79 protein-coding genes and 2 riboswitches (1 of these 81 cut by a window edge) are annotated in these 82,673 nt (G+C 72.6%); of the genes, 48 read left to right on the top strand and 31 right to left on the bottom strand.

The annotated features are described in order from the left end of the window. Positions 1–90: 90 nt before the first annotated feature. Positions 91–1,290, bottom strand: coding sequence for a bifunctional adenosylcobinamide kinase/adenosylcobinamide-phosphate guanylyltransferase (locus AB0898_RS21020; protein ID WP_366804456.1), 1,200 nt, complete (start codon positions 1,288–1,290; stop codon positions 91–93). Between the two features lie 164 nt (positions 1,291–1,454). Here AB0898_RS21020 and AB0898_RS21015 point away from each other — a divergent pair, with 164 nt between their 5' ends. The 3 genes from AB0898_RS21015 (at position 1,455) to AB0898_RS21005 (ending at position 3,245) form a co-directional block, all read left to right on the top strand. After that, the gene (locus AB0898_RS21015) at positions 1,455–1,670 is read left to right on the top strand and encodes a hypothetical protein (RefSeq protein ID WP_366804455.1); all 216 of its coding nucleotides are present in this window, start codon (positions 1,455–1,457) and stop codon (positions 1,668–1,670) included. Between the two features lie 127 nt (positions 1,671–1,797). Continuing rightward, positions 1,798–2,337 carry an isochorismatase family protein gene (locus AB0898_RS21010; RefSeq protein WP_366804454.1) on the top strand — a complete coding sequence of 180 codons (540 nt, stop codon included), beginning with the start codon at positions 1,798–1,800 and terminating at the stop codon, positions 2,335–2,337. Further along, positions 2,334–3,245, top strand: coding sequence for a DJ-1/PfpI family protein (locus AB0898_RS21005; RefSeq protein WP_366804453.1), 912 nt, complete (start codon positions 2,334–2,336; stop codon positions 3,243–3,245). The genes AB0898_RS21010 and AB0898_RS21005 overlap by 4 nt, the downstream gene beginning before the upstream one ends. A gap of 106 nt (positions 3,246–3,351) precedes the next feature. Here AB0898_RS21005 and AB0898_RS21000 read toward each other — a convergent pair whose 3' ends face one another. The 3 genes from AB0898_RS21000 to AB0898_RS20990 all read right to left on the bottom strand — a co-directional run bounded on the left by AB0898_RS21000 (position 3,352) and on the right by AB0898_RS20990 (position 5,993). Then, complete coding sequence (locus AB0898_RS21000) at positions 3,352–4,419, bottom strand: trypsin-like peptidase domain-containing protein (protein WP_366804452.1); 1,068 nt, start codon at positions 4,417–4,419, stop codon at positions 3,352–3,354. Positions 4,420–4,545: 126 nt separating this feature from the next. Continuing rightward, on the bottom strand, positions 4,546–5,313 hold the full coding sequence (locus AB0898_RS20995; RefSeq protein ID WP_366804451.1) for a class I SAM-dependent methyltransferase: 768 nt from the start codon (positions 5,311–5,313) through the stop codon (positions 4,546–4,548). 83 nt (positions 5,314–5,396) lie between these two features. After that, positions 5,397–5,993, bottom strand: a complete 597-nt coding sequence (locus tag AB0898_RS20990) for a DUF3043 domain-containing protein (RefSeq protein ID WP_366804450.1) — start codon at positions 5,991–5,993, stop codon at positions 5,397–5,399. A 298-nt stretch (positions 5,994–6,291) separates the two neighbouring features. Here AB0898_RS20990 and AB0898_RS20985 point away from each other — a divergent pair, with 298 nt between their 5' ends. Then, entirely contained in the window at positions 6,292–7,065 is a 774-nt protein-coding gene (locus AB0898_RS20985; RefSeq protein ID WP_366804449.1) for a PspA/IM30 family protein, read from the top strand. A 32-nt stretch (positions 7,066–7,097) separates the two neighbouring features. Further along, positions 7,098–7,376, top strand: a complete 279-nt coding sequence (gene pspAA, locus AB0898_RS20980; protein WP_366804448.1) for a PspA-associated protein PspAA — start codon at positions 7,098–7,100, stop codon at positions 7,374–7,376. Between the two features lie 61 nt (positions 7,377–7,437). Here pspAA and AB0898_RS20975 read toward each other — a convergent pair whose 3' ends face one another. Continuing rightward, positions 7,438–8,829: a hypothetical protein gene (locus AB0898_RS20975; protein ID WP_366804447.1), complete on the bottom strand. Its 1,392-nt coding sequence runs from the start codon at positions 8,827–8,829 to the stop codon at positions 7,438–7,440. Between the two features lie 243 nt (positions 8,830–9,072). Here AB0898_RS20975 and AB0898_RS20970 point away from each other — a divergent pair, with 243 nt between their 5' ends. From AB0898_RS20970 to AB0898_RS20960, 3 genes are all read left to right on the top strand, one after another. Further along, entirely contained in the window at positions 9,073–10,293 is a 1,221-nt protein-coding gene (locus AB0898_RS20970) for a sensor histidine kinase (protein WP_366804446.1), read from the top strand. Then, positions 10,290–10,967, top strand: a complete 678-nt coding sequence (locus AB0898_RS20965; protein WP_366804445.1) for a response regulator transcription factor — start codon at positions 10,290–10,292, stop codon at positions 10,965–10,967. The genes AB0898_RS20970 and AB0898_RS20965 overlap by 4 nt, the downstream gene beginning before the upstream one ends. Positions 10,968–11,144: 177 nt before the next feature. Continuing rightward, positions 11,145–14,246 (top strand): efflux RND transporter permease subunit, encoded by a 3,102-nt coding sequence (locus AB0898_RS20960; protein ID WP_366804444.1) that lies wholly within the window; start codon positions 11,145–11,147, stop codon positions 14,244–14,246. 93 nt (positions 14,247–14,339) lie between these two features. Here the strand turns inward: AB0898_RS20960 and AB0898_RS20955 are convergent, their stop codons facing one another. Next, positions 14,340–14,918, bottom strand: coding sequence for a Uma2 family endonuclease (locus AB0898_RS20955; RefSeq protein WP_366804443.1), 579 nt, complete (start codon positions 14,916–14,918; stop codon positions 14,340–14,342). 148 nt (positions 14,919–15,066) lie between these two features. Continuing rightward, on the bottom strand, positions 15,067–16,251 hold the full coding sequence (gene nadA / locus AB0898_RS20950; RefSeq protein WP_361782888.1) for a quinolinate synthase NadA: 1,185 nt from the start codon (positions 16,249–16,251) through the stop codon (positions 15,067–15,069). 272 nt (positions 16,252–16,523) lie between these two features. Here nadA and erpA point away from each other — a divergent pair, with 272 nt between their 5' ends. Beyond that, the gene (erpA, locus tag AB0898_RS20945; protein WP_366804442.1) at positions 16,524–16,880 is read left to right on the top strand and encodes an iron-sulfur cluster insertion protein ErpA; all 357 of its coding nucleotides are present in this window, start codon (positions 16,524–16,526) and stop codon (positions 16,878–16,880) included. A gap of 83 nt (positions 16,881–16,963) precedes the next feature. Here erpA and AB0898_RS20940 read toward each other — a convergent pair whose 3' ends face one another. Beyond that, positions 16,964–18,889: a hypothetical protein gene (locus AB0898_RS20940; RefSeq protein WP_366804441.1), complete on the bottom strand. Its 1,926-nt coding sequence runs from the start codon at positions 18,887–18,889 to the stop codon at positions 16,964–16,966. A gap of 92 nt (positions 18,890–18,981) precedes the next feature. Beyond that, entirely contained in the window at positions 18,982–19,191 is a 210-nt protein-coding gene (locus AB0898_RS20935; RefSeq protein ID WP_366804440.1) for a hypothetical protein, read from the bottom strand. A gap of 130 nt (positions 19,192–19,321) precedes the next feature. On the opposite strand from AB0898_RS20935, the gene AB0898_RS20930 reads away from it, so the two are divergent. Continuing rightward, the gene (locus AB0898_RS20930) at positions 19,322–20,296 is read left to right on the top strand and encodes a carbohydrate kinase family protein (RefSeq protein ID WP_366804439.1); all 975 of its coding nucleotides are present in this window, start codon (positions 19,322–19,324) and stop codon (positions 20,294–20,296) included. Positions 20,297–20,449: 153 nt separating this feature from the next. Here AB0898_RS20930 and AB0898_RS20925 read toward each other — a convergent pair whose 3' ends face one another. Next, entirely contained in the window at positions 20,450–21,826 is a 1,377-nt protein-coding gene (locus AB0898_RS20925) for an aminotransferase class V-fold PLP-dependent enzyme (protein WP_366804438.1), read from the bottom strand. Positions 21,827–22,123: 297 nt separating this feature from the next. Here AB0898_RS20925 and coxB point away from each other — a divergent pair, with 297 nt between their 5' ends. The 4 genes from coxB (at position 22,124) to AB0898_RS20905 (ending at position 26,616) form a co-directional block, all read left to right on the top strand. After that, positions 22,124–23,083: a cytochrome c oxidase subunit II gene (gene coxB / locus AB0898_RS20920; protein WP_366804437.1), complete on the top strand. Its 960-nt coding sequence runs from the start codon at positions 22,124–22,126 to the stop codon at positions 23,081–23,083. Beyond that, a complete protein-coding gene (gene ctaD, locus AB0898_RS20915; RefSeq protein WP_366804436.1) occupies positions 23,080–24,810 on the top strand; it encodes a cytochrome c oxidase subunit I in 1,731 nt (576 codons plus the stop codon). The genes coxB and ctaD overlap by 4 nt, the downstream gene beginning before the upstream one ends. Continuing rightward, positions 24,807–25,205 carry a cytochrome c oxidase subunit 4 gene (locus AB0898_RS20910; protein ID WP_366804435.1) on the top strand — a complete coding sequence of 133 codons (399 nt, stop codon included), beginning with the start codon at positions 24,807–24,809 and terminating at the stop codon, positions 25,203–25,205. The genes ctaD and AB0898_RS20910 overlap by 4 nt, the downstream gene beginning before the upstream one ends. Positions 25,206–25,350: 145 nt before the next feature. Next, on the top strand, positions 25,351–26,616 hold the full coding sequence (locus AB0898_RS20905; RefSeq protein WP_366804434.1) for an Ig-like domain-containing protein: 1,266 nt from the start codon (positions 25,351–25,353) through the stop codon (positions 26,614–26,616). Positions 26,617–26,672: 56 nt separating this feature from the next. Here AB0898_RS20905 and AB0898_RS20900 read toward each other — a convergent pair whose 3' ends face one another. Then, positions 26,673–27,074, bottom strand: a complete 402-nt coding sequence (locus AB0898_RS20900; protein WP_366804433.1) for a hypothetical protein — start codon at positions 27,072–27,074, stop codon at positions 26,673–26,675. Positions 27,075–27,219: 145 nt separating this feature from the next. Between AB0898_RS20900 and AB0898_RS20895 the strand changes: the two genes are divergently transcribed. The 6 genes from AB0898_RS20895 (at position 27,220) to AB0898_RS20870 (ending at position 34,317) form a co-directional block, all read left to right on the top strand. Beyond that, positions 27,220–27,840: a heme-copper oxidase subunit III gene (locus tag AB0898_RS20895; RefSeq protein WP_199583405.1), complete on the top strand. Its 621-nt coding sequence runs from the start codon at positions 27,220–27,222 to the stop codon at positions 27,838–27,840. 62 nt (positions 27,841–27,902) lie between these two features. Further along, positions 27,903–28,715: a c-type cytochrome gene (locus AB0898_RS20890; RefSeq protein WP_366804432.1), complete on the top strand. Its 813-nt coding sequence runs from the start codon at positions 27,903–27,905 to the stop codon at positions 28,713–28,715. Beyond that, positions 28,712–29,770 carry a Rieske 2Fe-2S domain-containing protein gene (locus AB0898_RS20885; RefSeq protein ID WP_366804431.1) on the top strand — a complete coding sequence of 353 codons (1,059 nt, stop codon included), beginning with the start codon at positions 28,712–28,714 and terminating at the stop codon, positions 29,768–29,770. Before AB0898_RS20890 ends, AB0898_RS20885 begins: the two co-directional genes overlap by 4 nt. After that, positions 29,767–31,404: a cytochrome bc complex cytochrome b subunit gene (locus tag AB0898_RS20880; protein WP_366804430.1), complete on the top strand. Its 1,638-nt coding sequence runs from the start codon at positions 29,767–29,769 to the stop codon at positions 31,402–31,404. The genes AB0898_RS20885 and AB0898_RS20880 overlap by 4 nt, the downstream gene beginning before the upstream one ends. A 135-nt stretch (positions 31,405–31,539) precedes the next feature. Next, entirely contained in the window at positions 31,540–32,604 is a 1,065-nt protein-coding gene (trpD, locus tag AB0898_RS20875; protein ID WP_366804429.1) for an anthranilate phosphoribosyltransferase, read from the top strand. Between the two features lie 108 nt (positions 32,605–32,712). Further along, positions 32,713–32,829, top strand: a riboswitch (SAM riboswitch). Between the two features lie 147 nt (positions 32,830–32,976). Then, positions 32,977–34,317, top strand: a complete 1,341-nt coding sequence (locus AB0898_RS20870; protein WP_366804428.1) for an aminotransferase class V-fold PLP-dependent enzyme — start codon at positions 32,977–32,979, stop codon at positions 34,315–34,317. A gap of 180 nt (positions 34,318–34,497) precedes the next feature. Here the strand turns inward: AB0898_RS20870 and AB0898_RS20865 are convergent, their stop codons facing one another. Beyond that, on the bottom strand, positions 34,498–34,779 hold the full coding sequence (locus AB0898_RS20865; protein WP_199583392.1) for an Lrp/AsnC family transcriptional regulator: 282 nt from the start codon (positions 34,777–34,779) through the stop codon (positions 34,498–34,500). Then, a complete protein-coding gene (locus AB0898_RS20860; RefSeq protein WP_366804427.1) occupies positions 34,776–35,519 on the bottom strand; it encodes a rhomboid family intramembrane serine protease in 744 nt (247 codons plus the stop codon). The genes AB0898_RS20865 and AB0898_RS20860 overlap by 4 nt, the downstream gene beginning before the upstream one ends. Before the next feature lie 153 nt (positions 35,520–35,672). On the opposite strand from AB0898_RS20860, the gene AB0898_RS20855 reads away from it, so the two are divergent. The 5 genes from AB0898_RS20855 (at position 35,673) to AB0898_RS20835 (ending at position 41,007) form a co-directional block, all read left to right on the top strand. Beyond that, complete coding sequence (locus AB0898_RS20855; RefSeq protein ID WP_366804426.1) at positions 35,673–35,912, top strand: hypothetical protein; 240 nt, start codon at positions 35,673–35,675, stop codon at positions 35,910–35,912. A gap of 44 nt (positions 35,913–35,956) precedes the next feature. Then, a complete protein-coding gene (locus tag AB0898_RS20850; protein WP_366804425.1) occupies positions 35,957–37,300 on the top strand; it encodes an NYN domain-containing protein in 1,344 nt (447 codons plus the stop codon). Between the two features lie 222 nt (positions 37,301–37,522). Further along, positions 37,523–38,563: an NlpC/P60 family protein gene (locus tag AB0898_RS20845; protein WP_366804424.1), complete on the top strand. Its 1,041-nt coding sequence runs from the start codon at positions 37,523–37,525 to the stop codon at positions 38,561–38,563. Positions 38,564–38,778: 215 nt separating this feature from the next. Further along, positions 38,779–39,789: an NlpC/P60 family protein gene (locus tag AB0898_RS20840; protein WP_366804460.1), complete on the top strand. Its 1,011-nt coding sequence runs from the start codon at positions 38,779–38,781 to the stop codon at positions 39,787–39,789. A 39-nt stretch (positions 39,790–39,828) separates the two neighbouring features. Further along, the gene (locus tag AB0898_RS20835) at positions 39,829–41,007 is read left to right on the top strand and encodes a hypothetical protein (protein ID WP_366804423.1); all 1,179 of its coding nucleotides are present in this window, start codon (positions 39,829–39,831) and stop codon (positions 41,005–41,007) included. A 6-nt stretch (positions 41,008–41,013) separates the two neighbouring features. Here AB0898_RS20835 and AB0898_RS20830 read toward each other — a convergent pair whose 3' ends face one another. Next, a complete protein-coding gene (locus AB0898_RS20830; protein ID WP_366804422.1) occupies positions 41,014–42,279 on the bottom strand; it encodes a glycosyltransferase family 87 protein in 1,266 nt (421 codons plus the stop codon). A gap of 161 nt (positions 42,280–42,440) precedes the next feature. On the opposite strand from AB0898_RS20830, the gene AB0898_RS20825 reads away from it, so the two are divergent. Then, positions 42,441–43,583, top strand: a complete 1,143-nt coding sequence (locus AB0898_RS20825) for a glycosyltransferase family 4 protein (RefSeq protein ID WP_366804421.1) — start codon at positions 42,441–42,443, stop codon at positions 43,581–43,583. Positions 43,584–43,644: 61 nt separating this feature from the next. Here the strand turns inward: AB0898_RS20825 and AB0898_RS20820 are convergent, their stop codons facing one another. After that, entirely contained in the window at positions 43,645–45,441 is a 1,797-nt protein-coding gene (locus AB0898_RS20820; RefSeq protein ID WP_366804420.1) for an AMP-dependent synthetase/ligase, read from the bottom strand. 297 nt (positions 45,442–45,738) lie between these two features. Between AB0898_RS20820 and AB0898_RS20815 the strand changes: the two genes are divergently transcribed. The 6 genes from AB0898_RS20815 (at position 45,739) to AB0898_RS20790 (ending at position 51,051) form a co-directional block, all read left to right on the top strand. After that, entirely contained in the window at positions 45,739–46,548 is an 810-nt protein-coding gene (locus AB0898_RS20815) for a metallophosphoesterase (RefSeq protein WP_366804419.1), read from the top strand. A gap of 189 nt (positions 46,549–46,737) precedes the next feature. After that, positions 46,738–47,175, top strand: coding sequence for an SRPBCC family protein (locus AB0898_RS20810; protein WP_161181046.1), 438 nt, complete (start codon positions 46,738–46,740; stop codon positions 47,173–47,175). A 171-nt stretch (positions 47,176–47,346) separates the two neighbouring features. After that, positions 47,347–48,519: an ArsA-related P-loop ATPase gene (locus AB0898_RS20805; protein WP_366804418.1), complete on the top strand. Its 1,173-nt coding sequence runs from the start codon at positions 47,347–47,349 to the stop codon at positions 48,517–48,519. 95 nt (positions 48,520–48,614) lie between these two features. Then, on the top strand, positions 48,615–49,121 hold the full coding sequence (locus AB0898_RS20800; protein ID WP_366804417.1) for a DUF5304 domain-containing protein: 507 nt from the start codon (positions 48,615–48,617) through the stop codon (positions 49,119–49,121). A 78-nt stretch (positions 49,122–49,199) separates the two neighbouring features. Further along, the gene (locus AB0898_RS20795) at positions 49,200–50,153 is read left to right on the top strand and encodes an ROK family glucokinase (RefSeq protein WP_161181044.1); all 954 of its coding nucleotides are present in this window, start codon (positions 49,200–49,202) and stop codon (positions 50,151–50,153) included. A gap of 148 nt (positions 50,154–50,301) precedes the next feature. Beyond that, positions 50,302–51,051 (top strand): endonuclease/exonuclease/phosphatase family protein, encoded by a 750-nt coding sequence (locus AB0898_RS20790; protein ID WP_366804416.1) that lies wholly within the window; start codon positions 50,302–50,304, stop codon positions 51,049–51,051. A 16-nt stretch (positions 51,052–51,067) separates the two neighbouring features. On the opposite strand, the gene AB0898_RS20785 is transcribed toward AB0898_RS20790, so the two are convergent. Both AB0898_RS20785 and AB0898_RS20780 read right to left on the bottom strand, forming a co-directional pair. Further along, positions 51,068–51,697 carry a hypothetical protein gene (locus AB0898_RS20785; RefSeq protein ID WP_366804415.1) on the bottom strand — a complete coding sequence of 210 codons (630 nt, stop codon included), beginning with the start codon at positions 51,695–51,697 and terminating at the stop codon, positions 51,068–51,070. Then, entirely contained in the window at positions 51,690–52,469 is a 780-nt protein-coding gene (locus tag AB0898_RS20780) for an alpha/beta fold hydrolase (protein ID WP_366804414.1), read from the bottom strand. The genes AB0898_RS20785 and AB0898_RS20780 overlap by 8 nt, the downstream gene beginning before the upstream one ends. Before the next feature lie 197 nt (positions 52,470–52,666). Between AB0898_RS20780 and AB0898_RS20775 the strand changes: the two genes are divergently transcribed. The 4 genes from AB0898_RS20775 (at position 52,667) to AB0898_RS20760 (ending at position 56,506) form a co-directional block, all read left to right on the top strand. Next, positions 52,667–53,422, top strand: coding sequence for a lysophospholipid acyltransferase family protein (locus AB0898_RS20775; protein ID WP_407078375.1), 756 nt, complete (start codon positions 52,667–52,669; stop codon positions 53,420–53,422). A 51-nt stretch (positions 53,423–53,473) separates the two neighbouring features. Continuing rightward, positions 53,474–54,697 (top strand): MacS family sensor histidine kinase, encoded by a 1,224-nt coding sequence (gene macS, locus AB0898_RS20770; RefSeq protein ID WP_366804412.1) that lies wholly within the window; start codon positions 53,474–53,476, stop codon positions 54,695–54,697. Beyond that, complete coding sequence (locus tag AB0898_RS20765; protein ID WP_018545565.1) at positions 54,694–55,368, top strand: response regulator transcription factor; 675 nt, start codon at positions 54,694–54,696, stop codon at positions 55,366–55,368. The genes macS and AB0898_RS20765 overlap by 4 nt, the downstream gene beginning before the upstream one ends. A 109-nt stretch (positions 55,369–55,477) precedes the next feature. Next, positions 55,478–56,506, top strand: a complete 1,029-nt coding sequence (locus AB0898_RS20760) for a 6-phosphofructokinase (RefSeq protein WP_366804411.1) — start codon at positions 55,478–55,480, stop codon at positions 56,504–56,506. Between the two features lie 14 nt (positions 56,507–56,520). Here AB0898_RS20760 and AB0898_RS20755 read toward each other — a convergent pair whose 3' ends face one another. Together AB0898_RS20755 and AB0898_RS20750 are read right to left on the bottom strand one after the other, a co-directional pair. Further along, positions 56,521–58,395, bottom strand: a complete 1,875-nt coding sequence (locus AB0898_RS20755) for an anthranilate synthase family protein (RefSeq protein ID WP_366804410.1) — start codon at positions 58,393–58,395, stop codon at positions 56,521–56,523. Between the two features lie 118 nt (positions 58,396–58,513). Beyond that, positions 58,514–58,570 (bottom strand): trp operon leader peptide, encoded by a 57-nt coding sequence (locus AB0898_RS20750; RefSeq protein WP_356098408.1) that lies wholly within the window; start codon positions 58,568–58,570, stop codon positions 58,514–58,516. 105 nt (positions 58,571–58,675) lie between these two features. Between AB0898_RS20750 and AB0898_RS20745 the strand changes: the two genes are divergently transcribed. Together AB0898_RS20745 and AB0898_RS20740 are read left to right on the top strand one after the other, a co-directional pair. Further along, entirely contained in the window at positions 58,676–60,031 is a 1,356-nt protein-coding gene (locus AB0898_RS20745; RefSeq protein WP_407078373.1) for a class II 3-deoxy-7-phosphoheptulonate synthase, read from the top strand. A 143-nt stretch (positions 60,032–60,174) separates the two neighbouring features. Next, positions 60,175–60,432, top strand: coding sequence for a bacterioferritin-associated ferredoxin (locus tag AB0898_RS20740; protein ID WP_407078374.1), 258 nt, complete (start codon positions 60,175–60,177; stop codon positions 60,430–60,432). Positions 60,433–60,442: 10 nt separating this feature from the next. On the opposite strand, the gene bfr is transcribed toward AB0898_RS20740, so the two are convergent. Beyond that, positions 60,443–60,946: a bacterioferritin gene (bfr, locus tag AB0898_RS20735; RefSeq protein ID WP_366804407.1), complete on the bottom strand. Its 504-nt coding sequence runs from the start codon at positions 60,944–60,946 to the stop codon at positions 60,443–60,445. A 187-nt stretch (positions 60,947–61,133) separates the two neighbouring features. Here bfr and AB0898_RS20730 point away from each other — a divergent pair, with 187 nt between their 5' ends. Beyond that, positions 61,134–61,766 (top strand): sulfite oxidase-like oxidoreductase, encoded by a 633-nt coding sequence (locus tag AB0898_RS20730; RefSeq protein ID WP_366804406.1) that lies wholly within the window; start codon positions 61,134–61,136, stop codon positions 61,764–61,766. 22 nt (positions 61,767–61,788) lie between these two features. On the opposite strand, the gene AB0898_RS20725 is transcribed toward AB0898_RS20730, so the two are convergent. The 5 genes from AB0898_RS20725 to thiO all read right to left on the bottom strand — a co-directional run bounded on the left by AB0898_RS20725 (position 61,789) and on the right by thiO (position 67,042). Continuing rightward, positions 61,789–62,691 (bottom strand): deoxyribonuclease IV, encoded by a 903-nt coding sequence (locus AB0898_RS20725; RefSeq protein ID WP_366804405.1) that lies wholly within the window; start codon positions 62,689–62,691, stop codon positions 61,789–61,791. 105 nt (positions 62,692–62,796) lie between these two features. Further along, on the bottom strand, positions 62,797–64,713 hold the full coding sequence (gene pknB / locus AB0898_RS20720; RefSeq protein WP_366804404.1) for a Stk1 family PASTA domain-containing Ser/Thr kinase: 1,917 nt from the start codon (positions 64,711–64,713) through the stop codon (positions 62,797–62,799). Between the two features lie 86 nt (positions 64,714–64,799). After that, the gene (locus AB0898_RS20715) at positions 64,800–65,597 is read right to left on the bottom strand and encodes a thiazole synthase (RefSeq protein WP_366804403.1); all 798 of its coding nucleotides are present in this window, start codon (positions 65,595–65,597) and stop codon (positions 64,800–64,802) included. A gap of 3 nt (positions 65,598–65,600) precedes the next feature. Next, complete coding sequence (thiS, locus tag AB0898_RS20710) at positions 65,601–65,801, bottom strand: sulfur carrier protein ThiS (RefSeq protein ID WP_366804402.1); 201 nt, start codon at positions 65,799–65,801, stop codon at positions 65,601–65,603. Further along, positions 65,798–67,042, bottom strand: coding sequence for a glycine oxidase ThiO (thiO, locus tag AB0898_RS20705; RefSeq protein WP_366804401.1), 1,245 nt, complete (start codon positions 67,040–67,042; stop codon positions 65,798–65,800). Before thiO ends, thiS begins: the two co-directional genes overlap by 4 nt. After that, a riboswitch (TPP riboswitch) is annotated at positions 67,040–67,151 on the bottom strand. (Overlaps the previous gene by 3 nt.) Before the next feature lie 102 nt (positions 67,152–67,253). On the opposite strand from thiO, the gene AB0898_RS20700 reads away from it, so the two are divergent. From AB0898_RS20700 to AB0898_RS20680, 5 genes are all read left to right on the top strand, one after another. Further along, positions 67,254–68,486, top strand: coding sequence for an FAD-dependent oxidoreductase (locus AB0898_RS20700; protein WP_366804400.1), 1,233 nt, complete (start codon positions 67,254–67,256; stop codon positions 68,484–68,486). Between the two features lie 98 nt (positions 68,487–68,584). Next, positions 68,585–68,950, top strand: a complete 366-nt coding sequence (locus AB0898_RS20695) for an Rv2175c family DNA-binding protein (protein WP_366804399.1) — start codon at positions 68,585–68,587, stop codon at positions 68,948–68,950. A 92-nt stretch (positions 68,951–69,042) separates the two neighbouring features. Then, a complete protein-coding gene (gene thiE / locus AB0898_RS20690; RefSeq protein WP_366804398.1) occupies positions 69,043–69,690 on the top strand; it encodes a thiamine phosphate synthase in 648 nt (215 codons plus the stop codon). A 135-nt stretch (positions 69,691–69,825) separates the two neighbouring features. Then, entirely contained in the window at positions 69,826–70,749 is a 924-nt protein-coding gene (gene metF / locus AB0898_RS20685) for a methylenetetrahydrofolate reductase [NAD(P)H] (protein WP_366804397.1), read from the top strand. Between the two features lie 56 nt (positions 70,750–70,805). After that, a complete protein-coding gene (locus AB0898_RS20680) occupies positions 70,806–71,780 on the top strand; it encodes a hypothetical protein (RefSeq protein ID WP_366804396.1) in 975 nt (324 codons plus the stop codon). 13 nt (positions 71,781–71,793) lie between these two features. Here AB0898_RS20680 and AB0898_RS20675 read toward each other — a convergent pair whose 3' ends face one another. From AB0898_RS20675 to AB0898_RS20655, 5 genes are all read right to left on the bottom strand, one after another. Next, positions 71,794–73,281: an NAD(P)/FAD-dependent oxidoreductase gene (locus AB0898_RS20675; protein ID WP_366804395.1), complete on the bottom strand. Its 1,488-nt coding sequence runs from the start codon at positions 73,279–73,281 to the stop codon at positions 71,794–71,796. Positions 73,282–73,341: 60 nt separating this feature from the next. Next, a complete protein-coding gene (locus AB0898_RS20670; protein WP_366804394.1) occupies positions 73,342–73,953 on the bottom strand; it encodes a DUF4126 domain-containing protein in 612 nt (203 codons plus the stop codon). A 345-nt stretch (positions 73,954–74,298) separates the two neighbouring features. Next, positions 74,299–74,928 (bottom strand): TetR/AcrR family transcriptional regulator, encoded by a 630-nt coding sequence (locus tag AB0898_RS20665; protein WP_366804393.1) that lies wholly within the window; start codon positions 74,926–74,928, stop codon positions 74,299–74,301. Positions 74,929–74,984: 56 nt separating this feature from the next. Further along, positions 74,985–77,069 (bottom strand): YhgE/Pip domain-containing protein, encoded by a 2,085-nt coding sequence (locus AB0898_RS20660; RefSeq protein ID WP_366804392.1) that lies wholly within the window; start codon positions 77,067–77,069, stop codon positions 74,985–74,987. Then, positions 77,041–77,862: an ATP-binding cassette domain-containing protein gene (locus AB0898_RS20655; RefSeq protein WP_366804391.1), complete on the bottom strand. Its 822-nt coding sequence runs from the start codon at positions 77,860–77,862 to the stop codon at positions 77,041–77,043. The genes AB0898_RS20660 and AB0898_RS20655 overlap by 29 nt, the downstream gene beginning before the upstream one ends. A 169-nt stretch (positions 77,863–78,031) precedes the next feature. Here AB0898_RS20655 and AB0898_RS20650 point away from each other — a divergent pair, with 169 nt between their 5' ends. The 4 genes from AB0898_RS20650 to AB0898_RS20635 all read left to right on the top strand — a co-directional run bounded on the left by AB0898_RS20650 (position 78,032) and on the right by AB0898_RS20635 (position 81,275). Further along, a complete protein-coding gene (locus AB0898_RS20650; RefSeq protein ID WP_366804390.1) occupies positions 78,032–78,880 on the top strand; it encodes a class I SAM-dependent methyltransferase in 849 nt (282 codons plus the stop codon). A 227-nt stretch (positions 78,881–79,107) separates the two neighbouring features. Then, positions 79,108–79,635 carry an SAV_6107 family HEPN domain-containing protein gene (locus AB0898_RS20645; protein WP_366804389.1) on the top strand — a complete coding sequence of 176 codons (528 nt, stop codon included), beginning with the start codon at positions 79,108–79,110 and terminating at the stop codon, positions 79,633–79,635. Positions 79,636–79,843: 208 nt separating this feature from the next. After that, a complete protein-coding gene (locus AB0898_RS20640; RefSeq protein WP_366804388.1) occupies positions 79,844–80,611 on the top strand; it encodes a methyltransferase in 768 nt (255 codons plus the stop codon). Between the two features lie 274 nt (positions 80,612–80,885). Next, entirely contained in the window at positions 80,886–81,275 is a 390-nt protein-coding gene (locus AB0898_RS20635) for a DUF3040 domain-containing protein (protein WP_366804387.1), read from the top strand. A gap of 79 nt (positions 81,276–81,354) precedes the next feature. Here AB0898_RS20635 and AB0898_RS20630 read toward each other — a convergent pair whose 3' ends face one another. Beyond that, positions 81,355–82,673, bottom strand: partial view of a DUF3488 and transglutaminase-like domain-containing protein gene (locus tag AB0898_RS20630; protein WP_366804386.1) — the 3' portion only. Its footprint extends 1,075 nt past the window's final position; only the last 1,319 of its 2,394 coding nucleotides appear in the window; its start codon lies beyond the right edge, outside the window; the stop codon is at positions 81,355–81,357.

The raw sequence follows: 82,673 nt of genomic DNA, 5'->3' as shown, positions 1-82,673 counted from the left end.
GCCGATGCTCCGCATCGACTCCCTCCTCCGCCTTGCGACGCACGGCACCAGACGCCGCTCCCTGATCCGGCCTGATCGACGAGACACCCCCTAGCCCCGCAGCACCAGCGCCTGCCCCGCCACCACCAGCAGCACCTGCTCGCACTCGGCCGCGAACGCCGCGTTCAGTCGGCCGAGTTCGTCGCGGTAGCGGCGTCCGGAGGCGGTGGCCGGGACGATGCCCGAGCCCACCTCGTTCGACACCGCCACCACCGTGCGGCGGGCGGCGCGCACCGCCGCCACCAGCTCCCGTACCCGCTCGCGCAGCGCCTTCTCGCCGCCGTCCGCCCACTCCGCGTCGTCCCAGGCCCCGACCGCGTCCATGGCGTCCGTCAGCCACAGCGACAGACAGTCGATCAGCACCGGCGGCCCCTCCTCGGCCAGCACCGGCACCAGGTCCGTCGTCTCCGTCGTACGCCACGACCCCGGCCGCCGCTCGCGGTGCGCCGCGACCCGCTGGGCCCACTCGGAGTCGCCGCCGCGCGTGCCGCCGGTGGCGGCGTACAGCACGTCGGGGAAGGCCTCCAGGCGGCGTTCGGCCTCCACCGACTTGCCCGAGCGGGCGCCGCCGAGGACCAGCGTCCGGCGCGGCACGTCCGGCACGTCCTCGTACGCGCCCACCGCCAGCGTCGTACCGTCCGGCACCGCGCGCGCCCCGGCCGCCGCGAGCCGCCGCCGGACCTCCGCGCCCTGCGGCACGTCGTGGTCGAGGTGGACGGCCACCACGTCCGTCGTCGGGCCGGCCGCGCCGGCCGCGCGCAGCCGGGCCAGCGCGTCCGGGCGGCCCACCACGTCGGCGAGGATCAGGTGGTACGCCCGCGTCGGCGCCTCCAGGCCCGCCGGGAAGCCGCCCGGCGGCAGATACAGCAGCCGCTGTCCGTCCGGGCCGGTCACCGCGTACCCGGTGCCGCCCGCGTCCATCGCCAGGGCCCGTACCCGGTGTCCGGTCAGCAGGGTCAGCTCACGGCCGTCCGGCACCCGCACCGGCTGCGGCAGCCCGGCCGGCACCTCCACGGCGGGTCCGTCGTGCGGGTGGGAGAGCAGCACCTGACGCACCCCGCCCAGGGAGTGCCCGGCCCGTGCCGCCGCGAAGGCCGCTCCGGGGGTGAGGTCGAGGAGCAGCGCGTCGTCGACCAGCAGCGCGGTCGCCGCCCGCGCGTCGGGGCCGAGGGCGGTCGCGCACACGGCACAGGGGCAGTCGGGCCGGGGCAGCCCCGGCGGGGCACCGGTGCCGAGCAGAGTGACGTCCACGGACCGATTTTCACCCGGCCCGGCGGCTGCCGCGCCCCGGTGTCCCCGAAGCCGCGGTGGCGGGGGCGTGTCGCCACCCTGGCCGGGTGATGATCCACGATCTCCTGTGACCGGCGCCGCCGAGCGCATACGCTGCCCGCAGCGTCGGATCGAAGGAGGCCCGCATGACGGCATGGACGTGGCGGTTCGAGAAGGCCGACGGGACGGAGGTCCCGCCCGCGGTCGAGCCGGAGGAGTTCACCACGCAGGGGGACGCCGAGTCCTGGATCGGCGAGCACTGGAAGGCGCTCCTGGAGGGCGGCGCGGACCAGGTGCGGCTGTTCGAGGAGGGCACCGAGATCTACGGCCCGATGAGCCTGAACGCGGACCAGACCGCGTAACCCGGCCGCCCGTCAGGTCCCGGCGCGCCCGGGACCTGACGGCGCCCCCGGTGCTGACCGGATCGTTCCGCACCCGGCCCCGATCGTGTCTGCCGAAGCCGCATGTCCCCAGGTCAGACTGGGTGCCATGAAGCGAGCACTCATCGTCATCGATGTCCAGGAATCCTTCCGCGCCCGTCCGCTGTGGAAGGAGATCGGCAACCCCGACATCGCCGACCCCGTCAACCGGCTCGTCCGGCTCGCCCGCGACCACGGCGACCTCGTCGTCTGGGTGCTGCACACCGAGCCCGGCAGCGGCGACGTGTTCGACCCCGAACTCGGCCACGTACGGCTCCTGGAGGAGCTGGTGCCGCCGCTGCCCGGCGAACCGGTGCTGCGCAAGACCGCGCACAACGCGTTCACCACTACCCACCTCCAGCAACTGCTGACCGAGGTGGGCGTGGGCGAGCTGTGGGTGTGCGGCATCCGTACCGAACAGTGCGTCGAGACCACCGCCCGGCTCGGCAGCGACCTCGGCTACGAGGTCGTCTTCGTGGCCGACGCGACCACCACCAACCCCATCGGGGACCTGGGCGTGGACGCGATCATGGAACGCACCCAGGCCGTCCTGCGCGACCGCTTCGCCCGCATCGCCACCGTCGCGGAGCTGGCAGCATCGCCCGTATGACCCGCGTCGTCTTCGTCCTGCTGCCCGACGTCCACCTCCTCGACCTCGCCGGACCGGCCCAGGTCTTCGCCACGGCGGCGGACTTCGGGCAGCCGTACACCCTCGACTACGTCGCCGAGTCCCCGCAGATCACCAGCGCGCAGGGCCTGCCGCTCCTGGCGCGCACCGAGTGGCCGCCCCTGGACCCCGGGGACCTGGTCGTCGTACCGGGCTGGCGCGCCCCGTCCCTGCGCGGCGGCCCCGAGCCCGGCGCCGCCCTCGTCGAGCGGCTGCGCGCGCACCACGCGGCGGGCGGCACCGTCGCCAGCGTCTGCGCCGGGGCGGAGGCGCTCGGCCGCGCGGGGCTGCTCGACGGGCGCCGCTGTACGACCCACCACGCGCTCCAGGACGAACTCGCCGCCCGCCATCCCCGGGCCACCGTCGTGCGGGACGTGCTCTTCACCACCGACGACCGCGTGGTCACCTCGGCGGGCATCGCCAGCGGGATCGATCTCGCGCTGCATCTGCTGGCGGTACGGCACGGGCCCGCGCCGGCCGCGCGGGTCGCCCGGGAGATGGTGATCTACGCGCGGCGTAACGGGGACGAGCCGCAGGCCAGTGCGATGTTGCGGTACCGGGGGCATCTGGACGACACCGCGCACCGGGTGCAGGATCTGATCGACGCGCGGTTCGCCGAGCGGTTGCCGCTGGGTTTTCTCGCCGCGCATGTCGGCGTCAGCGCGCGGACGCTCACGCGGGTGTTCGGGCGGGCGACGGGGCTTACGCCGTTGCGGTATCAGCAGGCGCTGCGGGTCGAGCGGGCCGAGCATCTCATGGGGCATGGGGCGACTGCGGAGTCGGCTGCGCGGGAAGTCGGGTTCGACGACGCGAGGATGCTGCGCAGGCTTCGGCGGGTTTCAACCGCCTGATCGCCGTTGGTGGTTCTGTCCGTCTCGCGGGTGCCGGGCCGTCGTGGCTTGTCGCGCAGTTCCCCGCGCCCCTCGGGGCGTGCGCTTCGCGCCGCCCCGACCCCTCTCACTGCTCGCCCAGTGTCACCTCCGTCGTTCCCTCCCTGCCGTTTCGCTGGTACGTCACCTTCACCCGTTGGCCCGGTTTGTCTGCCGCCAAAGCCTCCGCCAGGGCCGTCACCGAGGTGATCGTGGTGTTGTCCAGGCGGGTGATGACGTCGCCGGTGCGGAGGGCGGCGCGGGCGGCGGGGCCGCCGGGGGTGACGGTGACGATGGCGGCGCCGACGGGGCGGTAGCCGTCGTCCACGACCGTGCGGGCGCTGATGCCGAGGGCGGCGCGGCCGGAGTCGGTGACCTTGCCGTGCTCGACGATCTGGCCGGCGACCGTGCGCACCAGCGAGGAGGGGATGGCGAAGCCGATGCCGGGCGCCGCGCCGCCCATCCCGGGGTCGGCGGCGCCGAGCGTCGGGATGCCGACGACCTGCCCGTCCAGGTCCACCAGGGCGCCCCCGCTGTTGCCGGGGTTGATCGCGGCCGAGGTCTGCACCATGTTGGCGATGGTCGCGCCCGTGCCGCCGCCCTCGTCGCCCTCGCTGACCGTCCGCCCGGTCGCGGAGACGATGCCCTGCGTCACGCTGGAGGACAGCCCGAACGGCGAGCCCATCGCCAGCACGATCTGGCCCACCTGCACCTTGGCCGAGTCCGCGAGCACCGCCGGCTTCAGCCCGGCCGGCACCCGGTCCAGCTTGATCACCGCGAGGTCCTGGTCGGGATAGGAGTAGACGAGACTCGCGGTCAGCTGCTCCTCGCTGCTGGCCGTCGTCACCTTGAAGGTCTTCTCCGCGCCGACCACGTGCGCGTTGGTGACGATGTGCCCCTGGTCGTCGAAGACCACCCCCGAGCCCAGATCCCGGCTCGCCTGGATCTGCACGACCGACGGCAGGACTTCCTTGATGACCCGCTGGTACTGGTCCTGGAGCTGGTTCGACACCTCGGGCAGCGCGGCCCGCGCGGCCGACGGCTCGGCCGGGGCCGCGCCCGGCGCCGAACAGCCGGAGCCGAGGACGGCGGCGCACGCCAGCACGGCGGCGGCCGGTGCCGCCCGGCCGAGAGCGCGGGTACGGGAAGCGTCCATGCCCCGAGTCTGAGCGCCCGGGGCCCGCAGCGGCCCGCCGGATACGCCCGAACGGGCTCAGCGCCGTACGGGCGAAGGACTCAGCGTCGAACGGGCGACGGACTCAGCGGCGTACGGGCGACGGGCTCAGCCCCGCACCCCGCACAGGTGCAGCAGCGCCGCGACACCGCGGTACGGGTCCGTACGCCCGGCCCGCTCCTCCACGTCCAGCAGTCCCGGCACGTCGGCGGCCGGGTACGAGGACGGCGGGGTGGCGGCGCCCGGGTCGTCCGGGTCGGCGAGGTCGGCGAACACGCCCACGCCGTACCAGGCGTGCAGCGGGGCGGCGATGCCGTCGAGGGTGGCGGTCAGCACCGCCAGGCGGTCGGCGCGTACCCGGGGGGCGGGCTGCTCGGCCGGGCCCTCCCCGTCCGCCTCGGACCGCGAGCGCGGCAGCAGGGCGGTGGCGTCGAGCGCGGCCAGGGCGCCCGTCCAGTCACCGGCCAGACCCGGCCGCATGGCGAGCGCGTCGCCGTTGCGCACCAGGATCGAGAGCAGACCGCCGGGCGCGAGCATCCGGGCCAGACCCGCCACCAGCGGATCGGGCTCCTCGACCCGCATCAGCAGACCGTGGCAGAGCACCACGTCGAAGCTGCCCGGCAGGAAGTGCACGCCGGTGTCCCGCCCGTCACCGTGCACCAGCCGGACCCGCTCGCGCACGCCCTCCGGCTCGGCGGCCAGGTTCGCGCGCGCGGCCGCGACCACCACCGGGTCGTTCTCCACCCCGGTGACGTGATGCCCGAGCCGGGCCAGCCTGAGCGCCCCCGCGCCCCGGCCGGTGCCCACGTCGAGCACCCGCAGCCGCCGCCCGAGGGCGTAGCGCGCCGCCAGCTGCTCGTCCAGCTGCCGGGTCACCAGCTCATGGCGCAGAAGGTCACGTGAAACACCCGGTCCGCCCTGCCGGAGTCCGGCGGCGGGCCGGGGAGCCGCGTCTGCGCTCAGGGCCGCTCTCCGCGCTTGACCTGCGGCTTGGGCAGCCGGAGCCGGCGCATCTGGAGCGAGCGCATCAGGCCGTAGGCCACCGCGCCCCTGCGGTTGTCGGCCGGGAAGCGCTCGGCCAGCGCCTTGCGCAGCCGGATGCCGCTCCAGATCGAGTCGAGCACGATGAGCACGATCACGATCAGCCACAGGATCAGCGCGATGCTCTGCAGCGCGGGCACCCGCACGATGCTGAGCACGAGGATCACGATGGCCGAGGGCAGGAAGAACTCCGCGACGTTGATCCGCGAGTCCACCCAGTCACGGGCGAACTTCCGGATCGGGCCCTTGTCGCGGGCGGGCAGGTACCGCTCGTCGCCGCCGGCCAGGGCCTTGCGCTGGCGCTCCAGAGCGCTGCGGCGCTCCTCGCGCTGGCGCTTGGCCGCGTCCTTGCGGTTCGTCGGCGTACTGGCCACACTGCGCCGCTGGGACTGGGCCTCGCTCCGCTTGGGAGTGGGCCTGCCCTTCGGGGCCTGCGGGTCACGGGTCTGCTTGGAGAGGGTCACCTGCGCCTTGTCGGCGGGGGCCTTCTCGTCCTTGGCACGGCTACGGAACACAAAACCCAAGGGTACGGGCTTCCCGGCATGGACCCCAGCCCTCTGGGGAACGATCCGGCAACACCCGGCGTCTGTAGGAGGGACCGCACCCGGCGACATGGGGGACGAACGGGACGCCACCCGGGGATCACCTACTCCTCACGCCGGAGCGGGGGCGTCCGCCCTCGTCCCTGGGGAGGAGAGCATGAGCGCCTGAACGGTGCGGTAATGGTGGCAGGGCCCGTACTGTGGGTTCTGTCGCAGGATCGGTGAGCTGGAGTCCGTCAGAAGGGGGCGCGCGAAGCCCATGAGCGGTGTCATGAAGCGTATGGGGATGATCTTCCGCGCGAAGGCGAACAAGGCCCTTGACCGGGCCGAGGACCCGCGCGAGACCCTCGACTACTCGTACCAGAAGCAGCTGGAGCTGCTCCAGAAGGTGCGCCGGGGCGTCGCCGACGTGGCGACCTCCCGCAAGCGGCTGGAGCTCCAGCTCAACCAGCTGCAGCAGCAGTCCGGGAAGCTGGAGGACCAGGGCCGCAAGGCGCTCGCGCTCGGCCGCGAGGACCTGGCCCGCGAGGCGCTCTCCCGGCGCTCCGCCCTCCAGCAGCAGGTGACCGACCTGGAGACGCAGCACGCCACGCTCCAGGGCGAGGAGGAGAAGCTGACGCTGGCCGCCCAGCGCCTCCAGGCCAAGGTGGACGCCTTCCGCACCAAGAAGGAGACCATCAAGGCCACCTACACCGCCGCCCAGGCGCAGACCCGCATCGGCGAGGCGTTCTCCGGCATCTCCGAGGAGATGGGCGACGTCGGTCTCGCGATCCAGCGCGCCGAGGACAAGACCGCCCAGCTCCAGGCCCGCGCCGGTGCCATCGACGAGCTGCTCGCCTCCGGCGTCCTGGACGACCAGTCCGGCATGGCCAAGGACGACATCCAGGCCGAGCTGGACCGCCTCTCCGGCGGCACGGACGTCGAGCTGGAGCTCCAGCGGATGAAGGCCGAGCTGGCCGGGGGCTCCCCGCAGCAGGCCATCGAGGGCGGCACCGGCCAGGGGCAGGCCCAGCAGCAGGACACCCCGCGCTTCGACAAGCAGTAGCCCGCCGCCGGGACCGAGCCGAGGAGGCCGACGTGATCGTACGGATCATGGGCGAGGGCCAGGTGCGCGTGGACGACGCGCACTTCACCGAGCTGAACAAGCTGGACGACGAGCTGCTGGCCGAGGTGGAGAGCGGTGACGAGGCGGGCTTCCGCCGTACGCTCACCGCCCTCCTCGACGCCGTCCGGGGTTTCGGCACCCCGCTGCCGGACGACGCCCTGGAGCCCTCGGAGCTGATCCTCCCGGGCCCGGACGCGACGCTGGAGGAGGTCCGGGAACTCCTGGGCGACGACGGGCTGATCCCGGGCTGACCGGCCGGTCCGGCCCGGGACCTCCAGAGACCCCGGGACCTCAAGAGGCCCTGGGGACACGTCAGTTCAGCGTGAACCACGTGGTGCGGGACTTCTGCCACTCCGGGTGGGAGAGGTCCTTCGCCTCGGTGCCGTCGCCGTAGAGGTCGGCGCTGCCGTCGTCGGTGATCAGCCGCACCCGGCCGCCGGGCACCGACAGATCGGGCGTGCTCACGATCGACTCCCAGCCCCCCGCGTCCGCCGTCGGCAGGTCCAGCGTCTTCACCGGCTGGTGTCCGGGGACGCTGTCCCAGGTGTAGAGGGCGTACGGCGCGCTGTTGTCCTCCGCCGCCCAGGACCCGGCCAGGATCAGATACCGCCCCTGGTCGTCACGGCGCAGATCGCGCACCGAGAGCCCGCCGAGGTCCAGCTCGACGGGGGTGCCGAAGACCGCCTTCGTACCGCGTGCCACCTGGTCGATGTTCGTCACCGGCACCAGCAGCGCCCTGCCGCCCTCCTGCGGCGGGACCAGCGGGGCGCGGAAGCCCAGGTAGGCGGTGGTGGTGGAGCCCGGCGCGAACTCCAGGCCCTCCACGTTGAGGCCGTCCACCTGCTTCGGGGTCTGCCCGTCGGCGGTCGCGGCGGCGAAGCCGTACCGGTCGCCGTTGGCCTGGTCCCAGGCCACCAGGTCGTCGCGGAGCCGGTGGCCCGCCGTCCCGAAGGTCACCGAGGTCGCCGCGCCGGAGCCGGAGAGCGTGGTGGTGAAGACGGTGTTGCGGGCGGGCTTGTACGCGCCGTCCTTGTTGTTACCGAGCGAGCCGGTCCAGTAGACGGTGTTCCCGACCCGGGTGCCGCCCTCGATGTCCGCCTCCTTGTCGGAGCCGAGCGCACTGCTCAGGTCCCAGCTCCTCACCGGCGCCCCGGAGGCCGAACCGTCGTACAGGCGCAGGGTGTTGTCCTCGTCGTTGGCGACCAGGAGGTAGCCGTTCCCGGCGTCCACGGCGGCCGAGGCGTCCGACGCGCCGGTCAGATAGCGGGCGTCGGCCGAGCGCTGGACGGCCGGGGAGGCCGCGTAGTGCAGGGTCGCGGTGGCCGTCTTGCCGCCGAGCCCGGTCACCTTCAGGGTGAGGTCGGTGTAGCCCTGGGCGTGGGCGGTCACGGCGACCGTACGGGTGCCGCCGGTGCCCGTGACCTGTACGTCCCCGGTGCCCGCCACCGACGACCTGCTCGTCTTGCTCGCGGCCACCGTCAGGTCGGAGGCGTCGGCGCCGCTCTGCGCGACGGTCGCCGTGACGACCGGGTCGCCGCTCGCGCCGACCGCGCCCGACAGATACCCGGCGGACAGCTTGATCGTCGGCGTCCCGTAACTCGCGGCCGCCGCCGGGGCGACCGGCAGCAGCGGGCCCGCCGCCGACACCAGCGCGAGAGCGGCGACCGTCCGGAGAGAGCGGAGGGACGAGGGGTGGGGGCGCACGGGGACCGCCTTTCGTCGACCGGACGCGTCCGGCCGCCTGGGCACGGACGCCGAGCAGAAGGCTGGGCCGGTACGGCCAACAGCGGGCGTCCCACATGGATACCCGGGGCGAACACCGGCCGACACCTGATGGCGCCTCGCCGCTCGTGGCGGCCCCTGGCAGGCAGCCGGCAGTCCGTGCCGGTCCGTGGCAGCCCTGGGGACCGATTCCCGTACCCCGCCCGGCGCCCGTACTGTTCACCGGTGAGCACTCTCCAACGCGCCCGGTACGGGGCGCAGGCCCACCCCCTCGCCCTGGACGCGGTCCTCGCCGGTCTGGTGCTGGTGTGCATGATCGGCGGCTCCTTCGCCTCGCCCCACGGCGAGCACGGGGTCGCCTGGGGCGAACGCGCCCCGGACCCGCTCAGCCTGGCCCTGATGGTCGCCGGCGCGGTCGCGCTCGTGCTGCGCCGCCGCGCGCCCATGGCCGTCCTCGCCGTCACCGGCGTCTGCTCGCTGGTCGAGTGCGTCACCGGAGACCCGCGCGCCCCCGTCGTGATGTGCGCCGTCGTCGCCCTCTACACGGTCGCCTCCACCACCGGCCGGGCCACCACCTGGCGGGTCGCGCTGCTGGCCATGGCCGTGCTGACCGCCGCCGCCATGCTCGCCGGGCCGCTGCCCTGGTACGCGCAGGAGAACCTCGCCATCATCGCCTGGACCGGCATCGGCGCCACCGCGGGCGACGCCGTGCGCAGCCACCGCGCCTTCGTACAGGCCATACGGGAGCGCGCCGAACGCGCCGAGCGCACCCGCGAGGAGGAGGCCCGCCGACGGGTCGCCGAGGAACGGCTGCGCATCGCCCGCGAGCTGCACGACGTGGTCGCCCACCACATCGCCCTGGTCAACGTGCAGGCCGGAGTCGCCGCCCATGTCATGGACCGGCGCCCCGACCAGGCCAAGGAAGCCCTCGCCCACGTCCGCTCGGCCAGCCGCTCCGCGCTCGGCGAGCTGCGCGCCACCGTCGGCCTGCTCCGCCAGTCCGGCGACCCGGCCGCCCCCACCGAACCCGCCCCCGGCCTCAACCGCCTCGACGAACTCGCGGGCACCTTCCGCAGCGCCGGGCTCCCGGTGGAGGTCGCCCGCGCCGACCAGGACACCGAACTGCCCGCCGCCGTCGACCTCGCCGCCTACCGGATCGTCCAGGAGGCCCTGACCAACGCCCAGAAGCACGCCGGGACCGCCGCGAAGGCCGAGGTCAGCGTCGTACGGGTGGGACCGAACATCGAGGTCAGCGTGCTGGACAACGGCCCCGGCGTCACCGGCGCGCCGAGCGCGGGCGGCGGGCACGGGCTGCTCGGGATGCGCGAGCGGGTCACCGCGCTCGGCGGCACCCTCACCACCGGACCCCGCTTCGGCGGCGGCTTCCGCGTCCATGCCATCCTGCCGGTCAAGACCCGTACGACCGACCGGGAGGAGCCCGCGTGACCATCCGCGTCCTGCTCGCCGACGACCAGGCGCTGCTGCGCAGCGCGTTCCGGGTGCTGGTGGAGTCCGAGCCCGGCATGGCCGTCGTCGGCGAGGCGTCCGACGGGGCCGAGGCGGTGCGGCTGGCCAAGGAACGGGACGCCGACGTGGTCCTCATGGACATCCGGATGCCCGGCACCGACGGACTCGCCGCCACCCGGATGATCGGCGCCGACCCGGACCTCGCCCGGGTCCGCGTGGTCATCCTGACCACCTTCGAGGTGGACGACTACGTGGTGGAGGCGCTGCGCGCGGGTGCGTCCGGCTTCCTCGGCAAGGGCAGCGAGCCCGAGGAACTGCTCGCCGCGATCCGGCTGGCCGCCGACGGCGAGGCACTGCTCTCCCCGGCCGCCACCAAGGGCCTGATCGCCCGCTTCCTCGCCCAGGCCGGCACCGCGGTCCCCGACCCGGTCCGCCTCGCCCGGCTCGACGCGCTCACCGGGCGTGAGCGCGAGGTGCTGGTCCAGGTGGCCGGCGGACTCAGCAACGACGAGATCGCCGAGCGCCTGGAGGTCAGCCCGCTGACCGTGAAGACGCACGTCAACCGGGCCATGGCCAAGCTCGGCGCCCGCGACCGGGCCCAGCTCGTGGTCATCGCCTACGAGTCCGGGCTGGTACGTCCCCGGACGGAGTGACCTCCACCCGCGTGTACTGCGCGTGGAGTAGGAGCCGGGTAAGAGACGGCACCTGGGGCCTACGGAGCCGGGTCCGGCCATGGGCCAAGGTATGGGGTGGGCGCCTTTTCGCGCCCGGCCCAGCTTCTGCGCCCTGCCCAGCAGCTTCTGCCGCTCACAGAAGAGAGACCCTGTCCCATGTCCTGGCTGTCCCGGTTCAGCCTCCGGCAACGGGCCCTCGTCGGCCTGGTGTCGCTCGTCGCGCTGCTCTTCGGAGCCATCGCGATACCCCAGATCAAACAGCAGCTCCTGCCCACCATCGACCTGCCCATGGTGTCGGTGATCGCGCCGTACCAGGGTGCCTCGCCCGACGTGGTCGAGAAGCAGGTCGTCGAGCCCATCGAGAACAACCTCCAGGGCGTCGACGGCATCACCGGTGTCACCTCCACCGCCTCCGAGGGCAACGCCGTGATCATGGCGTCCTTCGACTACGGCAACGACACCAAGCGGCTCGTCACCGACGTGCAGCAGGCCGTGAACCGGGCCCGGGGCCAGCTCCCGGACTCCGTGGACCCGCAGGTCATCTCCGGCTCCACCGACGACATGCCCACCGTCGTCCTCGCCGCGTCCTCCGGCCAGGACCAGCAGGCGCTCGCCGACAAGCTGGACCGTACGGTCGTGCCCGCGCTGAAGGACATCGACGGCGTCGGCCGCGTCCAGGTCACCGGCGTCCGTGACGTCCAGGTCGCCGTCACGCCGGACAACGCCAAGCTCGCCAAGGCCGGACTGACCCCCGCCGCGCTCGTCCCCGCGCTGCAGGCGGGCGGCGCGACCGTCCCGGCCGGCTCCTTCGACGAGAACGGCGCCAACCGCACCGTCCAGGTCGGCGGCGGCTACACCTCGCTGGCCCAGATCAAGGACCTGATGGTCACCGGCGCGCCGGGTGCCAAGCCCGTACGCCTCGGTGACGTCGCCAAGGTCGAGGAGCGCCCGGCGCCCTCGGACTCCCTCACCCGCACCGACGGCCGGCCGAGCCTCGCCGTCAACGTCACCATGGACCACGGCGGCAGCGCCGTCGCCATCTCCGAGGCCGTCAAGGACAAGCTGCCCAAGCTGCGCACCGACCTCGGCTCCGGCGCGAAGCTGACGGTCGTCAGCGACCAGGGCCCGGCGGTCTCCAAGGCCATCGACGGCCTGACCACCGAGGGCGCCCTCGGTCTGCTCTTCGCGGTCCTGGTCATCCTGGTCTTCCTGGCCTCGATCCGCTCCACGCTGGTCACGGCGGTCTCCATCCCGCTGTCCGTGGTCCTCGCGCTGATCGTGCTGTGGACGCGCGGGCTGTCCCTGAACATGCTCACCCTGGGCGCGCTGACCATCGCCATCGGCCGGGTCGTGGACGACTCGATCGTGGTCCTGGAGAACATCAAGCGGCACCTCGGCTACGGCGAGGAGCGCGGCCAGGCCATCATCGGCGCGGTCCGCGAGGTGGCCGGAGCGGTCACCTCCTCCACCCTCACCACGGTCGCCGTCTTCCTGCCGATAGGCCTGGTCGGCGGCATGGTGGGCGCCCTGTTCGGCTCCTTCAGCATCACCGTGACGGCGGCCCTGCTGGCCTCGCTGCTGGTGTCGCTGACGGTCGTGCCGGTGCTGTCGTACTGGTTCCTGCGCGCCCCGAAGGGCACCCCCGAGGACGCCGAGGAGGCGCGCCGCCGGGCGGAGGAGAAGGAATCCACCAGCCGCCTCCAGCGGGCGTACGTCCCGGTCCTGCGGTTCGCGACCCGGCGCCGGCTCACCAGCGTGCTCATCGCGGTGGTCGTGCTGCTCGGCACCTTCGGGATGTCCGGGCTGCTGAAGACGAACTTCTTCGACCAGGGCGAGCAGCAGGTCCTCACCGTCAAGCAGACGCTGAAGCCCGGCACCAGCCTTCAGGCCACGGACGCGCAGGCCAAGCGGGTGGAGAAGCTGCTCGCCTCGGTCAAGGGCGTCAAGGACTACCAGGTCACCATCGGCTCCTCCGGCTTCATGGCGGCCTTCGGCGGCGGCACCGACACCAACCAGGCGTCGTACCAGGTCATGCTGAAGGACGGGGCGTCCTTCACCGGCGTGCAGAAGCATCTGACGGACGGGCTCGCCAAGCTCGACGGCATCGGCACGACCACCGTGTCCGGCGGCGACAGCTTCGGCAACCAGGACCTCAGCGTCGTGGTCAAGGCGGCCGACCCGGCCACCCTGAAGACCGCCGCCGCGAAGGTCCGCTCCACCGTGGCGGGCCTGGACGACGTCACCGACGTGACCAGCGACCTCTCGCAGAGCGTGCCGCGCATCTCGGTCAAGGCCAACGGCAAGGCGGCCGCCGCCGGGTTCGACCAGCAGAAGCTGGGCGGCGCCGTCGCGCAGGCCGTACGCGGTCTCCCCGCGGGCAAGGCGATCCTGGACGACACCGAGCGCGATGTCGTGGTGCGCTCGGCCAAGCCCGCGACCACGCTGGCCCAGCTGAAGAACCTGAACCTGGGCCGGGTCGAGCTCGGTGACATCGCGACCGTCAAGCTGGTAGACGGCCCCGTGTCGATGACCCGTATCGACGGCCAGCGCGCCGCCACGATCAAGGGCCGGCCGACCGGGGACAACACCGGCGCGGTCAGCACCCAGCTCCAGGCCAAGCTGAAGACGCTGAAGCTCCCGGCGGGCGCCACGGCCGAGGTCGGCGGTGTCTCCTCCGACCAGGACGACGCGTTCAAGAACCTGGGCCTGGCCATGCTCGCGGCCATCGCGATCGTGTTCATGCTGCTGGTGGCGACGTTCCGCTCGCTGGTGCAGCCGCTGATCCTGCTGGTGTCCATCCCGTTCGCGGCGACCGGCGCGCTCGGTCTCCTCATCATCACCGGCACCCCGATGGGCGTCCCGGCGATGATCGGCATGCTGATGCTCATCGGCATCGTGGTGACCAACGCCATCGTGCTCATCGACCTGATCAACCAGTACCGGTCCCAGGGCTACGGCGTCGTCGAGGCCGTGATCGAGGGCGGCCGGCACCGCCTCCGCCCGATCCTGATGACGGCCCTGGCGACGATCTTCGCCCTCCTCCCCATGGCCCTCGGCGTCACCGGCCAGGGCGGCTTCATCGCCCAGCCCCTCGCCGTCGTCGTCATCGGCGGCCTGATCACCTCCACCCTCCTCACCCTCCTCCTGGTCCCGACGCTCTACGCGATGCTGGAACTCCGCAAGGAGCGCCGCGCGGCGAAGAGGGCGGCCAAGAAGGCGGAGCCGGAGAAGGAGGCCCCGGAGCCGGTCGCGGTGTAGCCGCTACGGCCCGGATACGACGTCCGGACAGCGAAAGGGCCCGGCCCGCACGATCGTGCGGGCCGGGCCTCTCTGTCTGTCGCCGTCAGAGCCTCAGAGGAAGTCCGTCGTGTCCAGCTCGAAGCCGAAGGGACCCGGGAGCGCGAGGGACGTGCCGAACGGGACGGTGCAGAGCTGGCGGTAGTCGTCGCTTCCCGGATCGCTGAACAGCGTGACCGAGGAGGCGTCCCGGTCCACCAGCAGGTACAGGGGGATCCCGGCACGCGCGTAACCGTGGCGCTTGGCCTCGCGGTCCATCCGGGGCTTGGTGGATGTCACTTCCAGCACCATGGCGACACCGTCGGAGGGCATCCAGGAGTCGGCGCCGCGGTAGAGCCGTAGCGCGGTGGGCGCGAAGGTGCCGTCCGGGATCACATGGTCCTTCGGGTCGCGCTCCGTGCTCTTCAGCAGCAGGCCCTTGTTGCCGGAGAACTGCATATCGGTCCGGGACCGCCTGACCACCTGGCTCACGATCAGCCCGATGTAGTCCTCGTGGTCCCCGTCCGGCGGTGGTGTCACAACGATCTCCCCCTCGATCAGCTCGGCATGGAAGCCCTCGGGGGTGTCCAGGGACATAAAGATGTCCAGCAGTCCCTCAGCCGGCGTGGTCGGCTCATGCGCGACGGCAGTCATGTCACGCCCCTCCTTCGGTCGCTCGCCAGGCTGGGACACCGGAAGATCACCTGTCCATGAGATCGGGAACCGTTCCCCCGATCGTGGCACGAAAGGGGCGCTTCCCGATATCGGGAAGCGCCCCTGACCCGCGTACGGATGAAGGTTCCTACGGCAGCGCCAGCATCCGCTCCAGCGCCAGTTTCGCGAACGCCTCCGTCTCGCGGTCCACCTCGATGCGGTTGACCAGGGTGCCCTCGGCGAGGGACTCCAGGGTCCAGACCAGGTGGGGGAGGTCGATGCGGTTCATGGTGGAGCAGAAGCAGACCGTGCGGTCGAGGAAGACGATCTCCTTGTCCTCGGCCGCGAAACGATTCGCCAGGCGGCGGACGAGGTTCAGCTCGGTGCCGATGGCCCACTTGGAGCCGGCCGGGGCCGCTTCCAGGGTCTTGATGATGTGCTCCGTGGAGCCGACGTGGTCCGCCGCCGCCACGACCTCGTACCGGCACTCGGGATGGACCAGCACATTGATGCCGGGCACGCGCGCGCGGACGTCCTCGACCGACTCCAGGCTGAAGCGGCCGTGCACGGAGCAGTGGCCGCGCCACAGGATCATCTTGGCGTCACGGAGCTGCTGGGCGGTCAGTCCGCCGTTCGGCTTGTGCGGGTTGTAGAGGACGCAGTCCTCCAGGGACATGCCCATCTCCCGCACGGCGGTGTTGCGCCCGAGGTGCTGGTCGGGCAGGAACAGCACCTTCTCACCCTGCTCGAAGGCCCAGTCCAGGGCCCGCTTGGCGTTGGACGACGTACAGATCGTGCCGCCGTGCTTGCCGGTGAACGCCTTGATGTCGGCGGAGGAGTTCATGTACGACACCGGCACGACCTGCTCGGCCACGCCCGCCTCGGTCAGCACGTCCCAGCACTCGGCGACCTGCTCGGCCGTCGCCATGTCGGCCATGGAGCAGCCGGCGGCGAGGTCGGGCAGGACGACCTTCTGGTCGTCGGAGGTGAGGATGTCGGCCGACTCGGCCATGAAGTGCACACCGCAGAAGACGATGTACTCGGCCTCCGGACGCGCGGCGGCGTCCCGGGCCAGCTTGAAGGAGTCGCCCGTGACATCCGCGAACTGGATGACCTCGTCACGCTGGTAGTGGTGGCCGAGGACGAAGACCTTGTCCCCGAGCTTCGCCTTCGCGGCGCGGGCGCGCTCGACGAGGTCCGGGTCGGAGGGGGCGGGCAGATCGCCGGGGCATTCGACGCCCCGCTCGCTCTTCGGGTCGGCGCCGCGGCCGAGCAGCAGCAGGGCGAGCGGAGACGGCTGGACGTCGAGCTGCGGGGTCTGGGCGGTGGTCACGACACCTACCCTTTCTAGTTTTCGTCTAACTGACGTTATCTATGATAGCCGCTTCACGTCACTTTGACGATGGCGATAGCGTCCATGTGACGTGAATCCCGGCACGGTCCGGGGCCCGAGCACCGGGCCGCTGTCCCACCCCCCGGCCGTGTGCGAGCATGGAGATGAGAAGCAATACGCGGCAACGCGCCCGCCCGGCCCGGAATGAATCGGCCGACGCGCCGGTTGCACTCCTCGAAAAGCAGTCTCCGTACGACTTGGGAGAGATGTAGATGTCCGTATCGGACGAGACCAGCACCGTCACCGACGGCATCGTCCTGACCGACGCCGCCGCGTCGAAGGTCAAGGCCCTGCTCGACCAGGAAGGCCGTGACGACCTCGCGCTGCGTGTCGCCGTCCAGCCCGGCGGCTGCTCCGGCCTGCGCTACCAGCTCTTCTTCGACGAGCGCTCGCTCGACGGCGACGTCGTGAAGGACTTCGGCGGCGTCAAGGTCGTCACCGACCGCATGAGCGCGCCCTACCTGATCGGCGCCACCGTCGACTTCGTGGACACGATCGAGAAGCAGGGCTTCACGATCGACAACCCGAACGCGACGGGCTCCTGCGCCTGCGGCGACTCCTTCAGCTAAGCGGCCCGACCGGCCCGACGCGCGAGGCGGCGGCCCCCTGCCCGGGGGTCCGCCGCCTCGCGCGTTCTCGCGTCCCGGGGTCGCTACTTCTCGGGACGGGCGAGCGAATCAGCCTCCGGCACCCGGCCGCCGTCCTCCGTGACGACCGTCCGCCCGCCGAGCGGCGCGTCGAGGCGTACGGTCTCGGCGAACTCCTTCGCCATCAGCACGCACACCTTGCCCGGCCGGGGCCGCTCGGTCACCGACACCGTCACCCGCCCGGCGCTCTCCTTCGCGGCCGCGCGGTGATCGGCGCAGACGCCGCCCATGAAGCGGACGGTCAGCTCACGGCCGTGCGCGCTGTACGCCCCGACCTTCACGGACCGCTCGCTCCCCGCCGAGCCGGACGGCGCCGCCGTGGTGAGGTACTCCGGGGCCACCGCCGGGTACGTCACCGTGAACGTGCCGCGCGCCGCCGTACCCCGCACCTGGTACAGCCACGACGGCACCAGGGCCTCCCGGCCGTCCACCGTGTGCGCGGCGAGCCCGAACACCGCCTTCTCCACGGTCAGCCGGTCACCCTTCGGCGTGCCCGGGGACGGGTCCGTCCCGCACGGCTGCTCCAGCCGGTCCTTCGCCGGCACCGGTGTCGCACAGCCCCCGATGCCCATCCGATGCCCGTCCGGCTGCGCCGAGTTGAGCAGCGCCAGGGTCTTGTCCGCGCTGAGTACGGGGTATTCGGCGCCCTTCCCGGGTACGGCCAGCATTCCGTGGCCGCCGACCAGCTCGCCCCGTTCGTCCACGGTCAGCCCGGTCGTCCAGCCGTAGGTGGGCAGCCCGCCCACCACCGGGTCGGCGTTCACCACCCGCCGGGCGCCCATGACCTGGCTCGCGTCGGTCTTCGCGTCGTCCTGCCCGAGCGCCTTCAGCACCGGCGCGACCACCTGCCGGGCCTTCGCCACGCTCACCGCGTCGGCGGCCGGGGCGATCGGGTCCTGCGCGCACACGTCGGCCTTGGGGCAGTTGTCGGTGCCGGGTGCGTACCGGCTGAAGGACCAGCCGCCCGCCGCGCCCCCGGCCACCCGCAGCACCGGCTCGCCCGCGTGACCGCCGACCCGCCAGCCGTCCCCGTCGGCCACGGGCGTACCGGCCACGTCCAGCGCCCGCGCCAGCCGGGCCACCGCGTCCTTGCCGACGGCGCCCTCCGGGACGTGCACCGGCGCCGACCCCGGCCCCTCGGGCAGCTTCCCCTCGGCCACGTACCGCACGCCGTACGGATTCCGCTCCCCGGGTGCGATCCCCGCCGTACTCCCCGTCGGCGCCGGACTCCACCCGTCCAGCGCGAGCGGCGGGGGAGTGGCTCCGGAACCGGCCGCCCCGGGCTCACCGTCCGCCCCGACCCCCGAGGCCAGCCAGGCCCCGCCACCGCCGAGCGCCAGCACGGCCGCGGCCACCGAGGCGACGACCAGGGCGGTACGGGGGCGGGGCGGGGGAGGGGGTACGTCCGAGTGGGGCGCGGCCGGGTGGGTGGTTCCGGTGTCGGTGCCGGTGGCCGGCGCGCTGTCCGCGGGGGCTGAGGCGTCTTCCTGGGCGGGCTGTCCGGTCGCCGCCTCCGGCTCCGCACCCGCGTCGTCGGCCGCCGTATTCGGCTCCGCGTCCACGTTCTTGCCGGCTGCCCCTGCCTTCGCATCCGTGCCGGTGTCCGCGGAGGTGTCCGCAGCTTCCGCCTTCACATCTGCGTCCGCGTCGGCGTCCGCGGCCTCCGCCTTCACGTTCGCGTCCGTGCCGGTGTCCGCAGCGTCTGCGTCCGCGTCCGTGCCGGTCTCCGCAGCCTCTGCCTTCGGCTCCGCACCCGCGTGCGCTGTTTCCGCAGCCACGCCCTTGTCCGCCGCCCCCGCCTCCACGCCCGGCCCGGCGGACGCGCCCCCACGCCCCTCCGCCGTCGCAGGCAACCCCGCCTCGGCCTGCTCAGGCTCCGGGACCGGGGTGTCCTCGGGGTTCTCGGGGTTCTGGGGTCGCTCGGGGTTCACCGCATCGCTCCTCGCCGGTTCGTGCCCCGTCTCGCGGGGACGGCGGTGGGACGCGTGAGGGGAGCGCGCGGTTCCCTTCCGTGCGCCCCCGCTCAGTCGCCGTAGTCCGGCATGGCGTCCACCAGCCGGGCCGAGCGGTCGGGGACGCGTACCCCGTGGATCAGGGACGGCGGTACCGGACGGCCGGCGGCGTCCGCCGAGGCCGGCCAGTGCGGCACCATCCGGGCACAGTCGCCACGCAGCGCCGCGAGGCCGCCGTCGAGGTCGGCCGGGGTGGGGGAGTTGCCCCTGAGGTTCGTCATGCCCGCACCGTAGGCACGCGGGCGGCGGTGAAGAAAGATCTACTATCGGGTAGTTTTCACTGCTTCAGTGGCTGCCCGGAACCGGGTAGCGTGAACTGTCACCTCCCCTTCCGCCAGGAGAACGCCCGTCGTGCGCATCGCAGTCACCGGCTCCATCGCCACCGACCACCTCATGACCTTCCCCGGCCGCTTCGCCGACCAGTTCGTCGCGGACCAGCTGCACACGGTCTCGCTCTCCTTCCTGGTCGACAACCTGGACGTCCGCCGGGGCGGCGTCGGCGCGAACATCGCCTTCGGCATGGGCCAGCTCGGCACCCGCCCGGTCCTGGTCGGCGCCGCGGGCTTCGACTTCGACGAGTACCGCGCCTGGCTGGAGCGCCACGGCGTGGACACCGAGTCCGTCCGCATCTCCGAGACCCTGCACACCGCCCGCTTCGTGTGCACCACGGACGCCGACCACAACCAGATCGGCTCCTTCTACACCGGCGCCATGAGCGAGGCCCGCCTCATCGAGCTGAAGACGGTCGGAGACCGCGTCGGCGGTCTGGACCTCGTCCTGATCGGCGCCGACGACCCCGAGGCGATGCTCCGCCACACCGAGGAGTGCCGCTCCCGCGCCATCCCCTTCGCCGCCGACTTCTCCCAGCAGATCGCCCGCATGGAGGGCGAGGAGATCCGGATACTGCTGGACGGCGCCACGTACCTCTTCTCCAACGAGTACGAGAAGGGCCTGATCGAGGCCAAGACCGGCTGGACCGACGAGCAGATCCTCGCCAAGGTCGGCCACCGCGTCACCACCCTCGGCTCGCGCGGCGTCCGCATCGAGCGGGTCGGCGAGGACCCGATCGAGGTCGGCTGCCCCGACGAGGAGCGCAAGTCCGACCCGACGGGTGTCGGCGACGCCTTCCGCGCCGGGTTCCTCTCCGGTCTCGCCTGGGGCGTCTCCCTGGAGCGCGCGGCGCAGGTGGGCTGCATGCTGGCGACGCTGGTCATCGAGACGGTGGGTACGCAGGAGTACCAGTTGCGCCGTGCTCACTTCATGGACCGCTTCACCAAGGCGTACGGGGACGACGCGGCGGCGGAGGTTCGCGAGCACCTGGGCTGAGTTTGCGTGTGCGTGTGCGTGTGCCTCGACGGGTCCGTGGTTGGCTGCGGGCCCGTTGGGGCTGGTTGCGCCCACGCGGCGGAGCCGCATGTCCAATGCAGCCCCGCGCCCCTGGGTCGGCTGCCCTCACGATCCTTGCCGGCTCACCCGGCATCAGCTCACCCGGCGCACGAGGTACGCCGTACCCCGGGGCGCCGCCTCCTCGCCCACGTACTCCTGCCCCCGCATCGCGCACCACGCCGGGATGTCCAGCCGGGCCGCCTCGTCGTCCGAGAGGACCCGTACCGTGCCGCCCACCGGCACATCGCCGAAGACCTTGGCCAGCTCGATGACCGGGACCGGGCACCGCTTGCCCAGCGAGTCCACCACCAGCTCCGCCGCGCGCACCGACGTGACCGGGGCGGCGGCCCCCAGCTGCTCCCGGACCCGGGCCACCACACCGGGCAGTACGCCGAGGAACCGCTCCACGTCCTCCTCCGCCACCCCCGGCGGCAGCGACACGCGGACGTTCCCCTCGCTCAGCACCCCCATCGCCTTCAGCACATGGCTCGGCTCCAGCGTGCCGCTCGTGCACGAGGAGCCCGAGGAGACGGCGAAGCCCTCCCGGTCCAGCTCGTGCAGCAGCGCCTCGCCGTCCACGTAGAGACAGGAGAAGGTGACGATCCCCGGCAGCCGCCGTACCGGATCGCCCACCACCTCCACGTCCGGCACGAGATGCGGCACCCGCGCCCGCACCCGCTCGGTCAGCTCGCGCAGCCGTACCGCCTCCGCGTCCGCCTCGGCCCGTACGGCGCGCAGCGCCGCCACCGCCGCGACGATCGCCGGGATGTTCCCGAAGTCGGCCGTGCGCCCCGACCGCCCCTCCTCGCGCGGCCCTTGGGGCTGGAACCGCACCCCCTTGCGCACCACGAGCAGCCCCACCCCGGCGGGTCCGCCCCACTTGCGCGCACTGGCGGTCAGCAGCGACCAGTCACCCCCGACCGCCCCCCACCCCAGCGACTGCGCGGCGTCCACCAGCAACGGCACCCCCGCCGCCCGGCACACCTCGGCCACCTCCGCCACCGGCTGCACGGTCCCCACCTCGTGATTGGCGGACTGCAGACACGCCAGCGCGGTGTCGGCGCGCAGGGCATCCCCGTACCCACGCACCGGGACGGCACCCCCACGGTCGACGGCGACCCGACTCACCGACCCGCCGTCGGCCTCCCACGCTTCCGCCGAATGGAGTACAGAGGAATGTTCGACCCCTGACACGATGAGGTGACGCCCCGTCCGCCGCCGCCCGGCCAGCGCCCCCGCGATCCCCTGCCGCACCGCATCGGTCCCGGAAGCGGTGAACACCACCTCGTCGGCCCGGCACCCCACCGCCTCCGCAGCCGCCTCCCGAGCCGCGTCCACCAGCACCCGAGCCCTGCGCCCCTCCCGATAGACCCGCCCAGGATCAGCCCACCCCTCCTCCAAAGAGGCCATCAGAGCCTGCCGGGCAACAGGATGAAGGGGAGCAACGGAAGCAGCGTCGAAGTAACTCACAAGCTCAACGTTAAAACTCCGGGCACGCCACGAAGGGGCGCGGGGAACTGCGCGAACGGCCCACCACATACCCGCACACGCCCCCAAATCGCAACAACCCACGGCGATTAGGCCCCATATCTCACCCCCGCCAATTGACCGGCGACGCGTATCCCCCCCTCCCCGCGAACCGCCGGAGGCCGTCGGCTAGGGTTTGGTCCGCATAAACATCCAAACCCCTGCCCGACGCAGGGCGGCGACCGACCAGCGAGAAGGCCGCAGCCGACCGCGCGGGCGAGACTCTCGGGAAGGCGCTACGTGAGTCCCAACGGCTCCGACCGCTCGCCGCGGCGCCCGATGCGGCGGAAGCTGCTGCAGGCACTGACCGCGGGCCTGGTCCTGGCGACCGCCACCGGTTGCACATACAAGGACTTCCCCCGCCTTGGTATGCCCACCCCGACCACGGAAGAGGCTCCCCGCATCCTCTCCCTGTGGCAGGGCTCCTGGGCCGCCGCGCTCGCTACCGGCGTGCTGGTGTGGGGCCTGATCCTGTGGAGCGTCATGTTCCACCGGCGCAGCCGCACCAAGGTCGAGGTTCCGCCGCAGACGCGGTACAACATGCCCATCGAGGCGCTGTACACGGTGGTCCCGATCATCATCGTCTCCGTGCTGTTCTACTTCACGGCACGCGACGAGTCGAAGCTCCTCAGCCTGGAGAAGAAGCCCGACGTCACGGTCAACGTGGTCGGCTTCCAGTGGAGCTGGGGCTTCAACTACATCGAGAACGTCCCGGGCTCCACCGGGAACGCCAAGACCGACCCGAACCTGGCCGCCATCCCGGACCGGTTCACGAAGGCATTCCCGGCGAACGCCGGCGGTGTCTACGACGTCGGCACCCCGGGTACGCGGAACCCGCAGACCAACAACCCCGGTCCGACGCTCTGGCTGCCCAAGGGCAAGACCGTTCGCTTCATCCTCACCTCGCGTGACGTCATCCACTCCTTCTGGGTGGTGCCGTTCCTGATGAAGCAGGACGTCATCCCGGGTCACACCAACGCCTTCCAGGTGACTCCCAACCACGAGGGCACCTTCCTCGGCAAGTGTGCCGAGCTGTGCGGCGTCGACCACTCCCGGATGCTGTTCAACGTGAAGGTCGTCTCCCCCGAGCGGTACGAGCAGCACCTCAAGGACCTCGCCAAGAAGGGGCAGACCGGTTACATTCCCGCCGGCATCGCGCAGACGAGCCACGAGAAGAACCGGGAGACGAACAACCTGTGAGCATCCTCAACGAACCCCAGGGTGCCGCCGCAGCCGACGCGTCCGACAGCGAGCTGCTGGTCAGGCGCAAGGAGCCCGGCAACGTCGTGGTGAAGTGGCTGACGACCACCGACCACAAGACGATCGGCACGCTCTACCTCGCGACGTCGTTCGCGTTCTTCCTCATCGGTGGTGTGCTGGCGCTGCTCATGCGCGCCGAGCTGGCCCGTCCGGGTCTGCAGATCATCTCCAATGAGCAGTTCAACCAGGCGTTCACGATGCACGGCACCGTGATGCTGCTGATGTTCGCGACGCCGCTGTTCGCCGGTTTCGCGAACTGGATCATGCCGCTGCAGATCGGCGCGCCCGACGTGGCGTTCCCGCGGCTGAACATGTTCGCCTACTGGCTCTACCTGTTCGGCTCGCTCATCGCGGTCGGCGGCTTCCTCACCCCGCAGGGTGCGGCCGACTTCGGCTGGTTCGCCTACTCCCCGCTGTCGGACGCGGTCCGTTCGCCGGGTGTCGGCGCCGACATGTGGATCATGGGTCTGGCCTTCTCCGGCTTCGGCACGATCCTCGGCTCGGTCAACTTCATCACCACGATCATCTGCATGCGCGCGCCCGGCATGACGATGTTCCGCATGCCGATCTTCGTGTGGAACGTGCTGCTGACCGGTGTGCTGGTCCTGCTGGCCTTCCCGGTCCTCGCGGCCGCGCTGTTCGCCCTGGAGGCGGACCGCAAGTTCGGTGCCCATGTCTTCGACGCCGCCAACGGCGGGGCCTTGCTATGGCAACACCTCTTCTGGTTCTTCGGCCATCCAGAGGTGTACATCATCGCCCTACCGTTCTTCGGCATCGTCTCCGAGATCATCCCGGTGTTCTCGCGCAAGCCGATGTTCGGCTACATGGGCCTGATCGCCGCCACGATCGCGATCGCGGGCCTCTCGGTCACTGTGTGGGCGCACCACATGTACGTCACCGGCGGTGTGCTGCTGCCGTTCTTCTCCTTCATGACGTTCCTCATCGCGGTCCCGACCGGTGTGAAGTTCTTCAACTGGATCGGCACGATGTGGAAGGGCTCACTGTCCTTCGAGACACCGATGCTCTGGACCACCGGCTTCCTGATCACCTTCGTGTTCGGTGGTCTGACCGGTGTCATCCTGGCCTCGCCCCCGATGGACTTCCACGTCTCCGACTCGTACTTCGTGGTGGCGCACTTCCACTACGTGGTCTTCGGTACGGTCGTCTTCGCGATGTTCGCCGGCTTCCACTTCTGGTGGCCGAAGTTCACCGGCAAGATGCTGGACGAGCGCCTGGGCAAGATCACCTTCTGGACGCTGTTCATCGGCTTCCACGGCACCTTCCTGGTCCAGCACTGGCTGGGCGCCGAGGGCATGCCCCGCCGGTACGCGGACTACCTGAACGCCGACGGCTTCACCGCCCTGAACACGGTCTCGACCATCGCCTCGTTCCTGCTGGGCCTGTCGATCCTGCCGTTCCTCTACAACGTGTGGAAGACGGCCAAGTACGGCAAGCCCGTCGGCGTGGACGACCCGTGGGGCTACGGCCGTTCGCTGGAGTGGGCGACCTCCTGCCCGCCCCCGCGGCACAACTTCCTCACCCTGCCGCGGATTCGCAGCGAATCCCCGGCGTTCGACCTGCACCACCCCGAGATCGCCGCGCTGGAGCAGCTTGAGCACGCCGGTCACGGCGCCGCCATCGCGGGCAGCAAGGAGGCCGGCAAGTGAAGATCCAGGGCCGGATGTTCATCTGGCTGAGCTTCTTCGTCCTGATCATGGCCGTCGTGTACGGCGTGTGGTCGAAGGAGCCGGCCGGCACCACGGCGCTCTTCCTGGCCTTCGGCCTGTGCATCATGATCGGCTTCTACCTGGGCTTCACCGCCCGGCGGGTCGACGCGGGCGCGCAGGACGACAAGGAGGCCGACGTCTCGGACGGCGCGGGCGAGCTGGGCTTCTTCAGCCCGCACAGCTGGCAGCCGCTCTCCCTGGCGGTCGGCGGCGCCCTGGCCTTCCTCGGTATCGCGGTCGGCTGGTGGCTCGTCTACTTCGCGGCGCCGCTGATCCTGATCGGCCTGTTCGGCTGGGTCTTCGAGTACTACCGCGGTGAGAACCGCACCCAGTAGGACAGCCCCGTAGCACAGCGCGTGGCGCACCGGGAGCCCGGACACTCCGTCAGGAGGGTCCGGGCTCCTCCGTTTGCCGCAGTGTCCGTCCCTCGTCCGAGGTACGCGCCGCGCATCCGGACTTTTCGCCTCATAACGTAATCATATGAATCACACTGCGCGGACCCGCACTGTCGTCAGCTGCACCCTGGTGGTGGCCGCCCTCGGCGCGGGCGTCACCGGCTGCGGCGCGGGCGGCAACGCCGCCCTGGCGACCAAGCCGTACGACGCGGCGGGCCAGATCTCCTTCACCGGCCCCACCGAGGCGGGCAAGCGGGTGGACCCGGACAAGCCCCTGGAAGTCACCCTGAAGAGCGATGAGGGCCGGATCACGGACGTCACCGCCCGGGACGCCACGGGGCGCTATGTGACGGGCGAACTCGCCGCCGACGGCGGCCGCTGGCACAGCACCTCCCCGCTGGCCGCGAACGCCCATTACACGGTCCAGGTCAGCACCGAGGACGACGACGGCGCACCCGGCCGCAAGGTCCTCACCTTCGACACCACCAAGACCACGGGCAAGAAGACCCTGGGCGTCACCTTCGGGCCCGAGGCGGGCGAGTACGGCGTCGGACAGCCCATCACCGTCCAGCTGGACCAGGAGATCAAGGACAAGGCGCAGCGGGCCGTCGTGGAGCGGGGCCTCCGGGTCACGTCGGTGCCGGCCGTGCAGGGGTCCTGGTACTGGGTCGGCGACAAGGAACTCCACTACCGGCCCAAGGAGTACTGGCCCGCCCACGCCACCGTCCAGGTGCACAGCGACCTGGACGGCATCAAGATCAACGACAAGCTCTCGGGCGGCACGACCAAGGATCTGAAGATCACCATCGGCGACCGGGTCGAGGCCATCACCGACGCCGCCACCCACCAGCTGACGTTCTACAAGAACGGCCAGGTGATCAACCAGATTCCGGTCACCACCGGAAAGCCCGGCTTCGAGACCCGCAACGGCGTCAAGGTGGTCCTGGAGAAGCAGTACTTCGTACGGATGCGCGGCACCACGGTCGGCATCGCCGAGGGCAGCTCCGACTCCTACGACCTGCCGGTCTACTACGCCACCCGGGTGACCTGGTCCGGTGAATACGTCCACGCCGCGCCCTGGTCGGTGGGCTCGCAGGGGTACGCCAACGTCAGCCACGGCTGCACCGGCATGAGCACCTCGAACGCCGAGTGGTTCTTCGACCACGTACGTCCCGGAGACGTCGTCAAGGTCGTCAACTCCAACGGCCACGCCATGGAGGACTTCGGCAACGGCTTCGGCGACTGGAACCTGGACTGGAAGAAATGGAGCGCGGGCAGCGCCCTCAACGGCGGCTCCGGCGCCCCCGCCAACCCCCAGGACTCGGTGCGGCTGCGCCCGGCGGCGGCCTGAGCGGCGACGCGGGAGCCGTACGCCCGTCCTGGCGGCTCCCGCGCCCGGAGGCCGTCTCAGGCGCTCTGCAGCCGCCGTCGGCGCAGCAGGGACGCCAGGGCCTCGGCGAACTCCATCGGGTCGACCGGCAGCGTCACCGCCGCGTCGGCCCGGCTCCAGGTGGCCAGCCAGGCGTCTTGGGGGCGGCCCATCAGCAGCAGCACGGGCGGGCAGTCGAAGACCTCGTCCTTGAGCTGGCGGCACAGCCCCATGCCGCCCATCGGCACGGCCTCGCCGTCCAGCACGCACACGTCGATGCCGCCCGCGTCCACCGCGCGCACCGCGGCCTCGGGCGTCGCGCACTCCACGAACTCCACCCGGGGCACGTCCGGGGCCGGCCTGCGGCCGGTGGCCAGCCGCACCTGTTCCCGGGTGGTGGAGTCGTCGCTGTACACCAGCACAGTGGCGGTCGGCTGCATGGTTCCTCCGAGACGTCGGCGTCGTACGGACGGGCCTTTCCGGGGCGGATGTTACTCCGCCGAACACCACGTCAACACCGGTACGACAAGCCCGGACACTCCGAACGGCACCCCCGGAGTGAGGGCGAGATAAGCGACCGACATAATGTCGGTCGTGGCGACAGCAACGACAGTAGAAACCGGGCACGCGCACCCGTCGGTCAATCGGCCGAACCTCACCAGCGTCGGAACCATCATCTGGCTGAGTTCCGAGCTGATGTTCTTCGCGGCCCTCTTCGCGATGTACTTCACCCTCCGGTCCGTGACCGGAGCGGCGCACTGGAAGGAGATGGCGCACGCGCTCAACGTGCCCTTCTCCGCGACGAACACCACGATCCTGGTGCTCTCCTCGCTCACCTGTCAGCTCGGCGTGTTCGCCGCCGAGCGCGGTGACGTGAAGAAGCTCCGCGCGTGGTTCATCGCTACCTTCATCATGGGTGCGATCTTCATCGGCGGGCAGATCTACGAGTACACCGAACTGGTGAAGAAGGACGGGATCTCCCTGTCCTCCGACCCGTACGGCTCGGTGTTCTACCTGACCACCGGCTTCCACGGCCTGCACGTGACGGGCGGTCTCATCGCCTTCCTGCTGGTACTGGGCCGTACCTACGCGGCGAAGCGGTTCACCCATGAGCAGGCGACCGCCGCCATCGTCGTGTCCTACTACTGGCACTTCGTCGACGTGGTCTGGATCGGCCTCTTCGCCACGATCTACCTGATCAAGTAGCGGGGACCGTTCCCGCACATCCAGAAGCACCGACGCAGAAGATCCTGACACCGGGGTAATCCGTGAAAAAGCTCTCCTCACGACGACGCCATCCGCTGGCGGCGGTCGTCGTCCTACTCCTCGCGCTGGCGGCAACTGGGGGGCTGTACGCCGCGTTCGCACCCGCGAGCAAGGCCCAGGCCGATGAAACCTCCCAGTCCCTGACCATCAAGGAGGGCAAGAAGCTCTACGAGGTCGGCTGCGCCAGCTGCCACGGCACCGGTGGCCAGGGCTCCTCCGACGGGCCCAGCCTGGTCGGCGTCGGCGCCGCCGCGGTCGACTTCCAGGTCGGCACCGGCCGTATGCCGGCCTCGACCTCCCAGATGGCTCAGCTCCCGCGCAAGAAGACCATCTACACCCAGGCCCAGATCGACCAGCTCGCCGCGTACGTCGCGTCGCTGGGCGCCGGCCCGAGCGTGCCCACGAAGGAGCAGTACGGCCCGGAAGGCGCGGACATCGCCGCCGGCGGCGAGCTGTTCCGCACCAACTGCGCGCAGTGCCACAACTTCACCGGCAAGGGTGGTGCCCTCACCAAGGGCAAGTACGCGCCCAGCCTTGAGGGCGTCGACCCCAAGCACATCTACGAGGCCATGCAGACCGGCCCGCAGAACATGCCGTCCTTCCCCGACACCACGATGACGGAGAAGAACAAGAAGGACATCATCGCGTACCTGCACGCGGTCAACGGCAGCGAGACCGAGAACCCGGGCGGTCTGGAGCTGGGCGGCCTCGGGCCGGTCAGTGAGGGTCTGTTCGCCTGGATCTTCGGCCTCGGCGCGCTGATCGCGGTAGCCGTCTGGGTCGCCGCTCGGACCGCAAAGGCCAAGAAGTCATGAGTAGCCAAGACAATTCTGAAGAGAACCTGCCCGCTGAGCAGGACCACGCGCACGGCGCGGTAAGCGTCGCGGACGAGAAGAACCCGTTCGCCGACCCGGGGCTGCCGCCCCACGAGCACCGGATCCAGGACATCGACGAGCGGGCCGCCGACCGGTCCGAGCGCGCGGTCGCCCTGCTGTTCACGATCTCGATGCTGGCGACCCTCGGCTTCATCGCCTCGTACGTCACCATCCCGCGTGACAAGGCGATCTTCGTCTTCCCGATCGGGCACATCAGCGCGCTGAACTTCGCGCTGGGTCTGACCCTCGGTACGGCGCTGTTCTGCATCGGCGCGGGTGCCGTCCACTGGGCGCGCACCCTGATGTCCGACGTCGAGATGGTGGCCGAGCGTCACCCGATCGCGGCGGAGCCCACGGTCCGCGCCCAGGTCTTCGACGACTTCCGTCAGGGAGCCGCAGAGTCGGGGATCGGCCGTCGCAAGCTGATCCGCAACACCATGTTCGGCGCGCTGGCCCTGGTGCCGCTCTCCGGTGTCATGCTGCTGCGCGACCTCGGCCCGCTGCCCCACAAGTCGCTCCGCCACACGCTGTGGGCGAAGGGCAAGCTCCTCGTCAACGTGAACACCAACGAGCCGCTGCGTCCCGAGGACGTGGCCGTGGGCTCGCTGACCTTCGCCAAGCCCGAGGGCCTGGAGGAGACCGACGAGGACTTCCAGAACCAGATCGCCAAGGCGGCCCTGATGATCGTCCGGCTCCAGCCGGAGAACATCAAGGACAAGCAGGAACTGGCGTGGTCGCACGAAGGCATCGTCGCCTTCTCCAAGATCTGCACCCACGTCGGCTGCCCGATCTCCCTGTACGAGCAGCAGACGCACCACGTGCTCTGCCCGTGCCACCAGTCCACCTTCGACCTCTCCGACGGCGCCCGGGTGATCTTCGGTCCCGCCGGTCACGCCCTGCCCCAGCTGCACATCGGCGTGAACGACGAGGGTTACCTCGAAGCGCTCGGCGACTTCGCGGAGCCCGTCGGTCCTGCATTCTGGGAGCGCGGATGAGTACTGCGAACAACGACGCTTCCCGCCCCGGCGGGAAGGCTCCGGCCGGCGAGCGCATCGCCGACTGGGCGGACGGCCGGCTGGGGATCTTCTCCCTGGCCAAGGCCAACATGCGCAAGGTCTTCCCGGACCACTGGTCGTTCATGCTCGGCGAAGTGTGCATGTACAGCTTCCTGATCATCATCCTCACGGGTGTGTATCTGACGCTGTTCTTCCACCCGTCGATGAACGAGGTGGAGTACCACGGCAGTTACGTCCCGCTCCAGGGACAGCTCATGTCGGAGGCGTTCAGCTCCACGCTGCACATCTCCTTCGACGTGCGCGGTGGTCTGCTCATCCGGCAGATCCACCACTGGGCCGCGCTGATCTTCCTCGCGGGCATGTTCGTGCACATGATGCGCGTGTTCTTCACCGGCGCGTTCCGCAAGCCGCGTGAGGTCAACTGGCTGTTCGGCTTCCTGCTGTTCGTCCTCGGCATGTTCACCGGTTTCACCGGTTACTCGCTCCCGGACGACCTGCTCTCCGGCACCGGTGTGCGCTTCACCGAGGGCGCGATCCTGTCCATGCCGATCGTCGGCACGTACATCTCGTTCTTCCTCTTCGGCGGCGAGTTCCCGGGCCACGACTTCGTGGCGCGGTTCTACTCGATCCACATCCTGCTGCTGCCGGGCATCATGCTCGGGCTGATGGTGGCTCACCTGATCCTGGTCTTCTACCACAAGCACACGCAGTTCGCGGGTCCGGGGAAGAAGGAGACCAACGTCGTCGGCATGCCGCTGCTGCCGGTGTACATGGCCAAGGCCGGAGGCTTCTTCTTCCTGGTCTTCGGTGTCATCGCCGTCATCGCGGCCATCGCGCAGATCAACCCCATCTGGGCGATGGGCCCCTACCGGCCCGACCAGGTGTCCACCGGCGCCCAGCCCGACTGGTACATGGGCTTCGCCGAGGGTCTGGTCCGCTACATGCCGGGCTGGGAGATCAACTTCTGGGGCCACACGCTGGTCCTGGGCGTCTTCATCCCGCTGGTGCTCTTCGGTGTCGTGCTGATGGCCATCGCGGTCTACCCGTTCATCGAGTCCTGGGTCACCGGCGACAAGAGCGAGCACCACATCCTGGACCGCCCGCGCAACGCCCCGACGCGTACCGCGTTCGGTGTCGCCTGGATCACGGTCTACATGATCGGTCTCGTCGGCGGTGGCAACGACCTGTGGGCCACCCACTTCCACCTGTCGATCAACGCCGTGACCTGGTTCGTCCGCATCGGCTTCTTCGCGGGCCCGGTGGTCGCGTTCATCATCACCAAGCGGATCTGCCTCGGCCTCCAGCGCCGCGACAAGGACAAGGTGCTGCACGGCCGCGAGACCGGCATCATCAAGCGCCTGCCGCACGGTGAGTTCATCGAGGTGCACGAGCCGCTCAGCCAGGAGCAGCTGCACACCCTGACGGCGCACCACCAGTACGAGCCGGCCGAGATCGGCGCGACGGTGGACGAGAACGGTGTCGAGCGCAAGGTGACGGCGTCGCAGCGACTGCGCGTCAAGCTGTCCAACGCCTACTACGGCGAGGACAACCAGATCCCCAAGCCGACCGTCGAGGAGTACAAGGAGATCACGAGCGGCCACGGCCACCACTGATCCCCGCGTCGCCACACGCACGAAGGGCCCCCTCCGGATTCCGGGCGGGGCCCTTCGCCCTGTTCGGGCTGGATAGGGTGGGGGTGGGCACCCGCGTGCCCCCCGTACGAGGACTTTTCACACCAGGAGCGGCTGATGAGCGCTGTGACCCCCGCTGGAGGCGACACCGCGGCGGGCCGTTCCTGGCCCGTCGTACTGAACTCCCTGCTGGAGGGCGAGGACCAGAGCGCCGACGCGACCGCCTGGGCGATGGACCGGCTCCTGCGCGGCGAGGCGACCGACGCCCAGATCGCCGGGTTCCTGGTCGCGCTGCGCGCCAAGGGCGAGACGGTCCAGGAGATCACCGGCATCGTCCGGGCGATGTACGACCACGCGAACACCATCGAGGTGCCGGGCCGGACCGTCGACATCGTCGGCACCGGCGGCGACGGCGCCAAGACCGTGAACATCTCCACGATGTCCTCGATCGTGGTCGCGGGCACCGGCGCCAAGGTCATCAAGCACGGCAACCGCGCCGCGTCCTCCGCCTCCGGCTCCTCCGACGTGCTGGAGAAGCTCGGCGTCAACCTGGAGCTGACCCCGAAGCGGGTGGCCGAGGTCGCGGAGGAGGCGGGGATCACCTTCTGCTTCGCGATCAAGTTCCACCCGGCGCTGCGGCACGTGGGCGCCGCGCGCGGCCAGCTCGGCATCCGTACGGTCTTCAACGTCATCGGCCCGCTGACCAACCCGGCGCGGGTGCGGTCGCAGGCGGTCGGGGTCGCCAACCTCGCCATGGCGCCCATCGTGGCGGGCGTCTTCGCCGAGCGGGGCAACTCCTCCCTGGTCTTCCGGGGCGAGGACGGGCTCGACGAGCTGACGACGACCTCGCCCTCGCGGGTGTGGATCGTGCGCGACGGCAAGGTCACCGAGGAGGTCTTCGACCCGCGTGACGTCGGCATCGAGCTGGTCCCGGTGGACGCCCTGCGCGGCGGCGACCCGGCGTACAACGCGGAGGTCGCCCGCAGGCTCCTGGACGGCGAGACGGGCCCCGTACGGGACGCGGTGCTGCTGAACTCCGCGGCCGCGCTGGTGGCCCTGGACCCGACCGGGGCGCCCCTGGCGGACCAGCTGCGCGAGGGCATGGCACGGGCGGCGGAGTCCATCGACTCCGGGGCGGCCCGGCGGACGCTGGAGCGGTGGGTGGCGGCGACGAACCGCTGAGGCGGCGGTGACGAGCCGCTGAGGTTCCGGCGGTGCCCGCGCGGCCGGCGTCCCGCGATCCGGACGCCGGTTGCGCGAACCGCCGGGCCCCCGCTAGCTTTTTGATCAGGTCACGAGTGACAGCCAACAGGCCCCGGCCGGCTGTCCGGCAACCCTCCGTCCGTGGCGGGGTGCCCCGGGTGAGGACCAGGCCGTAGGCAGCGAGGTCTACGGCAAGCGCGGTCGAGGGAGCCTTCCTTGAGCAAGCGAATGCGTTAGGGCCGCAGAGCCCCGCCTCCGCACGCCCCTTCTTCTCTTCCCGAGTTCGCCGCGTGCCGGGCCTTGTCGTACCCGCGCGCCGACTCCGGGCTTTCTCACGGGAGTTGACCCCTCATGTCCGTGCTCACCGCTGCCCCCGCCGTCCTCGCCCCGCTGCCCGTCCTCGGGTCCGGGGTCACCGTCCCGCTCGTCACCGGCGGCGAGGTGGAGTACGCCGCGCTGGACTACGCGGCCAGTGCCCCCGCCCTCCGGCGCGTCTGGGACGACGTGGCCGCCTACGCGCCGTACTACGGCAGCGTCCACCGGGGCGCCGGGCAGCTGTCCCGGCTCTCCACGGAGCTGTTCGAGAACGCCCGCCGCACGGTCGCCCGGTTCCTGGACTGCCGGGCCGACGACCAGGTGGTGTTCACCCGCTCCACCACCGACTCGCTGAACCTGCTGGCCCGGGCGCTGCCCGCCGGGTGCGAGGTGTTCGTCTTCGAGACCGAGCACCACGCGGCGCTGCTGCCCTGGCCGCAGGACCGGGTCACCGTCCTCGCCGCGCCCCGCAGCCCCAGGGCGGCCGTGGCCACGCTGGAGCGGGCCCTCGCCGCGCGGGACACCGCCGCTCCGGCACTGGTGTGCGTCACCGGGGCCTCCAATGTCACCGGGGAGCTGTGGCCGGTGCGCGAGCTGGCGGCGGCCGCGCACGCGCACGGCGCCCGGATCGTCCTGGACGCGGCCCAGCTGGCCCCGCACCACCCGGTGAGCGTGCGCGAGCTGGACGTGGACTGGGTGGCCTTCTCCGGGCACAAGCTGTACGCGCCCTTCGGCTCGGGTGTGCTCGCCGGGCGCGCCGACTGGCTCACGGCCGCCGAGCCGTACCTCGCGGGCGGCGGGGCGAGCCGCCGGGTCGTACGGGGTGCGGACGGCCGCGTCGAGGTGGAGTGGCACGAGGGCGCCGCCCGGCACGAGGCGGGCTCCCCGAACGTCATCGGCGCCTACGCCATCGCCTCCGCCTGCGCGGCGCTGGAGGAGGCGGGGCTCGACCGTCTGGCCGAGCGGGAGGCGGTGCTGATCCGCCGGGTGCGCGAGGGTCTCGCGGAGGTGCCCGGCGTGCGCGTCCTCTCCCTCTTCGGGGACGACGCCCCGCGCGTCGGCGTGCTGTCCTTCGTGGTGGCCGGCTGGAACGGCTCCCGCCTGGCCGCCGCGCTCTCCGCCGAGTACGGCATCGGCGTCCGCGACGGCCTCTTCTGCGCCCACCCCCTCCTGCGCACCCTCCTCGACGGCACCCCCGACACCGACGCCGACTGCGGCACCCCGGACGCCCCCCTGAACGCGGTCCGCGTCAGCTTCGGCGCGGGCACCCCGGAGGAACACGTCGACCGCTTCGTGGCGGCCCTGCGCGAACTGGTCGAGCACGGCGCGAAGTGGCGCTACCGCACGGAGAACGGGCAGTGCGTCCCGGAGTCCTGACGGGCGTCCTTCCGGGTCCGGCCGGCGGGGTGAGAAGTCCGACCGGCGAGGCTGCCGCCTCCTCGCGCCGTCCCGGCGGCGCGGGCGGCTGCCACGGACCGGCCGCCGGGCATCCGGCGCGGAGTGCGGCCGGCCGCGAGGGCGCGCCGCCGGAGGTGGACCGTCGAACCGCCGGAGGCTCTAGTTGTCGAGGCCGATCGCGAACGCCGCCTCCAGGTCGTGCTGGGAGTACGTGCGGAAGGCGACGTGGGTGTCGGTGCCCTCGACGCCGGGGATCTTGCTGATGCGGCCGGGGATGACCTCGGCGAGGTCCTCGTGGCGGGCGACGCGGACCATGGCGATGAGGTCGTAGGTGCCGGTGACGGAGAAGACCTCGCTCACGCTGTCCAGCGCGGCGATCTGCTCGGCGATCTCCGGAATCCGGTCCACGCTGGTCTTGATCAGGACGATTGCGGTGATCACGGCTGCTTTTCTCCCTCGGGCGCCGGGGCCGGAACGGCCTTCACTCTAGCCCGCCGCCCGTACCGCACCCACGCGTAGCCGAACCCCAGGCAGAAGCCGACCACGTGGGCGAGGTAGGCCACCCCGGGTCCCTCGGGGGCGCGGGAGGCCGCGAACCACTGGAGGGCGGCCCAGAAGGGGAGGACCACCCAGGCCGGGAAGCGCAGGGGGAGGAAGAAGAGAAAGGGGAGCAGACTGGTGACACGGGCGCGCGGGAAGAGGTGTAGGAAGGCGCCGAGCACCGCCGAGATCGCCCCGGAGGCGCCGACCAGGGACTGTTCGGAGGTCGCGTTGGCGAGCGCGTAGCCCAGCAGGGCGAGATAGCCGCAGCCGAGGTAGAACAGCGTGAACTCGACCCGGCCCATCCGCTCCTCGGTCATCACCCCGAAGACGAGGAGGAAGAGCATGTTGCCGAGCAGATGCACCCAGCTCCCGTGCACGAACAGCGCCGTGGCCGGCGTCAGCACCTCCCGCACCGGCCCGGCGAACAGCTCGGCCGGGATCACCCCCCAGTGCCGGAAGTACGCCCGCTGCGCGGCCGGCAGCGCCTCCCCCGTGCCGTACGCCCGGGTGAGACCCGAGGCCGGGCCCAGGGCGAAGAGCAGACAGCACAGGGCGATGAGGCCGTACGTCATCGGGGCCGGGGAACTCCGGACCGCTCGGAAGGTCCGCCCCGCACCCGCACTCCACTCTCTGATCATGAATACAGAGCATGACGTAACCGGACGCACCGGTACACACCGCCTCGCCGCCGTGGACGGACGGGCGACGGATGCCCCGCAGGCCGTAGGGTTACGAGCCACACGCGTCGGTGCACGGCGCGCACGGACCCGAGAAGGAAGCGAACAGCCACGATGACGGTTCCCCCGCCGACCGCCACGACGCGATGGCGCTGCACCCTCTGCGGCAACCTCACCCGGTTCGACGTGACCCGCTCCTCCAAGGTCGTCGAGTACGTCCATCTCGACCTGGCCGGGGAACCCACCGTCGAGGAGCGCGAGGTGGTCAGTGAGACCATCGAGTCGGTCCGCTGCCGCTGGTGCAACGCGGTGGACCAGGTGGAACTCGTGGACAGGCCGGGCGCCGGCTCCTGAGCGGAGCGGCCCGCGAAGACAGTAGAGGCATTGGGGTGTGACGGATGGTGGAGACCGGGGGCGGGGGGCCGGACGACGGCACCGCCGAGGTGCTTGACCGTCCGCTGCCCGACGGCGTGCGCCGGCGGGTCGTGCAGATCGTCTCGGACGCCTTCGGCTCGCTGACCCTGGCCGAACTGCCCGCCCAGCTGCGGCAGTACGCCCGCTTCGCGCCCAACCGCCGGGCCAAGTTCGCCGGCAACGCGATGGCCGCCGCCCTGGAGACGGACCGGCTGTTCCGCCAGCGGGTCGGGGAGCGGTACAGAGAGACCCAGCCGGAGCTGTCCGGCGCCCTGGACTCCGGCTCGCCGCCCCCGGCCGCGGACCCGCTCGACGTGGCGGCCGCGGCCTATGTGCTGCGCCCGGCGGGCTGGGTCAAGCTGGTCACGGCGGCCGGCGAGGAGGCCCAGCGCGCCGACGCGGAGCGGGCCGACGAGGAGAGCCGGGCCGAACTGGAGCGGCTGCGCGAGGAGTTGGCGCACGCCCGCGAGCACACCCGCACCGAGACCGAACGGCTGCGCACCGAGCTGGACTCGGCCCGCAAGGAGTCCGAGTCGCTGCACCGCAAGCTGCGTTCGGCGCTCAGCGACGTCAAGCGCGGGGAGGCCGCGCTGCGCAAGGCGCGGACCGAGATGGACACGGCGCGCGCCGAGGCGCAGGCCCAGGTGTCGGCGGCCGAGAGCGAGTCCCGGCGGCTGAAGGCCCGGCTCGGCGAGGCGGAGGCGGCCCTGGAGGCCACCCGCCGGGCCGCCCGCGAGGGCCGCAGCGTCGAGGACATGCGGGTACGGCTGCTGCTGGACACCGTGCTGGAGTCGGCGCAGGGGCTGCGCCGGGAGCTGGCGCTGCCGCCGGTCTCCGTGCGCCCGGCCGAGACCGTGGACGCGGTGGAGCCGGGGCGTATGACCCCGAAGGACATCGCGGCCCGCGCCCTGTCCGAGCACGACCCGGCGATCCTCGACCAGTTGCTCGCGCTGCCGCAGGCGCATCTGGTCGTCGACGGCTACAACGTCACCAAGACCGGCTATCCCCAGATGCCCCTGGAGAAGCAGCGGCTCAGGCTCCTCGGCCAGCTCTCCGCGCTCGCCGCGCAGACCGGCGCCGAGGTCACCTGTGTCTTCGACGGCGCCGAACTGGCCGCGCCGGTGCTGCTCGCGCCGCCGCGCGGGGTCCGGGTGCTGTTCTCCAAGCCGGGGGTCACCGCCGACGAGCTGATCCGTCAGCTGGTGCGGGCCGAGCCGCCGGGCCGGCCGGTGATCGTCGCGTCCACGGACCGGGAGGTCGCCGACGGAGTCGCGCGTTCCGGTGCCCGTCCCGTGGCCTCTGCGGTACTTCTCAAGCGACTGTCCTGAAGGGCGCCTTAAGGGCAACGGACGTACACATTGCCCGAATTGAGGGCAAAGATGAACGACGTTGGGTCAATCCTGCGTCACTTCTTGTGAGTTGAGTGCAAAAAATGCATGGTGGGTTTGGATTTTTTGCTGTGAGGATTTGAACTGATCACGGCGAGGTCACTAGGGTCAGGGCTCGAACCTCCTAGCGGGTGATCACTCACAAGAAGGAGTTCCAACTCCGTGGCGTCCCACCGTCGACCCAAGCAGCCGAACCGCACGCGTGTCACCGTGCTGACCGCAGCGGCCGCCGCCGCTGTCGCGCTGAGCGCGAACGCGGCCAACGCGGCCCCGACCGAGAAGCTCGGCAAGAGCGAGGTCAAGGCGAAGGTCGACAAGCTCTACGAGCAGGCCGAGCAGGCCACCGAGAAGTACAACGGTGCCAAGGAGAAGCAGGAGAAGCTCCAGAAGGAGATCTCCACCATCCAGGACAACGTCGCGCGCGGTCAGCAGGACCTCAACAAGCTGCGCGACGGCCTGGGTTCGATGGCCACCGCCCAGTACCGCTCGGGCGGCCTCGACCCCTCCGTGCAGCTCTTCCTCTCCTCGGACCCGGACGACTACCTCGACAAGGCGTCCACGATGGACCAGTTGAGCGCCCAGCAGGTCGAGGGTCTGAAGAAGATCCAGGACAAGCAGCGCGAACTGGCCCAGGAGCGCGCCGAGGCCACCGAGAAGCTCAAGGACCTCGCCTCCACCCGCACCGAGCTGGGCAAGAAGAAGCAGGAAGTGCAGGGCAAGCTCGCCGAGGCGCAGAAGCTGCTCAACACCCTGACCGCCAAGGAGAAGCAGGAGCTCGCCGACAAGCAGGCGCGCGCCGACCGCTCCTCCGCCGAGCGCGTCCAGCTGGGCGGCAACGTCAAGGGCTCCGGCTTCGCGGGCGCCGCGTTCTCCGCCGCCCAGAGCCAGATCGGCAAGCCGTACGTCTACGGTGCCACCGGCCCCTCCTCCTTCGACTGCTCGGGTCTGACCTCGTGGGCCTACGCCCAGGCCGGCGTCACCATCCCGCGCACCTCCGAGCAGCAGGCCAACATCGGCACCCGCATCACCTCGGTGAACGACCTCCAGGTCGGCGACCTGGTCTTCTTCTTCAACGACATCCACCACGTCGGCCTCTACGCGGGCAACGGCCAGATCCTGCACGCCCCGCGCACCGGCACGGTCGTCCGCTACGAGTCGATGAGCACCATCGGCGGCCCGTTCATGTTCGGCGTCCGCGTCTGACGAGCCCTCCGAACGGGCGAATCGCACCACCGCCCGGCGACCCCGCGCCCCGCCCCTGACCTGCGTCGGTGGCGGGGCGTCACCGTGCGTGTCCACGAGGGTCTTTGGCCGCCGCCCTGCCTTGCGGTTATGGTCTGGCGCGTTTCCCCGGCGGCCTGGGTCTCCCCGTCCCCGGTGCCGGGGGAGCGGTCATGTCCGCCAGCGGAAGGACTGCCGTGGGGGCCCATCGCCGCCTCGCCACCACCGGATGCGACCGGGGCACCGCCGCCCTGTGCGTGCTGTCGGCCGCGGCCGCCGCGCTCGGCGCCGTACCGGCCCACGCGAGCCCGCACCCGAACCCCCGGGCCGAACTGGACCGGCTCTACGCCGAGGCCGAGCGGGCCACCGAGGCCTACGACCGGGCCGACGAACGCGCCGGCACCCTGCGCCGCGAGGTCCACCGCGCCCAGGACCGCCTCGCACGCGACCAGCAGAAGGTCAACGACCTGCGCGAGCAGCTCGGTTCGCTCGCCGGGGCCGAGTACCGCTCCGGCGGCCTCGACCCGTCCGTCGCCCTGTTCCTCTCCGCCCGCCCCGAGCACTACCTCGACCAGGCCTCCGTCCTCGACCGCGTCGGCACCCGGCAGGCCGGACAGCTCCGCGAGCTGCGGACCCGGCTGCGCGAGGTCGCCCAGGAGCGCGCCGAGGCCGCCGGGAAACTCGCCGATCTCGAACGCGGCCGCGCGGCCGTCGCCCGGCACAAGCGCGCCGTACGCGCCAAACTCGCCGCCGCCCGGCGCCTGTTCGACTCCCTGCCCGCCGCCGAGCGCGCCGCCTACGACCGCGCGGGCCGCTCCGACCGCCCCGGCCTGGACGCCCTGCTCGGCACGGGCGCCCCCGACGCCCGCGCGGCCGCCGCGCTCGCCGCCGCCCGCTCCGCCCTCGGCCGCCCGTACGTGTGGGGCGCGAGCGGCCCCTCCTCCTTCGACTGCTCCGGCCTCATGCAGTGGGCCTACGCCCACGCCGGCATCCAGCTCCCGCGCACCTCCCAGGAACAGCGCTTCGCCGGCCGCCGCGTCTCGCTCGCCGAGGCCCGCCCCGGCGACCTCGTCTTCTACCGCGCCGACGCCAGCCATGTCGCGATGTACGTCGGCCACGGGCAGGTCGTCCACGCCCCGCACCCCGGCGCCGCCGTCCGCTTCGACCCGGTCGGCATGATGCCCGTCTCCTGGGTGACCAGGCCCTGAGCCGCCCGGCCGGTGCTCCCCACCCTCTACGATCGGACGATGGCCGGACGGGCACGGGTGTGGAGCGTCGTGGCGGCGGCGCTCTGTCTGCCGCTCGCCGGCTGCGGCGCGCCCACGGCCGACAGCGCCAAGGCCCAGGTGCAGCACCTCCTGGACCGCCGCGCCGCCGCCCTGCTCGGCCACGACGAGCACGGCTGGGCCGCGACCGGCGCCCCCGCCGCCTACCCCCGGCTGCGCGCCCTGCCGCTCGCCTCCTGGACGTACAGGGTCACCGCCGTCCGCCGCACCGGCACGGGCGCCGCCGCCGACGCCGAACTGCGCTACCGCATCGCGGGCTACGACACCGCCCCCGCCGTCGCCCGCCGCACCCTCACCCTCGGCCGCGCGGCCGACGGCGGCTGGTACGTCACCGCCGACGCCCCCGCCCGCTCCGCCGGACGCCAGCTGTGGGACGAGGGCACCGTCACCGCCGTCCAGGGCACCCACAGCCTGGTGCTGGGCACCGGGGCGAGCGCCGCCGAGCTGCGCGGGTACGCCCGGCTCGCCGACCGCGCCGTACCGGCCGTCTCCGGGGCCTGGGGCACCGGATGGGCGCGCCGGGTCGTGGTCGTCGTACCGCGCACCCTGGACGGCATGGCGGCGCTGCTGGGCTCGCCCGCCTCCGAGTACCGGGGGATCGCCGCCGTCACCACCGCCGAGACCGGCAGCGCCCGGGACACCCCGGCGGACCGGGTGATCGTCAACCCGGAGGCGTACGGGGCGCTCGGGGACCTCGGCAAACAGGTCGTGCTCACCCACGAGACCACCCATGTCGCCACCCGCGCCGCCACCACGGCCGCCACCCCGCTGTGGCTCTCCGAGGGCTGCGCCGACTGGACCGGCTACCTCGGCACCGGCCGCACCCCCGCCGAGATCGCCCCCGAACTCGCCCGCGCCGTGCGCGACGGACACACCCCGGCCGCGCTCCCCGCCGACCGGGACTTCGGCTTCACCAGCGACCCCGTCCGCCTCGCGCGCTCCTACGAGGAGGGCTGGCTGGCCTGCCGGATGATCGCCGGCCACTGGGGCGAGCCCCGGCTGCGCGCCTTCTACCGCGCCGTCGGCGCCCACGGCCGGCGCGCGGGCGCGGTCGAGGCCGCGCTGAAAGGGGTGCTCGGCACCACCCCGGCCGAGTTCACCGCCCGGTGGCGGGACTACACGCGTGACCAGCTGGGCTGAGCCCGCTCAGGAGCCGACGGGGGCCTCGTCGGCCGGGGCTTCGCCGACCGGTGCCTCGTCGGCCGGTGCGGACCGCTGCGGGGCCGGCGTGGTGGGCACCGGGGGCACGGTCGAGCGCCACAGCCGGCGGCCCGCCGAGAGGGCGGCGGCGACCAGCAGCCCGTTGCGGACGAACATCAGCGTGACGCCGTACCAGTCGCTGGTCACCACGTGGATGAAGCCGAGCGGGAACTCCAGGAGCGTCACCAGGGAGGCCGCGAGGACCAGCACGGCCGGCGTCCCCATGCGGGAGGAACGGTACGTCAGACAGACGGCGGCCAGGCCGATCAGCCACACCAGGTACTGCGGGCTGATCACCCGGCTGGTGACGGTGAACAGCAGCACCGCCGTGAACGCGGCCTCCGCGAGCGTCGCAGGCCCCTTGCGGGTCACGCACAGCCGCCAGATCACCAGCCAGCCGAACGCGGCCCCGGTCAGCACCAGCGCGGCCGTGCTCACCACGTCCACGTACGGCCCGAGGAACTCGATCGAGCCGTAGTTCAGCAGCACCTGGCCCTCCCAGCCGAAGTGCCGGGCCACATGGAAGACCAGCGCACCCAGCGACTCCACCTCCGTGCCCCGGTCCCGCTGGAAGGTCAGGAACGCGAACGCGCCCGGCATCGACACCGCGAACAGCGCCGCGAGCCCGGCCGCGGTGACCGCCGCCGCGCCCCACGTACGGCGCCGGAAGGAGCCCGCGAGCAGCAGGGCCGGCCACACCTTCACCATCGCGCCGAGGGCGGTCAGGGCGCCCATGACGCGGGGGTGCCGGGCGGCCGTGAGCAGCGCGGCGACGGCGACGGCGGTCACCATCAGGTCGTAGCGGGCGTAGACCGTGGGGCCGAGCAGCGGGACGCCCGCGGTCCAGGCCCACAGGCCCCGCCGGGAGCGCCCGGACCGCCCGCCCGTGCGCCACAGCAGGCCGAGCACCACGAGGTCGGCGGCGCAGGCCAGGACGTAGAAGGCGGCCGGGTAGTCCAGGAAGGGCAGCAGCGCGGGGGAGAGGATCGCGAGCGCGGCGGCGGGCGGGTACTGCCAGGTCACGTCGTCCAGGGGAAACGTTCCTTGACGCAGGACCTCGTACCAGCCCCGGTAGATCACCGACACGTCCGAGGTGATGTCCGGGCCCGGGACGACGTACACCTTGAACACGCACAGCAGCAGTACGGCGCGGGTCGCCGCCCACAGGAGCGCCGGTGCCGCCGGGAAGCGCGGGGCGTCCTTGGTGTCCACGTGATCCCCTGCCGGTCGGTTGCGGGCCGTGCGCATGGCGCGCCTGACGCGCGTCGGAAGACTCATGATGTCCTTTACGGCTGTGCCCCTGCCACCGACTCCGCCGCGGGCGGAACCCGGCCGGGCGAACGGGTCCGGGCGGCCCGGTAATGTCGGCGGCGATGCACAAGACCCTGATCGTGACCAACGACTTCCCGCCCCGCCCCGGCGGCATCCAGGCGTTCCTGCACAACATGGCGCTGCGCCTGGACCCCGGACGCATTGTCGTCTACGCCTCCACCTGGAAGCGCGGCCGGGAAGGCGCCGAGGCCACCGCCGCCTTCGACGCCGAGCAGCCCTTCACCGTCGTACGCGACCGTACGACCATGCTGCTGCCCACCCCCGGGGCGACCCGGCGGGCGGTGGGGCTGCTGCGGGAGCACGGCTGCACCTCGGTGTGGTTCGGGGCGGCGGCGCCGCTCGGGCTGATGGCGCCCGCGCTGCGCAGGGCCGGTGCCGAGCGCCTGGTGGCGACCACCCACGGGCACGAGGCGGGATGGGCCCAGCTGCCCGCCGCCCGGCAGCTGCTGCGCCGGATCGGGGACGCCACGGACACGGTCACCTACCTCGGCGAGTACACCCGCTCGCGGATCGCGGGCGCGCTCAGCCCCGAGGCGGCCGCGCGGATGGTCCAGCTGCCGCCGGGGGTGGACGAGAAGACCTTCCACCCCGGCTCCGGCGGCGCCGAGGTGCGCGCCCGGCTCGGGCTCACCGACCGGCCGGTCGTGGTGTGCGTCTCCCGCCTGGTGCCGAGGAAGGGCCAGGACACCCTGATCCGCGCCATGCCCCGCATCCTGGCCGCCGAGCCGGACGCGGTGCTGCTGATCGTGGGCGGTGGCCCCTACGAGCGTGAACTGCGCCGTATGACCCGCGAGTTGGGCGTCTCGGGCGCCGTGCGCTTCACCGGCGCCGTGCCCTGGTCGGAGCTGCCCGCGCACTACGGCGCCGGAGACGTGTTCGCCATGCCGTGCCGCACCCGGCGCGGCGGCCTGGACGTCGAGGGCCTCGGCATCGTCTACCTGGAGGCGTCCGCCACCGGGCTCCCGGTCGTCGCCGGGGACTCGGGCGGGGCGCCCGACGCCGTGCTCGACGGGGAGACGGGCTGGGTCGTCCGGGGCGGCGAACCGGAGGAGGCCGCCGAACGGATCACCGCCCTCCTCGCCGACGAGGCGCTGCGCCGCCGGATGGGCGAGCGCGGGCGCGGCTGGGTCGAGGAGAAGTGGCGGTGGGACCTGCTGGCCCAGCGGCTGCGGGACCTGCTGTAGAGCGAGCCCGCGGGGCGGCGGCCTGCCTGGCGGCAGCGGACCGCCTGGCGCGGGCGGCCGCCTACTTGGCGTAGATGGCCTCGATCTCGTCCGCGAAGTCCTTGGCCGCCACGTTCCGCTTCAGCTTCAGCGACGGGGTGAGGTGGCCGGACTCCTCGGTGAACTGGGCCGGCAGGATACGGAACTTGCGGACCGACTCGGCCTTGGAGACGGCCGCGTTGCCGTCGTCCACCGCCGCCTGGACCGCCGCGTTCAGGTCGGCGTCGTCGCGCAGGGAGGCGGCGGTGGAGCCCGCGGGCTTGCCGTGCTCGGCGGCCCAGCGGCCGAGGAACTCCTCGTCGATGGTGATCAGCGCACCCACGAACGGCCGCCCGTCGCCCACCACCATGCACTCCGCGACCAGCGCGTGCGCCCGGATGCGGTCCTCTATCACCGCCGGGGCGACGTTCTTGCCGCCCGCCGTGACGATGATCTCCTTCTTGCGGCCGGTGATCCGGAGGTAGCCGTCCTCGTCGAGGGTGCCGATGTCACCGGTGTGGAACCAGCCGTCGGCCAGCGCCTCTTCCGTCGCGGCCGGGTTGTTCCAGTACTCCTTGAACAGGTGCTCGCCGTGCAGCAGCACCTCGCCGTCGTCCGCTATCCGCACGACCGAGCCGGGCAGCGGCTGGCCCACCGTGCCGATCTTCTGCCGGTCCCACGGGTTGAACGCCGTCGCCGCGCAGGACTCGGTCAGGCCGTAGCCCTCCAGGACCGTGAAGCCGATGCCCCGGAAGAAGTGGCCGAGCCGCTCGCCCAGCGGGGCGCCGCCCGAGATCGCGTACTCGCCCCGGCCGCCGAGCACCGCGCGCAGCTTGCCGTAGACCAGCTTGTCGAAGACCTTGTGCTTGAGCCTCAGCTTCAGCGACGGGCCCGCCGGGGTGTCCAGCGCCTTGCTGTAGGCGATCGCGGTGTCCGCGGCCTTGTCGAAGATCGCGCCCTTGCCGTCCGCCTGCGCCTTGGCGCGCGCGGAGTTGTAGACCTTCTCGAAGACACGCGGGACGCCCAGGACCATCGTCGGGCGGAACGAGGCCAGCTCGTCGGTGAGGTTCTTGATGTCCGGGACGCAGCCCAGCTTGATCGGCGCCATCATCGGCGCGACCTGCACCAGCCGGCCGAAGACGTGCGCGAGCGGGAGGAACAGCAGCACCGAGCACTCGCCGGTACGGAACAGCGGGCGCAGCCGCTCGACGATGTTGCCGCACTCGGCGAAGAAGCTGCGGTGGGTGAGCACACAGCCCTTCGGGCGCCCGGTGGTGCCGCTGGTGTAGACGATGGTCGCCGGGTCGTCGGCCTTGGCCAGCGAGCTGCGCTCCTGCACGGTCTCGTCCGAGACGTCCGCGCCGAGCCGCCCCAGCTCCGCGACGCCGTCGGCCTCGATCTGCCACACGTGCTTGAGCGCGGGCAGCTCCTCGCGCACCGACTCCACGGCGGCCGCGTGCGTGTCCAGCTCGACGACGACGGCGGTCGCGCCCGAGTCGGAGAGGATCCAGCGCACCTGCTCCGGCGAGCTGGTCTCGTAGACCGGCACGGTGACCGCGCCCGCGCTCCAGATCGCGAAGTCCAGCAGGGTCCACTCGTAGCGGGTACGGGACATCAGGCCCACCCGGTCGCCCGGCTGCACCCCGGCGGCGATCAGGCCCTTGGCGGCGGTGTGCACCTCGGCAAGGAACTGACGGGCGCTCACGTCCTGCCAGACACCACCGGACTTGCGGGCGATCACGGCGACGTCCGGGTGCTGCGCGGCGTTTCTCCGGACGATGTCCGTGAGGTTGCCGTCCGAGGGGACCTCGTACATGGCCGGAAGGCTGAACTCGCGCAAGACTGCTGCTCCTCATAGGGCGCCGGCGCCACGACACTGTGTGATGCGACGGTGCGGTCCACGGCTCGGGCGGTGCTCGGGGCCCCTCCTGGCGGGAATCCGGAGCACGACTTGGACTGCCCGGACGTTACCCGCCGGTATGGCGGCTGCGACAGGGGGGCCGGGCGAGATGTTCGCTGCGTCACACAGGATGGCGTTGCTCCGCGCAGACTAGTCGACATGGCCGCCGACGGGCGAGTAACCGCAGGCGACGGCGGCACTGTTCACGCACACCGCACACGCCTACGCTTGATCGCCATGGCTTCTCCACCTGCCCGCGAGGCTTCCCGTACGGCACGCACGCGCGTCCATGTGGTCAGCGACGTCCACGGCAACGCCCGGGACCTGGCCCGCGCCGGCGAGGGCGCGGACGCCCTCATCTGCCTCGGCGACCTCGTCCTCTTCCTCGACTACGCCGACCACTCGCGCGGCATCTTCCCCGACCTCTTCGGCGAGGCCAACGCCGACCGCATCGTCGAGCTGCGCACCGCCCGCCGCTTCGAGGAGGCGCGCGCCTTCGGGGCGGAGCTGTGGGCGGGGCTCGGCACGGACCGGCGTACGGCGGTCGAGTCCGCGGTGCGCCGGCAGTACGCCGAGCTGTTCGCCGCGTTCCCGACCCCTACGTACGCCACCTACGGCAACGTCGACATGCCGCCGCTGTGGCCGGAGTACGCCCGCGCGGGCACGACCGTCCTCGACGGCGAGGTGGTCGAGATCGCCGGCCGCACCTTCGGCTTCGTCGGCGGCGGCCTGCGCACACCGATGCGGACGCCGTACGAGATCGACGACGACGAGTACGCGGCGAAGGTCGAGGCGGTGGCCGGGGTGGACGTCCTGTGCACCCACATCCCGCCCGAGGTCCCCGACCTGGTCTACGACACGGTGGCACGCCGCTTCGAACGCGGCAGCCGGGCCCTGCTGGACGCGATCCGCCGCACCCGCCCCCGCTACTCCCTCTTCGGCCACGTCCACCAGCCGCTGTCCCCGCGGATGCGGATCGGCGCCACGGAGTGCGTGAACGTGGGGCACTTCGCCGGGAGCGGGCGGCCCTGGGCGCTGGAGTGGTGAGAGGGGCCGGAGCGGCGGACCCGGGGCGGTCCGGGGCGGGGATCTCGCGTTCGGGCGGGTGGGATGAAGGCGGCGGGGTGGCGGCGCGGTAGCCTTCGGGCTGCACATACGTGCGCAGCCCGCGCGACATACGTGCGCAGCCCGCGCGCGAGAACCTCATCTCGGTCCGTATCTGGAGGAGCCACGGCGATGGCGGAACACACCAGTTCGAGCATCACGATCGAGGCGGCTCCGGCCGACGTCATGGCGGTGATCGCCGACTTCGCGCGCTACCCCGACTGGACGGGCGAGGTCAAGGAGGCGGAGGTGCTCGCGGCCGACCCGCGCGGCCGCGCCGAGCAGGTCCGCCTCGTCATGGACGCCGGCGCCATCAAGGACGACCAGACCCTCGCCTACACCTGGACCGGCGAGCACGAGGTCTCCTGGACCCTGGTCAAGTCCCAGATGCTCCGCTCCCTGGACGGCACCTACGTCCTGGCCCCCTCCGGCGCGGCCACCGAGGTCACCTACCGCCTCACGGTCGACGTCAAGATCCCCATGCTCGGCATGATCAAGCGCAAGGCGGAGAAGGTCATCATCGACCGCGCGCTGGCGGGCCTGAAGAAGCGGGTCGAGACGGGCTCCTGACCCCGCCCGCGATCTTCCCGGCCCCGGCGCCCGCACCAGGCTGGTGGGCTCCACCTGCGCCCTGGTGCGCAGCCGCCGGTCGCCGGCGGCCCGTCCGGTGGGCCGCTTCGCGGGGCCGGTGTCAACTGCCGCCCCCCGCCCCGCCGGAGGCGTCCGTTAGCGTTCGTCCTTATGCGCACCATCCTGATCACCGGACCGGGCGGCAGCGGGCGTACCAGTGTCGCCGCCGCCACCGCGCTCGACGCAGCCCGTGAGGGCACCCGCACGCTTGTGCTCAGCGCCGACCGCGCGGACACCCTCGGTGTCGCGCTGGGGTGTGCGACGGGGGCCGTCCCGGTGGAGGCGGGGGAGCGGCTCACCGCCTGGCGGCCGGACGCGGCCGAAAGGTTCCGGGAGGATCTGACCGCGTTCCAGAGCCGCGCCGCGAACGTGCTCGACCTGCTCGGGGCCTCGCGGCTGGACGCCGAGGAGGTCACCCCGCTGCCCGGCGCCGAGGAGCTGTCGCTGCTGCGGGCACTGCGGGTCGCGGCGCTGTCCGAGCGGTACGAGCTGCTCGTCGTCGATCTCCCGCCGCTGCCCCAGGCCCTCGCCCTGCTCGCGCTGCCCGAGGAACTGCGCCGCTATCTGCGCAGGCTGCTGCCCCCCGAGCGGCAGGCGGCCCGCGCGCTGCGCCCGATGCTGGGGCGGCTCGCCGGGGTGCCGATGCCCGCCGACTGGCTGTACGAGACCGCGGGCCGCTGGGACCTGGAGCTGGCCGCCGTGGAGGCCGTCCTCGCGGACCCGGGAACCTCCGTACGACTCGTCGCCGAGCCCGGTCCCGCAGGCGCCGAGGCCGTACGGGACGCCACCCTCGGGCTCGCCCTGCGCGGGCTGCGCCCCGAGGCGCTGATCGCCAACCGTGTGCTGCCCGACGCCCCCGCCGACTCCTGGCTCGCCGGCCCCCTCGCCCAGCAGCGCAAGACCCTGGACGAGTGGGAGGAGCGGTACGACGTACGGCCCGTCCGCCACCTCGGCCGCGATCCCCAGGGCGCCGACGATCTCGCCGCGCTCGCCGTACCCCCCGTCACCCCCGCGCCCGCCCCGGCCGAGTGGTCCGTGACGGACCGCCTCGCCGAGGACGGCGTCCTGGTGTGGCGCCTCCCGCTGCCCGGCGCCGTGCGCGAGAGCCTGGACCTGATCCGGCGCGGGGACGAACTCGTCGTCAGCGCCGGGCAGTTCCACCGGATCGTCCCGCTCCCGTCCGCCCTGCGCCGCTGCACCGTCGCCGGTGCCGCGCTGCGCGACGGCGTCCTGGACGTACGGTTCGCCCCCGACCCCGACCTGTGGCCGACGACCGGACGCTGAGCCCGGCCGATGAGACGGGACGATGAGACGGGACGATGAACGGGGTACCCCGTTCGGGTAACGTCGACAACGCGAACCGTAGTCAGGAGTCCGCCATGAGCGAAGAGCACCCCGCCCCCGACCCCGTCGAGCCGGAGCCGAAGGCGGCGCCCGCCGGGGAGCGCAAGGCCGACGCCGACGCCTGGGCCACGGCCACCGCCGAGGACCTCGCCGCCGAGCAGGCCCGCCGTCGCGCCGGACAGGGCCCGCCCCCCGGCTCCGCCGCCGAGGAGCTGCGCCGGCTCGTGGACACGGTGGCCGACAAGCTGTCCGGCCTCCAGTCCCCGCTGCTCGGCGCCGTCGCGGGCCCCGCCGCCCAGCAGGTGGTGCGCCAGGTCGTCCAGCAGGCCAAGGCCGCCGTCGAGCCGGTGGTCGAGCGCAATCCGGACGTCTTCGGCCATCTCGCCAACGCCGGCGCCGAACTGCTCGCCGCCTACCGCTCCGCCGTCCAGTCCCAGGAGCACCGCTGGACGGCCGGTCCCGCGACCGCCCCCGGCGACGACGGCGACGACGGTCCCGGCCCCGCGGGCACCGGCCCCGGAGAGCGCATCGACCTGGACTGAAGCGCTCCCACAGCTCTCCCTCCACAGGGGCTCGGGTACCGTTGGCCCTAGCGGGGCTCGACCGGAACTGAGGGATTCATGGGACTCACCATCGGCGTCGACATCGGCGGCACCAAGATCGCGGCCGGCGTGGTCGACGAGGAAGGCAACATCCTCTCGACCTTCAAGGTGCCGACCCCCAGCACGCCCGGGGCGATCGTGGACGCCATCGCCTCGGCCGTGGAGGGCGCGCGTGCCGGACACGACATCGTCGGCGTGGGCATCGGCGCGGCGGGCTATGTGAACCGCCAGCGCTCCACCGTGTACTTCGCGCCCAACATCGACTGGCGCCAGGAGCCGCTCAAGGACGAGGTCGAGGCCCGCGTGGGCCTTCCCGTCGTCGTGGAGAACGACGCCAACGCGGCCGCCTGGGGCGAGTACAAGTTCGGCGCGGGCAAGGGCCACCGCAACGTCATCTGCATCACGCTGGGCACCGGCCTCGGCGGCGGCATCATCATCGGCAACAAGCTGCGCCGGGGTCACTTCGGCGTGGCCGCCGAGTTCGGCCACATCCGGATGGTCCCGGACGGCCTGCTGTGCGGCTGCGGCTCGCAGGGCTGCTGGGAGCAGTACGCCTCCGGGCGCGCCCTGGTGCGCTACGCCAAGCAGCGCGCCAACGCCACCCCCGAGAACGCCGAGATCCTGCTCGGCCTCGGCGACGGCACCCCCGACGGCATCGAGGGCAAGCACATCTCCATGGCCGCCCGCCAGGGCGACCCGGTGGCCGTCGACTCCTACCGCGAGCTGGCCCGCTGGGCCGGTGCCGGTCTCGCCGACCTGGCCTCGCTGTTCGACCCGTCCGCGTTCATCGTGGGCGGCGGCCTCTCGGACGAGGGCGAACTGGTCCTCGACCCGATCCGCAAGTCGTACAAGCGCTGGCTGGTGGGCGGCAACTGGCGCCCGGTGGCCGACGTCATCGCCGCCCAGCTCGGCAACAAGGCGGGCATGGTGGGCGCGGCGGACCTGGCAAGGGAACCCGCCCCGGTGATGTAAGGCCCACTGGTTTTTCGGGTCTTTTGTCTTTTGTCTTTGAGGGGCGCGGGGAACTGCGCGACAAGCCACGCACGACCGGCAGTCGCACACGATCCCGCGCCCCTGACGCGTAAGGCGCCCGGACACCGGAACCGCGTAGGTTGACCACATGGCAACCCCGTTCCCCAACTCCCAGACGGAGTCAGACGGTTCAGCGGTCATCCGGGTCCTGACCTACAACGTCCGCTCACTGAAGGACGACACCCGGGCCCTCGCCAGAGTCATCACCGCCTGCACCCCCGACCTCGTCCTCCTCCAAGAAGCCCCCCGGTTCTTCCGCTGGCGCAAAAAACTCACCCGCCTGGCGAACGCCACCGGCCAGACCTACCTCACCGGCGGAGCCCCCGCCGCAGGGCCGGCGATTCTCTGCTCGCTCCGGGCCACGGTCGACCGCACCGAGGACGTCCTCCTCCCGCTCACCCCCGGACTGCACCGCCGCGGCTTCGCCACCGCCGAGGTCCGCTTCGGACGGGCCCGGCTCGGCGTGGTCAGCTGCCATCTCAGCCTCCAGCGGGACGAACGCCGGGAACAGGGCGCCGCGCTCCTCGACCGGCTCGCCGGCATGGGCGCCGGGCACGCGGTCGTGGGCGGCGACCTCAACGAGGACCCCGAGGGCGCGGCCTTCCAGAGCCTGGCCGCCGGACTCCAGGACTGCCGGACCACGGCCCCGCAGGGCGGCGCGGACACCTTCCCGGCCGCCGCGCCCGAGCGCCGTATCGACGCGCTCTTCGCCACCAAGGGCATCGAGGTGCTGGCCTGCGGGGTGCCCACGGACCTGCCCGGGGTCACCGGGGAAGACCTGAGGGCGGCCTCGGACCACCTTCCGGTCCTGGCCGCCCTCAGAATCCCGGCGTCCTGAAGCGCGTCGAAGGGTCTCAGACGACGGCCCCGCGCCCGGGGTCGTCACCGCCCCCGTCCTCGTCGTCCGTACGCATCCGCGTGACCAGCGTGACGAACCCGCCGACGAACCCGCCGATGCCGCAGGTCGCCAGCCACCAGGTCATGTCCCAGCCGAGCAGCACCGCGAGCAGGAGCAGCACCGGCCCGCCGACCACGCCGAGCCAGGCGAACTTCGCCGTGGTGTCGGCCACCGGCAGCGGCGGCGGCTCGGGGGGTACGAAGTGGCCCTCGTCGTCCTCGTCGAAGTCGTCCTCGGAAGCCTCGGGCGCGCTGTGGTCGCGCGGCCCGGCCTGCGGTCCGACACCGGGCGCGAACGAGACCGAGCTGCCCAGCGGCCGGGCGGGCCGGGGCGTGCCGGGCTCCTCCCCGTCACCGTCCTTGTCCGCGCCGGGGGTCACGGCGGGTTTCTCCGGTTCCATCTCCGGCAGCGCCAGATCCTCGATCGGTCTGAACGGCCGGGAACCGGGCGGGTCCGGCGGCTCCGCGCCGTACCCGGCGACGATCGCCTTCCAGGCCGCGTCCTCGTCGAAGGGCACGCCCGGCACGCCCGGCTCGTCCGGCTCGCGCTCCTCGCGGCCCTCGCGATCGGAGTCGTGCTCAGCCAACTGTGGCCGTCCCTTCCTCGTCGGCTCGGGGTGCGAGCCGGCCGACGAAGGCGAGGCTCTCCTCGAAGATCCGGTCCGCGTCGTGGTCCAACGTCGCCACGTGGTAACTCTGTTCCAGCACGATCTCCGTTACGTCCGCGGAGGACACCCGGCTCAGCACCCGCGCCGAATCGGCCGCCGGAACCACATGGTCCCGCGCGCTGCGCAGCAGCAGCAACGGCTGGGTGACCCGCGGCAGCTCACCGTCCAGCCGGCGCAGGGACTGGCGCAGCGAGTGCGCGGCGTGCAGCGGCACCCGGTCGTAGCCCAGCTCCTCGGCGCCCGGCTTGGCGATGTCGCTGGCGATGCCCTTCGTGGAGGGCACCAGGTGCCGGGCCACCGGAAGGGCGTACGCGGAGAGGCCGTGCACCCGGTTCGCCGGGTTGACGACGACCACCCCGGCGATCCGGTCGCCGTGCCGCGAGGCCAGCGCGAGGGACAGCGCGCCACCCATGGACAGACCGGCCACGAACACCTGGGAGCAGCGCTCGGCGAGCAGCCGCAGCTCGCGGTCGACCGTCGCGTACCAGTCGGCCCAGCCGGTGACCGCCATGTCCTGCCAGCGGGTGCCGTGCCCGGGCAGCAGGGGCAGCGAGACGGTCAGGCCGTGCGCGGCGTGGTGCTCCGCCCAGGGGCGCAGCGACTGGGGCGAGCCGGTGAAGCCGTGACAGAGGAGGACACCCACCTCCCCGCCTTCGTGGCGGTACGGCTCTGCTCCGGGAAGGACCGGCACCTTGGGGCTCCTGTTCCGAGAAGGGGCGAAGGGGATGTTTCCGGTGCGTACGGGGCGGTTCGGGGAACGCGGTGTTGCAAAACCGGCGGATGTGCTTCACCGTACGCGACCGTACCGACACCGACCAGGGTCGTCGGGTCCATCGGGCGCGGACCGGGTTAAGGTCTGTTCGACGGACCACAGGAGGAACACGGGTGTTGTACGGCACGATGAAGCTCGCCATCGGAGGGCCGCTCAAGGTCGCCTTCCGGCCCTGGGTGGAGGGTCTGGAGAACATCCCGGACGACGGTCCCGCGATCCTGGCGAGCAATCACCTGTCTTTCTCGGACTCGTTCTTCCTGCCCACGATGCTGCACCGCAAGGTCACCTTCATCGCCAAGGCGGAGTACTTCACCACCCCGGGCGTCAAGGGCCGGCTGACCGCCGCCTTCTTCAAGGGCGTCGGACAGCTGCCCGTGGACCGCTCCGGCGCGCGCGGCGCGGGCGAGGCGGCGATCAAGAGCGGCATAGAGGTGCTCAAGCGCGGCGAGCTGTTCGGGATCTACCCCGAGGGCACCCGCTCGCCCGACGGTCGGCTCTACCGGGGCAAGCCCGGGGGCCTGGGGCGCGTGGCGCTGGCCACGGGCGCGCCGGTCATCCCGGTCGCGATGATCGACACCGAGAAGATCCAGCCGCCCGGCAAGGTGATGCCGAAGCTGATGCGGCCCGGCATCCGGATAGGCAAGCCGCTCGACTTCAGCCGCTACCAGGGCATGGACCACGACCGGTTCGTGCTGCGCGCGCTGACGGACGAGGTCATGTACGAGATCATGAAGCTCTCGGGCCAGGAGTACGTGGACATGTACGCGACCGCCGCCAAGCGGCAGCTCGCGGAGGCGGCGAAGGCCGCCAAGGAGGCCGCCCAGGCGGGGACCGGGGCCGCCGGGGACAAGCCGGAGAAGGCCGGGGCCTAGCGGCCGGGCCGGGGGAGCACCCGGGGGGACACCGGGGGGACGGGGGCGGGCATGGCCGGGCGTGGACGGGTCCTGCGGATGTCGGTCGAGGTGCCGCTGTGGCGCGCGCTCGCCGGGTACCGCGTCCTGACGGCGCTGTACGCCATCGGTCTGGGCGTCACCGCCTTCGACCACTTCGTACGCCCCTGGACCGCCGTCGCGTACTACGCGGTCCTGGTCGTGTGGACGGCCGTCACCCTGCCCCGGGTCACCGGCGCCGAGCGCTGCACCCGGGGCTTCCTCGCGGCCGACCTCACCGTCGCCGTGACGGGCATCCTGCTCACCCCGTTCACCGACGACCCCGACCGGATCGCCGGCGGCGGACCCACCCTGCCCACGATATGGACGGCCGGGGCGGTGCTGGCCTTCGCCCTCAAGGGCGGCTGGCGCTGGGCCGCCGTCGCCTCCACGGCCGTCGCCGCCGCCAACCTGATCGAGCGCGGCGCCCCCACCCGCGACACCGTGCACAACGTCATCCTGGTCTGGCTGGCCTCCATCGCCATCGGCTACGTCGTCGAGGTCGCCCGCGCCTCCGAGCGCACCCTCGCCCGCGCCCTGGAGATCGAGGCCGCCACCCGGGAACGCGAGCGCCTGGCCCGCGACATCCACGACGGCGTGCTCCAGGTGCTGGCGATGGTGCAGCGGCGCGGCGCGGTCCTCGGCGGCGAGGCGGCCGAGCTGGGGCGGCTCGCGGGCGAGCAGGAGGTCGCCCTGCGCACCCTGGTCTCCGGCGGCCTGCTGCCGGTCTCCCGCACACCGCTGGACGCGGGCCCCGGGACGCTGTACGACGACGGCGCCGTACCCCCGGACGACGGCCCGCTCGACCTGCGCACCCTGCTCGCCCCGTACGCCGGGGCCCGGGTCAGCCTGGCCGAGCCGGGCGCCCCGGTGCCGCTGCCGCCGGCCGCCGCGCGCGAGCTGGCGGCCGCCGTCGGTGCCGCCCTGGACAATGTGCGCAGACACGCGGGCGAAGGGGCCCGCGCCTGGATCCTGGTCGAGGACGAGCCCGGCACGATCGTGGTCACCGTCCGCGACGACGGCCCCGGCATCCCCGAGGGCCGGCTCGCGCAGGCCGAGGGCGAGGGCAGGCTCGGCGTGGCCCAGTCGATCCGGGGGCGGTTGCGCGACCTCGGCGGCAGCGCCGAACTGATCTCGGTGCCCGGCCAGGGCACGGAGGTCGAGCTGACGGTACCGAAGAGCGCCGAAGGGGCGCGGGGGAAGGCGGAGAAGCGATGACGGAGCAGGACCCGATCAAGGTCATGGTGGTGGACGACCACCCCATGTGGCGCGACGCGGTCGCCCGCGACCTGGCCGAGTCCGGCTTCGCGGTGGTCGCCACGGCGGGCGACGGCGACCAGGCCGTACGCCGCGCCAAGGCCGCCGCCCCCGACGTGCTGGTGCTCGACCTGAACCTGCCCGCCAAGCCCGGCGTCCAGGTGTGCAAGGAACTCGTCGCCCACGACCCGGCCCTGCGCGTCCTCGTGCTGTCCGCCAGCGGCGAGCACGCCGACGTGCTGGAGGCCGTGAAGTCCGGTGCCACCGGCTATCTGCTGAAGTCGGCCTCCACCGAGGAGCTGACCGACGCCGTACGCCGCACCGCCGCAGGGGACCCGGTGTTCACCCCGGGTCTGGCCGGACTCGTCCTCGGCGAGTACCGGCGCCTGGCCGCCGAGCCCGCCCCCGCGCCCGACACCGACGCCCCCGGCGCACCCCGGCTCACCGACCGCGAGACCGAGGTGCTGCGCCTGGTCGCCAAGGGCCTGAGCTACAAGCAGATCGCCGAACGCCTGGTCATCTCGCACCGCACGGTCCAGAACCACGTCCAGAACACCCTCGGCAAGCTCCAGCTGCACAACCGTGTGGAGCTGGTCCGCTACGCCATCGAGCGCGGCCTCGACGACGAATGAGCCCCCGCGCGGTCCCGTAATTCACCGGAATCGCCCTTCCCACCTCGGTGCGTGAGCTGTATCACGATTAACGTGGCTGGGTCGGGACACCTCGGCGAAGGGACATTCCATGCGCGTCGGAGTACTGACCGGTGGCGGCGACTGCCCGGGTCTCAACGCCGTCATCCGAGGCATCGTCCGCAAGGGCGTGCAGGAGTACGGGTACGACTTCACCGGCTTCAAGGACGGCTGGCGCGGCCCGCTGGAGGGCCGCACCATCCCCCTGGACATCCCCGCGGTGCGCGGCATCCTGCCCCGGGGCGGCACCATCCTCGGCTCCTCGCGGACCAACCCGCTCAAGGAGGAGGACGGGGTGCGCCGGGTCAAGGAGCATCTGCGCGAGGAGGGCGTGGACGCCCTGATCGCGATCGGCGGCGAGGACACCCTCGGGGTCGCCGCCGAGCTGTACGAGAAGCACGGGGTGCCCTGTGTCGGGGTGCCCAAGACCATCGACAACGACCTCTCCGGCACCGACTACACCTTCGGCTTCGACACGGCCGTCAACATCGCCACCGAGGCCATCGACCGGCTGCACACCACCGCCGAGTCCCATATGCGGGTCCTGGTCTGCGAGGTCATGGGCCGGCACGCGGGCTGGATCGCCCTGCACTCCGGGCTCGCCGGGGGCGCGAACGTCATCCTCATCCCCGAGCGGCGCTTCGACGTGGACCAGGTGTGCGGCTGGATCACCTCCCGCTTCGAGGCGTCGTACGCCCCCATCGTCGTCATCGCCGAGGGCGCCATGCCCCGGGACGGTGACGTGGTGCTCAAGGACGAGTCGCTCGACTCCTTCGGGCACGTCCGGCTCTCCGGGGTCGGGGAGTGGCTGGCCAAGCAGATCGAGAAGCGCACCGGCAAGGAGGCCCGCACCACCGTGCTCGGGCACATCCAGCGCGGGGGCACGCCGAGCGCCTTCGACCGCTGGCTGGCCACCCGCTTCGGGCTGCACGCCGTCGACTGCGTACGGGAGGGCGACTTCGGGGTGATGGTCGCCCTCCAGGGCACGGACATCGTGCGCGTCCCGATCGCGGAGGCCACGGCCACGCTGAAGACGGTGAGCCCGGAGCTGTACGAGGAGGCCGGGGTGTTCTTCGGCTGACGGGTCTGGCGCGGCTACGCGGCCCTGGTCCGGGGCCGCAGCACCAGGTCCCGGACCAGCGCCGCCCCGTTCAGGGTCAGCACCGACTCCGGGTGGAACTGCACCGAGACGAACCGGTCCGCGCGCAGCGCGTGCACCTCGCCGTCCGCCGTCCGGCTCACCTCCACACCGTGCGCGGCCAGCCCGGCTGTGGCCTCGTCGTCGCAGCGCGCCACGAAGCTGTTGTAGAAGCCGACCGTCTCCGGGCGCCCGAAGAGGTCCACCGTGGTCTGCGCGCCCTGGTACGGCACCTTCTTGCGGACGATCTCCAGGCCCAGTTCCGCCGCGATCAGCTCATGGCCCAGGCACACCCCGAACACCCCGTGCGCATGCGTGCTCAGGGCGGCCGCCGTCAGCTCCCGCAGCACGCGCATCTTCGGGTCCTCCGGGTCATTGGGGTCGCCCGGTCCCGGGCCCAGCACGAGCGGGCCCTCGTGCGCGAGCGCGGTCTCCCGCAGCCCCGGCTCGTCGTAGCGGCGCACGGTCACCTCCAGTCCCGCCGAGCGCAGCACGTGCGCCAGCATCGAGGTGAAGGTGTCCTCGCCGTCGATCACCAGCGCGTGCACACCGGCCGGCGCGGCCGGCTCCCGCATCCGCAGCCAGAACGGCGCCAGCGCCGCGCGCCGCCCGTCAAGCGCCGCCCGCACCCGGGGATCGTCCGCCAGCCGGGGCAGCGCCCGCTCGGAGCGCGGCCGGGCCGGGAGCACCCCGAGCGCGGCCAGCACGCCCGCCGCCTTCGCATGGGTCTCGGCGACCTCGCCCGCCGGGTCCGAGCCGCGCACCAGGGTCGCCCCGACCGGCACGCTCAGCCGGCCGTCGGCGGCGATGTCGGCGGTGCGGATCAGGATGGGGGAGTCCAGGGTGCGCGCGCCGCCCGCGTCCCGGCCCAGCAGGGCGAGGGCGCCCGCGTAGTAGCCGCGCCCGGTGGGCTCGTACCGCTCGATGACCCGGCACGCGTTCTGCACAGGCGAGCCGGTGACCGTCGCCGCGAACATGGTCTCGCGCAGCACGTCCCGCACGTCCAGCGAGGTCTTGCCGCGCAGCTCGTACTCGGTGTGCGCGAGGTGCGCCATCTCCTTCAGCCGGGGTCCGATCACGACCCCGCCCTGATCGCCGACGGTGCACATCATCTTCAGTTCCTCGTCGACCACCATGGAGAGCTCCTCGGTCTCCTTGGCGTCGGCGAGGAAGTCCAGCAGGTGTTCCGGGGTCGGTCCCTCGGCCGGGTAGCGGTACGTCCCGCTGATCGGGTTCATCACCACCGTGCCGCCCGACATCCGCACATGGACCTCGGGACTCGCGCCGACCAGCGTCCGCTCCCCGGTGAACACCACGAACGTCCAGTACGCGCCCCGCTCGCCGGCGAGCAGCCGCCGGAACAGCGCCAGCGCGTCCGACCGGGAGAAGCCCGGGATCTCGCCCTGGTACGTCCGCCGGATCACGAAGTTGGCGCCCTCGCCGCGCCCGATCTCCTCGCGCAGCACCCGCCCGACGATCTCCGCGTACTCCTCGTCGGCCATGTCGAAGCCGCCGCCCTCGACCTGCACCGCGTGGTCCGGCAGCGTGTCCAGCGCCCGCGCGAGCGGGACCTCGTACGACTCCTCGGGGGTCAGCACCAGGAGCGGGGTGCCGTCGTCGCGGACGTCGAAGCCGCGCTCGCGGATCTGGCGGAACGGGATCAGCGCCAGCCCCTCGTCGGGCAGGCCGGCGAGGCGGTCGCGGGCGGTGACGGGGCCGAGCAGCACCTCCACCGTGGGCTCCTCGCGGCCCGGGGTGCGGCGGTGCAGCAGGGCGAAGGGGCGCGGGTCGGCGGCGAGAAGAGCCAGGTCTGTGGGATCGGTGGGGTTCATGGAGTCCTCTTGCGTCGGTCCGGGAAACGGGACGGCGGACGCCGGTCGGGGAGAGGCTCCGGAAAACACCGAAGGCCGCCCCTCGGGCGGCCTTCGCGAAGTCTTTGAGTACGCGCAGTCAGCGGGCCGCCGGAGAAGCGGTCCACCACCAGTTCTGGATCGTCGGCGCGAACATGGAAAAGACCCTACCGTACCGGCGGGCTGTCCACGGGGCAGTCACTTCGTCTCACCTTTCGAGCCGAAACGGGAGCACGGGTTGCGACCCCGTAATGTTTACAGGGTGACCGTGAACGCTGATTCCCGAGCCGTCGCCGCCGAGGCGACCTGGCGAGACCTGCCCGCGGCGCAGCAGCCCGAATACCCGGATACCGAGGCTCTGCGCGAAGTGATCGCGGAGCTTTCGGCCTATCCGCCCCTCGTCTTCGCGGGCGAGTGCGACCAGCTGCGTGCCCGTCTGGCGTCCGTCGCCAAGGGGGAGGCGTTCCTGCTCCAGGGCGGCGACTGCGCCGAGTCCTTCGAGGCCGTCGGCGCGGAGGACATCCGGGCCAAGGTCAAGACGATCCTCCAGATGGGCGCCGTCCTGACCTACGCGGCCTCCGTGCCGGTCGTCAAGGTCGGCCGGATCGCGGGCCAGTACTCCAAGCCGCGCTCCAAGCCCACCGAGACCCGCGACGGCGTGACCCTGCCCGTCTACCGCGGCGACTCCGTCAACGGCTTCGACTTCACCGAGAAGAGCCGCTACCCGGACCCCGAGCGCCTGAAGCGGATGTACCACGCCTCCGCCTCCACGCTGAACCTGGTCCGCGCCTTCACCACCGGCGGCTACGCCGACCTGCGCCAGGTGCACGCCTGGAACCAGGACTTCGTGAAGTCCTCCCCCTCCGGCCAGCGCTACGAGCAGCTGGCCCGCGAGATCGACCAGGCGCTGAACTTCATGCGGGCCTGCGGCGCCGAGCCGGAGGAGTTCAAGACCGTCGAGTTCTACTCCTCGCACGAGGCGCTCCTGCTGGACTACGAGACGGCCCTGACCCGGGTCGACTCCCGCACCGGCAAGCTGTACGACGTCTCCGGGCACATGGTGTGGATCGGTGAGCGCACCCGCCAGATGGACGGCGCGCACATCGAGTTCGCCTCCAAGGTCCGCAACCCGATCGGCATCAAGCTCGGCCCGACCACCACGGCCGAGGACGCGCTGCGCTACATCGACCGCCTCGACCCCGACCGGGAGCCGGGCCGGCTGACGTTCATCGTCCGCATGGGCGCCGACAAGATCCGCGACCGGCTTCCCGAGCTGGTCGAGAAGGTCACGGCCTCCGGCGCGACGGTGGCCTGGGTGACCGACCCGATGCACGGCAACACCTTCGAGGCGGCCTCGGGCCACAAGACCCGCCGCTTCGACGACGTGCTGGACGAGGTCAAGGGCTTCTTCGAGGTCCACAAGGGCCTGGGCACCCACCCCGGCGGCATCCACGTCGAGCTGACCGGCGACGACGTCACCGAGTGCGTGGGCGGCGGCGACGAGATCTTCGTCGACGACCTGCACCAGCGCTACGAGACGGCCTGCGACCCCCGGCTCAACCGCAGCCAGTCGCTGGACCTCGCCTTCCTCGTCGCGGAGATGTACCGGGACCAGTGAGGCCGAAGTGGCCTGAAGCGTGAAGTAGGGCGCGGATCACATGCGATCCGCGCCCTTCCGCTTCCCCGGCCCCCGGTCACTGGGTTAGGTTAGGTTTGCCTCACCGAGATACGGGATGGCGCAAAACGGCGTTGTCGTCGGAGGTGAACCGGGTGTACGTCTGCAGTTGCTTCGGCATCACCGAGCAGCAGGTCGAGCAGCACGCCCAGGACGGTGCCTGCACCCCGCGCCAGATCGCCTCCGCCTGCAAGGCGGGCACCGACTGCGGCGGCTGTGTCCGCCGCATCCAGGCCCTCCTCGGCCGGGGCGCCTGCCCGCGCCGCGAGCAGATCGCCCAGCGGCCCCCGGTACTGGTCACCGCCGCCGCCGAGGCCCTGCCGCAGCGGCCGGCCGCCGCCTGACCTCCGGCCCTCAGTGGGTGCCCGGACCCGACGCGTCCGGCTGGCTCTGCTCGATCGTGGTCGACAGATACAGCGCCTCGCCCAGCTTGTCGATCAGATCGAGCTGGGTCTCCAGATAGTCGATGTGGTGCTCCTCGTCGGCCAGGATCGCCTCGAAGACGTTCGCCGACGTGATGTCGCCCTTGGCGCGCATGATCTCCACGCCCCGGCGCAGCCGCTCGATGGCCTCGACCTCGATCTGCCGGTCGGCCTGGAACATCTCCGTCGCGGTCTGCCCGACCGAGACATGGAACAGCCGCTGGTAGTTGGGCAGGCCGTCCAACAACAGGATGCGGTCGGTCAGGACCTCCGCGTGCCGCATCTCGTCGAAGGACTCGGCCCGGGTGTACTGGGCGAGCTTCGTCCACCCCTTGTGGTCCTGGAGCTTGGCGTGCAGGAAGTACTGGTTGATCGCGGTGAGCTCGGCGGTGAGCTGCTCGTTGAGCAGCTCGATGACCTCGGGGTCGCCTTGCATCGGGATGGGCTCCTTCCGGGCAAACCTGGCTGATGGTGCCGCATGATTTCACCGGCGCCCGAAGTCGTCCAGTAAGTACATGCTTAGTGGCTTCTGTCCGCATTGCTCCCCGGATGGCCGGGGGACGGCGCCGGAAGCGGTCCTGGGGTGGTCCGGCGCACTCCGTCCGGTCTGTCAGGATGGAGGCATGGGTCATCCGGTGGAACGTGCGTCCGGAGCACGCGCAGAGGCAGAACTTCCGCCGGGGCAGCGCCTCCAGCGCGGCTGGCCGGTCACCCACTACGGACCCGTGCCGAAGTTCCGCCCCGAGCGCTGGGACTTCCAGGTCTTCGGCGCCACCGCCGACGGCGGCAAGCGCGCCTGGTCCCACGAGGAGTTCACGGCCCTGCCGTACGCCACGGTCGTGGCCGACCTGCACTGCGTCACCAAGTTCAGCATGCTGGGCGCCGAATGGGGCGGGGTGCCCGCCCGCGCGGTCCTCGACCTGGCGCCGCCCGCGCCCGGGGTCACCCATGTGATGGTCTGGGCGGAGTACGGCTTCAGCGCCAATCTGCGCCTGGAGGACTTCGCCTCCGAGCACACCGTCTTCGCCACCCACAAGGACGGCGAACTCCTCACCGCCGAGCACGGCTTCCCGGCCCGCCTGATCGTGCCCCACCTCTACGCCTGGAAGGGCCCCAAGTGGGTGCGCGGCGTGGAGTACATGACCGCCGACCGGCGCGGCTTCTGGGAGCAGCGCGGCTACCACAACATCGGCGACCCGTGGCGGGAGCAGCGCTATTCCTACCAGGAGCAGCCGGGGGACGGCCCCGAACTCTGAGCCGCGCCCCCTTGTACGGCGCTCAGCCGTCGCGGAGCCGCTTCAGCCGGGCCACGTCCGCCGCGTGCCCCTCCTTGCCGCCCGGGGTCTCGATGACCAGCGGCACGCCCGCCGTCGCGGGGTGGTTCAGCAGGGCGCGGAAGGGCTCCTCGCCGATGTGCCCGGCGCCGATGTTCTCGTGCCGGTCCTTGTGCGCGCCCGCCACGTCCTTGGAGTCGTTGGCGTGGATCAGCTTCAGCCGCCCCTCGCCCACGGTGTCCACCAGCAGGTCCAGCGTCTGCCGCATCCCGTCGGGGCCGGTCAGGTCGTGCCCGGCGGCGAAGATGTGACAGGTGTCCAGGCAGACCCCGAGCTTCGGGTGGGAGTCCAGCGCCGCGAAGTACGGCCCGAAGTCCCAGGTGCGCGAGCACAGCGAGGCACCCTGCCCGGCCGTCGACTCCAGCAGCAGGAACGGGTCGTCGTCATGGGTCAGCTCGTCCAGGAGCGGCAGCATGTGCTCCCGCACCTGCTTCAGGGCCACCTCGCGGGCCCGGCCGCCGGTCGCGCTGCCGGTGTGCACGACGACCCCGAGCGCGCCGATCTCCCGGCCGCGCCGCAGCGAGTGGCGCAGGGACTCCACGGACTTCTCGACGGTGGCCTCGGTGTGCGAGCCGAAGTTGATCAGGTAGGGCGCGTGCACGTACGCCGGGACCGACTCCTCGGCGCACGCCGTGCGGAACGCCTCGTCCTGCTTCGGGCTCCCGGCGGGCGTGGCCCAGCCGCGCGGGTTGGCGACGAAGACCTGCACCGTCTCCGCTTTCAGCTCATGGGCGTAGGAGAGCCCGGTCGTGTGCAGCCCGCCGGCCACCGGCACATGGCCGCCGACGGGGTTGCGCGGGGCGCCGGACAGGGATGCGGATGCGGGGGAGGGGGCCTGGCTCGTCACCCGTTCAGGGTGTCACGCCGGCCCCGCCCGCCGGACCGCCGAGGGCGGTGAGACCGGTCACCGGAAGGGGACCGGTCACAGGCCGGCAAGGAGGGGGACCGCAGGTCAGCGGATCGTCAGGGTGATCGTCGAGCCCTTGGGCGCCTTGTCGCCGCCCGCCACGGACTGCTCGCGCACGCTGTCCCCGAACAGGCCCAGCAGCCCGCGGTCCTTCTCGACCTCGAACCCGGCCGCCTCCAGCACCTTGGTCGCGGTGTCCACGTCCTGCCCGGTCACGTCCGGGACCACGACCATCTCGGGGCCCTTGGACAGGGTCAGCGTCACCGTGTCGCCCTCGGCGGCGGTGCCCTCGGCCGGGGTCTGCCGGACCACCTCGCCCTTGTCGTAGTCGGAGGAGTGCACCCGCTCCGGGGCGACCTTCACCTTCAGGCCCGCGTCGGTCAGGTCCTGGGTGGCGTCGTCCACGTCCTCGCCGGTGACGTCCGGGACGTCCACCTGACGGCCCTTGCTGACCACCAGCGCGATCGCGGAGTCCGCGTGCCGCTCGGTGCCCGCCCCGGGGGTCGTGGAGATCACCGCGCCGCGCTCGACGTCGTCGCTGAACTCCCGGGTCACCATGCCCGGCTCCAGACCGGCCGACTTCAGCCGGGTCCGGGCCTCGGCCAGGGCGCGGCCGGTCAGGTCCGGGACCTTCACCGTCTCCGGGCCCAGCGAGACGGTCAGGCCCACCGAGCCGTGGTCGCGGATACGGGCGCCGGGGGAGGGGTCGGAGCCGATGACCTCGCCCCGCTCCACGGTGTCGCTGTAGGCGCGGCGCACCTTGCCCACGTCCAGACCGGCCGACTCCAGGCGCTTCTTGGCCTGCGCCTCGGTGCGCGACAGCAGCGGCGGGACCTTGGTGAACTGGCCCGCGTTGACGTACCAGACGCCCGCGCCGAGGAACAGCACCACCAGGGCGGCGACCAGCGCGAGCACCCCGCGCCGGGGACCGGTGGCGCGCCGGGGCGGCAGGGGGTCGGCCTCCAGACGGGCCGTGTACCGCACGTCACCGCCGTCCGGCTCGCCCACCGGCAGCGGGCGCGGCACGGTCAGCGAGCGCGGGATCACGCTCGTACGGTCCTCGGCGTTGTCGTGTCCGGCCGTGAGCGCGGCCGGCGGCTCGGCGTCGAGCTGCTCCTCGGTGAGCGCGGAGCGCACCCGCAGCACCTCGCCGAGCAGCGCGGCCGCGTCGGCGGGGCGCCCGGCGGGCGTGCGCGCGGTCGCGGCCGCCACCAGCGCGTCCAGCTCGGGCGCCAGCCCGGGGACCAGCGCCGAGGGCGGGGGCACGTCCTCGTGCAGGTGCTGGTAGATCACCTGGGCGGGGGAGTCCCCGGAGTGCGGCTTGGCGCCGGTCAGCATCTCGTAGAGCACGACACCGCACGCGTACACGTCCACGCGCGGATCGGCGGCACCCCGCTCGATCTGCTCCGGGGCCAGGTAGGAGACGGTGCCGAGGACGGCGCCGGTCGTGGAGGTGACGGTGTCCACCGAGCGCACCAGGCCGAAGTCGGCGACCTTGACCCGGCCGTCGTCCCCTATCAGCACGTTCTCGGGCTTCATGTCCCGGTGCACGAAACCGGCCCGGTGCGCGGCGCCGAGCGCGGCGAGCACCGGCTCCAGGATGTCCAGCGCGGCCCGGGGCCTGAGTGCCCCGCGCTCGCGCAGCACGTCACGCAGGGTGCACCCGGCGACGTACTCCATCGCCAGATAGACGTACGAGCGGTCGGTGCCCTGGTCGAAGACCTGCACCACGTTGGGGTGGGAGAGCCGGGCGACCGACTTGGCCTCCCGGATGAAGCGCTCCACGAACGCCCGGTCGGCGGCCAGCGCCGGGTGCATCACCTTGACGGCGAGCACCCGGTCCAGGCGGGTGTCCAGGGCCCGGTAGACCGTGGCCATCCCGCCGACGGCGATCCGCGCGTCGACGCGATAGCGGCCGTCGAGCACCTGCCCGACCAGGGGGTCCTGAAGCGTTGCATCCACGCCAAGGAGTCTACGAGGGACGACCGGCACTCCCCTCCCGGGAGAGGCCGCCGGGACGGGATTGCGGCAGAGCTGTGACGAGGCACTCAGCCGAACGCGGGGCGCTCGGGGTCCAGGTGCGCGCGCCCCTCGACCGGCGAGGACGCCTCCGCGAAGTGCCTGCGCGGGATGCGCCCGGCCAGCCGCGCCAGGCGCCCGGCGAGCACCGCGTGCCGCATCGCGCCGGCCATGGTCTCCGGTTCCTGCGCCCGGGTGACGGCCGAGGCGAGCATCACGCCCGCGCACCCCAGTTCCATCGCCAGCGCCACGTCCGAGGCCGTGCCCGCGCCCGCGTCCAGGATCACCGGCACGCGCGCGTGCTCCACGATCAGCTGGAAGTTGTGCGGGTTGCGGATGCCGAGCCCGGAGCCGATCGGCGAGCCCAGCGGCATGACGGCCGCGCAGCCCACGTCCTCCAGCTTCCGGGCGAGCACGGGATCGTCGTTGGTGTACGGCAGCACGGTGAAGCCGTCGTCCACCAGCGTCTCGGCGGCCTCCAGGGTCTCCACCGGGTCCGGCAGCAGGGTCCGCTCGTCCGCGATGACCTCCAGCTTCACCAGATCGGTGCCGAGCGCCTCGCGGGCCAGGCGGGCGGTGAGCACGGCCTCTCCGGCGGTGTAGCAGCCGGCCGTGTTCGGCAGCACCCGTACGTTCAGCTTCTCCAGGACCGACAGGACCGAGCCGTGGGTGCCGGGGTCCACGCGGCGCATCGCGACCGTGGTCAGCTCGGTGCCGGAGGCGGTCAGGGCACGCTCCAGGACGTCCAGGCTGGGGGCACCGCCGGTGCCCATGATCAGCCGGGAGTTCAGGGTCAGGCCGCCGATGACCAGGGGATCGTCGCTCATCGTTCAGCCTCCCTGTACGGCGGTCAGCACCTCGACCCGGTCGCCCTCGGCCAGGCCCGTCTCGGCCCAGCGGGTGCGCGGGACGACGGTCTCGTTGAGGGCGGCGGCCACCCCGGAGGGGGCCGGGGTCAGGGCCCGCACCAGGGCGTCGAGCGCGGTGCCGGGGGCCACCTCGCGGGGCTCCCCGTTGACGGAGATGTTCATGCGGAGTGCTCCAGGGTGGTGGATACGGCGCCCGCGGGCGCGGCGGCGGTCGTGGCGGCGAACCGGGCCGGGGTGAACGGGCGGGCCACCTCCGGCAGTTCGGCCCCGGTCAGCAGGTCCGCCATGACGTCGCCGGTGACGGGCGTGAGCAGCACGCCGTTGCGGTGGTGGCCGGTGGCGAGCAGCAGCCCGTCCAGGCCGGAGGCGCCGAGCAGCGGGGCGTTGTCGGGGGAGCCGGGGCGCAGTCCCGCGCCGGTCTCGGTCAGCGGCAGCTCGGTGATCCCGGGCACCAGTTCATGGGCGTCGCGCAGCAGCTCGTACACCCCGCCCGCGGTCACCGTGGTGTCCCAGCCCTGCTCCTCGGTGGTGGCGCCGACGACCAGCTCGCCGTTCTCGCGGGGCACCAGATAGACCTGGCCGCCGCGCACCACGGCCCGGACGGTGCGGCTGAGGAACGGGGCGTACCGGGGCGGCACGGTCAGCCGCAGCACCTGGCCCTTGACCGGGCGCACCGGCGGCAGCACGTCCGCGGGGACCCCGGTGAGCCGTCCGCTGGTGCTGCCGCCCGCGAGGACCACCCGAGGGGCGCGCAGCACGGTGCCGTCCTCGGAGGTGACTCCCACGGCCCGCTCACCGGCCATGTCGAGCCGTGCGGCCCAGGACCGGTGGAACGCCACCCCGGCCCGCTCGCAGGCCAGCACGAGGGCCGTGGCGAGCCGTCTCGGGTCGATCTGGTGGTCCCCGTCCACCCGGAGTCCGCCGCGCACGCCCGGCGCCAGCATCGGCTCCAGGCGGCGGCACTCGCGCCCGCTCAGCCACTCCGACTCCAGACCCGAGCGGAGCTGGAGCGCGTGCAGTTCGCGCAGATGGGCGCGGTCGTCGGCGTCGAGCGCGACCGCGAGGGTGCCGCAGCGGCGGTAGCCGAGGCCGAGCCCGGTCGCCTCCGTCAGCTCGGCGGCGAAGTCCGGGTAGCGGCGGGCCGACTCCAGGTTGAGGGCGAGCAGCGCCTCCTCGCCGTAGTGCAGCTCGGTGACGGCGGCGAGCATCCCCGCCGCGACCCGCGCGGCACCGCCGCCGGGCTCGGGGTCCACCACGGTGACGGCGAGCCCGCGCAGCGCGGCCCGCCACGCCGTGACCAGGCCGATGATCCCGCCGCCGACCACGAGCACGTCGCTCGCGCCCGCTTTGCCGGAGTCCCCGTGAACGTGCGGACCAGGCTGTTTGGACGTACGTGCGTGCATGGGCGTCCAGCCCCTCCCTTCGCCGGCATGACCCGGATCAGGTTCGTACGGTCGGAGGCCGCCAGCCTCCCTCTCAGCCCGGTGCGTCCGGGCTCCCGCGAGTGCTTTCTACGGTGGCCACCCTAGTCCTCGGCCCAGGGCACCGGTATGGCGGCCCGGGCGCGCGGGCGAGGTCGGCGCCGGTGATCGCGCGGCCGTCTATGGTGGCCGGGTGAGCGAGCAGACAGCGCCGGAGGGCGCGGAGGGCGGGCGGCGCGTGGTCGTCGCCGGGGCGGGCATGGCCGGGGTGCAGACCGCGGTCGCCCTGCGCGAGCAGGGCTTCGACGGGACCATCACCCTGATCGGCGACGAGCCGCACAAGCCGTACGACCGGCCGCCGCTGTCCAAGGGCCTCCTCCTCGGCACGGCCGAGGACTCCGCCTTCGACGTGGACTTCGCCTCCCTCGGCATCGACCTCAGGCTCGGCGTCGCCGCCGTCGGCGTACGCCCCGCCGACCACGAGCTGGACACCGAGGCCGGTCCCGTCCCGTACGACGCGCTGGTCCTCGCCACCGGCGCCGATCCGGTCCGGCTGCCCGGCACGGACGACGCGCCCGGCGTGCATCTGCTGCGCACCCTGGACGACGCCCAGCGGCTGCGCCCGGTCCTCGCCGGGCAGCACGACGTCGTCGTGGTCGGCGCGGGCTGGATCGGCGCCGAGTTCGCCACCGCCGCGCGCGAGGCGGGCTGCGCCGTCACCGTCGTCGAGGCCGCGGACCGGCCGCTGGCCGAGGCGCTGCCCGCGGAGGCCGCCGCCCCGATGGCCGGCTGGTACGAGGCGGCGGGCGTCGAGCTGCGCACCGGCGCGCGCGTGGAGCGTGTCGAGCCCGGCGCGGTGGTGCTCTCCGACGGCACCCGGCTGCCCGCCGACGCCGTCGTCGTCGGCATCGGCGCCCGTCCCGCCACCGCCTGGCTGGCCGGTTCGGGCATCGAGCTGGGCGAGCACGGCGAGGTCCTGGCCGACGACCGGCTGCGCACCTCGGCCGAGGACGTGTACGCGGTCGGCGACTGCGTCTCGTTCCCCTCGGCCCGCTACGGCGAGCGGCTGCTCGTCCACCACTGGGACAACGCGCTCCAGGGCCCGCGCACGGTCGCCGCCGACATCCTGGAGGCCGGGACGGCGCCCTACGACCCGGTGCCGTACTTCTGGTCGGAGCAGTTCGGCCGCTTCGTGCAGTACGCCGGTCACCACGCGGCCGCCGACCGCGCCGTCTGGCGCGGTGAGCCGGGGGACGCGGCCTGGAGCCTGTGCTGGCTGCGCGAGGACCGCCTCGTCGCCCTGCTGGCCGTCGGCCGGCCGCGCGATCTGGCCCAGGGGCGGCGGCTGATCGAGTCGGGCCGCCCCCTGGACACGGACGTCCTGGCGGACCCGGCGCGGCCGCTGAAGGAGGCCGTGGCGGGATAGCCGGGCCCGGGTACACGGCGGGCCGGCCGGGCTTTGGGGCGACCCGGGCGGACCGTCCTGGTTTCCTCCCGTCGGCAGAGGATGGCAGGCTTGGTCCTGTGACCGAGATTGAAGCGAAGATCGATGCTCTCGTCCCCGCCTGGCTCACCCTCCCCGACATCGCCGAACAGTTCGGCGTCGAGGTGACGCGTGTGCGGCAGCTGGTCAAGGAAGGCCAGATCATCGCCGTACGCCGTGGTGAGAACCGGGCGCTGCACGTCCCCGCCGCCTTCATCGACGGGGACAAGATCGTCAAGGGCCTGACCGGCACCTTGACGCTCCTGCGGGACGACGGCTTCACGGTCGAAGAAATGATCGAATGGCTGTTCACCCCCGACCCCTCCCTGCCGGGCACCCCCGCCCAGGCCCTGAGCGAGAACCGCGGCACGGAGGTGAAGCGCCGGGCCCAGGCGCTCGCCGTCTGACCCACCGCACCGCAGGACGGCGTACCGGCTGACCGCCCGTACGCCGTCCGCACTCACGCGCCACATCACTGATCAACCCCGGGGGACCCCGTATGTCCGACACCGCCCGCACCCGCCTCGCCGACGCCCGGCTCTACCTCTGCACGGACGCGCGCACCCGGCAGGGCGACCTCGCCGAGTTCCTGGACGCGGTCCTCGCGGGCGGGGTGGACATCGTGCAGCTGCGCGACAAGGGCATGGAGGCCGCCGAGGAGCTGGCGCACCTGGAGGTCTTCGCCGACGCCTGCGCCCGGCACGGCAAGCTGCTCGCGGTGAACGACCGCGCGGATGTGGCCCACGCGGCCCGCGCCGACGTGCTGCACCTCGGCCAGGGCGACCTGCCGGTGCCGGCCGCGCGCGCGATCCTCGGCGACGACGTCCTGACCGGCCGCTCCACCCACAGCGAGGCCGAGGCCGCCGCGGCCGCCGTCCAGGAGGGCGTGGACTACTTCTGCACCGGCCCCTGCTGGCCCACCCCGACCAAGCCCGGCCGCCCCGCGCCCGGTCTGGACCTCGTCCGGTACACCGCCGGGCTCGGCACCGACCGCCCCTGGTTCGCCATCGGCGGCATCGGCCTCGGCAACCTCGACCAGGTGCTGGAGGCGGGCGCCCGCCGGGCGGTCGTCGTCCGCGCGCTCACCGAGGCCGACGACCCGGGCGCGGCGGCGGCGGAGTTCGCCAAGCGGCTGCGCGAGGTCTGACCGAGCGGCTGCGCGAGCTCCGACAGCCCCCCGAATTCCGCCGTTCCTGTCCAAGGGATGGACAAGCGTCCGGCAATTCGGCCATATCGCCGGTTCCCGGTTGGGGGACCGGCGCCCCCTGGCTAACCTGCCGGTATGGCCCTCGGAACCGCATCCACCAGGACTGATCGAGCCCGGACCGTCCGGGACATCCTCGCCACCGGCAAGACGGCGTACTCCTTCGAGTTCTACGCGCCGAAAACCCCCAAGGGCGAGCGGAACCTGTGGGACGCGCTGCGCCGGGTCGAGGCCGTCGCGCCCGACTTCGTCTCCGTCACCTACGGCGCGGGCGGCTCGACCCGGGCCACCACGGTCAAGGAGACACAGCAGATCGTCGTGGACACGACGCTCACCCCGGTCGCCCATCTGACCGCCGTGGACCACTCGGTGGCCGAACTGCGCAACATCATCGGCCAGTACGCCGACGCGGGCATCCGCAACATGCTCGCCGTGCGCGGCGACCCGCCCGGCGACCCCATGGGCGACTGGGTCGCGCACCCCCGGGGACTGACCTACGCCGCCGAACTCGTCCGGCTCATCAAGGAGTCGGGCGACTTCTGCGTCGGCGTCGCCGCCTTCCCCGAGATGCACCCGCGCTCCAGCGACTGGGACGCCGATGTGTCCCACTTCGTGGACAAGTGCCGCGCGGGCGCCGACTACGCGATCACACAGATGTTCTTCCGGCCCGAGTCCTACCTCCGGCTGCGCGACCGGGTCGCGGCGGCGGGCTGCGAGACGCCTGTCATCCCCGAAATCCTGCCGGTCACCAGCGTGCGGATGCTGGAGCGATTGCCACAACTCAGCAACGCCGTCTTCCCGTCCGGGCTGAAAGAGCGGATCCTCGCGGCGAAGGACGACCCGGCGGCTGTACGCTCCCTTGGCATCGACTTCGCCACGGAGTTCTGCGCGCGGCTGCTCGCGGAGGGAGTGCCCGGACTGCACTTCATCACGCTCAACAACTCCACGGCGACACTGGAAATCTACGAGAACCTGGGCCTGCATCACCCCCCGCGGGCCTAGACCGGCCGCACCGCCATACGACACACTGCGTAACGGTCATTGGGAGAGGGGCGTACATGGGCTGGACGGTCCTCTACATCGCGTTCGGCATCGTCGCGCTGTGGTTGCTCGGCGAAGTGCTGCTTCAGTACAAGGCGCGGCTGCGCTGGCGGCTGCTCGCCTTCACCGGATTCCTCGGCGTCGTGGTCGGCGTACTGCTGCCGTCCGTGATCGTCATCGGCATAGGCGCGATCGCCTTCGCGGTCGGCCAGACCTACGTCACGCTCTCCTTCCGCAAGGGCTTCGCGGCGGGCTGGGCGGTCAAGCGCCCCGACGACGGCGAGGAGGCGCCCGCCAAGCGCCGCCGGGGCCGGGGCGGCGAATACCAGGACCCGGTGCTCGGCGCCTCCGGTGACGCCGACGGCGACACCGAGCCCGCCTACGAGCCCCCCGCCTACGCCCGCGAGAGCGCCGACTTCGACGACGACGGCTACGACCGGGACGACGTCTTCACCCCGGTCCGCGCGCCCGAGCCCGGCGCCACCGAGCCGGCCACCGTCTACGAGCCCCAGCCGATGCCCGACGACACCGGCTCCTACGGCGTCTACGGCGACCAGACCCCGGCCGCCGCCCAGCAGCAGCCCCAGCCCGCCGCCGAACAGGCCTACGCCTACGACTACTCGGGCTACGACCAGACCCAGCAGCAGGCGTACGGCTACGACGCCAACGCCGCCGCCCAGGGCTACGGCACCTACCAGGACCCGTACGCCGCCGCCCAGACCCAGGACTACAGCGGCTACGACGCCTCCGGTTACGGCCAGCAGCAGTACGCCCAGCAGACGCAGCAGACCCAGCAGGCCTACGGCCAGGACACCGGCTACGGCACCGGTGGCTACGGCGACGCCCAGACCCCGGCCGGTGGAGTCTGGGTCCCGCAGCAGCGCACCGACGAGTACGGCGGCGAACTCCCGCAGGAGCAGCCGTACCCCTACCAGGGCCAGGCGCAGCAGCAGCAGCCGAACGCCGGGTACGACGAGCAGTACCGCTACTGAGCGCGGCCGCGGCTCACGTCGAGCCGCGGAACTCCGGCCCCTCCACGACGAGTCCGGCCACCAGCGCGCCCGACATGCCCTCGTGCGGCAGCCCGCCGCCGGGGTGGGCCCGGCCGCCGACCCGGTAAAGACCGGGCAGTCGCGTGGAGTTGGCGGGGTGCAGGAACCGGCCGCCGCCCGCCGCGAGCGAGGGCGCGGACACGGCACCGGTCCGGTCCGGGGGCAACGCCTCGTGCCAGAGCAGGCGTTCGCGCAGGTCCGGTATGGCTTCGCCCGCGGCGTCGAGCATCAGCTCGGTGGCGTGCCGGACGAACCCCGGCTCGTCCCCGTACGCGTCCCTCGGGATGGTCGCGCAGAGCACGGCCGACTCGTGCGCGTCGTCCGGGCGGAGCGCGGGGTCGCCGGGGCGCAGCACGGTCGTCGTGGGGCGCCGCAGCTGGTCGCCGCCCGGGGCCACCAGGAAGTCCAGCTCGATCTGGTCGTCCGGGGCGTGCACCACCGTGCGGTGCGGGGCGCCCTCCTCCCGGGCACCGCGCAGGGCGAGCAGCACGGTGAAGCGGACCGCGCCGGAGGGGGCGAACCCGGCCGGGACATCACCCTCGCCGTCCAGCGGACGGTCCGTCAGCGAGCCGAGCAGCACCGGGTCCACGCCCGCCACGACATGGTCGGCCTCGACCGCGGAACCGTCGGCCAGCTCCACGCCCGCCGCCCGGCCGTCCTTCTCCACGACCCGCGTCACCTCGGCGCCGAAGACGAACTCCACCCGGCGCCGCACACACCGCTCGTACACCGCGCGGGCCAGCTCGCGCATCCCGCCGCGTATGTACCAGGTGCCGAAGGCGTGTTCCATGTACGGCAGCACGGCCGCGCTTGCGGGGGCGGTGCGCGCGTCCAGGCCGTAGGCGAGGGCGTGGCTCGTCAGCAGCACCTCCAGGCGCTCGTCGCGCAGCTCCCAGGCGCCGACCTCGGCGAGCGTCGAGGCGCGGCGGGTGCGCAGCAGCTTCTTGTGCGGGACCGACGGGTAGGGCTCGCGGTCCGCCAGCACCCGCCAGTTGGGCCACAGGGGCTCTTCGAGGAGGGGGCGGCGGGTGCGGTCCCAGGCCTCGCGGGCCCGCACCAGGAAGTCGCCCCAGCGCTGCCCGGCCCCGGCGCCCAGCGTCTCGTCCAGGGCCGCGACGACGCCCGCGCGCGAGGCGTTCGGCAGGTCGACGCGGGTGCCGTCCGCGAAGACGTGCCGTGCGGAGGGGTCCACCTGGACCAGCTCGACCAGGTCCTCCAGCGGCTCCTTGCCGGTCTTCAGGAACAGATCGCGGTAGACGGCGGGCAGCGGCAGCAGCCCCGGGCCGGTGTCGAAGGCGAACCCGTCCCGCTCGAAACGGCGCACCGCGCCGCCGTACGTCTCGTCCCGCTCGTACACCGTCACCCGGTGGCCCGCGACGGCCAGCCGGGCGGCGCACGCCATCGCGCCCATCCCGGCGCCGATCACCGCAATCCGTGCCATGACCGCGACTTTACCGACCCCCACTGACAACCCGGCCGGAGAGGGCCCCGGCCCAGGGCGCTAGGGCGGTCCCTGGATGCGCGAGGCGAGCCGGCGTTCCTCGCGGCGCTGGGCCCGGCGGCGCAGGAAGCGGCGGATGCGGGAGACCAGGAAGACCATCACGACCAGCCCGGAGACCAGCAGCACCGCGCAGATGATCGCCGCCGCCTCGGGGTGGAACATCGCGAACGACACGATCCCGCCCACCCCGAGGTCCTCGGCCAGGCTCAGCACGATGTTGCTGACCGGCTCGGGCGAGGTGTTGACCGCCATCCGCGTCCCGGCCTTCACGGCATGGCTGGCCAGCGCCGTCGAACCGCCGAGCAGCCCGGCGGCCACGTCGGAGAGCGACCCGCTGTGCCCGGCGAGCAGCGCCCCGATCCAGGCGCCGGCGAGCGGCCGGACCACCGTGTGCGCGGAGTCCCACACCGAGTCCACGTACGGGATCTTGTCGGCGACCGTCTCCAGCAGGAAGAGCACACCGGCCGCGATCAGCACCTCGGGGCGCTGCAGGGTCTGCGGGACGTCGTCGCTCACCCCGGTCAGGCCGAACAGGCCGAGGAGCAGCACCACCGCGTAGGCGTTGACGCCGCTGGCCCAGCCGCTGGTGAAGACCAGGGGGAGTACGGACACGGAGGCGATCGTAACCAGGGCGCGGCCGGGAGGGGCGGGTTCGCGCGCGGACGGCTGAGTATCCGTACCTAGGCGGCGAGATGAGTAGCCGCGCGGATGGGCCGGAGCGCGTCCGGGCGGGAGAGTGGAGGCACGGCAAGGGGGCGCGGCCCGGCACCGCCGACACGGGGCGGCGGAACGGTGCCCGCCCGCCTGCCGCTCCTTCCGCCGACCAGTCGGCGGAAGCGAGACACGGGGGCCCGTGGACCGACCGCCACGGGGACCGGGAAGGGGCCGTACGGGGGTACGGGGGAAACAGGAGGGCGCCGGTCCGTCGTCGTGACGGACCGGCGCCCTCCGCCCGTTTCAGCGGTTGCCGCTCACCCGGCCCTGGAGCAGCCGGGACAGCGCCGCGTGCACGTCGTCCAGCGAGCGCTCCGGCTGGAACGCCTGCCAGTCGAGGGCAGCCACCAGCACCATCCCGACCAGCGCGGCCGCCGTCAGCTGGACGTCGATCTCCGGGCTGAACTCGCCCGCCGCGACACCCTCCCGGAGCACGTTCTCCACCACGGCGACGGCCTCCTGGCGCACCACCATGAGCGTGGACTGCCAGGCGCGGTTGGTGCGCCACAGCTCGGCCACGTAGAGCTGGGTGAAGGCCGGGTAGCGGTCGATGAACTCCAGGCCCGCCCGGATCATCGCGTCCAGCGCGTCCACCCCGCTGCCGCCCTCGGCCGCCGTCCGCTCGGAGGCCTCCCGCAGCGAGGCGGTCAGCAGTCCCACGCCGTGCCGCAGCAGCTCCTCGAAGAGGACCGACTTGCTCGCGAAGTTGTAGTAGACCGTGCCCTTCGCGACCCCGGCCCGCTCCGCGATCTCGTCCACCGTGGTGGCCGAGAAGCCCTGCTCGGCGATGAGCGTGACGGCCGCCTCGTAGAGCCTCTGCCGGGTGGCCTCGCGGCGCGTGCTGCCGCCGGACGTGGCGCTGGTGCTTTCCATGGACCCGATTCTCACAGGTACGCGCGCGTGCCGGATCTCCCCGGGCGGCCCGGCGATCACAGGCTCAGCTCCGGGTGCAGCCGGTCCAGCGTCCACACCTGACGGCGCCGGGCCGCGACCGCCGTGAGCGCGAGGGCCCCGGCGGTGAACGCGAGCAGCACCGCGCACGCCTGCCACACCGGGCCGAGCCCGCCGCCCGTGATCAGCCGGCGCAGCGCCGAGACCACGTAACTCATCGGCAGATACGGGTGGATGGCGTTGAAGAAGCCCGGGCTGGTCTGCACCGGGTAGGTGCCGCCCGCCGAGGTCAGCTGGAGCATCAGCAGCGCGAGGACGAGGATGCGGCCCGCCGCGCCGAAGCGGGCGTTCAGCCACTGCACGATCGCCGCGAAGCACGCCGTGACCAGGAACAGGAACCCGACCGTCCCCGCCGGACGCGCCATCCGCAGCCCGATCCCCCAGTGCAGTACGGCCATCAGCGCCAGCACCTGGAGCACCCCGACGGCGACCACCGGCAGCCAGCCGGCCGGGGCGATGCGCCGCGCCGGGGCACCGGCGGCCAGGGCGCGCCGGTTGAGCGGCGGCAGCAGCATGTAGGCCACCATGGCGCCCACCCACAGGGACAGCGGGATGAAGTACGGGGCGAAACCGGTGCCGTAGTTGGGCGCCTTGTGCAGGTCGTGCGAGGCCAGGCGCACCGGGTCGGCCATCACATCGGTGCGCTCGTCGCGGTCGTGCTTGTCGTAGTCGGGGATCTTGCGCGCCCCGGCGTGCAGTCCGCCCGCGAGCTTCCCGGAGCCGTCGGAGAGGCGGTACAGACCGCCGTCCAGGGTGCGGGCGCCCGACTCTGCCCTGCCGATGCCCTTGTGCAGGGCGACCGCGCCGGATTCGGCGGTGCCGAGGCCGGTGTGCAGCTTCTCGGCGCCGGCGGCGACCCTGGCCGCGCCGTCGTTCAGCTTGTTGATCCGGGCCACGGCGTCGGAGAGGTCCTCGTGCAGATGCGGGGCGCGCTCGGCGAGGGCGCGGGACTGCGTCCGAAGGGTCTTGAGGTTCTTCCGCATGGTCGTCAGATCGCCGTCCTGGTCGGCGATCACGGTGTTGAGGTCGTCGGCCACCTTCGCCACGTCCTCCGCCGCCTGCCGGGCCTTCTTCAGGTCCGGGCAGGCGGGGTCGGGCAGCGTGGCCGTCTCGCAGCGGGCGTGGTAAATCCCGGTCAGTACGTCGACGGAGGCGTGGGCCGTCTTCGCCGCGCCCGGGGCGAGCCGGACCAGGGTGTCGAGGTGGTCGTCCACGGCACCGGCCGAATCGGCCACCAGGCGCGCGGTGTCGCCGATCGTCTTCTCGTTGTCCTTGAGGAACGGACCGGCCTTGGCGTAGACCCGGTCGACCTTGTCGGCGAGGGTCTGCGTGCCGTCCGCGACCTGCCGCGAGCCGTCGGCCAGGTCGGCCGAGCCCTTGGTGAGCCTGGTCAGGCCGGTGGAGAGCTTGCCGCTGCCGCTGTTGGCGTCCTTGAGCCCGTCGGTGAGCTTCCTGGCGCCCTTCTCCGCCTTGTCGAGGCCCTGTTGGAGCGTGTCGGCGCCGTCGGCGGCGGTCACCGTCTTGTCGTGGATCGTGGAGAACGACACGAAGATCTTGTCCAGGAAGGACCGGGACGCCTTGGTGGAGGCGGCCGAGCGGACCTCCGCGAACACGGTCCGGGAGATCTGCCCGACGATGTAGTTGTTCGCGTCGTTCGTACGCACCCGGAGCGCGCCCGTCTCCGGCGAGTCGCCCGAACTGGACGCGATCCGCGCGCTGAAGTCCGACGGCATCGTCAGGGAGAGGTAGTAGGTGCCGTCCTCCACACCCCGGCGGGCCTCGGCGTCGCTCACCTCGTGCCACTCGAAGGCGCGGCTGTCGCGCAGCCCGCGCACCAGGTCGTCACCGGCGTCCAGGTGCTTGCCGGCGACCGTCGTGCCCTTGTCGTCGTTCACGAGGGCGACGGGGACGCGGTCCAGGCGGCCGTACGGGTTCCAGAACGACCACAGGTACAGGGCGCCGTAGAGGAGCGGCAGCAGGAGCAGCGCGACGAGGGCGGCGCGGGGGAGCCGCCCCCGCCCGAACCGCCTCAGCTCAAGCGCGGCGAGCCGGGGTGAGCGCATCGGTGTCGGCCTCCTTCCGGGGCTCGGTCTCGGTGCCGGTGCCGGTGCCGGTGCCGGTGTCGGTGTCGGTCTCGGCGTCGGTGTCGGTCTCGGCGTCGGCCTCGGCCTCGGCCTCGGTGGAGACGATCACGCAGTCCTCCGGGGCGGTACGGCACACCGCGAGGACGGTCGTGCCTGAACGTGCCAGGGAGCGCAGCAGGGTCCACACCTCGGCGCGCTCCTCCTCCGACAGCCGCAGCTCCGCGTCGTCCACCGCGAGCAGCCGGGGCCGGCCGACGAGGGCGAGGGCGACGGACAGCCGCAGCGCCTCAAGCCGCTCCAGGTCCCGTACCGGCGTCCGCGAGCCCTTGGGCAGCGTCTCCGGGTCGAGCCCGGCGGCGGCCAGGGCGGCGTCGGCACGCAGCCGCGCCTCGTGCAGCCGGTCGGGGCGCGGGCGCAGGGCCTCGCGCAGGGAGTCCCCGAACCGCCGTTGCAGCAGCGCCCGTTCGCGCAGATGCTCGGCGACGGTGAGCGCGGGCTCCAGATCGGTGACCCCCGCCATGTTGGCCACGGCGCTGATCTTCCGTACGGCCGCCATCCGCCGGGGCAGCGCGAGCCCGCCCACCACCGCCGTCCCCGCGCTCGGCTTCATCCGCCCCGTGAGCGCGAGCAGCAGACTGGTCCGCCCGGAACCGGACGGCCCCGCGACCGCGACGAGCGACCCCGCCTCCGCACTGAACCCGACCCCCCGAAAGGCCCACCCCCGCGGCCCCTTGACCCCGAACTCCTCGGCCGTGACGTCCACGCCGTCCACAGGCCCCCCTACGTTTTTGAACTGACTGGTCAGTTCAAAAGTATGCCGGACGGCGGAAGTGGGCGGAACAGCGGGGGTGTTCGGACTCCGTGTACCCGGCGACGACCCCCGTTCTCCTCACCGGATCCCCGGGAATCGCGCGTCCGGACCGCGGGTCTAGGCTGGCGCGGTGACTGATGAGCGGGAGCGTGTGCGGCCGTCGGGAGTATGGGCCACGGCGGTGGGGGTGGCCCGGGTGCGGGCACTGGAGACCGAGCGGGAGAACGCGCTGTTCCGCGACCCGCTGGCGAGGGCCTTCGCCGAGGCCGGCGGTCTGTGGCCCACCTCGCCGCCGCCCGCCGACGAGGCCGCGCGTCGCCGCCGGCTGGGCGTGGCCTTCTCCATCGTCATCAGGACGAAGTTCCTCGACGACCTGCTGCGCGAGGCCTCCGCGTCCGGGGTGCGCCAGGTCGTGCTGCTCGGCGCCGGCATGGACAGCCGGGCCTTCCGGATGGACTGGCCCGAGGGCACCCGGCTGTTCGAGGTGGACACCGCCGTGCCCCTGGACTTCAAGGAATCGGTGCTGCGCCAGGAGCGGGCCGTCGCGCGGTGCCAGCGGATCACGGTCCCGGTGGATCTGCGGGAGGACTGGCCACGCGCCCTGGCCGCCGCGGGCCACGACCCGGCGGCCCCGACTGTGTGGATCGCCGAGGGGCTGCTGATCTATCTGCCCGAGGACGCGGTGGAACTGCTGCTGGACCGGATCGGCGCGCAATCGGCGCCGGGCAGCCGGCTGGGGCTGACGCTGGGCTCGCGCGGCGTGATCGAGCGCTTCGGCGCGGACGCCGCGCCGGGATCGGCGGCGTCCCTGTGGGTCTCGGAGATGCCCGACGACCCGGTGGGCTGGCTCGCCGGACACGGCTGGGAGGCGAGCGGCCACACCCTGCGCGAACGCGCCGCCGCCTACGGCCGCCCCCTCGGCACCCCGCCGCAGCGCGAGGAGGGGCCTGGGGGGCTGATCTCGGCGGTGCGGCGGTAGTTCGGCGGCAGGGCGACCGCTGTCCGTCCCGGGAAGGGCCGGTGGTGTCCGTCCCGGGAAGGGCCGGTGGTGTCCGTCCCGTGAGGGGGCCGGTGACGCGGTGCGGCCGGCCCTCCTCGTATGCCCGGCATCGGTGCGAAAGCGCAGGTCGGGGCGGATTGTCAGTGGCAGGGGTCACGATGGGCACCGATGGCATCCGTGCCGTCACCGACGACAGGAGGTTCGTCATGGCCAGTTCGTCCGCAGCCCCCGCCGGGCGACGTGGTGCCACCGGCTCCGTCCCGTCACGGACCGGCCCGGCGAGCGACGTGCACCCGGTGGTCCGCCGGGCCACCGCTCCGCCCGCCGCCGTCGCCCTGCTCGCCCAGGCCCGTACCGCGCTGGCGGAGGCCGTGGCCGAGGAAACGCCCAACGACCGCTACGCGACGGCCCACCGCGCCGCCCTGCGCACCGCCGCCGCCGTCCTCGCCGCGCGCGGCCGCCCCGAGACCACCCCGCGCCGCCGCGCCCGCATCCGCAGCGCCTGGGAGGTGCTGCCCGAGATCGCCCCCGAACTGACCGAGTGGAGCGCCCTGTTCGCCTCCGGCGCGGCCCGCCGCGCCCGCGCCGAGGCGGGCATCCGGGGCGCGGCGACCGCCCGCGACGCCGACGACCTGATACGCGACGTCGCACTGTTCGTCCGGCTGGTCGAGCGGATGCTGCTCCCTCGACCGGTGCTGCCCCGCACCCGAAGGGAGGAGGGCGCCGGGGGCTGAGCGGAGCCGCCGGGACCGCCCCGTGAGACGCGTTCCCGCGCAGGCCGCCGGCGGTGGCCCCGGCGCGGCCGTCGGCGATGGGCCGGGTGCGGCCGCAGGCAATAGGGTGGACATGCCTGCTGCCTTCACCCCGCCGGGACAGGCCGGGGAGGCAACCCCTTTCGCGCCGCCGGGCAACGGGCGGTGCCGCGCCGAGGAGTCAACTGCCGTGCCGGACCCGATGCCCCGCGCCTCCCTCCGTACCGCCGTGGTGTGGGACGTCCTCCGGGACGCCCTCGACCGCCAGGTCAAGGCCTCGGGGCGGGACGTGCTGGACGTGCTCGACACCGGCGGCGGCAGCGGCCGGTTCGCGGTGCCGGTCGCCCGGCTCGGCCACCACGTCACCGTCGTCGACCCCAGCCCCAACGCCCTCTTCGCCCTGGAGCGCCGGGCCGCCGAGGCGGGCGTCGCCGACCGGGTGCGCGGCGTCCAGGGCGACGCCCACGGCCTCTTCGACGTGGTCGACCGCGGCGGCTACGACGCGGTGCTGTGCCACGGCGTCCTGGAGTACGTCGACGACCCCGCCGAGGGCGTCCGCAACACCGTCGACGCGCTGCGCCCCGGCGGTGTGCTCAGCCTGCTCGCCGCCGGGCTCGGGGGCGCCGTGCTCGCCCGCGCCCTCGCCGGCCACTTCACCGAGGCCCGGCACGCCCTGCAGGACCCCGACGGCCGCTGGGGCGAGGGCGACCCGGTCCCGCACCGCTTCACCGCCGAGCAGCTCACCGCGCTGGTCGAGGGCGCGGGTCTCAGGGCCGCCTCGGTGCACGGCGTACGGGTCTTCGCCGACCTCGTGCCCGGCGTCCTGGTGGACACCGAGCCCGGCGCCCTCGACGCCCTGCTCCGCCTGGAGGCGGCCGCGGCCGAGCTGCCCGCGTTCCACTCCGTGGCCACGCAGATCCATGTGCTCGGTGAGACGCCCGGGGCGCCGCGGGCCTGAGGGCGCCGGGTGACCCGCCGCTGATCAGGGGCTTGTCAGCAGATGGAGTACGCCACAAGCCCTCCGATCGAGGGGTTTGCGCCGTATGATCGAGGTACACCGAACCGGCATGACGGGTCGGCCGTTGGGGAATGGAAGCTTCAGCGGGCCGGGACGCCGTGGCGGCTCCGGTTGGTCAGAAGGCGCAGAGGGGCGGGTTTCACGGGGGTGATTCCCTGCCTATCCTGAGAAGACCCCCGGGTCGCCCCGGCGACTGCACGATGAGGAGGACTCCGTGCCGCTCTCGGAGCACGAGCAGCGAATGCTCGAGCAAATGGAGCGAGCGCTGTACGCCGAAGATCCCAAGTTCGCGTCGGCGCTTGAGGGAAACGGGCTGCGGACGTACACCCGTCGGCGGGTCTACCAGTCCGCCGCGGGTTTCCTCGTGGGTATCGCGCTCCTCATGGCCGGAATGGTCGCGCAGATTATCTGGATCAGCGTGGTGGGCTTTCTCGTCATGCTGGGCTGTGCCGTCCTCGCCGTCACCGGCTGGCGCAAGGCGCCCAAGCCGGGCGAGCGCCACGGTCCGGCGGCCCGGCGCCGCCGTCCCATGCGCCGCAGACGCACCATGATGGAGCGGATCGAGGCCCGCTGGCAGCGCCGCCGCGACGAACAGGGCCACTGACCGCCCGCCAACCGACAGACATGCCCGAGGGGTGACCACCGACCTGGTGGTCACCCCTCGGGCATGTCGGCACGCGGTCCTACGACCCGCCCTGCCCCGCCGCCCCGCCGTCCGGCACCGGGCGCATTGCCGCCAGCCGGGCCCGCAGGGCCGTCCAGCGGTCCGTCGCCTCCCACAGGGCACGTACGGCCGAGCGGGGGGCGAACAGGGCGCGCAGCCGGGTGGCCCGGCTCGCCGAGGCGTCCAGGCCCGTGACCGCGCGGCGCACGTCCGCCGCGACGCCGGCCGCCGGGCGGGGCCGGGGCGCGTACAGCACCTGCTCCACCGCGTCCGCCACCCGGTGCACCGCGGCCCCGGACTCCTCGTCCAGATCGCCCAGCCGGACGATCCGCTCCGCCGCCGCGCGCGGGGTCAGCGACTCGTCCGGCACGATCCCGTGGTCCCAGGCGCTGTCGCTCAGCTCCCGCCAGGCCGCCAGCGTGTGCTCCGCCGCGCCCTCCTCGGACCTGGGGTGCCCGCCGAGCCGCCGGGAGCGTGCCCGCAGCCGCCACAGCAGCGGCGCCAGCGGCAGCGTGAGCACCGCCAGCGCGCCCACCACGAGCAGCACGGCCCACGGCCCGCCCGGTGTCCCCCCGCCCCCGCCGGGCGCCGCCACCGCCGAGGACGGCCCGGCACACACCGCCGGAGCCGCGGAACCGGCCGCGCAGGTCTCCCGCGCCGACGCCCTCGGCGCGGGCGCCTCGGACGAGCCGCGCGAGGGCAGCGCCGGGTCCGGCAGCGCGCTGCTGTGGGTCTGCTCCTGGGTGTACGACGGCGTCGTGCCCCGGCTCGGCGTCGGCTCGAAGCGCGTCCAGCCCACCCCCTCGAAGTACAGCTCCGGCCAGGCGTGCGCGTCCTTCAGGCTCACCGACACCGTGCCGTCCCCCTGCGGGGTGCCCGGCGCGAAACCGACCGCCACCCGGGCCGGAATGCCCAGCGTGCGGGCCATCGCGGCCATCGTGAAGGAGAAGTGCACGCAGAAGCCCTGCTTGTCCCGCAGGAAGTTCGCGATGGCGTTCGGGCCGCGCCCCACCTGCACCTGGGTGTCGTACCGGAAGCCGCCGTCCAGCGCGAACCAGTCCTGGAGCTTCACCGCCTCCTCGTAATGGTTCGACGCGCCGGCCGTGACCTTCTTCGCCGTCCGCGCCACCACCTTCGGCAGCCCTGGCGGCACATCGGTGTACTCGCGCACCAGCGCGGCCGGCGGCTTCGGCGCCGTGGCCAGCTGCCGCGCCGTCGGCCGTACGTCCAGGCTGGTCACCACGTAGGTCGCGCCGCGTGTCGTCTGCCCGTGGTCGCCGACCAGGGTCATGCCGACCGGCTCGTACCGCCAGTTGCCGCCGATCCGCACATCGGTCG

Source organism: Streptomyces sp. NPDC005435, assembly GCF_040703155.1.
Taxonomy (GTDB): Bacteria; Actinomycetota; Actinomycetes; order Streptomycetales; family Streptomycetaceae; genus Streptomyces.
The sequence above is the reverse complement of the archived record's forward strand: the minus strand, read 5'-3'. Positions and strand labels throughout refer to the sequence as shown.

Coding starts and splice junctions, on each gene's coding strand:
- AB0898_RS20715 (WP_366804403.1), bottom strand. CDS start 65,597: ATGAGCGACGATCCCCTGGTCATCGGCGGCCTGACCCTGAACTCCCGG.
- thiE (WP_366804398.1), top strand. CDS start 69,043: ATGTCCGACACCGCCCGCACCCGCCTCGCCGACGCCCGGCTCTACCTC.
- AB0898_RS20760 (WP_366804411.1), top strand. CDS start 55,478: ATGCGCGTCGGAGTACTGACCGGTGGCGGCGACTGCCCGGGTCTCAAC.
- AB0898_RS20855 (WP_366804426.1), top strand. CDS start 35,673: ATGACGGTTCCCCCGCCGACCGCCACGACGCGATGGCGCTGCACCCTC.
- thiS (WP_366804402.1), bottom strand. CDS start 65,801: ATGAACATCTCCGTCAACGGGGAGCCCCGCGAGGTGGCCCCCGGCACC.
- AB0898_RS20900 (WP_366804433.1), bottom strand. CDS start 27,074: ATGCAGCCGACCGCCACTGTGCTGGTGTACAGCGACGACTCCACCACC.
- AB0898_RS20680 (WP_366804396.1), top strand. CDS start 70,806: ATGGGCTGGACGGTCCTCTACATCGCGTTCGGCATCGTCGCGCTGTGG.
- AB0898_RS20795 (WP_161181044.1), top strand. CDS start 49,200: ATGGGACTCACCATCGGCGTCGACATCGGCGGCACCAAGATCGCGGCC.
- thiO (WP_366804401.1), bottom strand. CDS start 67,042: ATGCACGCACGTACGTCCAAACAGCCTGGTCCGCACGTTCACGGGGAC.
- AB0898_RS20825 (WP_366804421.1), top strand. CDS start 42,441: ATGCACAAGACCCTGATCGTGACCAACGACTTCCCGCCCCGCCCCGGC.
- AB0898_RS20895 (WP_199583405.1), top strand. CDS start 27,220: ATGTCGGTCGTGGCGACAGCAACGACAGTAGAAACCGGGCACGCGCAC.
- AB0898_RS20660 (WP_366804392.1), bottom strand. CDS start 77,069: ATGCGCTCACCCCGGCTCGCCGCGCTTGAGCTGAGGCGGTTCGGGCGG.
- AB0898_RS20810 (WP_161181046.1), top strand. CDS start 46,738: ATGGCGGAACACACCAGTTCGAGCATCACGATCGAGGCGGCTCCGGCC.
- AB0898_RS21015 (WP_366804455.1), top strand. CDS start 1,455: ATGACGGCATGGACGTGGCGGTTCGAGAAGGCCGACGGGACGGAGGTC.
- AB0898_RS20960 (WP_366804444.1), top strand. CDS start 11,145: ATGTCCTGGCTGTCCCGGTTCAGCCTCCGGCAACGGGCCCTCGTCGGC.
- AB0898_RS20985 (WP_366804449.1), top strand. CDS start 6,292: ATGAAGCGTATGGGGATGATCTTCCGCGCGAAGGCGAACAAGGCCCTT.
- AB0898_RS21000 (WP_366804452.1), bottom strand. CDS start 4,419: ATGGACGCTTCCCGTACCCGCGCTCTCGGCCGGGCGGCACCGGCCGCC.
- AB0898_RS20665 (WP_366804393.1), bottom strand. CDS start 74,928: ATGGAAAGCACCAGCGCCACGTCCGGCGGCAGCACGCGCCGCGAGGCC.
- erpA (WP_366804442.1), top strand. CDS start 16,524: ATGTCCGTATCGGACGAGACCAGCACCGTCACCGACGGCATCGTCCTG.
- AB0898_RS20755 (WP_366804410.1), bottom strand. CDS start 58,395: ATGAACCCCACCGATCCCACAGACCTGGCTCTTCTCGCCGCCGACCCG.
- metF (WP_366804397.1), top strand. CDS start 69,826: ATGGCCCTCGGAACCGCATCCACCAGGACTGATCGAGCCCGGACCGTC.
- AB0898_RS20805 (WP_366804418.1), top strand. CDS start 47,347: ATGCGCACCATCCTGATCACCGGACCGGGCGGCAGCGGGCGTACCAGT.
- AB0898_RS20905 (WP_366804434.1), top strand. CDS start 25,351: ATGAATCACACTGCGCGGACCCGCACTGTCGTCAGCTGCACCCTGGTG.
- AB0898_RS20730 (WP_366804406.1), top strand. CDS start 61,134: ATGGGTCATCCGGTGGAACGTGCGTCCGGAGCACGCGCAGAGGCAGAA.
- AB0898_RS21010 (WP_366804454.1), top strand. CDS start 1,798: ATGAAGCGAGCACTCATCGTCATCGATGTCCAGGAATCCTTCCGCGCC.
- AB0898_RS20790 (WP_366804416.1), top strand. CDS start 50,302: ATGGCAACCCCGTTCCCCAACTCCCAGACGGAGTCAGACGGTTCAGCG.
- trpD (WP_366804429.1), top strand. CDS start 31,540: ATGAGCGCTGTGACCCCCGCTGGAGGCGACACCGCGGCGGGCCGTTCC.
- AB0898_RS20675 (WP_366804395.1), bottom strand. CDS start 73,281: ATGGCACGGATTGCGGTGATCGGCGCCGGGATGGGCGCGATGGCGTGC.
- AB0898_RS20880 (WP_366804430.1), top strand. CDS start 29,767: ATGAGTACTGCGAACAACGACGCTTCCCGCCCCGGCGGGAAGGCTCCG.
- AB0898_RS20645 (WP_366804389.1), top strand. CDS start 79,108: ATGGCCAGTTCGTCCGCAGCCCCCGCCGGGCGACGTGGTGCCACCGGC.
- AB0898_RS20765 (WP_018545565.1), top strand. CDS start 54,694: ATGACGGAGCAGGACCCGATCAAGGTCATGGTGGTGGACGACCACCCC.
- AB0898_RS20835 (WP_366804423.1), top strand. CDS start 39,829: ATGGCCGGACGGGCACGGGTGTGGAGCGTCGTGGCGGCGGCGCTCTGT.
- AB0898_RS20815 (WP_366804419.1), top strand. CDS start 45,739: ATGGCTTCTCCACCTGCCCGCGAGGCTTCCCGTACGGCACGCACGCGC.
- AB0898_RS20935 (WP_366804440.1), bottom strand. CDS start 19,191: ATGACGAACCTCAGGGGCAACTCCCCCACCCCGGCCGACCTCGACGGC.
- macS (WP_366804412.1), top strand. CDS start 53,474: ATGGCCGGGCGTGGACGGGTCCTGCGGATGTCGGTCGAGGTGCCGCTG.
- AB0898_RS20860 (WP_366804427.1), bottom strand. CDS start 35,519: ATGATCAGAGAGTGGAGTGCGGGTGCGGGGCGGACCTTCCGAGCGGTC.
- AB0898_RS21005 (WP_366804453.1), top strand. CDS start 2,334: ATGACCCGCGTCGTCTTCGTCCTGCTGCCCGACGTCCACCTCCTCGAC.
- AB0898_RS20955 (WP_366804443.1), bottom strand. CDS start 14,918: ATGACTGCCGTCGCGCATGAGCCGACCACGCCGGCTGAGGGACTGCTG.
- AB0898_RS20870 (WP_366804428.1), top strand. CDS start 32,977: ATGTCCGTGCTCACCGCTGCCCCCGCCGTCCTCGCCCCGCTGCCCGTC.
- AB0898_RS20885 (WP_366804431.1), top strand. CDS start 28,712: ATGAGTAGCCAAGACAATTCTGAAGAGAACCTGCCCGCTGAGCAGGAC.
- AB0898_RS20850 (WP_366804425.1), top strand. CDS start 35,957: ATGGTGGAGACCGGGGGCGGGGGGCCGGACGACGGCACCGCCGAGGTG.
- bfr (WP_366804407.1), bottom strand. CDS start 60,946: ATGCAAGGCGACCCCGAGGTCATCGAGCTGCTCAACGAGCAGCTCACC.
- AB0898_RS20800 (WP_366804417.1), top strand. CDS start 48,615: ATGAGCGAAGAGCACCCCGCCCCCGACCCCGTCGAGCCGGAGCCGAAG.